Source organism: Gimesia aquarii (assembly GCF_007748175.1).
Classification (GTDB): Bacteria; Planctomycetota; Planctomycetia; order Planctomycetales; family Planctomycetaceae; genus Gimesia; species Gimesia aquarii_A.
The window spans coordinates 3727419-3842761 of the sequence record NZ_CP037422.1 but is presented as its reverse complement, the minus strand read 5'-3'; the positions used below and the strand labels follow the sequence as shown (position 1 = coordinate 3842761).

At 46.9% G+C, this 115343-nt stretch carries 76 protein-coding genes, 1 other RNA gene and 2 pseudogenes (1 of these 79 only partly in view); 43 read left to right on the top strand and 36 right to left on the bottom strand.

Annotation, left to right across the window (positions count from 1 at the left end; translation table 11 throughout):
• Positions 1 to 60 precede the first annotated feature (60 nt).
• Positions 61 to 1422: a hypothetical protein gene (locus tag V202x_RS14705; protein WP_145176271.1), complete on the bottom strand. Its 1362-nt coding sequence runs from the start codon at positions 1420 to 1422 to the stop codon at positions 61 to 63.
• Between the two features lie 131 nt (positions 1423 to 1553).
• Here V202x_RS14705 and V202x_RS14700 point away from each other — a divergent pair, with 131 nt between their 5' ends.
• The 4 genes from V202x_RS14700 (at position 1554) to V202x_RS14685 (ending at position 8714) form a co-directional block, all read left to right on the top strand.
• Positions 1554 to 1877, top strand: a complete 324-nt coding sequence (locus V202x_RS14700; RefSeq protein WP_145176268.1) for a hypothetical protein — start codon at positions 1554 to 1556, stop codon at positions 1875 to 1877.
• A 1040-nt stretch (positions 1878 to 2917) separates the two neighbouring features.
• On the top strand, positions 2918 to 5197 hold the full coding sequence (locus V202x_RS14695) for a DUF1549 and DUF1553 domain-containing protein (protein WP_145176265.1): 2280 nt from the start codon (positions 2918 to 2920) through the stop codon (positions 5195 to 5197).
• A 14-nt stretch (positions 5198 to 5211) separates the two neighbouring features.
• Positions 5212 to 6537 (top strand): DUF1501 domain-containing protein, encoded by a 1326-nt coding sequence (locus V202x_RS14690; RefSeq protein WP_145176262.1) that lies wholly within the window; start codon positions 5212 to 5214, stop codon positions 6535 to 6537.
• Complete coding sequence (locus V202x_RS14685; RefSeq protein WP_145176259.1) at positions 6537 to 8714, top strand: DVUA0089 family protein; 2178 nt, start codon at positions 6537 to 6539, stop codon at positions 8712 to 8714. Before V202x_RS14690 ends, V202x_RS14685 begins: the two co-directional genes overlap by 1 nt.
• 125 nt (positions 8715 to 8839) lie before the next feature.
• Here the strand turns inward: V202x_RS14685 and V202x_RS14680 are convergent, their stop codons facing one another.
• Positions 8840 to 9424 (bottom strand): protoglobin family protein, encoded by a 585-nt coding sequence (locus V202x_RS14680; RefSeq protein ID WP_145176256.1) that lies wholly within the window; start codon positions 9422 to 9424, stop codon positions 8840 to 8842.
• A 171-nt stretch (positions 9425 to 9595) separates the two neighbouring features.
• On the opposite strand from V202x_RS14680, the gene hcp reads away from it, so the two are divergent.
• On the top strand, positions 9596 to 10882 hold the full coding sequence (hcp, locus tag V202x_RS14675; RefSeq protein WP_145176252.1) for a hydroxylamine reductase: 1287 nt from the start codon (positions 9596 to 9598) through the stop codon (positions 10880 to 10882).
• Positions 10883 to 11154: 272 nt separating this feature from the next.
• Positions 11155 to 11397: a hypothetical protein gene (locus tag V202x_RS14670; protein WP_145176249.1), complete on the top strand. Its 243-nt coding sequence runs from the start codon at positions 11155 to 11157 to the stop codon at positions 11395 to 11397.
• Between the two features lie 184 nt (positions 11398 to 11581).
• On the opposite strand, the gene V202x_RS14665 is transcribed toward V202x_RS14670, so the two are convergent.
• Positions 11582 to 12550 carry a DUF1559 domain-containing protein gene (locus V202x_RS14665; RefSeq protein ID WP_145176246.1) on the bottom strand — a complete coding sequence of 323 codons (969 nt, stop codon included), beginning with the start codon at positions 12548 to 12550 and terminating at the stop codon, positions 11582 to 11584.
• Positions 12551 to 13260: 710 nt separating this feature from the next.
• Complete coding sequence (locus V202x_RS14660) at positions 13261 to 14463, bottom strand: acyltransferase family protein (protein WP_145176243.1); 1203 nt, start codon at positions 14461 to 14463, stop codon at positions 13261 to 13263.
• A gap of 175 nt (positions 14464 to 14638) precedes the next feature.
• Here V202x_RS14660 and V202x_RS14655 point away from each other — a divergent pair, with 175 nt between their 5' ends.
• Positions 14639 to 14905, top strand: coding sequence for a hypothetical protein (locus tag V202x_RS14655; protein ID WP_145176240.1), 267 nt, complete (start codon positions 14639 to 14641; stop codon positions 14903 to 14905).
• Between the two features lie 57 nt (positions 14906 to 14962).
• Complete coding sequence (locus tag V202x_RS14650; RefSeq protein ID WP_145176237.1) at positions 14963 to 15439, top strand: site-specific integrase; 477 nt, start codon at positions 14963 to 14965, stop codon at positions 15437 to 15439.
• A 214-nt stretch (positions 15440 to 15653) separates the two neighbouring features.
• Here the strand turns inward: V202x_RS14650 and V202x_RS14645 are convergent, their stop codons facing one another.
• Together V202x_RS14645 and V202x_RS14640 are read right to left on the bottom strand one after the other, a co-directional pair.
• Positions 15654 to 17042, bottom strand: a complete 1389-nt coding sequence (locus V202x_RS14645) for a DUF1552 domain-containing protein (protein ID WP_145176234.1) — start codon at positions 17040 to 17042, stop codon at positions 15654 to 15656.
• 95 nt (positions 17043 to 17137) lie between these two features.
• On the bottom strand, positions 17138 to 19063 hold the full coding sequence (locus V202x_RS14640) for a DUF1592 domain-containing protein (RefSeq protein WP_145176231.1): 1926 nt from the start codon (positions 19061 to 19063) through the stop codon (positions 17138 to 17140).
• A gap of 260 nt (positions 19064 to 19323) precedes the next feature.
• Here V202x_RS14640 and V202x_RS14635 point away from each other — a divergent pair, with 260 nt between their 5' ends.
• Positions 19324 to 19980: a DUF4145 domain-containing protein gene (locus V202x_RS14635; RefSeq protein WP_145176228.1), complete on the top strand. Its 657-nt coding sequence runs from the start codon at positions 19324 to 19326 to the stop codon at positions 19978 to 19980.
• 76 nt (positions 19981 to 20056) lie between these two features.
• Here the strand turns inward: V202x_RS14635 and V202x_RS14630 are convergent, their stop codons facing one another.
• The 3 genes from V202x_RS14630 to V202x_RS14620 are packed head-to-tail and all read right to left on the bottom strand — an operon-like array spanning position 20057 to position 21980.
• Positions 20057 to 20803: a DUF4145 domain-containing protein gene (locus V202x_RS14630; RefSeq protein ID WP_197992877.1), complete on the bottom strand. Its 747-nt coding sequence runs from the start codon at positions 20801 to 20803 to the stop codon at positions 20057 to 20059.
• Between the two features lie 48 nt (positions 20804 to 20851).
• On the bottom strand, positions 20852 to 21358 hold the full coding sequence (locus tag V202x_RS14625) for a hypothetical protein (RefSeq protein ID WP_145176222.1): 507 nt from the start codon (positions 21356 to 21358) through the stop codon (positions 20852 to 20854).
• Positions 21351 to 21980: a BRCT domain-containing protein gene (locus V202x_RS14620; protein WP_145176219.1), complete on the bottom strand. Its 630-nt coding sequence runs from the start codon at positions 21978 to 21980 to the stop codon at positions 21351 to 21353. The genes V202x_RS14625 and V202x_RS14620 overlap by 8 nt, the downstream gene beginning before the upstream one ends.
• A gap of 138 nt (positions 21981 to 22118) precedes the next feature.
• On the opposite strand from V202x_RS14620, the gene V202x_RS14615 reads away from it, so the two are divergent.
• The 8 genes from V202x_RS14615 to V202x_RS27490 all read left to right on the top strand — a co-directional run bounded on the left by V202x_RS14615 (position 22119) and on the right by V202x_RS27490 (position 43538).
• Positions 22119 to 22628, top strand: coding sequence for a hypothetical protein (locus tag V202x_RS14615; protein WP_145176216.1), 510 nt, complete (start codon positions 22119 to 22121; stop codon positions 22626 to 22628).
• 485 nt (positions 22629 to 23113) lie between these two features.
• Positions 23114 to 36064 carry a hypothetical protein gene (locus V202x_RS14610; RefSeq protein ID WP_145176213.1) on the top strand — a complete coding sequence of 4317 codons (12951 nt, stop codon included), beginning with the start codon at positions 23114 to 23116 and terminating at the stop codon, positions 36062 to 36064.
• On the top strand, positions 36061 to 39645 hold the full coding sequence (locus V202x_RS14605; protein ID WP_145176210.1) for a MotA/TolQ/ExbB proton channel family protein: 3585 nt from the start codon (positions 36061 to 36063) through the stop codon (positions 39643 to 39645). Before V202x_RS14610 ends, V202x_RS14605 begins: the two co-directional genes overlap by 4 nt.
• The gene (locus V202x_RS14600) at positions 39645 to 41327 is read left to right on the top strand and encodes a hypothetical protein (RefSeq protein WP_145176207.1); all 1683 of its coding nucleotides are present in this window, start codon (positions 39645 to 39647) and stop codon (positions 41325 to 41327) included. Before V202x_RS14605 ends, V202x_RS14600 begins: the two co-directional genes overlap by 1 nt.
• Complete coding sequence (locus V202x_RS14595; RefSeq protein WP_145176204.1) at positions 41324 to 41932, top strand: hypothetical protein; 609 nt, start codon at positions 41324 to 41326, stop codon at positions 41930 to 41932. The genes V202x_RS14600 and V202x_RS14595 overlap by 4 nt, the downstream gene beginning before the upstream one ends.
• Positions 41933 to 41956: 24 nt before the next feature.
• Complete coding sequence (locus V202x_RS14590; protein ID WP_145176201.1) at positions 41957 to 42577, top strand: hypothetical protein; 621 nt, start codon at positions 41957 to 41959, stop codon at positions 42575 to 42577.
• A 13-nt stretch (positions 42578 to 42590) separates the two neighbouring features.
• Positions 42591 to 43220 carry a DUF3597 domain-containing protein gene (locus V202x_RS14585; RefSeq protein WP_145176198.1) on the top strand — a complete coding sequence of 210 codons (630 nt, stop codon included), beginning with the start codon at positions 42591 to 42593 and terminating at the stop codon, positions 43218 to 43220.
• A gap of 168 nt (positions 43221 to 43388) precedes the next feature.
• Positions 43389 to 43538 carry a hypothetical protein gene (locus tag V202x_RS27490; RefSeq protein WP_197992876.1) on the top strand — a complete coding sequence of 50 codons (150 nt, stop codon included), beginning with the start codon at positions 43389 to 43391 and terminating at the stop codon, positions 43536 to 43538.
• A gap of 746 nt (positions 43539 to 44284) precedes the next feature.
• Here V202x_RS27490 and V202x_RS14580 read toward each other — a convergent pair.
• From V202x_RS14580 to V202x_RS14535, 10 genes are all read right to left on the bottom strand, one after another.
• Positions 44285 to 46882, bottom strand: a complete 2598-nt coding sequence (locus tag V202x_RS14580) for a S8 family peptidase (RefSeq protein WP_145176195.1) — start codon at positions 46880 to 46882, stop codon at positions 44285 to 44287.
• 14 nt (positions 46883 to 46896) lie between these two features.
• On the bottom strand, positions 46897 to 47895 hold the full coding sequence (locus V202x_RS14575; protein WP_145176192.1) for an AAA family ATPase: 999 nt from the start codon (positions 47893 to 47895) through the stop codon (positions 46897 to 46899).
• Between the two features lie 465 nt (positions 47896 to 48360).
• Positions 48361 to 49962 carry an RNA-directed DNA polymerase gene (locus tag V202x_RS14570; RefSeq protein WP_145176189.1) on the bottom strand — a complete coding sequence of 534 codons (1602 nt, stop codon included), beginning with the start codon at positions 49960 to 49962 and terminating at the stop codon, positions 48361 to 48363.
• Between the two features lie 131 nt (positions 49963 to 50093).
• A complete protein-coding gene (locus V202x_RS14565; RefSeq protein WP_145176186.1) occupies positions 50094 to 51005 on the bottom strand; it encodes a class I SAM-dependent methyltransferase in 912 nt (303 codons plus the stop codon).
• Positions 51002 to 53941, bottom strand: coding sequence for a type I restriction endonuclease subunit R (locus tag V202x_RS14560; protein WP_145176183.1), 2940 nt, complete (start codon positions 53939 to 53941; stop codon positions 51002 to 51004). The genes V202x_RS14565 and V202x_RS14560 overlap by 4 nt, the downstream gene beginning before the upstream one ends.
• Positions 53938 to 54738, bottom strand: coding sequence for a hypothetical protein (locus tag V202x_RS14555; protein ID WP_145176180.1), 801 nt, complete (start codon positions 54736 to 54738; stop codon positions 53938 to 53940). Before V202x_RS14555 ends, V202x_RS14560 begins: the two co-directional genes overlap by 4 nt.
• Positions 54735 to 56681: a restriction endonuclease subunit S gene (locus V202x_RS14550; RefSeq protein ID WP_145176177.1), complete on the bottom strand. Its 1947-nt coding sequence runs from the start codon at positions 56679 to 56681 to the stop codon at positions 54735 to 54737. The genes V202x_RS14555 and V202x_RS14550 overlap by 4 nt, the downstream gene beginning before the upstream one ends.
• On the bottom strand, positions 56678 to 58909 hold the full coding sequence (locus tag V202x_RS14545) for a DUF262 domain-containing protein (RefSeq protein WP_145176174.1): 2232 nt from the start codon (positions 58907 to 58909) through the stop codon (positions 56678 to 56680). Before V202x_RS14545 ends, V202x_RS14550 begins: the two co-directional genes overlap by 4 nt.
• Positions 58910 to 58911: 2 nt before the next feature.
• Positions 58912 to 59391: a hypothetical protein gene (locus tag V202x_RS14540; protein ID WP_145176171.1), complete on the bottom strand. Its 480-nt coding sequence runs from the start codon at positions 59389 to 59391 to the stop codon at positions 58912 to 58914.
• Positions 59388 to 61529 carry a class I SAM-dependent DNA methyltransferase gene (locus V202x_RS14535; protein WP_145180595.1) on the bottom strand — a complete coding sequence of 714 codons (2142 nt, stop codon included), beginning with the start codon at positions 61527 to 61529 and terminating at the stop codon, positions 59388 to 59390. The genes V202x_RS14540 and V202x_RS14535 overlap by 4 nt, the downstream gene beginning before the upstream one ends.
• Before the next feature lie 566 nt (positions 61530 to 62095).
• Here V202x_RS14535 and V202x_RS27485 point away from each other — a divergent pair.
• Complete coding sequence (locus tag V202x_RS27485; protein WP_197992874.1) at positions 62096 to 62269, top strand: hypothetical protein; 174 nt, start codon at positions 62096 to 62098, stop codon at positions 62267 to 62269.
• A gap of 147 nt (positions 62270 to 62416) precedes the next feature.
• Here the strand turns inward: V202x_RS27485 and V202x_RS14530 are convergent, their stop codons facing one another.
• Entirely contained in the window at positions 62417 to 62638 is a 222-nt protein-coding gene (locus V202x_RS14530; RefSeq protein WP_145176168.1) for a helix-turn-helix domain-containing protein, read from the bottom strand.
• A gap of 175 nt (positions 62639 to 62813) precedes the next feature.
• Between V202x_RS14530 and V202x_RS14525 the strand changes: the two genes are divergently transcribed.
• Positions 62814 to 64076, top strand: a complete 1263-nt coding sequence (locus V202x_RS14525; protein WP_145176165.1) for a hypothetical protein — start codon at positions 62814 to 62816, stop codon at positions 64074 to 64076.
• A gap of 1096 nt (positions 64077 to 65172) precedes the next feature.
• Positions 65173 to 65487 (top strand): hypothetical protein, encoded by a 315-nt coding sequence (locus V202x_RS14520; RefSeq protein ID WP_145176163.1) that lies wholly within the window; start codon positions 65173 to 65175, stop codon positions 65485 to 65487.
• Positions 65488 to 65493: 6 nt separating this feature from the next.
• On the opposite strand, the gene V202x_RS14515 is transcribed toward V202x_RS14520, so the two are convergent.
• Positions 65494 to 65715: a helix-turn-helix domain-containing protein gene (locus V202x_RS14515; RefSeq protein WP_145176161.1), complete on the bottom strand. Its 222-nt coding sequence runs from the start codon at positions 65713 to 65715 to the stop codon at positions 65494 to 65496.
• Positions 65716 to 65968: 253 nt separating this feature from the next.
• On the opposite strand from V202x_RS14515, the gene V202x_RS14510 reads away from it, so the two are divergent.
• The 9 genes from V202x_RS14510 (at position 65969) to V202x_RS14470 (ending at position 72712) form a co-directional block, all read left to right on the top strand.
• On the top strand, positions 65969 to 66712 hold the full coding sequence (locus tag V202x_RS14510; RefSeq protein ID WP_145176159.1) for a GYF domain-containing protein: 744 nt from the start codon (positions 65969 to 65971) through the stop codon (positions 66710 to 66712).
• 61 nt (positions 66713 to 66773) lie between these two features.
• Complete coding sequence (locus V202x_RS14505; RefSeq protein WP_145176157.1) at positions 66774 to 67322, top strand: hypothetical protein; 549 nt, start codon at positions 66774 to 66776, stop codon at positions 67320 to 67322.
• 282 nt (positions 67323 to 67604) lie between these two features.
• Positions 67605 to 67973 carry a DUF1257 domain-containing protein gene (locus tag V202x_RS14500; protein WP_145176154.1) on the top strand — a complete coding sequence of 123 codons (369 nt, stop codon included), beginning with the start codon at positions 67605 to 67607 and terminating at the stop codon, positions 67971 to 67973.
• Positions 67970 to 68164 carry a DUF2997 domain-containing protein gene (locus V202x_RS14495; protein ID WP_145176151.1) on the top strand — a complete coding sequence of 65 codons (195 nt, stop codon included), beginning with the start codon at positions 67970 to 67972 and terminating at the stop codon, positions 68162 to 68164. Before V202x_RS14500 ends, V202x_RS14495 begins: the two co-directional genes overlap by 4 nt.
• Before the next feature lie 48 nt (positions 68165 to 68212).
• Entirely contained in the window at positions 68213 to 69697 is a 1485-nt protein-coding gene (locus tag V202x_RS14490; protein WP_145176147.1) for an AAA family ATPase, read from the top strand.
• Between the two features lie 92 nt (positions 69698 to 69789).
• Entirely contained in the window at positions 69790 to 70734 is a 945-nt protein-coding gene (locus V202x_RS14485) for a hypothetical protein (protein ID WP_145176144.1), read from the top strand.
• Between the two features lie 11 nt (positions 70735 to 70745).
• A complete protein-coding gene (locus tag V202x_RS14480; protein WP_145176141.1) occupies positions 70746 to 70991 on the top strand; it encodes a hypothetical protein in 246 nt (81 codons plus the stop codon).
• Between the two features lie 90 nt (positions 70992 to 71081).
• On the top strand, positions 71082 to 71285 hold the full coding sequence (locus V202x_RS14475) for a hypothetical protein (protein WP_145176138.1): 204 nt from the start codon (positions 71082 to 71084) through the stop codon (positions 71283 to 71285).
• 83 nt (positions 71286 to 71368) lie between these two features.
• Positions 71369 to 72712 (top strand): hypothetical protein, encoded by a 1344-nt coding sequence (locus tag V202x_RS14470; RefSeq protein ID WP_145176135.1) that lies wholly within the window; start codon positions 71369 to 71371, stop codon positions 72710 to 72712.
• 725 nt (positions 72713 to 73437) lie between these two features.
• On the opposite strand, the gene V202x_RS14465 is transcribed toward V202x_RS14470, so the two are convergent.
• Positions 73438 to 78336: an SIR2 family protein gene (locus tag V202x_RS14465; protein WP_145176132.1), complete on the bottom strand. Its 4899-nt coding sequence runs from the start codon at positions 78334 to 78336 to the stop codon at positions 73438 to 73440.
• 545 nt (positions 78337 to 78881) lie between these two features.
• Between V202x_RS14465 and V202x_RS14460 the strand changes: the two are divergent.
• Positions 78882 to 79187, top strand: a pseudogene (locus tag V202x_RS14460) (integrase core domain-containing protein); the annotation flags it as partial.
• A 75-nt stretch (positions 79188 to 79262) separates the two neighbouring features.
• Here the strand turns inward: V202x_RS14460 and V202x_RS28150 are convergent.
• Together V202x_RS28150 and V202x_RS28145 are read right to left on the bottom strand one after the other, a co-directional pair.
• Complete coding sequence (locus V202x_RS28150; protein WP_409996661.1) at positions 79263 to 79538, bottom strand: transposase; 276 nt, start codon at positions 79536 to 79538, stop codon at positions 79263 to 79265.
• Positions 79539 to 79843: 305 nt separating this feature from the next.
• A pseudogene (locus V202x_RS28145) lies at positions 79844 to 80248 on the bottom strand (transposase); the annotation flags it as partial.
• Between the two features lie 803 nt (positions 80249 to 81051).
• Between V202x_RS28145 and V202x_RS14445 the strand changes: the two are divergent.
• The gene (locus V202x_RS14445; protein ID WP_145176126.1) at positions 81052 to 81867 is read left to right on the top strand and encodes a hypothetical protein; all 816 of its coding nucleotides are present in this window, start codon (positions 81052 to 81054) and stop codon (positions 81865 to 81867) included.
• Positions 81868 to 82121: 254 nt separating this feature from the next.
• Here the strand turns inward: V202x_RS14445 and V202x_RS14440 are convergent, their stop codons facing one another.
• Genes V202x_RS14440 through V202x_RS14430 form a run of 3 tightly spaced genes read right to left on the bottom strand, consistent with a single transcriptional unit; the run spans position 82122 to position 83881 of the window.
• Complete coding sequence (locus V202x_RS14440; RefSeq protein WP_145176123.1) at positions 82122 to 82643, bottom strand: hypothetical protein; 522 nt, start codon at positions 82641 to 82643, stop codon at positions 82122 to 82124.
• Positions 82615 to 83037, bottom strand: coding sequence for a hypothetical protein (locus V202x_RS14435; RefSeq protein WP_145176120.1), 423 nt, complete (start codon positions 83035 to 83037; stop codon positions 82615 to 82617). The genes V202x_RS14440 and V202x_RS14435 overlap by 29 nt, the downstream gene beginning before the upstream one ends.
• Positions 83027 to 83881: a hypothetical protein gene (locus V202x_RS14430; protein WP_145176117.1), complete on the bottom strand. Its 855-nt coding sequence runs from the start codon at positions 83879 to 83881 to the stop codon at positions 83027 to 83029. Before V202x_RS14430 ends, V202x_RS14435 begins: the two co-directional genes overlap by 11 nt.
• Before the next feature lie 662 nt (positions 83882 to 84543).
• On the opposite strand from V202x_RS14430, the gene V202x_RS14425 reads away from it, so the two are divergent.
• Both V202x_RS14425 and V202x_RS14420 read left to right on the top strand, forming a co-directional pair.
• Positions 84544 to 86001 carry a hypothetical protein gene (locus V202x_RS14425; protein ID WP_145176114.1) on the top strand — a complete coding sequence of 486 codons (1458 nt, stop codon included), beginning with the start codon at positions 84544 to 84546 and terminating at the stop codon, positions 85999 to 86001.
• A gap of 509 nt (positions 86002 to 86510) precedes the next feature.
• Entirely contained in the window at positions 86511 to 88271 is a 1761-nt protein-coding gene (locus V202x_RS14420) for a reverse transcriptase domain-containing protein (protein ID WP_145176111.1), read from the top strand.
• A gap of 107 nt (positions 88272 to 88378) precedes the next feature.
• Here the strand turns inward: V202x_RS14420 and V202x_RS14415 are convergent, their stop codons facing one another.
• Positions 88379 to 89587 (bottom strand): ankyrin repeat domain-containing protein, encoded by a 1209-nt coding sequence (locus V202x_RS14415; protein WP_145176108.1) that lies wholly within the window; start codon positions 89585 to 89587, stop codon positions 88379 to 88381.
• On the bottom strand, positions 89578 to 90765 hold the full coding sequence (locus tag V202x_RS14410; RefSeq protein WP_145176105.1) for a hypothetical protein: 1188 nt from the start codon (positions 90763 to 90765) through the stop codon (positions 89578 to 89580). Before V202x_RS14410 ends, V202x_RS14415 begins: the two co-directional genes overlap by 10 nt.
• A 334-nt stretch (positions 90766 to 91099) precedes the next feature.
• On the opposite strand from V202x_RS14410, the gene V202x_RS14405 reads away from it, so the two are divergent.
• Both V202x_RS14405 and V202x_RS14400 read left to right on the top strand, forming a co-directional pair.
• Entirely contained in the window at positions 91100 to 92002 is a 903-nt protein-coding gene (locus V202x_RS14405; protein WP_145176102.1) for a DUF5677 domain-containing protein, read from the top strand.
• A 258-nt stretch (positions 92003 to 92260) separates the two neighbouring features.
• Entirely contained in the window at positions 92261 to 93397 is a 1137-nt protein-coding gene (locus V202x_RS14400) for a YecA family protein (protein WP_145176099.1), read from the top strand.
• A gap of 241 nt (positions 93398 to 93638) precedes the next feature.
• Here V202x_RS14400 and V202x_RS14395 read toward each other — a convergent pair whose 3' ends face one another.
• Positions 93639 to 95462, bottom strand: coding sequence for a hypothetical protein (locus tag V202x_RS14395; protein ID WP_145176094.1), 1824 nt, complete (start codon positions 95460 to 95462; stop codon positions 93639 to 93641).
• 188 nt (positions 95463 to 95650) lie between these two features.
• Positions 95651 to 96008: a transfer-messenger RNA gene (gene ssrA, locus V202x_RS14390) on the bottom strand.
• Positions 96009 to 96296: 288 nt separating this feature from the next.
• Here ssrA and V202x_RS14385 point away from each other — a divergent pair.
• Positions 96297 to 96539 carry a hypothetical protein gene (locus tag V202x_RS14385; protein WP_145176091.1) on the top strand — a complete coding sequence of 81 codons (243 nt, stop codon included), beginning with the start codon at positions 96297 to 96299 and terminating at the stop codon, positions 96537 to 96539.
• Between the two features lie 170 nt (positions 96540 to 96709).
• The gene (locus tag V202x_RS14380; RefSeq protein ID WP_145176088.1) at positions 96710 to 97765 is read left to right on the top strand and encodes an alpha/beta hydrolase family protein; all 1056 of its coding nucleotides are present in this window, start codon (positions 96710 to 96712) and stop codon (positions 97763 to 97765) included.
• Positions 97766 to 97787: 22 nt separating this feature from the next.
• On the opposite strand, the gene V202x_RS14375 is transcribed toward V202x_RS14380, so the two are convergent.
• Positions 97788 to 98966, bottom strand: a complete 1179-nt coding sequence (locus V202x_RS14375) for an LptF/LptG family permease (RefSeq protein WP_145176085.1) — start codon at positions 98964 to 98966, stop codon at positions 97788 to 97790.
• Between the two features lie 457 nt (positions 98967 to 99423).
• On the opposite strand from V202x_RS14375, the gene V202x_RS14370 reads away from it, so the two are divergent.
• Positions 99424 to 99738 carry an Hpt domain-containing protein gene (locus tag V202x_RS14370; RefSeq protein ID WP_144987033.1) on the top strand — a complete coding sequence of 105 codons (315 nt, stop codon included), beginning with the start codon at positions 99424 to 99426 and terminating at the stop codon, positions 99736 to 99738.
• 42 nt (positions 99739 to 99780) lie between these two features.
• Here V202x_RS14370 and V202x_RS14365 read toward each other — a convergent pair whose 3' ends face one another.
• The gene (locus tag V202x_RS14365) at positions 99781 to 100131 is read right to left on the bottom strand and encodes a hypothetical protein (RefSeq protein WP_145176082.1); all 351 of its coding nucleotides are present in this window, start codon (positions 100129 to 100131) and stop codon (positions 99781 to 99783) included.
• A gap of 295 nt (positions 100132 to 100426) precedes the next feature.
• Here V202x_RS14365 and V202x_RS14360 point away from each other — a divergent pair, with 295 nt between their 5' ends.
• Positions 100427 to 100915, top strand: coding sequence for a hypothetical protein (locus tag V202x_RS14360; RefSeq protein ID WP_145176079.1), 489 nt, complete (start codon positions 100427 to 100429; stop codon positions 100913 to 100915).
• 13 nt (positions 100916 to 100928) lie between these two features.
• Here V202x_RS14360 and V202x_RS14355 read toward each other — a convergent pair whose 3' ends face one another.
• Positions 100929 to 102803 carry a hypothetical protein gene (locus V202x_RS14355; RefSeq protein WP_145176076.1) on the bottom strand — a complete coding sequence of 625 codons (1875 nt, stop codon included), beginning with the start codon at positions 102801 to 102803 and terminating at the stop codon, positions 100929 to 100931.
• A 639-nt stretch (positions 102804 to 103442) separates the two neighbouring features.
• Between V202x_RS14355 and V202x_RS14350 the strand changes: the two genes are divergently transcribed.
• Both V202x_RS14350 and V202x_RS14345 read left to right on the top strand, forming a co-directional pair.
• Positions 103443 to 106169 carry a hypothetical protein gene (locus V202x_RS14350; protein WP_145176074.1) on the top strand — a complete coding sequence of 909 codons (2727 nt, stop codon included), beginning with the start codon at positions 103443 to 103445 and terminating at the stop codon, positions 106167 to 106169.
• Between the two features lie 209 nt (positions 106170 to 106378).
• Positions 106379 to 107617 (top strand): hypothetical protein, encoded by a 1239-nt coding sequence (locus tag V202x_RS14345; protein ID WP_145176071.1) that lies wholly within the window; start codon positions 106379 to 106381, stop codon positions 107615 to 107617.
• Positions 107618 to 107634: 17 nt separating this feature from the next.
• On the opposite strand, the gene tsaD is transcribed toward V202x_RS14345, so the two are convergent.
• A complete protein-coding gene (tsaD, locus tag V202x_RS14340; RefSeq protein ID WP_145176068.1) occupies positions 107635 to 108666 on the bottom strand; it encodes a tRNA (adenosine(37)-N6)-threonylcarbamoyltransferase complex transferase subunit TsaD in 1032 nt (343 codons plus the stop codon).
• Positions 108667 to 108776: 110 nt separating this feature from the next.
• Positions 108777 to 110210 carry a S41 family peptidase gene (locus tag V202x_RS14335; RefSeq protein WP_145176064.1) on the bottom strand — a complete coding sequence of 478 codons (1434 nt, stop codon included), beginning with the start codon at positions 110208 to 110210 and terminating at the stop codon, positions 108777 to 108779.
• Positions 110211 to 110500: 290 nt separating this feature from the next.
• On the opposite strand from V202x_RS14335, the gene V202x_RS14330 reads away from it, so the two are divergent.
• Positions 110501 to 113869 carry a PD-(D/E)XK nuclease family protein gene (locus V202x_RS14330; protein ID WP_145176062.1) on the top strand — a complete coding sequence of 1123 codons (3369 nt, stop codon included), beginning with the start codon at positions 110501 to 110503 and terminating at the stop codon, positions 113867 to 113869.
• A 21-nt stretch (positions 113870 to 113890) separates the two neighbouring features.
• On the top strand, positions 113891 to 115343 hold the 5' portion of the coding sequence (locus V202x_RS14325; RefSeq protein ID WP_145176060.1) for a UvrD-helicase domain-containing protein. It continues 2087 nt past the right edge of the window; only the first 1453 of its 3540 coding nucleotides appear in the window; the start codon lies at positions 113891 to 113893; its stop codon lies off the right edge, out of view.

Here is a 115343-nt window from a genome sequence, read left to right as displayed (position 1 = left end):
ATTCTACTTAATTTCAATGGCATTAGAATTAGCTAGCGTTCAGAGGAAGGCCGCACTTACTTATGGTTTTTGGGTACGGGCTTTATCAGCCTGTTCGCGTTTCTTGATGTCTTTCGGGTGCTTGGAAAACGATTCAAAGACATCACCAATCACGCGATCCGCGAGGACACTCAGTTCGGTGAGAATAATCGCTTCCGCCTCTGGCACAAGTTTGGATGTATTTGGTTCATAGCCGCCGACGTCATAGGAATCGGCGGTAGCAATGTAGCCGACGTGTCCATTGGCGTATCCCACGATGATGGGAATAGCGCGGTCTGCGATGTCTTTTTCCATTTTCAATCCGTATTCGACCATCGGTTCGCCAGGCATGGTCAACAACAGGTACGGGCCGATTTTCATCGCCTGTAACTCTGAGTCGATGCGGCCCTCTTTACCGGGCAACGAGATGACAGAGTTTGCGACTCGGATTCGGTAGTGCGTTGCACGATTGGCAAGTTGTTCTCGGGTTACACTGCGGGCCAGCGTTCGAACGACTGCACTGCCCAGATCCCGCCCCGCCCATTGTATATCGGCTTCATCTGCACAGCGATACGGGTAACCCGGAAGATTGGGGCGAATGTCGCCGGCACAGCCTTGTAAAAACAGCGAACTGGTCTGCTGACCGTAACACATTTCCACAAACGACTGTGCTTCCCCAGGAAAGTCAGCACTCATTTTTGGATAGCCGTTAGGGTAAGGCATCGACCCTTTATCACCCCACGTAAAAAAACAGGGATGGCATACCGCATGCATCACTACTGCAAGTGGGGTCAGAGATTTCCCGTCATCGAAACGCAGGACTTTCACGCGAGGGTCATTGGGCCCATCTTCATTGAGCCGCACGACGGCCCGACCATTGATTACCTTTCGTCGATTAATGCCGAATCCAATCTTATCCTCACCGTAACCGACTGTTACGGGACGCATTTTGGACGCCGCCTGTTTTGCTGCTGCGCCGAGCTTTTCAATCAGTTCTTGTCCCCACTTCGATTTGGCATCAAAACCCGGCCCGGAGTGATTATGTGATGCTGCAACCATGATGTTGGCCGCCGGTATCCCAGTTTCTTTCTCGATCTGCAGTCGAGTCAACTTTACCAGTTCATCATAGGCAGATATCAGGTCAAGTGTCACGATCGCAGCTTTTGTCTCGCCGTCATCCAGTACTAACACACCCGCTCGTAGAGGGTCGCGCACACCGGTCACTTTACGACGATGCCCGACGACTTCCAGTTGGTTTACTTCGGCAGGTGTAATGTCAACTTTGGCAACACCAGCGCGTAGATTCGACTCAACAGCAAACTGACCATCCGCGGCATTGGTGACACATGTGGTGCAGATGGTAAAGAGCAAACCAATAAAAAAACTTCGGTGCAATTGGTGCATGGTTCAGGTTCCATTATTCATAGTTAAAGTTTTGGAAATCCAACCGTCATCTGGAGGGCAGAATCATTTGACGCATGGGGATGCCCCCAACATCTCAGTCTAAGCACTTTTTTACGAGCCGGACAGGCTGAGTGCCTCCAAAATTGGAAAGGCTGCCCCCGACCCCAGTCGAGTACGCCACATCTACCGACCTGTCAGTAAGCCATAGCAAGAAGAAACACTTGATCAATCATACCGCCGCCGCCGAGCGACCCCATTTTGGCGCGAAAACTGTTTTCTCAATACTGAATGTTTCTGCGCCTGCGGACCTGAGTCCTATAAAACCCACTGGTTTCAGCAAGATTCCTAAAGGCGATACAAAAACCGATTCCCAATCTTCACTACTTTTTGTACCCAAATTAACCTTACTAGCGACAAAATCAGACCTCAGTTGGTCACGAATTGACCAACCCTGAGACAATAATGCGCAAATAATAAAGTTGCCTACTCCACCCCATTTGCAGTGGTTGCCGAAACTCAACCAACAAACCCTCCACCAACCAAAAAACAAACGTAACAGAATGAAAACCAAACACCACATCACAGAACTCCGTTACTGACAATCAAATAAAAATCATCACGCAGAGAGAACGAACTCTCACACACACACACACACACGATACAAACCCCGCCCGAAAAGATTCTATCCGATATCACCCAGCGACTCGAAGATGAAAAATCAGCAGTAGTGCTCAAAGGGCGTTCAAAACTCAAACGGCGGCTCACCGATGAATACTTCGCTGGTATTTCAAAAAATTGGTAGAAATCCCTTACAGCGCTTGATGACGAATACTTTTCCCTTGAAGATGAAGCCATCACAGTTATTCCAGCATTGTGTATGTACCATGAAACGCTGTTTGAATCATCATCAGAGAAAACAAAAAAACAATGCATTGTGCCGGAGTGGGGGTTGATGCGGGTTTGTGAATTCAAAAGTCCTTCGCCGCGCGTCTGGGAATGCTATCAAGTATCTGCAGGCGGCAGGGGCAATTTATTCGGACTTTGTTTGAATGGGAAATTCTCGATCAAGAAACAGTAACAGGACCGTTCGACAGCATCGTGATAATTTCAATACCATGCTGAAAGAAGACTGGTAAGCTGCCGGTGAACTACTATCGAACCACATTCGAAATAACCATATTGTGTTGGGTAATATCGAGCCCTCAAACAAGAAGAAATGAGAATTGAGGATCTGTTATGCGTAAATAATACAAATTTATGCGCGTTTTCTACAAGAAAGTGCTAATATTAATGTCTACCATATGTGAAAAATAACTAATAAGTATTTTTTTATACATAGGGTTGCAGTTCAAACACTCTTTAAGGAAGACAATCAATAATCAATCCAACTGTTTAGTAATCATCTTTAAATGATATAACGAGATCTCCATAGCCGTTGAATCGTGTTTCGTAGTTTAACGAACTCCTTCAATTTCCATTCGAGAGGGCCAGTTGCGTGGATAGGATTAATTCACTTTTTTGCTTTTCTACAGCTTTGAATTATCGATCTAATTATCGGAACTTGGGCTCAATTCAATGGCACTCCATTTTCAGCTGGTTGCTATTACTTTCTTTTGCATCATGGGGCTCGATTGCAGTTGGTGCAGAAAAAATAGAAACAGTAAAGAAGGAAGGCCAGCAAACTTTAAGTTTTAGCCGCGACGTTGTACCGGTTTTAACAAAGGCTGGTTGCAATGCCGGTGCCTGTCATGGTTCGTTTCAGGGGCGCGGCGGAATGTCGTTGTCTCTGCTTGGCTACGATACAGTGGCCGATTTTGAAGCCTTGTTTCAAGCGGGGCGCGGACGGCGAGTCACACCCACAGCCGCTGATCGAAGTCTTCTTCTTCGTAAAGCTACAGGCAGTGTCCCGCATGGTGGTGGAGCACTCATCAAAAAAGATTCCGAGAGTTTTCAAGTCCTGGGTGAATACATCAAGCAAGGGATGTCACCAGCGAAATCCGATGATCCACGAGTTATCAAATTGACGGTGGAACCTGCCTCCCTGGTTCTGGCGCCTGGGCAAAGTCGTTCCCTCAAAGTAGTGGCAGATTGGGAGGACGGTGTCCATCGCGATATCACCCGTTGGGCTTTATTTGACAGTCAAGATTCACAAATTGTTGAGGTGTCTTCATCGGGCCAGATTGCAGCTGTTCGAAGCGGAAAATCTCCGGTTACGGTCCGTTTTCTAGGTCAAGTGGCCTCAGTGGACGTAACAGTTCCGTACAATCCGGCAAAAGCGATTACTGGTTTCACTCCCTCGAATTATGTTGATCAGTTGGTATTGGCCGAATGGCAAAGAATGGGAGTTTCCCCCGCACCTACTGCGACCGATAGCGAATTTTTACGCCGGGTTTATCTCGATCTGATCGGTTCACTACCACAGCCTGACGAAGTTCGAACGTTCATTGAGTCTACAGATAAGAATAAACGGAAAAAAATAATCGACGCTTTACTCGAACGACCGGAGTACGTCGATTATTGGTCGTTGAAGTGGAGTGATCTGCTTCGTGTACATCGTCGTTATGTGGGCGATAAAGGGCTGGAAACATTTCGTGGTTGGATTCGTCGTTCAATACGTGAGAATCGTCCTCTCGACGAGATGGCACGAGAGCTCATTGTTGCCCAGGGCGATCTATTTTCCAACGGTCCGGTCGGGTTTTACTTCATCGATCAGAAGCCGGAAGAACTTGCAGAAACCACAGCACAGGTCTTTCTAGGAATTCGTATGCAATGTGCGCGATGCCATCATCATCCGTTAGAAGTCTGGGGCCAGGAAGATTACTACGGATTGGCGGCGTTTTTCACGCATATGCAATTCAAGGACGCAGGGAAAATCGGTGTAAGGTTTGGAGGCCCGAAAAGTCTGCGCCCAACGATCAAGGCGAATACAAAACGAAAATTAGAAAAACCGTCTGAGGCTCGCGTGCTGGGAGGACCAGTGGTTTCTGATCAGGACTTGCCTGATATTCGTCAACCACTGGCTGACTGGATCGTCTCACCAAAAAATCCGTACTTTGCACGTAGTTTTGTGAATCGTTATTGGGCCTGGCTGACGGGACGGGGAATTGTTGAGCCGGTCGATGACATGCGGGCCACGAACCCACCTTCGAATCCGGCACTGATGAACGCGCTGACTGAAGATTTCATCGCCCACCAGTTCGATGTGAAACATTTGCTGCGCACCATCTGTAACTCGCGCGTGTATCAATTAGCTTCGGATTTGAAGCCAGAACGGGACAAATCGGGCCGATTATTCACTCATCGTGTACCACGGAGAATGCAGGCGGAGGTATTGCTTGATGCGGTTAACCAGTTTGCCGGGACAACCGAAAGATTCAACGGTCAGCCACCGGGCACACGGGCCATCGCGCTTCCGGATCCTCAGATTTCCTCTTACTTCCTGATGGCCTTCGGTCGCCCTTTAAGAAACAGTGCCTGTGAATGTGCCCGCGGCTCAAAGCCTGATTTGGCCCAGGCACTGCATCTGGTCAACGGTTATGCGATGAACTCAAAGGCTCTCAGTAACGATGGTCGGCTCGGACAGTTACTCAAAGAGAATAAGAGTGATGCAGAGATTCTTGATGAACTGTATTTAGCGTCGCTCTCTCGAAAGCCCACCGCTGATGAGTTCAAGGCAGTTCGCGAACTATTGGCCGAAGCGCCGTCTCGTAAAGAGGGCTGGCAGGATTTGGTGTGGACAATAATCAATTTGTCGGAATTCGTTTTCAATCATTGAGGGAAGGACCAGCTATGTTTTCAATCGATCGAATGATGCGAAATTGCCAAGGGCTTTCACGCCGCGCGTTTTTGCAGGTTGGTAGCTTACCACTATTGGGCCTGTCACTTCCTCGATTACTCGAAGCCCGCGCCACAGGGAGTGCCAAGAAGGACATCAATTGTATCCTGCTATGGACGAATGGCGGGATGAGCAATATTGACACGTTCGATATGAAACCCGAAGCGCCGGTTGAGTTTCGGGGTGAGTTCCAACAGATTAGTAGTAATATTCCAGAGATGCCCGTTTGTGAGCATCTCCCACGCATGGCACGTGTGATGGACAAGGTTTGCTTAGTGAAATCAATTGCTCACACGATGAGCGGTGATCATGCCGCGGCTACCCATTATATGCTCACGGGGTATCCCCAAAGACCGGACCCCACTGGTGAACCATCGGGTGTAGTCGTTTTTCCGTCGTTTGGCTCCGTGGTGGGACATGAAAAAGGCTGGAAACAGGCAATTCCTCCCAACATTGTTTTAGGAGGTAAGTTACTTTATTCAGGGGCAGGCTATCTTGGTTCTGCATTTGATCCACTATGGATTCGTGCTGATCCCAATGCTAAAAACTTTCAGATTCGGGATGTTAGTGTGGCTGAATCCTTGCAAAAACGCATGCAGCGTCGTCAGCAAATGTTAAAACGGCTTGATACCTGGCAGCGACAGAAAGAACTTTCAGGAGCAGTTGCTGAAAAGGGAGAATTCTATCGCCAGGCATTTGACCTCATCACTTCGTCTGCAGCCAAAAAAGCATTTAAATTAGATGAGGAACCTGCAAAATTGCGCGATCGTTATGGCAGAACGCGCGGTGGGCAAGGGGCGCTACTAGCTCGACGGCTTATCGAATCGGGCGTCCGCTTTGTTACCGTTAACTTGGATGGCTGGGATACGCATGACAAGAACTTTATTGAGCTTAAGTCGCCTCTGTTGCCGACCCTCGACCAGGCGTGGTCGGCTTTACTGGAAGATCTGGAAACACGCGGTTTACTTGATTCCACATTGGTGATCTGCGCGGGTGAATTTGGACGGACTCCGAAAGTCAACGGGGCCGCAGGCCGCGATCATTATGCTCCCTGCAACGTCGTCGGTTTGAGTGGGGCAGGTACTGCCATGGGTTCGGTTATAGGCCGTACAAACTCTCGCTGTGAACATGTTGTGGGACAAACCAATGACACACTTGACTACGCCGCGACGATTTTCCGTATTCTTGGAATCGACGGCAGCAAAGAATATCACACTGAAGATGGTCGTCCTGTCTTTCTGAATAATGGCGGCAAACCGATTAAGGGGGTCATAGCTTGATGGGCCAAAGCAAATCCACAGTTCAACATGAACGTATCGGTATAATCTCCTCACGCAGACGCGTTGCTCTTTGTTTACGGTTAACTCTGATTGTAGTGATGTCGTTGAGCTATATGTCCCATGCGATTTCTGAACTGAAGCCGCCCGACTATTATGAATGTCGATTGGATTCGATTTTTCCCGCCGGTGGTCAGCAGGGAACGACGGTCACCGTGGAACTCCATGGTCGAAAAGGAAAAGGTGGATTAGCAGCACCGCAAAAGATTCTCATCGAGGGGCCACCAGGGATCACAGTCAGTGATTTAAAAGCCATTTCCAAAAATGATACAGTCCAGGCGAAATTTACTATAGCAAATGATGCTCCACCCGGGCGCAGGTGGGTACGTGTGATCAACGAGCAATCGGGGATCACAAACTTTGGGCACTTTGTCGTGAGTAGACTGTCTGAGCACATTGAAAAAGAACCAAATAACGAATTAGATAAAGCCGAATCATTAAAATTGCCAGTTGTCGTCAACGGGCAAATCAATCCCAAGGCTGACATGGACTGCTTTCGCTTCTCTGCCAAACAAGGTCAAAAACTTGTCATTGCAGTGGCCGCTCATTCGATAGACGTCCACGGGAGTGGGAGCAATTGGGGAATTACTGATTTCACACTGGAGTTGCTTGACGAACAAGGTGTGATCATCGCGGAATCGCTTGATGAACTGGGCTACGACCCGATGATCCATTTTGAGGTCCCTACCTCTGGTGTTTACACTGCGCGACTGAAGCTCGTTGCGTACAATGGGTACCCGGAAGCCGTCTACCGATTGACCATCGGCGAAGTTCCCTACGTTACCAGCGTATTTCCACCTGGTATCCAGCGGGGTAAAACAGTGGAGGTAGAACTCCGTGGGCCCAATGTCCCCGCCGGCACGCGACAGTTGATTTCGGCAAATGAAGGTACTTTTTTTCCTCTACAGTATCTCGCTCTACCTGGAGCGACCAGTGGGCAGGATGTTCCTGTACTCCTGGGGGATGATACAGAATCTATTGAGAGTGAGCCAAACAATGAACTAGCAAAGGCCAACGATTTAGAAATGGAGGCGATGGTCTACGGTCAGTTTGAGTCAAAAGACGACGCTGATTGGTATCGTATTCGGTTGCAGGAAAAAGAATCTATCTTTTTGCAGGTATTCGCCCATCGGTTTATCAGATCACCCGTTGATACCTACTTGGAGGTTTTTAGTGCTGATGGGAAGCTATTAAGTGAAAATGATGATGATGGTTCAATCGGACCTGGTTTTGCTGCTTACCACGATTTTAATACCACCGACAGTGGGCTCGTATTTCAACCAAAGACATCAGGGGACTATTATGTCCGCGTGACTAACAGTAACGGAACAAGTGGCTCTCGAGCCGTCTATCGTTTGTCAATGAAGCGTTACGGAACGAAACCCCGTTTTGCTTTACGTCATTTTCCCGACGCGGTTCCCATTTGGGGGCCAGGCAGTACAGCAGGATTGACAGTTCGCGTTGATTGGATGAGTTCTCGGAACTTCGACATTGATCTCTCAATTGAAGGACTGCCCGATGGTTGGAAGGGAAGCCAGGCCAACGCACTCGGTACCACTAAAGAACGTCCTAACAACCCATATCAAGATCGCGTGTTTCTGACAATCACTGCGCCAAAGGACGTGCCGATTGGAACAACGGTTCCATTTCGTGTCGTGGGCCGCGTGAAACATAAGGGAGAGGTGATCGAAAGGGTTGCGTATCCATTAACGTGGTTCCGCACGAGCGATACGGGTTTTTTCCGCGTTGCGCCCCAGGCCTATACCACCGTTGCCAAACCTCGTGATCTTTGGCTGGAATCAATGATCAAAGAGCTGACCATTAAGCAAGGCGAGACAGCAAAGATACCTGTTCGCGTTCACGGCATATCGAATGCGAAAGAAGTGCCGTTGGTCGTAAATCTGGCAGAAGGTATCAAATGCAATCTTGGAACTCCTGTCAATATTCCGCTCAGCAAGGATGGCATTGTGAATGTGCCGTTGGTTAACACATCAAAAATACCTGTCGGCACTTTTGCAATCACTGTGGCGCAAACTTGGCGGAGCGACATTCGGGTTGGTGCACCCGGTCCCTGTACTCCCATCATACAACTTCACGTACGATCTAAAAAGCAGCAGTGAATCTGTTGAGAACATCGAATTAAGCCAACCGATTCATTCTCTGTTCCACACAAAAGCAACGAATTAATGCTTCTGTTGGATTTTGGCATTAGTAGAGATAAGAAGCTCAAAAAATCTCAGACACGTCAGTCGTGTGAGATTGCGACATAATGACGGGAAATAAAATCATTCTGTATCCAAAGCAGTTTCTGAAATGCTCGGATGGCAGCGAATTTCTGGTCATCTGGAATGTCTAACTCCAGAAAAATTTCGATTAATTGATCTGATATTAAACCCAGCAACGCGTTCATCTGAACGAGGGAAATATCGAGCTGTTCATTCCCTGCTTTGGGAGTATGAATCTTACCTACCATATCCAGATAGAGGACCATTTTCGCGTCATATGAATGTCCCAGTAACTTCATAAAATATCTTTGGAGATGGTCTTTTCGAAACTTGATCTGGTTCTCCTCAGCTGTGAGTTCCTCTAGTGATTCGGGAACTGCTCCCTCATAGCCATGTTGACGTGGTACGAAGTGGCGCGCGGTTGCATCGTAATTGAGTAATCGCTCGTAAGTCGCATCAACCAGACCGTTGATGCGTGGTGCAAAGTGAGGGATCGTATTACGGATTGCTGTCACATCGGCTTCATCAAAACCGATGAACTCTTTGAGGTATTCAAAACGATAGGCCAGATCGGTTTCCAGCAGTTGCTCATCAATATGTTTCATGTCTATTTCTGTCTTACCTTTCATAAAAGGATATTTGGATCTTGACATCCAATTATGGGTCTGATTATTATCTTACGCAAGAGAAAACACGTTGAAAACACAGGATTTAAATTGTTGATCAATGTAGCAACAGTCATTCACTTTTCCCGTATTTAGAAGATCGGAGTCTCTATGTTTTGTAATCAATGCGAACAAACATCCCAAGGAACCGGTTGTACAGATGTTGGTGTCTGTGGCAAAGACCCCGATATGCAATCATTACAGGAAACACTGTTATACGGGGTCAAGGGGATGGCTGCTTATGCGAACCATGCTCGTCGTCTGGGAAAAACGGATGATGAAGTCAGCGCGTTTATTGAAGAAGCGCTCTTCGCTACCATGACGAATGTGAACTTTGATCTGGAATCGTTGCTGGAACTGGTGATGGAATGTGGTCGCATGAATTTACGCGTAATGCAGATGCTGGACGAAGGGCATGCGGAGAAATTTGGAACACCAGAGCCGACCACTGTGAGTGAAGGCACTAAAGCAGGCCCCGGAATTCTTGTCACTGGTCATGATCTTCTGGATCTTTCTGATCTCCTGGAACAAACCGCCGGCATGGGCATTAACGTCTATACTCATGGAGAGATGCTTCCCGCGCATAGTTACCCCGAGCTCAAAAAGCATCCTCATTTGGCGGGACATTTCGGGACCGCGTGGCAGAATCAACAATTGGAGTTCACCCAGTTTTCCGGTCCGGTAGTGGCTACGACGAACTGTGTATTGATTCCCTGGGAATCTTACGCCGATCGTTTATTTACAACTCGAATTACGGCAGTTCCGGGAGGGACTCGATTGAAGGACAATGACTTCACTCCCGTCATCGAGAAAGCCCGTGAGTGTCAGCCACTGGTTGAACAACAGACCGGCGAGTCGACGATTGGATTTTATCATGGAGTCATTCTGGGGGTCGCCGATCAGATCGTCGATGCGGTCAAATCGGGTGATATCAAACACTTCTATCTCATTGGTGGTTGCGATGGTGCGGAAACCGGACGAAACTACTTCACCCAAGTCGCGCAACAGGCACCACAAGAATCGGTTATTTTGACTTTAGGCTGTGGGAAGTTCCGTATCCGTGATTACGACTACGGAACTGTGGCAGGTTTGCCACGACTACTTGATATGGGACAATGTAACGATGCCTATGGAGCCATTAAAGTGGCGTCCGCATTGGCCGATTCATTTGACTGCAGTGTGAATGATCTTCCGTTAACTCTTGTGATTTCCTGGTTTGAGCAAAAGGCGGTTGCAGTTCTACTGACCCTTCTGCATCTCGGAGTGAAGGGGATTCGGATTGGTCCCGAGCCACCAGCATTTATCACTCCCAATGTTTTTAAAATTCTGCAGGAGAAATTCGATCTTAAGCTAATCGAAGCAGAACCTCCACAAGAATTGTTTCAATTAACAACTTAAGAAATGATAGAAGTACTTTAGGTCATCTTATGAGTTCGATTCGTAAGATGACCTGTTTTTTTGATGACTCTTTCAAGATTGTATGGCATTCCCGAAAATGCTTACACTTCAGGGTGAATTATCCGATTAACAATCTCGGCGTATTTCGTATAGTTTTGAATCGAAAATGAATGAAAAACGCTATCCGAGATCGGACAGTTCGATGGTGACTTGGATGTACTATTTTCGATGACTGAGTATCGAGCGACATAAGGGATGGATCTGAGTTGGCAATGCGGGTCTGGTCTGAACAAGACGCGATGGTGAAAAAGGTCGTCACCGCAGCCTACCAGTCGAGAATCGAGTTCATTGGCAGCATCTTTCGTCGCATGGGATTTCGCGGGAAGGATGTCGAAATCCGTGTCAGACTCTTGCTCTGCTATATGAGTTGGGAACCGAATCTGCACCCGCAGGAATCCAGGAAACGGCGGTTTGATATGCTCAATCTGCAATATCAAATACTAGCACAGGTGTAGGTTTTCAATTATCGAGCGATCTCGTTATTCCGCTAACAGAAGTTCCAGAGAATGCCTCGCGTTGCCGCATTAGTTAGAACGCTTGAGTCTTTGAGTCTGAATTTGTGATCTCAACGGAGGCTGGCCTGAAAGGTCGGTAGCCGTTGTATTTTTTTAGGTATTAGCGACTTCGCATGAGTCCCGCTCAAAAGCCGCTTGTGACTTCACCATCATTTCGAACGCAAAGGTGGCCGAGAACTTCTACATCTATGGATGTGGACAGGGCGTGGACGCTGCCATCTGCGAACGCAAATTGACAGATACCTGGGTGCCAGCTTCCGAAGCTGTAAAGTCTGGTATCGACATAATCCATATTTGGAGCTAGTGGAACGTGGACACCTCCAATGCGTGTGCTGAAACTGAAATGCCATCCGCTATAAATTGCGCCATCATCAGGCGGTTGGTTAATTTTTTGAGCGTTGACGTGCATTTCGCCTGCGAGAATCGTATTACTTGTCCCATCCGTGATGTCCCGATAGCGAATTTTATCAATCCAGTCCCGTGGTTGACCTGCTACACAGAGGGGACGGCTGCTGATGATAATGCCGTTTCCATTTCCACCCCAATAGAAATCCGAAGTGAACCCAATGGCACCCGGAGAAAGGTCACCATGGTTGCCGCCGTAGTCTCCGGTTGCACCACTGAAAAATGTTTGCGGCCCTGAACAGCCGCAAGAAGCTGTGAATTCGACCGTGACAGTGGGAACCTTTGCGGTGGGAGCAGACCTGCGGGAGGGACAGAGATACGTGGGAATCGCCATGGTGCGAACTTCTTCGGCATGATCTTCAAAATTTTCTCGCGTATCCCAATCGTCTGCAAAGTTTCCCTGCTCAAGATAGGGGAGAATTCGTATGAGCCAACTGGGGGTATCGCGACCACAAGATAATTCCTGCGGATCACCTGGTCTGGGCATGATTCGTCCCGGAGGGAAGCACCCAATGTTATCGTGAAACTGAACCGTGGCGAGTGCGATTTGTTTGAGGTTGTTTTGGCAATGGGTGCGTCGGGCAGCTTCACGAGATTGTTGTACTGCCGGAAGAAGTAACGCCACCAAAATGCCGATAATTGCCATTGAGACGAGCAGTTCGATTAGCGTAAATCCTCGGCGAGGCATGAGCGGTTTCCTGAATGTGTGAATATGTTTATTCTCTTTAAGATAGGCCTCAGATATAGACATGTCAAGAAGAATGTGATGAGATCGTATCCAGGCGATAAGACTCTTAGACTACGAAATGACAAACAGCACGGCAGTTTCTGAGGAGCGTTTTCAGTACTCTAAATCAGGGAGGAATTCCAATCTTTCAAATGTCAAAGTATGTTATTTCCTGCTGGATTCAGTCATTTCTAAAGTGAAGCAAGGTTTCAAACTTTAACAATGTCGTGTTTACCGAGTCAAATCATCTTTGGCTGGAATGAAAATCAAGAAAGTTGAGAGAATTCATCTTTATCATTTCAAGTCTTTAAGACAAGCTTCAACCATCCTTCAATGAGTGTTTTGAATATTAGCAACCAGTCGTAGAACTTACTCGTACTCTTGGTCTTCGATCTCGTGAAGATGCCCGAGGGCAGTGAATATCATTCAAAATGCGAAAACGACGATCACACAAGTGACAATGAGGATTCACCTTCTGGCAATGCTTGATAGAAAAAGGCACTGCCAGTCAATGACGGTGCCTTTATGGAGGCAGCGGGACTGTTGACTTTCATCGTCTCGTGAGACTGTTGAGCCAGCCTCATCTACATGCCACAGAAGTTTTTAGGCCAACACGACCGATTGCAAGTGAGCCAAAAGTCGCCGCCACTATCCGACCCACGACTAAGGCACTATTGTGTCTCCGCTTCAATCGCAGGGCTGGCCGTTACTCCTGAAAGTTCTTTCTGCTCGACTTGCATTTTCGTCGATGCAACTTGCTTTTGCGATCTGGAAGGAAAATAACGATCTCGAATCCTTAGAACCGGCATTTCAATCAACTTTGCCATTAACACGCCAACAATAAGACTTCCGATCATGTAGACGAAGAGATTAGACCAGTATCCAATTTGGACGCCTGTTGCGATTCGGATTGCGCCGCTCCCCCATACGTTTACGGGCATGTGCCATAGATAGATCGAGTAAGAGTAGAAGCCTATTGCGGCAAGGAGACCACCAACAATTCTGAAAGGGCGCGGGCAGTTTGGCCTCCAGTCAACGGTTGAAATGACAATCCCACCGAAACCCAAATAGAGTAATGTGAGACCGAATGCTGGAAGCCAAGGTGTACTTCCAAGAGGTAAGAACAGGACAGGTGATAGTAGTAGCAAAGAGATTGCGATAATGTGAAACCTGAATTGCCGTGTGAATGGTTCGATACGATCCAAGTGAAAGCAGTACAGATAGGACAGAAAGACACCGAAGAACAGTGAATCAATCCGAAGGTGTGTCGGAAATAGATGTGTCGTGTGTGAATACGTCGAGCTAAAAGATGTCATGCACCTTAGCAGGAGCACCGCGGCCGCAACGCAATAGAACAACCATGGAAGTGACGCAAACGGGGAACCTGAACGCTTACCTCTCGTCACCAAAAAGGCCACGACCAAGGCCAGCAATAAGTAGAAATGCTCTTCGATGGCAAGGGTCCAAGTATGGTTCCAAACCCCAGGAAAGTAACTTTGAAGGAAAAGGCACTCACTTACATATCTGCTGAGGGAGATACCACCATTTCGCCACAGTACTATAGCCAGTGTGGTACTCAACATGACGTAAAACGCAGGGTAGATTTTCAGTCCGCGACGTGCCAAAAACCTTCCGATTCGCACGTTTCCATGTCTATTGAATTCACGAAACAACAATCCTGACACAAGAAAGCCACTCAGAACAAAGAACAAGTCTACTCCGATCCAACCGGAACGTGCCCACAACCCCATTCCATTTCTGAGTAGAAGCGGGGTGTCTTCGGGACATCCCGGCATGTGTCGACCCAGCACAAGGATCACGGCGATCGCGCGAAGGATATCGAGAGATTGAACCCTACTGTTGGTGTCACTCATATGAATCTTCAGTCAGTCCAAGTTTCACGTCGATCTTGGTTGAATGTTTCAATGTTTCAATGAAATAACATATCTTATCTCATGTAAAGGAGGGGAAAGCAAGCCTATTCAGGGCATTTGCCCTGCTATGAGTCGCCACATTTTACATGGAATAAGATTTCTGGAGCTAGAAGAGATGGCAAAATCGATGAAGAACGGATCGTCGCTGGTGATCTTGAACCCTGTCGAAAGCAGTGCCGATGCTCTCCTGCCGTCAAAGAGCCGCGACAGCTTGGTTGCTTGGTTCGAGATTTACATGGGCCTCGAAGTTGGTACGCCAGAAACGGACACATTCCACGCTAATAAGGGCGATCTCCAGAAGTTCGTCGAATACCTCTTGGACGCTGCGGGGACCGATCACCCTGACCAGTGGACCAAATCGCTTACAGAGGCATTTGTGTGACACCTGAGAAAGAAGCGAGGACTGGCAGCGTCCACCTTCAATCGAGTTCTGGCAACGTTGAAGCACTCCGCACAGTGGATTCACCGGCAACGCCCCTTTCTGGTCGGGAACCCATGTGAATCGGTCAGGCCGATTGACGACGATGATCCAGAATGGCGCGACCTTGAAGACATCCAAGTGAATCTCCTGCGGTCTGCTGTTGAGCAGTTGGTTCACCTGAAGACTCGTGCTTCTCAGCGACCGTATCGAGATCAGGCTATGTTCCTTCTGCTGCTCCACACGGCCTTGAGGGAGTCAGAGTTACTGTCACTCGACTACCCGGACCAGTTAAGCGGCGGCTACCTCCTGAACATCCAACGGAAGGTCACTCGAAAGCTGTGCGTTCCCAAGCTGGCCAGAATGCAACCCTTATCCGATCCGAAGCCTCATCTTTATCCGACCATTGAAGAGGGTGGCACAAAATCATGTCCCGCCATGGAACTCGCAAACCAAACAAAAACAGCCACTTGCGAATTGCCGCAAGGGGCTGTTTGAGTGGAGGCGGCGGGAAGGCAGTTTTCAAAATAAATTATCGTCGTAAAACAATTTATATGAGAGGTTTACTCGAACTGCATTTTTTTGAATTTTGTTCGAAAATCGTAAAGATCAGACACGAAATCAGACACATCAGACATGGGGCAATTATAGAGGTAGTTGCATGATGCCAGTCCACACCATGTGAAGGTTCCACTCTATTGCCATAACTATTTCAGGAGTTGGCGGAGATAGCTGTGATCTGTTTCGTGGCGATTCCAACGGGGCGGTCGAGTGGAATTCCGGTACACGTCAGTAATGTCGTCAACAGATCACCCTGGTTGCCTTTGACATCAGGCAGGAAGCGTCCTGTGTTGATGGCACCGCCGCCGCTTCCGGCGAGGATGAAGGGCAGGTTGGCGCGGGTGTGTCGGTCACCATCTTCCAGTCCCGAGCCCCACATCATGATGCAGTTGTCGAGCAGGGTGCCGTCCCCTTCTTTCAAACTGTGCATTTTGTTGACCATATACGCGAACTGGTCGATATTGAATTTCGTGATCGCGGCGACTTTGTCGACCTTCTTCTTCTCGCCGTTGTGGTGCGTCTGCGAATGGTGCTGGTCTCGGAAACCAAGTTCCGGATACGAAACGCCGTTCGGCGTCGAACCGATGTAGGTGCAGACGCGAGTCGTATCGGTCTGGAAAGCCAGCACATTGAGGTCACACATCACCTGCATGTACTTGCTCCGTTTGTCTCCCTCAGGGATTTTAATCTCGATCGGAGGAGAGTCAGTCTTGTGACTGCGACTCGGGCGGATGCCTGCTTTCTCGAGGGCCGCTTCTTTCTGTCGCATCTCAATCGCGGCGATTCGTCGTTCCACCGAACGCACGCTGTCCAGATATTGGTCCAGCTTCTTCTGGTCGGTTTGTGACAGCGTACGACGTAGATCGCGGGCGCCACCGATCACCAGATCCAGCATGCTGCGATCCAGGCTGTTGACTCCCGCTGAGGCAGGTCCGCCCCCTTGTTCCTTTTTGTTGAACAGCCGATTCAACACGTTACGAGGATTGGTCTCGGCAGGAACCGCCTGGGTCGGCGAGCGGAAGCTGCAGTGCGAATAGTAGGCTTCATTCAGCCCCGCCTGATTTTCCTTCCACGTCTGCGGCATCGTGGCCAGTTCCAGTGAGGGCAGGGCAGTGAAGGCACCCATGGAATTCGCGGCAATCTGGTCGGCGGAGATGGAGATGCTGATCTCGTCCCGCTTATCCGGATCGGGCAGGGCCGCGGTGAGCCACGTTGAAAGTTCGAGCGCGTGCGGTGCACCGCGAAACGGACCGTTAGACACGCCGGCGATCCCCTTCATCAAGAGGCATTGGTCGATCACCGGGCGCAGCGATTCCAGGGCAGGGGGCGGCGAGGTCAGAAAGCTCTTGGCATCGTTGGGCCAGAACTGATCCATAATCACACCATGCGGCATGTACATGAACCCGAGTCGAACTGGCGGCTTGAATGTTTTTTTCTCGCTCGCTTCGGCCCAGCCCATCACATCCAACAGAGGCAGCGCCAGGGCTGCCCCCATCCCTTTCAGACAGGTGCGACGATCAATGGTTTTAAAATTGCTCATGGGAAGGCCCTCTGGTGGGTTGTCGAGGAAAACGGGTTTGTTGAACGAAGGACTGTCATTCCGCCGTACAAATCATCGGGAATTCGGTTCGCCTCTCACTCAATGCGCCGATGCGTGAATGGATAACTGGTGACGACCTCAATAATCAGCGTCTGCATACGGTAGTCGTCCTTCGCGATCTTCTGCATCAGTTCATCCATCACAATTTCGTCATATCCTTCCAGGCGTCGACATAATGCATAGGCTAACAGTCGCTCGACCAGATTGCGAGCAAACTTAGCGTTGTGCCCGGCGATAATGGCTTTTAGTTCTTTGGGGTTGGAAAAGTTCTTGCCGCCGGGGAGTTCGCCCGAAGCATCGATGGCCTGACCGTTCTCGTCCTGATCGCGCCAGCGTCCGATGGCGTCGAAGTTCTCCAGGCCGAATCCGATCGGGTCGAGCAGACGATGGCAATTGGCACAGACGGCTTCGGAGCGATGCAGTTCGGTCCGTTCGCGGAGCGTCAGATTAGCGATCTGTTTTTGATCCTGTTTCTCCAGCGACGGCACATTGGGTGGCGCGGCGGGCACATGATCCCCAAGGACCTGTTCCAGCACCCAGACACCCCGATTAACGGGACTGGTGCGGTTGGGGAACGAAGTCGCCGCGAGTACGCCGGGCATTCCCAGAATTCCGCCGCGATTGCCGTTGGTCAGTTTGACCTTGCGCATCTCGGGGCCGGTGACCGTTTTTTCCAGGCCGTAGATCGACGCCAGCTTTTCATTGAGAAAGGTAAAATCGCCGTCGATAAAATTCGCAACGCTGTGGTTCTCGCGGACGATACTTTCGAAAAAGAGGCGGGCTTCATCGTACATCGCCGTTCGCATGGCGGTAGTCATCTGCGGGAATTTTTCAGGGTCAAAGGTGCGCGTCTGCAAATCTCCCAACTTGAGCCACTGCGCACCAAAGCCGTCAAACAGAGCCCGCGAGCGCGGATCTTTCAGCATCCGCCTGACCTGATCTTTCAGGATCGGCAGCTCATGCAGTTTTCCCTGATCCGCCAGCGCCATCAGCTCCGCATCGGGCATGGTAGCCCACAACAGATAAGAGAGACGCGAGGCGAGCTGAAAATCATCGAGGGGCAGAATTCCCTTTTCCGTCTCGACCTCCTTGGCCGGCGTGATAAATAGGAACTGCGGCGATACCAGGATCGCTTTGAGCATCAGCCGACATGAGGCGTAATAGCTGAGATTGTTCTGTTGTCCCAGGTCAAAAACCTTGAGCAGGACCTCCACTTCCGCAGCAGACGGGGGACGGCGGTAGGCCTTCCGCGCCAGTGACCGTGCCACCTTGCCAGCGGTTGCGTTATCATCGGTCTCGGAAGTCAGTGGTTCGCCAAAGAGTTGCTTTTGAATTTTCGTAGGCGGTTTCCCCTCCGGTGCCAGGATCTGATTCAACACGTTTTCAGAAATCGCCAGATACTGCTCGAGCTGCAGCGGCGAGAGTGAATTGAGATAGCCTTCGCCGCTGACTTCATCCGGCAAACTGGCGACAACATCAGGATCGACACCCAATAAATCATGCAGCGTGTTGCCATATTCCGTTTTGGTGAGCCGCCGAATGACGAATGCCCCTGGATCTTTGGGGCTAAGATATTTGACCTTCTCCATCCATTCTGAAAACCGCTGACGTTCTTCATCAGTCGGCTGATCCAAACCCTCGGGTGGCATATCATGTGTTTTCACCCGAGCCGCCGACTTCTTCCACTTCTCACTGAAGGCGGCATGACCGGGAGTCCGCAGCGCCGGATCAAAACTGAGCCCTGCCTCGGTGGGCCGCCTGTTCTGATGACAGTCGATGCAATATTTTTTGATGAAGGGCTTGATCTGTTTGCTGAAAAACTGCTCCGCATCCGCCTTCTGTGTCGCCAGCGTTTGATCCATTTTGGACTCAGCCAAACCGACGCGCGGACAGACCCCAAAGCCCCCCCAAATCAAAACGGCAACAACACCGCGCACCAAACGCGCCTCTAAAACTGACATGCAAACACTCCTCAAACTGCTGTTGTAACACGAACATATTATAGTTGGTGCATATGTTTGTGTAAATGAGGGTGGGGAGGAGGGAGCTTTTGTCGGTAAGCGGATTTGTTGCTGACAGCTTATTTTCCATTTTCAAGTAAGTGTTTTATGGTTGGTATGACTTCTCAAGGGGCTGGTGCCAGGGGATCAAGTTTGCTACAAATATTCTTGCCTCACGGACTCGTTTTCATGAATAAACAAACATAATGGATATCGGTCAAATGGACGCAGAAGAACGAATCATCAAACGACTGGGCGAAATGATTGACATGGGCGAGGAACTGTCAGCAGAAGAAAGAAGAGCAGATCATCATGGGAATTATGAATCAATAAATGAAGGAAATGTGGCTCAATGGAAAATGAGTTCCCTTAATATCTTACTCCGAGGATTTGGAGAGAATAGCATTCATTATAAAGAGTTCGTAAAAGAAGTTGATAATAGCACCTTTTCCGTAGAGATTGGAAATAACATTCTCTTTGCTGCACTGGATGACATGAGAGGTGGATATCTGGCAGGCATGAAAGAGTTGTTGGAAGCAGAGATATTCAGTGATTTCATGGAACAAGCCGAAGAGTTATTTACTAAGGGATATCACCCAGCAGCAGCAGTGGTAGCAGGATGTGTGTTAGAAGATGCTTTAAGAAAATTGTGTGAACAGCAATCTGAAATTGAGTTACCAGACAAGCCAAAACTTAGCTGGATGAACGATAGACTGAGAGAACATAGTGTTTACAACTTGTTAACTCATAAAAGAATCACTGCTAATGCTGATTTGCGAAATAAAGCTGCTCATGGTGAGTGGAGTGAATTTGACAAGGATGATGTCAAAGAAATGGTATCTAGTATCAATACATTTATGCAAAAACATTTTGGGTAACTACCTGAAAAAAAGCCTCTTGTGATCTTAGTCCCATAACGCTGCCCCTAAGACATCTTCTTTTCCTTTGTCCCTACTATAATTGTTTGTGACTGTTTGATTTCTGTGAGGATGACTGCTTTGCATTTATTTTCGATTTTCCCCTTGTAGTTCTCCGTTTTCTGAGTGCTTCAGCCTTTGAGGGTAAGATATAAATTGTATTGATCAGCCCTTCAACGATTTCTAAACCATCTTCTATATCCTGACTCGAAGGAGTGGTCATCTCATGCAAAGCAGAATTTCCTATATATCTTTCTTCATGAAGTAGTTCTGCTTGTGCAGTTGTTAGTAAATTGCGTTTAGCCAACTCATCGATTTTTTTCTGCAAATTCCCATTGTTAATCTTTTGGCTAAGACAGATTGCCTCTACAGTCGCCCGAAGGCCTCCTCCAGCCATTGTCCTTGCGTTAGCATTGAAACAATGAATAGTTTCTCTGTACATCTTCCATACGTTTTCTGGAACTAAACTTCCTTCTTCTTCAAGATTGTTCTTAAACTGAATGGGTTTACGTAATTCAGACTCAGATTCATCGTTTGGGTAGATTTGTATATCATATGGATCACTGCGGTGTTCTGGCGGATTGTACTCTAGTTCGATATTAAATCGGCGATATCTAAAAGTATCACAACCCCTACATTGTATTAATTGATGGAACTCATCATGGGTCCATCCAATATCCGGATCACCGTACTCTTTCTTCGTTTCAAATAGTACTAAATGGTTTCTGTAACCACGACCACATTTGGAACATCGAACCTTAACCACTTTTTCTCTAGCGTTCATACACAATCTCCAATGGGATGGCATTTTTTAATAAGAACTTAATTATTTTCAATTCATATTCGCAACTTGATTGATGATTCGGTTTGCATCTTCGAAACTGCCAACTCGATTTAAGAGTTCTTGAGCGTCCATATGAGCCAAATCTTTAGAAGAAAAACTCTTTCCTCTTGGTATAGTTAATGGATACTCCTTACCTTCAGCATTTTCTTGCGATACTTTTTCCACGATTTTCTTCACCTCAGTATGATTTCCGAGATTCATAATCATTCCTACAACGAGTTCTCTTAAACTTACTGGATCATCCACATCTTCAAGAGGCTTTCTATCTAGTGACTGCCCCATTCGCTTCCCTACAAAATATACAGGCCAAAAACTCCTCAATGCTTCACCTGTTAATTTCTCATATTCAATCATCACATCTTCGAGAAATTGAATTTGACTATTTTCAGACAGAATTTTGGCTATAACTTCATCTCTTTCTTTCCGATTCATTTGCTCTGCTTTCATAGAAAAAATAGGTTTCAGTCCCAATATCCCATAAATAATCTCACGCAAGAAACCGCACCCAACGTTCTTCAGACACGATGGCAATATCAGTGCCGCTTTCTTTAAGTTCGACGGCCCGTTCAATTTTTCTTCCATGTGTGGAATGAATCCAGTCGGTACTGCCAATGACGCCGATGACCAGGAAATCGGTGTCTTTGGTGGGGGACTTTTTCAGGCTGCCATTTCTTTCCAGGACCAGCGACTCGCACTGCTTGCGAGTTCCTGTCACAAACTTCCCGGTCAGACAGAAAATGCGTCCTTCGAAATCAATTTCAGGATCGGGTGTGGTCAGTGGGAGGGAGGTTGACATTGAATTCACACTGCTGTGAATTGTTGGCTCGCCGGTGAGATCCATCAGCGTCTGCAAAAGCTCTTTCTGTTCCTCAAAATCGAGCACGTTGTCAGCCAGCATCTCTTCGATTCTTTGGTAAAGAACATTCGCCGGCCAGTGCTCTGAGATATCCTGATTATTTCTGAGCCACTGTTGAAGAAATTCGACTTCAAACTGAGTGACCTCGCCATCCGCCAGTACACCTTTACACAGGCCGATCAGTTCATCTATTTTCCTGTCATTCAATCGGGCTGCGTTGAAGCATCGATTGAATGGTTGCCCGTCCGCATTCAGATTCATTGTGCACCTCTGGTTTCGGCTGTATAGTATGGGGATGATTTGTTCAATTGTGGGCATCCGAAATCGTAGATTCAAGCGCAGATACAGAGATTTATAGTAAACAGCGCTTTTCCACCTGACCTGAATACAAGAACAACCGTGACTACCGACCCTGACGACGAATCCAAAAATGAATGGAAGATTGATTTCGATGCGCTGCCTGGTCCTGATCGGTCGGAGCTGCTGTATTCCCACGATGTCGTTCGGCCGGCGGTGACGAAAGAGTTGGCGGCTGTTGTTTACTCCGTCATTGAGTACCGGATGGGATCGTACGGTGGGTTCTTTGCCCTGTTTGAGGGACCGCCTGATGCGCCTCGAATTCTCTGGTGCCCTGATCTGCTGCAGTGCTCGGGTTACCTCGACACGCTGCAGTGGCTGGACGGCGACCGGTATGTTGTTACTAATGGCTACATGTATGACGGTAAGAGATATGTTTCGTACCCCTTCTTTTTTGTCGATGTCGAAAAAAAGCAGATCGGATACTTTCCCATGATTGACTCATTCAACGCGGTGATTGAGTCTACCGAAGCGGGTTGGGTCATCCATGAAAATGAGAAGGACGCGCGCCTCCCCATGCCCAGGCCGACATACTTCTTCATCCAGCGGTAAAAGCTCTGTTCCTCTGTTCGATGATCCTGATCTTGCTGACGATCTCCGCCACCGCAGTGATAGGTTTAAATTGCCTGAAAAAAATGTGATCCATTCTTCCGAATATCGTGCCGACTCACATAGTCTGCTCCTCCTAGGAAATATATACAATAACAAAAATTCTCAGATCCTGCTTGGATCGAGAAATGTGGTGGAGATCAGAATCCTAATTAGTATATCAGGTTCTGAATTCGATTAAGTAGCAAGGTCAACTCTGGAAAGTATTTGCTAATAATATTGAGTGTCGTTATGATCTAGTGTCTGTAAGTTCTTAGTGTTCGTAGTGTCACTTTTTCTTGGCCCCAAATATGAATCATGCAATCAAGAGACTACCAAAGCTGACCGTGTTTGTTTTAGTTATTGTCGTGTCAGTGATTGTTTGTATTTTAGTACAGCAACTAGTCATAATACCTGACAGACCGGCTACCAGGAACAACACGAACAATATGAGCATGTGGTTTCAGCTGGCGAGCCTCTCACCAAATGGAGAGCGATCTCTTGCAGAATACATTAATTCCGGTAATCGCCTTCTAACTAAAGGGCCTCAGGTACCGTCTGGTACAGCATCTTCATGGGAGTTTGACCCGGCGTTTCTTTCGTTTGCCATCGATACATACCATTTTCTTAATTCCTTCGAAGATTTCGAAGAATATTCATCACCTCAATCATCTGTCGATGCGCGAGCTATTCTTCGAAGCAGGTTGATGTCGGCTGCATCCTATCGATCTGTCTCGCTCCTCAAACTTCTTGATACATATGAACTAAAAAAGGAGGCTACGTCCGAGCCTATTGATCGATTAGCTGACTGGGCTAAAGGACGCCCAGAGTATTCCGAGTATCTCAGGGAAGAAGAGTTCATAGACATCATCGGATCGATGCGCACGACAGGAGTTCGCGAAACTGTTTTGTGTTACAAGTTCTCAGACGATTATGTACGTGATTATATCATTCCAGCAATTGATGTCCTGAGAATTCTCGAGAAGGATTCTAATGTGGCTTCCTTTCTAGACGCTCTCTTGTTTGTGAAGTTATCCAGGGAACTCATGACTGATAACGATGCTGGGATAAATCCTGGTGAAGGAGCTAGTAGAGGTGACGAGTTAGAAATTCCCTCTGATTTCGAAATCATCACGAGCCTTCTTCTCACTTTTGACAATATTGATGTGTCCCGCCGTAATGTCGCAAAGATGGCAGTGGAAGCGATCAGGCAGTCAAAATCGATTGGTCAAAAGGTCGAATATTTTTATGAATGGAAACTCAACAATCGACTCATCTTAGTGGACTGGGGGGGTACACAGCTGTTAGGACGAATAAAGATCGAAGAAGCTTCGGGCTCTTTGCAATCACAGGATACTCATGACACTTTACGGGAATTAAGCATCCGGTCTAGTGCGGCCGATTCATGGCTCGACAAAGACTCACTCTCAGTAATACTTTCCAGCCCGCCCCTAACATCGGAAAGTGCTGGGCTTGGCACACTATGGTTTTCTGAAGTAGAGATCTTGGGCACAGGGATCACGATAAGACACGAAGCGATTCCACTTTCTGGAGTCTTTCCAAGAGCAATCACCCAATCAAAAGTCTGGCCTACAGTGTCCGTGACCGATTCTAGCATTAGCTTAAGTGGGTTATGTGGTTCTATTCCATTCGATGTGGACGTAACTTTATTGCCTCAGGAATTGTCATCAAATGTCATTGACCTGGATGGGAAAAGAACATTACCTTGGCATTGTTTCTCGTACAGGTATCAGAATGATGGGGCCACGCTGCCTGTTGCTGGGGATACGAATTCTAACTTAATGATGCTGGTCAAGTTCAGCGGCAAGAGATTGACACTCACAAATGGGAAAGAGCAATACGTACTCGATGTCAAGCAGAATTTCGTACCGAGTGAAAATGAATCATTCGGCCCAGCGAATTCAGGGGGACCAGCAAATCAAGAGAAGCTTGCAGCCACAAACGCTGACATTGAAAAATTTGCCTCAGAAACGCAATTCTCACTTTTGTCGAAGAATGGCAAAGAAGTTTACGAAGACTTAGTCAACAAGTTGCGAGGTGCTATCGCCGCATCGCTCAATTTATCCTCAGGTCCGCATTTGACCGCCATTCTCGATTCAAATTTGGATTATCCAGTCAACTCTCAGTCAATATTGGTTTATGACACTGGTCACATCTTAATTCCTGTTGCCTCATTAACGGATAAGCCTGTTGGGATTGTTCGCGATGGGCAGATTCACTGGTATCTAAATCGAACAACCAAAACATTGGAATGGCTTGAAGATGAAATGAGTCGACTGAGAAATGCATCGCAAGTCACCCCATCGTCATTTGCCAGATTACGTCGTGAATTTACTGCCGGCGATGTTTATCCGTCTGGTGATTATGGTGTCTCAACTTCGAACTTTCAAAGCATTGCCGAGGCGTTAGCGATCTGCTCTATCATCGATGATTTGCGTCGCGGCAGTTCGGTTGGATTGGTGCTTGACACAGGAGGTCAGATCAATTTTCCAGAGACCACTCATTGGAAAGACATCAATCGGTATTTGACTGAATCACTGCAGGCGCAAGGTACTCGAAATGAACGGCTGATTAAAGATGCGTTGGTCGCCGAGACTCTTTCGGACAAATCACTGCCTGATGAACTCGCAAAATCTATGTTGGTGTCATTGAATGACGAGATGGATGAAGCGACAAGAGAATTGACACAAAAACTGTGTGACCTGTTTCGTCAGTCGTCAGATGAATCCTTAGAGTTAATTCGTGACAATGTCGTAGTCTCAAATGAGTTGTTCTACCTGGAATTTGATCGCGCCAGAGCCAACACCCTCCTGGGAGTCCCCCGAGCATTCATTATCGTTTGGCGTATGCACCCAAATGAATCTGAGGTGCGCTTTGCAGAATGTGTTTGGGGACCAGTAAATGAACCTTTTGCATTTGTGTTTCCCGGGAAAGTGTTTTCTCTAAGAGATGCTGAAGGTGGTGTCCTTACACTAAAGGTGGCAGAGCTTTCACCAACACCCGGTTCATTGCGATATGCTGTTGTGCAACCGAATTCTGTCGATGTAAAGCGAGCAGAACTTCTTAAATCCCATTTGCCGGAGATTCTCAGTTTTTTAGACTCGAACAAATCAGCAAGTGCTCAAGACTTGGTGGATCATTTGGCAAAAAGTTCGAAAATCTTAGAAGAAATTAATTTACTTTTTAAGACAGCAAACAATTTCAGTAGAGCGGTTAACCTTATCACAAAACATACTGTTACCGGTGCCTCTGGCGCAGATCGTGCTATCTCAAGTCTCTGGTTGCTCAATTCGGCACTCATGGTCTCTCGCTCATATAAGGCAACATGGACACACAAAGGACGCGGCGTGTCCATGACTGTTTCACAGGACGGCACGGCTCTCGTGAACGAAGTCGGAAAGCCACTAAACCATGGAGCCAGTTCAGCGTTTGCGCAGTGGTTGAGTCAACGTGAGTGGTATCCTGGAGAGACTCCCGTTTATGGCAAGCTGATTAGAGATCAAATGATGCTATCGCTCAAGCTCCAGCCAGGAAATCATGATCGGCTAATGACGTCTACGTTGCCTGTATTCCACATAAAAACTACCAGAGCAGAAGGAAGGTACTTCCCATTTGGTAACGGCGTAACATTTGATGATGACAAAGGTGTAAAGGACGAATTCGACTCATTAGTACGATCGGTAGATGACCAAGTGCGCAAACTGAGGAACGTTTTCCCCTTATTAAAACCCAGTGACGGCTCTCTAATTTCGGATTTGTCCCCTTTACCAATCGATCTCTATTATCTGGATGTCTTATCTCATGCTGAAAGTTTGCTGTCGCGGTTACAAATGGGAGGCAAACATGATCGAACAAAGATTCAAAAACTGGAAGAATCCTTTGCAAATCAGGACATGAGTCGATTTCGCGACGTACTGACGGAAATTGGGGAGGCAGAAGAGTTTTCTCAGAATTCACGTATGAATGTGCGTCCCTCTGGTGCGTTGCCAGTCTCGGCTAATTGGATGAGCCGAGTTTTGGGACTCCCGCTGCAAGAATCGGACGCTGAGCTAAACGTTAAAACTGTTGTGACTCAAGGACCTGCATCCGTTTTAGAGCCTTCTGTAGATGGCCAATGGGGATTAAGTCTACTTGTCGCGAATCGTGATGGGGCGGTAAAGAGGCACTCTGTGCTTTCAAACTTTGCAGTAAAAGTTGATGGGACACTGTCTGCAGAGATTCCGACATCAGCCCAAAACTCTGATCTTCGACAGGCACTTCAGGATTACCTTACTGGATGGCTGGCGTTTCCTGGTGTCAATGTCAAGGACATATCTGGTGGTCTTTCGATCAAAGAGAGCCATCAGGTGGAGAAGGGGCAAGTCTCACTGCAGTATGTGCTAACGGCAAATCCGCAGGTCTTATCAACACTTGGAATTGATGGCACAAATGACACTTCTCTCGCCACGCTGAATTTCACAATTCGAAGTGAAAACGGCATTCCGGCAGCTAAGACATCCGTAGTGAGTAGTGCTAGTGCGAATAAATTGCTCGCTGAGAGTACGGGGCTCAGTCAGCATGAGCTTGACTTTTGGCGTTTTAACCGCGTGATACTCGAACTGTCGGACACCTCGTCTCTAGGATTAGAGAAGCCACTTTCCATGCAGTTGATGCCGTTTGAAGGACTTGAGAAAGCAGAGCAACGACTTCGGCAAGATTTTCTGTCATCTCAGCGGGCAAGTATCGGAAACGCGCTCGCCAAGGCAGTTAAGGCGAAATGGGGTGTTGTGCCAAGTTTACGGCTAAAGACTTTCAGTGACTTTAAGGACCTTCCAGTTTGGGAGCTTTCTTTCCCACTACCCCCAAACCCCAAAAATTCAGCCGAATCTCTCATTCTCACAAGCCATCCGGGCCTTGTCTCATTCTCAAAAAGTAAGTGGGAAGTACAGAATCCGGATCTTTTCGCTGAAGCCGTGAATCCTCAGTTTAAGACTCTTGGCGATTTGAAATATGCCGCCTCTGAAACTACGTTTGAATGGGAGTCATCAGGTGAGTTCGCAACCTCGATAAAAATCGGGCAGGAAACTTTTGACGTAGTGGTAGATGATTTTGCACAGTTTCACGTAGTTCCGAGGAATAAAGAAATAGCAATCAAGGTGCTCACGAGGCTCCGTGACAAGTGCCGTACCGCTTTAAGAGACAATTCGTCTGGTCGGATCAAGGTTAAATATGAAGATGGGAAAGTAACATCGCGCTCCGCACCAATTTTTTGTACTGTTTTTGTCAATGGGGTCTCAGTGTCAAAAAAGCAGTTCGACGTAAGCTTGCTTCATTCAAATCCTGAAACCATTGCGGAGGATGTGGAACAGTACTTCGAAGAGGTTGTGGAACGATTCGCTATCATGGACTCTTCGCCCGCAAATCTTCCCTTTGGTATTCGAGCAAAAGCGGTGCCAGATACGAGTACTGAGGAAAGGGATGACTGGCGTGTGGACGTCATCTTCCCAGAACCTCAGCAGAAGGATGGCCAAACGGTCCCAGCTGCTGAGCGCACGATTTCTCTTGGGCGTATCACGATCTCTGACGACAAGCTGCAGGCTGAGGGGAAACAGTGGCAGAACTCCGAGGCGGCCAGTGCGTTTCTACAATGGGTGGTACAGCACAAATACAAGGTTCCGGGGTGGGATAGAATTTCCAATGGCTGTCTCGCCATTAAATCGCCCCCCGGGTTTGCTGGATTGGGGAAGGATAACACCTTCAAACTTCAGGTGTTGGATGGCGCCTGGAAAGCTCTCAATCTGGATGACCAGATTCAAGGTGATCTGGAAGTTGCTCTACTCGATCTGAAAATAGACTTTGATGCCGAAAAGAAGCAGCCGCGCATCAGCGGCAATCTTCGCCGAGGAGAAGGTCTCAGCGATTTCTTTGAAAATGCGGTAGCGACACTGGTTTCCCGAGAGTACGATCTGCCACTTGGTATTCGAGCTGAAGTGATTCCCAATCTTTCCAACAGTTGGAGCCTGAATGTCATCTTTCCCGAACCACAGCAAATAAATGGCCAGCCCGTTCCGGTTGCTGACAGAATGATGTCTCTCACCGACATCAGGATCTCCAACGGCAAGCTGATTGCCACTGGTAAAACATGGCAAAACCCCAGGGCGTCCAGTACGTTTCTACAATGGTTGCTAGAGCATGAGTACAAAGTACCTGGCTTGGACGGAGTCGACAGTGACTACATTCAACTGGTTCCCCCCGAGCAATTCGCTGGGGGCGGGAAAGACAATACCTTCAAACTTCAGGTGTTGGATGGCGCCTGGAAAGCACTGAATCTGGAAGACCAGATTCAAGGTAAGCAAGAAGTCGCTCTACTTGACTTGAAAATTGACTTCGACGTCGAAAAGAAGCAGCCGCGTATCAGTGGCAATCTTCGCCGAGGAGCAGGTCTTAATAATCTCTATAAGAAAGCGGTAGAGGCGCTTGTTTCCCGTGAGTTTGACTTGCCTCTGGGCATGCGAGCGGAAGTCGTTCCTGAAATGAAAACTGACGACTGGTGTGTGAACGTCATCTTTCCGGAACCTCAAGAGAGGGATGGCCAGTCAGTTTCAGTTGCCGACCGTACCACTTCGCTGACCGGCATCACAATCTCTAACGGCAAGCTACAGGCTGAGGGGAAACAGTGGCAGAACGCCGAGGCAGCCAGTGCATTTCTACAATGGGTGGTACAGCACAAATACAAGGTTCCGGGGTGGGATAGAATTTCCAATGGCTATCTCGCCATTAAATCTCCCCCCAGGTTTGCTGGATTGGGGAAGGACAACACCTTCAAGCTTCAGGTGTTGGATGGCGCCTGGAAAGCACTGAATCTGGAAGACCAGATTCAAGGTGAGCAAGAAGTCGCTCTACTTGAACTGAAAATAGACTTTGACGCCGAGCAGAAACAGCCGCGTATCAGCGGCAATCTTCGCCGAGGAGCAGGTCTTAATAATCTCTATAAGAAAGCGGTAGAGGCGCTTGTTTCCCGTGAGTTTGACTTGCCTCTGGGCATGCGAGCGGAAGTCGTTCCTGAAATGAAAACTGACGACTGGCGTGTGAACGTCATCTTTCCGGAACCTCAAGAGAGGGATGGCCAGTCAGTTTCAGTTGCCGACCGTACCACTTCGCTGACCGGCATCACAATCTCTAACGGCAAGCTACAGGCTGAGGGGAAACAGTGGCAGAACGCCGAGGCAGCCAGTGCATTTCTACAATGGGTGGTACAGCACGAGTATGGGGTACCTGGTTGGAACGGGATCAGTAGCGACTACGTTCAACTCGTCTCACCAGATAAGTTTACTGGGGTTGGGAAATATGAATTTCGTCTCTTGATTCACAAAAAAGCATGGGATGGGCTGAGTATCCCCAACACTGGTGAATGCGAAGTCGCAAAAATTGTTATTGATCTATCGCTCGAAGCTGACGACATCAAGCTGGGCGTCGAAGTAGAGCCGGGAAGTGATCTGCAAGATCTCTTCCAGAAAGGGATAGAGACCCTTGTTTCCCGTGAATTTGACTTGCCTCTGGGCATTCGAGCGGAAGTCGTTCCAGATACGACAACTCCAGATGTAACTGACGACTGGCGTGTGAATGTCATCTTTCCGGAACCTCAAGAGAAGGATGGCCAGTCGGTTTCAGTTGCGAACCGAACCACTTCGCTGACCGGCATCACAATCTCTAACGGCAAGCTACAGGCTAAGGGGAAACAGTGGCAGAAAGCCGAGGCGGCCAGTGCGTTTCTACAATGGCTGGTACAGCACAAATACAAGGTTCCGGGTTGGGATGGAATTAACAGTAAGTATTTCGCAATTGATCCGCCGTCCACTTTCGCTGGAGTCGGAAAAGACAATACCTTCAAACTTCAGGTGTTGGATGGCGCCTGGCAAGCACTGAATCTGGAAGACCAGATTCAAGGTGATCTGGAAGTTGCTCTGCTTGACTTGAAATTAGACTTTGATGCTGAGCAGAAGCAGCCACGTATTAGTGGTAATCTTCGCCGAGGAGAGGGACTCAGCGATCTCTTCCAGAAAGCGGTAGAGGCGCTTGTTTCCCGTGAATTTGACTTGCCTCTGGGCATTCGAGCGGAAGTCGTTCCAGATACGACAACTCCAGATGTAACTGACGACTGGCGTGTGAATGTCATCTTTCCGGAACCTCAAGAGAAGGATGGCCAGTCGGTTTCAGTTGCGAACCGAACCACTTCGCTGACCGGCATCACAATCTCTAACGGCAAGCTACAGGCTAAGGGGAAACAGTGGCAGAAAGCCGAGGCGGCCAGTGCGTTTCTACAATGGCTGGTACAGCACAAATACAAGGTTCCGGGTTGGGATGGAATTAACAGTAAGTATTTCGCAATTGATCCGCCGTCCACTTTCGCTGGAGTCGGAAAAGACAATACCTTCAAACTTCAGGTGTTGGATGGCGCCTGGCAAGCACTGAATCTGGAAGACCAGATTCAAGGTGATCTGGAAGTTGCTCTGCTTGACTTGAAATTAGACTTTGATGCTGAGCAGAAGCAGCCACGTATTAGTGGTAATCTTCGCCGAGGAGCAGGACTCAATAATCTCTATAAAAAAGCAGTCGAGACGCTTGTTTCGCGTAAGTTCGACTTACCTCTGGGCATTAAAGCGGAGGTCGTCCCAGACACCGTTTCTGCAGATGTCACTGATGACTGGCGTGTGAATGTCATCTTTCCGGAACCTCAACAGAAGCATGGCCAGTCGGTTTCAGTTGCGAACCGCACCACCTCGCTGGCCGGCATCACAGTCTCTAACGGCAAGCTGCAGACTAACGGAAAAGAGTGGCAAAATAGAAAGGCAATCAAAGCCTTTCTGAGATCGAAATTCTCTGATTTCGATTTGCCGAAAAAGAACCAACTCTCGCGGTATCTCAAACTGTCGGAGCCCAAAGTTGATGTTGATCAAGATGAGATCATGATCTCGGCGTCACTGTCAGTGATGCGAGAAGGGATTATGGAAATTGTTCCGGATTCTAATCCGTCAGAGAATTTTGAGCTCCTGGCATTGACCATCAAGGTTCCGCTTCAAATAAAGCATTCGAGAGTGTCTGCTGACGTTAAAGTAGCTGACGCGGAGGAGTTTGCCAGATTTGCATTTGGAAACGCTCTCAATGATACCGACCTGAAATTCACACTTCTCGGCATTGAATGGAAAGTAGAACATGAGATGGGGCACCTCGTAGCTCGCGGTGACCTTATAGAGAAGAATGGTGTCAGCAGTGGAACTGTTGCAATCCAAAACATCGCGTTTAATGGAAGCGAAAGAGACTTGCGGGCCGCCACAATGACAAGTGATGACCAGAGAAAAATGGTTGCGCATTTGGCTCGCAATCATGACGCACTGCCAGCATTCTTCTCCATTTTTGGAGATGATATACAGCAGACACTGGATCTATTTGAGTTCAACCGGGGCGATGTTGTCATTGGTATTGGATTACACGTTCCACAGCAGACGCTCCAGAATCGTTTTGGACAATACGACCTGTCTGAACTGGCGATAGATGAACCGCCAGAACCACAATTCCGTCTCGGGGATTGGACGAATGTAGATTCAAAATACTTGTCGGCTGGTACTGCCATCCTGGATACAAGTTCTTGGAAACTCAGCTTCAAGACAAACGGTGGTTTTAGGCAACGCCTCAAGAAAGTGCTTGAGCCAAAGTTGCGAGAGAACACACGAATTGAGATAAACAGCACGCATTACATTGCAATCAGTGAAGTGGACTTCGTCAGTGATGAACTGGTCCTGATCGCAAAAGCGTTTCCGATATCCAGTGATGGGTTTCCCGTTCCACTTGCAGCAGAAATCAGGATCTCTGACAAATACAAGAATAATAATTATATCAAGGTTACACTTGAGCCAGATTTGGGCTCATTAGAGCAGCTAATCGCAACTGCGTTTCTTGAGTTCATACCATCTCCTCCCGCTCCTCAAGTAGAGGTTCTGGAAGTAAGCGGAAGTGAATTTGAGCAGAAGGTTCGTTGCCGCGTAACCGGTGAATGGTGGGGCATGGTCGTCGGCCCGGTTGAGGTTACGGTGGATCTCAAGTCGGGCAATCTTAAGATGGGCACTTTGATCGGTTTCGGAGCACCTATTCAGGTGCCGATTCCTTCGACACCTCTGGTCCTGAAAAAGCCCCGAGGAAGCTTTGATACCAAGACACTCGATGTTAGCTTCGGGGCCACAGTCGCATTCGCAGGGGCAGAGGGATTTTCAGAAAGCCTCTTCAAAGTGGACGGTACTGTCTACACAAACTTGAAGCGGCTGACGTTCATTCGAGCGAATGGCCAGTTGACAATTTTATTTCTGCCAGTCGGTGAGTCTGAAGCCACAGTGGATCTCACGAGGGCGAAGATCGATGCATGGATGCGTATCGGTGAACAATCCATTGTTCTCATCAAGGGTGAGGCAGGATTAGAATTGCCATTGCCTGGCAAGCCGCATTGGCATGCTTACGGTAAACAACAGGTCATTGTTTTCGGGCAGGATCTGTCAAAACTCGAAGTGAGGGCAGACAAAGACGCTGTAAAAGGGGCTGCAAGAGTCGAGTTATTTGGGTTGGGGAGCGAGGTAGACACATCATTTATGACTAAATTGCGAACGATGCCACCAGGATTTGAGTTGGACCGAACGAGCTTTTCAATCGGTGCATACCTCGATGCAATGGCAGTTGGAATCGATGCTAATGTGGAGTGCAATGCGAAGACCGCCCGAATCTATGGAGAAGCTGAGTGTTTCATGGGCACGGCATCTTTCGATGACACAGTCCCTGCACCTGTGTTTCTGGCCGCGCCATACGCAGCAATTCTGAAGGTGGCATTGAATAGCTTGAAGCTAAAGTTTGACCTCGATCCGAAGGAGCTCTTTAACGCACTAACTCAAAAGCCCAGCTGGGGCGTGCCTGATCCAAGCAATCTGAAAAGCCGGCCGAAAGCTGGTGGAAAGAGAGGGAAAAAGAAACGCAAATCAAGGAACAGCTCCAGAGGCAATGAAGAAAAAGAAAAAAGCGGCCCGGCAAATCAGCAGCAGGCGGCTGCGTCGGCGACGACTCAATCACAAGCTGCAGCCCAAGCCATGGCCCAAGCCCAGTCGGCACAAGCACAAGCTCAAACTGACCCGAGCAAAGCCGGTGAAGTTGCAACAGCCATGGCCAAAGCTGCAGAAACACAGGCTCAGGCTGCAGTAACCGCGAAAGCATCAGCGGAAGAAGCCACACGAGCGGCTAAGAAAGCAGCTGATAACGCCGCCGAGAACCCTTCATCAGTAGAAGCAGCAGTCCGGGCAGCGCAAGCGCAAGAATTAGCACAGGCTGCTAAGGAAGCGGCCAACACACAGGCACAAGCAGCAGGATCGGTGAAAGAGGCAGCTGAAGCCGCACAGAAATCAGCAGAGCAACCAACTGATGCACAAGCTGAAACTGATGCAGCTGATGCGACGCTGGCCGCCAAAGACGCGTCGGAGAAGGCTGTGGTTGAGCAAAAGAAATACCAGCAGACAGTCGAGAATCAAAGAGAGTTACCAGACAGTTCGGCAAAAATTGATACCTACACGGATTTCCTTTCAAGGGTTAGTATTAACCCCACAATGCTTCAGATGGAATTGGAGAGACTTGCAAAAGAGTCTTCAGCCGCTCAGAAAAACCTCGAACAAATGGGAGACGATGATGCTTCACCTGACCCTGAAGATGACCGACCAGAAGACAGACAAAAACGTGTCAATGAAGCGTTGAAGAATGCTGAGAAAATTGAGCGGGCCCAATTAACCGCCGAAAAAGTCAAGCGATTGTTAGCCGCAACGAAGGTTGCTCAACAACAGAAACCGTCGCCAGAGCTGTCCCAGTTGAATGAAGAGACGAAGAGGATCGCAGACGAACTTAAAGATTCTATCTCTGAGGCTGTCGAGAAGGTAGCAAAACAACTCGAAGCCGCTGCAGAAGGGCAACAAAAAGATTGGGAAGAGACTAAGCTTAAAGAACCAACTGACGAACCAAGAGATTCTCAGAAACCAAATATCAAACGTAAGGAAACACCACCGGTAGTCAGCGCAGAAAAAATTGACGCCCTGGATGCCGCGCTTCGTGAACGAAAGGGACGCGTAGGCTTAGACTCTGCCAAAGAAGGCGAGGTTGGAAAGAACTCCTTGACAGTCGCTGCACAAGTTCTTTCAGCGTCTGACATTGAACTGACAAAGGTACTTAAAGGGTTCGCGTCAGAGAATGAAATACCCGCTGAAGCAAGCGATTACAAGCAATTGGGCTCACTTCTTAAAAAACTACTGCAGGAGAAACTCATCGTGCTACAACGTAATGTTGCGGGGAAGAAACTGCATACTGCTTATATTAAAGGTACGCGGGTATACGACCACGTGTTTTTCCTGAAAACGTTGTCACGCATTCGTAAACGATTGGCTGCCACTGGTTCTGAAAAGGAATATATACCGACTGAGGACATCCAAAAGCGATTTAGAAATGATTCTAGTGACCTGGATGAAGTTATTACGCTTGAAATGGTGGAACTCGCGATGATCAGGACATTGATTGCTGTCCAACACGATAAGGGTGGGTGGACATATGAGTTGAGCCCACCTTTCTCCGGCAATCGAGATATGAGTTTGACTCAATCCGCACTATATGGAATTCGCACATCTCTTGAGCAAGAAGGCGCTCTTGATTATCGACGTTTGAATATTATTTTTGGATTGAGTGATGACGGTGCAGCTGAAAAAAAGTATCTTGACATTTTATCTAAAGCATACAGTTTCACTCTAGAATGTGAAAAAGGAGAGTACTTCTTATACGCTTCCAATAGCAACTACACGCCTAATGGTATAGGGAATGTCCATTTTTCGGCAGGACACCTCCTGTCTTGCTTACCGTTCAAGAGTATTAATGGGACGCTACTTTTTCCTAACAAGGATGGCAATGAAGAGGAGAATCGAGAAAAAGTACGCCATGCCGCTCGAAGAACGTTGTCTGACCACCAACGAATGATTGGTATAGAAGGATGGAAGTTTAAAGGACAGACTGACGTCGATTTCCCGTTTCATTATCAGACCCTATACACAGCCCGATCGCTCATAATGTATCTGCAGGTGATGCAAGATAGAATTCCATCGGAAGATCGCCAAAAAGTCGAAAAATGGACTGACGAATTACTGTCTAAATATCTTATTTTGGCAGCCGATAGTGACCATCCTTTTGCTCCAAAGCGACCTGGAAACAAACAGTTCCACAGTTGGATCGACAAAGACCATCAGTCGATGAAGACGATGTCACGGATTGTTGCATGTACACTTAGGGATGATCTCAAAACACTTTTGACTACTCAACGCCGGATTAAGCACAAATGACCAATCATGATAGTACAGAAGCATCCTCTGCTGCCCGCGTGTTATTTAAAGCACTACTCCTACCCATACCCCTCATTTTTTTTTCCTCGGTAGCAACGACCGTTCTTGTGATGATTCCCTTTTGGCTAGCGCTGATTGTGTGTGTGTCTCCGATTGTAATAGGCGTCATTTTTGTCCATTCTCAGAACCTGAGACTTCAAAAGAGCCTGATCGTGTCTGTTTTGATCCTCGGATTTACCTGGCTCGCCAGCATCATCTGTGTATCACGAGTCGGAACAACCACCATTTTTCCCAGTATCACTGCCTTCTTTGCCATTGTCGGTGCGCTCACAGTTGTTTGGATGCTGCCGAGAACAAAGAGAGAAAAAGGCTGTACAAGGTCAGAGATTACTACTTGGGCGATTGTTTTCTCCGCTTTTGTGTTGTGCCTTTTGACACTTTCAAATATTGAAGTCACTTTCGACGAGATCACGACAAGCGTGTTGAGGATCTGGGAGCTTTTCATCTCTTTAGCAGTCATGGCTGCAATTGCCGCTTATTCTATTCGATGGCCATATGTCCATAATGTCTCGAGTTCTGATACACTTCTGAGCGTCCTTTCTGTGGGTGTATTTGCGACCGTCTCAACTTTCTTCTCCCTTTCAGCATTCTTCTCGTTCGTTAATGCAGATTTGGCGGCTTGCAAAATAGAACTCATGAAGAGTCATGGTGATATTGAAAAACTAGAAACTGCAATTCGCGAAAAGAAGCACAAAGGAATCAGCGGCAAGGAAGTCGATGAACTCCAAAAGCAATTAGAATATTCGCGACTTCTGCAAAGTGTAGTTCGCGCGCTAGATCAAAGTCCAGATTTCATTGTTGATGAGAATTTAGAAGAGACGTTAAGAGGGAAAATCGCGGGGGCGCTTTTACCGGTAGCGTCATTATCTTTTCCTAGTCCTGAAGAAGATGTTGCAAAGAAAGATGATGGTGCCAGGATTCAGCTAACACTCGCCAATCTTTGGCTGATGAATTCACACGGAAAAGCGATCTGGGATATTTTTGACAACCTTCCAAGTCTGGCGTTACCTGGAGACTCAGTTCAGAAAAACGCTACAGAGATCCTGGAAGAATCCTGCAAGTTCGTGCTTTCAGGCAAACCAGGGCTTAGGATAGAAGAGGATTCGGAGACGACTACCCCAGAAGCATCCGACACAAAGGCATCTGACGCAGACTCAGCGACACCAGATCTGAAGATTCAGAAATTCCTTACTAGCCCGAAGTATGGCCAAAGTGCACTAGCTGAGATTGGTGCTTTCTTGACGATGGAGAGTGCTCCAAATGGATATTGGACTCGGTATTTGCATACAACTGTGCGCGGGCCAATCCAGTACGTAACGATTATTGTCTTTTGGGCCTCATTTCTGCCTGCTGTCTCCTTCATCCTCTTACTTATCCGCGATTCTCGCAACATCACATGGCTCAAGCAGGAATTGGTGATTTTTCATCGCGTTAAGCGAATCAAACACGCCGTTTACTCTAATAATTCCCAAGAGGCTTCTACTAGTCTTGACTTCCCTACATTTGGACTTCGCATTGAAGACCCAAAGATTTGGACGCCTAATTTCGTACGCTGCCTCAAAGATGATTCCTCACCATCACTTGAGTTACCATCCCAAGAAATCGCCACTGACAAACTTCCCAGCGACGTGCAGTGTATTCACACAGGCGATGGCAAATACAACATACAACTGGCCTTGGACGGTAAAAGTTTTGACCTCGGGGAGGTAACCGTAGATCAGGCTGAGATAACAGGAGCAAAGAAACACGAAGACTCCAACCTGGAAGCGCTGAATGCAAGTGGACTTGATTGGGCTTCAGACTGGCTTGAATATCAGCTAAACTCTGCAGCAAAGGATGCCAAGGGGGAATTTACTTTTGTCGTTAGGCAGGAACCCGAGCTGACGATTTTCAGCCTGTTGGTAGAAGTCCTTCAAGATCCCTCCACTAAGAAGCATTCGGTACATGGATCAATTAAGTGGCACGAGCAGGAGCGAGAAAGTCTCGTTGAGCAGCTACGAGTAAAGGCTCTCGCAATAACCAAATGCACATTCAGCCAGGCGGGAAAAGAAATCAATGGTAGAGCTACACTGGCAACAACAGATGCAGGTGTGGCGGAAAATAGCTTATCCCTGCAGTGGGATTTCCCGAATGGCACAGAGGTGCTGAAAATCTCCAACATCACTCTTGACTTAAAGTTAGTTCCAAGAATTGACTTGTCCAGAGCCAGCATTGACAATGACGACCTCAAGACGATCTGTATTAGATGCCTGAAACTTGACGAAATCCTCATGCTTCCAGACCATCTTGAGATCACTACTGACCGGAATTCGGAGAATTGTTTAGCCGACGTTCGCCTGATGCTTCCGAGAACCAAGGATTTCTCAGACGAAGTAGATTTGCCAGTAGCATTGCTACGCATCAAAAGCACATCAGAAAGTGGCATCGCTAAGTTACTCGTAACTCTTGAAGATCACTCAAGTGCCGCAAAAACATTCGCAAATTTCTACGGATCTCTCAAACAGTCTGACTCCGCGCCCTTTGGTCTCAAAGCAGTTGTTGAACAGAATGTTCCAAATTCAGAGCGGCCTTCTATTAAGTTTTCTCACCCAGAGACTGGCGAACATGTATTAACTGTTTGCGGGATTACAGCCCCTCGTTCTGCAAAAGAAGAGGTGCGTTTCGACGATTTATCAGTCATTGAAGGGAAAGCTGACTTTATCAAATACCTTTGTAGCGAATACAGTATTTCGAAAGTCGATCTCAAAGTCGTTATCGAGAAAGAAGAGAAAAAAGAGAAAGAAGAGAAGGGGAAACAAGAAGAACAAGAAGAGCAAGAAGAGCAAGAAGAACAAGAAGAACAAGAAGGAGGTGAACATGACAAAAAGGGCGACAATAAAAATAATGTGCTCAGGTTTGATATCTTAGAATCGGATGACACGGAAAGTGGCTCAGTCATCGCTAGCTTCAGGATGAAAGTGTTGTCTGAAGCAGTCGTTTATGATCAGCAGCTTTACAAAAATCTTCAAGACGTTTACGTGGCGCTGAGCAAATATTCAGACTCCCAGGACACAGAGGAGTTGCATGCGTGCTCATTAGTTACAAGAGTCTTGAACGGCGCATGCATTATGGGCACCCGTGAGGCGATGTATGATGTGCTTGAGCAAGGTTGCAATGAACTTGACGAGCGTACTGACTTAAGAATGGAACTTGTCAGATATGGGGCATGGCTCGCTCCCTCGTTTGGATTCATTGGAACGATTTATGGGATAGGCTCTGCGCTACTTGGTAGCGAAAAAATGGTCACAGCTGATGAAGCCAGTCAGGGCTCTGAAATTAGCGCAGTCTCGCAAACGCTCGGTAGTGCATTCGATACGACAATGGTCGCACTGATCCTGAGTATGGGACTTGTTTTTCTGATCCACATTGCCACGTACCTGACATCAAGTCTGATTATCACATTCCGCAGATTCGCAAACGATAATCTGATTGAACTGTTCGAAGGTCCTGCTGTGAACTTCGAGAATGGAGGTGATGAATAGTGGCGCGTCGAGATGTTGAAACCGTAAGTCTATCGTTCCTCGATTTGCTTTCCTGTGCTTTGGGGGGCGTGATACTGCTAATGCTGATATTCACAGCTGTCATGTATGGCAAATACTCTCATCGCAAGACACTGGTGGTATATGCGGACGCTGGCCTATCTCACGATGTTACATTCGTCGCGATATCTCCCTTTGGTGAGCGGATCAAATTGGAATCTAAAGGTACAGTGTTCATGGTCAAAGAAAGACCAGCCTTTGGTGAGTGGCGGATCGTTGCTAAACGGAAGAACAAGTCTACAACCTCCCCATCTGAAGAACTAAAGAAGTTGATTTCATATCTTGAAGCAACAACTGAGGGAAATTCCCCCGTCAACAACTGGCTTCCATTTGACGAGGCTACGAAAGTTGCAGGCCAGGCATCGAAAAGTGTCGCGGCATCGCGCAATAGTCCCAAATTGGATATTGGTGATTTACGGCTGCTACAAAGCGGAGTCTTCAGCATCTGCAACAGCAGTCTTGGTGCTGAGCAGGATGTCAAAGAAAACTCGGAAGTCAGCAAGACGTGTGACACTGTTCTGAAAACCCTTGCCGGTACCAGAGAAGATGACGTTGAAAAGCTGGTAAAGGGATTGTTCTCAGTGGCTTTTTCAACTTCAACGGTCACTGTAGATGGACGCCCAGATCATGGCGACCGGCTTGCCTTCGTCAATCGATCACTGAATCTCCTGGCCGTGTTTTGTGCTCTTCATTCACAACTTAGTGAAGAACACGAAGCTGCTAGAAATTCAGTAGCAATAGCGATCAAGTCCATCATCGACGAGTATCTCTACATGTGCAGAGAGTGTGATTTGCTCAAGCAAAAGTTGCCAAATGGAGAACATACAGATTCTGGAGTAACACATGAGGCAGCGATTGCGTACCAGTTGTCTCTATTTATCAACAAGGTTCGTCGACGGTCATTCACAACGCGTCAGTTTCTAAGGACATGTCTCGCGAAAAATATTGAACTCAAAGCTGCATCAACCTCGTTCTTGTTAGACTGCATACAACAATTTTCTTCATTTAAGAGCGATGTAGAAAAGTATCTCAATCAGAATGTGGAAAAAGATCGTCAACTCCAAGTGGTTTTGAAGCATTATGGTTACGACGAATGGGATATGGCTGTTTATTTGAATGAAATCGCAAGCAGTGTTGTTGGTGCTACGCCATACAAAGATCTGACCGTACTAGTTGACTTAGTAGAAGACCGTTCCGCTGTATTGGACCTGAAAAAGGCTGGTTCAATCAGTTCGGCAACACTCGCCCTGGTTACTCTCGCCAGCTTGGACGGTCAAGACGGACACCGACTTGATAATAAGGAACGCGTCCAGGTTGCCAGTACGCTTTCGTTACTCTTCAAACCCTCTACTACTAGTGTGAGCCTGACATTCCTAGAAAATGAGCAATCTTTGCTTTTGAAACAGGCTGCCGCTGACGCTTTGCGTGTAGTGGTTGATGCCACTACAGAGCCGACGGTAGTCTCTTCACTCAATTTGCACTGGGGGGGGAACTGGGAATCTCTGCCGGATATCTCACTTCCAATTTCGAGTAGTGAGTCCGATATTCCGATCCTGAGCTTCGCTGTTTCCCACGATGATTTGAGCGTGCATCAGCTTGCCTTCACAGATGGAGACAAGCCATGAAACGAAAAAAAAACAAAACGATTACCATCGTCAGCATGTCGTTTCTCGATTTGCTTTCGTGTGCACTTGGGGCAGTGCTTCTGCTTGACATCATGTTTTCGCGAGCCATACGTCCTGGACATTCCACAGAAAAGATTCCGTTTGCTGCAGTGACCGTGAGACAGTTTATTACAGTCAAAGATACCCTGAACAGGGATGAGTTGCACAAAATGATCCAGAAGCAGCCCAATAAGTACCTGCAGAATTCGTTGACACTTTCTGATGGTACCGGAATCACCGAATTGATCACTTCTGATTATGGCCGTGATGAGCGCTACCGAACATGCTATGCGTCATGGGCGAACCCAAGAGTGACAACGGATGACACCGACAGTAGAAAGATTAACATAGAGTGGACTGTCGTGTTGACTTTCTTGAAATCGACGAATGGCTGTGTAACGTTGGGGCAATATACTGATTTCTCGTCTAGTGACTTCCAAAAGGATGACCCAGGTCATGTCTATTGGTACAAAATGAAGTCTGCTTTGGAACTTGAGAAAGATTCCGATGAATCGTCAGTCACAAAAGGATGTTTTGAACTGGAAGAATTGGAAGACAACACCTAAACAGACTAAATGGAGAACAAAATCATGGGGCAAATACAATTTCTGCTCGTACTTTCGTGTTGTGTGCTTTCCAGTCCTGCTTCGGCTCTCTCAAACACTAGTACTGATGTTCTGAAGGCGGCTCGCAGTTACAAAGACGGTGGTGGTTACAATAAGGAATTCAAGGGGTCTGGAACACCTGAAGAGATACTATTCAAAGGTAAACGGATTCTGTCTAAAGGTGACAAAACATACTGCAACGGATTTACATTTGCTGTTGTCATGAAGGTAGGGTCAGAGAAGGAGTTGTTCAAAGATTTAAGAGTTTCGGAGATCCGCAGTTTCCAGCAGAACTGGTACGGAGCAAATGACGCAAGCAAAGAAAAGCAATGTCAGTATGCTATGGAAAAACTGGGAGTTGGTGGAGCCGTTACTCTTGACGATGCAAAGGCTGGTGATTTCGTCCAGTTTTGGCGAACCAAATCGGGACACAGTACAGTGTTTCTTAAATGGGTCGTTCAAGGCGGTAAACGGATTGGTCTCAAATACCGTAGCTCACAAAGCAAAACTGCCGGTATCGGTGATCACATCGAGTATTTTAAAGGTATTCCTGGTAAGTCCGGCTATGTGGACCCAAGTCGAATATACCTTTCCAGGTTGAAGTGAATGGGGAAAGAGTATGGCGAATAAAAGTATACGAAATGTTCTGTTAGTAGCGGTGTCGACATTCTGGTTGATCGGTTCATCGGAGCGCTGCACTGCGAAGCCTCCGGAACCGGTATCAGTCGTAGATTACATGAATTCTATCGGTCTTGATTCGAGTTTCAATAATCGTAAGGCTCTCTATCTCAAACAGTGGCCTCAGGATTTCTATAGCGGTACCGCCGAACAAAACATTAAGCTTCTGAAGTACTTACTCGGCCAAAAAGAATACGTCTTAATCCCTTTTCCATCTGCCGCGATTGATGGCTGCGAGAAGTTTTATTCTCATCTGATAGTTTCGAAATTCGTGACAGAAGCATTCCAGAAAAACGCGATTTCAGCTTGCATAGTCACTGGTACAAAAACACCGCAGAACAAAATTCGTATCAAACTGCAAGAAGAATATCTTTCCAGGAAGCCTGCTGATGGAAAGGTGTTCACAGCTGAGGAGCACAAGGCGATTCACGACGCAGCTTACAAGGCTGCTGGATGTAAGGAAGACTCGGCAGACCTTTGGGGATGGTACGTAGTGGACAAACAGCGTCTACCGCCTTTGATAGTGAAGCAGGCAATTGAGATATTCGGAGAATGCACGATAACAAAATGATTTCATCAGTGGTGTGCTGTATACAGTACCTGAAAATGTCGATGTGTCAGGCGGTGCACATTGAAGTGCGTATCCCGTCTATCTAATCGACATCGACATGTTTGACCTGCTTCTAAAAATGAAACTGGTCAAACACAATGAAGTTCCCAGAATCGAGCTGAAAGTAGGATGACAAAGATTGATGATCTACCTTCCTGGTATGGAGGGTGCTTCGAAAATGCGGTTTGTTTTCTTGATCAAACCAACAAAGGTGTGCTTCCGAACCAAGGGGACCCCAGTATCGTATTTCTTGCTGACTATCTTGACTACATGGGGTGAGTAGTTAAAGGTGCATTTAAACGAAGGAATTGTTGTAAGAATCCGTCGATCAGTCCAGGTGCAACGCGGATCTGTCGACAGCATTTGCGACCCGTTTTTGGTTTGATGACTGCAAAATGGCAAGATTTGGAAAAAGATTAAGGACAACTGGTCACATTAACCATTCAGCTGCAATTAGTACTCGACGGATTAAGCGAAAATCAGCGGCTTGCAGTCCGAGGATATGCTGGCACCGGATAGACAGTGCTCGGCCTTTGGCGGGCTGTCAAATATGCACTCTCCGACCTCAGCACTCTGTTTCTGTGTTTCAATCGACAACTGAGTCGTTGGCTAAACGATCGGATGGATGAAGAACTCGATCAAAGAACGCGAAGTAATTCACATATAAATACGTTCCATGGAGACGATGTCGTAGATTTTATTATAAGGCTGGTGTTCACTTTATGCCTCCCAATATCGGAAAGGTGATCACTGGTTTCCGCCATAGAAAACGTCGCGCCAGCTCTTCGATCTGCAGATATTTGATCAAACTGATCAGGGGCAACTTATTCTGGATGGGAAATGTGTGACTTCCTGGTATATGGTTGAATAATATCGGCAAGGTCCATCAGGTTCCTGAGAACGGATTTCTGGTCACGGATCGGATACAAAACTTGGGCTAATTCTCTGAGATGCTTGCGGCTTTTGGTACTTGTGAGGAGAATGAAGTTGAAGGGCAGTAGAATCAAGAGTGTGTCATGGTTCTCTTAAGTTTCGACTTCGGCTTCCAACTCAACCTGCAGATCTTCAACTGCGATCCGAAGATCATCGTAAATTGAAATTTCTCGACCGATGACTTCAAAGCTCACGGCAAGCGAGTATTTCGCTTCAGAATCAGGATCTTTACTCCACCCTTGGTGTCCCATAATTGCAATACAAAAATTTTCGGGGAGTTGGAACGATTTTATAATCGCCCAATCCTTCTGCACAGTGCCAGAATTTCTCTTCGCTCCATCAATATCTCCATGATCAGTACGTGTTGCCAGTTTCCATCGCAGTGTATCTCCTGCTGCTGTATTTTCCTCTGCTTCCTCTTCTTTCAGGGCACGCGAGCGGAATGAAGAAAGTGACTCACCAAGCTTGCTACTTTTCCAGTCAACCCAGGTTGAAAGATAGCGTCGTAGGTTTCTTCTCGTTCTCCGTGGCTCGGCAACATATGACAATGTGACTTCGACAAGGATGTCATATTCATATCCTGGTTGTCGCATCGATTCAGGAATAGGAACTTGATATAGATCACAGTTGCCAGCGTTGATGCTTGTTTCACCAGATGTAATCAAAGTAGTACGGTAATCTGTATTCGTTGTTGCTCGTTCGAGATCTGGAATACCGTACCCAAGCGTGCGGATGACCTGATTCGTATCCACTTCGTCTGTATTCGTCCATTCTGGCCAGCGAGCAGATTGCACAATCAAAGTTTTATAAAGTAAACATGGCTCGTTTGGCAAAACACGTTGTAAGTGGGCAGCGATGTGGGTGACTTTGGGGGCAGCGAATGATGTTCCAACCTCGTCTCTGTCATACGCAGGTCCTGGTGGATGCATGGTCGATCTTACTAGTTCTGGATAACATGCTCGTCCTTCCGAAGGATTACCAAGTAGTGTTTGTGATCCCGGAGATTGTAGATCATCGCCACCAAACTCAACAACCTCAGGCTTAATGACATTCCAAATACCGAATCCAGATCGACTAAAGCTCGACGGATGCCCTGGTTGAGTTGCAAAGCTCTTCCATCCTGAGGACTCATACATTTGATATGCGACTGAGCCAACAGTCAGAGCCTGAAAGCTTTGTCCTGGATTCGCGACTCGCGATGATCTTTCAACTAAGTAATATGGATATAATCGTCCTGCATCAAGATGGTCGAGAATTCCAGCGCTTGGAACATGCGCTCTTTCCCGAAGATTTCCAGCCGTTTGTACAATCATAATATCAAACTGATGACAGAGCATGTCGATTTCAGCGGCCCAAGCTGACATATGCCTCAGTCGACAGTGGCAGTCAGCATTTATTGAATGATTGAAGATTCTTGTTTGACGTGGGCCGTAGTGATATCGTTCTATCACTGCACGGATTACAGCTGCGGGCATAAGCGAATATGGAAGAGATGCTTCGGCATCTAGTATTCTGGCATTTTGAATCCAGAACGGAAGTTGATAGGGCCCATCTCGCTTAACTTGTTCTCCATATTGGACGGCTCCAGCAACACGAGTCCCGTGACCAGCAGGCCAGACATGATCAGCGACGTCAGTTGGAGATTCAGGCGGTGGTAGAAAGCAGTGGGACGATTCTTTATCTATGGATGGTTCAAGCAACACATGCTCTTCTTGTATGCCACTATCAATTATGCATACGGCAGGAGCGCCTGTTGGTGGTGCAGTTATCTGATTAGGTTCGACTTCTTCTCCTGGTTCCGCCTTGCTCCTTGTCAACGAGATGTTATCCGGTTCGACAACTTCAAACAGGTAAGGGTAGTTGAACACGAAGTCTTTCAGCCCTTTTCCATTGACCTGTATTCGCATTGTAAAACTGTCAGGCAGCGAAATTGCTGGTTCATCATGTTGAATGCTATCGATTGAGCCACCATAACCATTAACGATTATGCGGCTCACTTCTTGAGTACGTTCATCCTGTAGATCGTACCACGAGTCGTAAACTTCTATGCGATTATTCGACCATTCACTTTGGCGTCGAGCAAATTCAACATCCGATTCACGTTTCCTTTTCTGGGGTTCATCCGGGATTTGTTTGATTCCCAGGCATGTGACTCCGATGTCAACTTGATAAACTGCTGTTTCATCTATGTTAGGCCATAACTCATACAGGGTCTCGGAAAGAATCAGTTGAAGTCGAAGATTCTGATCTGGATCTTCGTCGAGGCGATGAATACTTGCAACAATGCCGGTGCCATGCACGGAACCAGCAAATCCAGCTACCGCTTTATTGAACTTTACAAGATCAATATCTTCACTTGCTACGATGACATAGCCGTCTTCTTCCTCAGCCACGATCTCAAAGTCAAAGAGTCGTCGAAGTTTATCAACATCGAGACTTGTGTCGATTTGGAGGAGAAGCGCAAGTCCGGCTTGGAGATCAGGGAATGATTTGGCTACTCTGTCGGTTTCAACTGATTTTCGTGTATTTGAGACTGAGAATGCACTGCCAAACAGGTTACCACTGTGACTAGTCCGGTCTGACTTATTGTCTCGTGTTTTCTGTGATTCGCGAGGTGGGCGTCCCAATTGTGCTGGGCCACTTTCCCGACGAAGCAACGGAAGATGTTGAAAATTATGTCCGTTTGGCATCGATTCCTACTTCATCAGGCAGTCTCGTTGGGGCTCTTAAGTTCAGAGATAGCTACTTCAAAGTGTTTTTGTTTGACGATACGCTCGCCGCATAGCACCACAGCTTTAGCAGCTGCTTGGGCAACTCGAACGACATGTGCTGCTGACACTCCCTCAAGCTGTTCGACTACTTTGTTCCAATTAATGGACTTTGATTGTTCTATACTGGATAGTGTTAATGATAGCAGCTTTCGAATCTCTTCCTTACCTGGAATGGGGACTTGGAACACATCGTCGAATCGACGAAACAGAGCTTCATCCAATGATGATTCTATATTCGTAGTAGCGATTAACAGCCCTGGAGCATCATATTCCTCCATCAACTGCAAAAGCGTATTGACGATTCTGGCTACCTCACCAATATCCTTCGACGTTATACGTGAACGAGCTATGAAGTCGCACTCATCGAGAAGTAGCACACAAGGTTGTTCCCGAGCAGCGTCAAATACAGCCCGAAGGTTCGATGCAGACTCACCAAAGTATGACGAGACCAAGGCATCGAACCTTATCTTCATCAACGGCAAACCGGTGTTCCAGGCGATACGTTTGGCTCCCAGAGTCTTTCCGCAACCAGGAGGACCATAGAGTAGGACTTTTTTGCGTGGATTAAGTCCATAGGCAGACAGTCTTTCACGAGCTGCGAATTCTTTCTCAATCCTCTCAAAACGTTCATCAATATCTGGTCGCAGGACGATGTGATGTTCGAGAGCATTGTGCGGAATAAAACTGACCAGCATCTCGCGATGGCGACGACTAATCGGCAGTTCCCGAATAGTACGATCCGAATCGATGCTGTTTCGGCTAGGATGTTCCTTCTTTGATCTGTCATCGAGAATCGATTCAAGTTGTCCTGCTAAACGGACATGCCCGCTTTTACGCTCAGATTCAACGATTAGATCAGCCAGACGATCCAGGTCGTCCTGTGATCCTTTTGCAATTGCTCGGACAAGTCTCTTGAGCATTTCAGCTTTCATTTCATACACCCTTAGGATTAGAATTGCTATCTCTGAGTCCAGAGAGCCCCTCTTACATCTTCCATTATTATACTTTTCCTTAGTTATCGGGTTACTGGTTTTAGGTTCACTAGTAAGCGTGATGAGGCCATTATATCCTTCCTGCCTTCACCATTCACGCAAGAAGCCGACATTGAGAGGAAAAAGTACGAAATTAAAGTAAGATGCTTCTGGGCGGCGTCATTACAAGTTGTAAGAAAACGTCAATATTAAAGGCCCAAAAATATTTCTTCGATACAGCAAGATGTTCTTATCCAATCCAATAAGTACTTAGATCGCTTGAAGAGTAAACTTTGGGGAATTAACGATTGAGCAAGGTAGACAAGAATCATAGAGGGAATGGGAGATGATTATATGAAAGCAGCCTGCATCAGGGATTTGAGAATTCTGAACAGTTCATAATTTGCTATCGACATTGCAGATACTTTAACTAACTCCATAACCGCCTCCTAGCAAAAGCCCTTCTAATCCGATTTCTTCTCCTTCTGCAAAGCGAGTACGGGCCAGTTTTGCAAGGTGCGCCTGAGGTACATCACGATATAGGAGTTCCAATTCGTCAAGGTATGACATTTCATCAGGAAGATTATCTCTTGAGATACCACCACTACAGATTTCTAGTAGCATCTTACTTCCACGAAACATATTGGTACTCTGTGAATCGGGCACCTTCCATCCAAAGTAAAGTGCAAGCATTGTGACGCTTTCAGCAATGCTACGATCCCTTAAGTCAGCTATTGTCACTGGAATCTCTGGAGGATTCTGTTCCGAAGCAAGTTCGCAGAATGTTGCGAGTACGTGCCCCGGGAGTTGGAGTATATCTGTAACATCACTTGAGATTAATACGCCTAAGAGAATGCGGTATTCTGCGAACTCTTGACCATCAGGGATCTTCTCCAGGAGCTTAGAATACTCAGCTGGGCTAAATAGATAGAGAAGCCGATTGATGTTATATCTGCATTGTTGAACAAACCAACGACGTTGCATACCTTCAGCTGGTATTTTTCTGCTTCCTAACTCGCGAAGAGTTGAGATGAGTGTCTCGCGGACTTTTTTTGCGGCAGCAATCAATCCTTGCACTTTGGTTAAAAAAAGACGTGGGACGTCATACCACCCATTTTTTCGTAATAGGCTTCGCGCAAAGTGCCTGTAAGGACGATATTTTGATTGAGTCACAAGTCTCCCAAAAGGAATTGTGAATCCCTCCGATACGAACGCTTTCTGCAAAGGTTCTAGATAATGGGGCCAGAGAAAAAGATAAATACAGATATCATGGAGTAATGCCTCGAATGACCCTGAAACTGGTTTTTGAGGAATTACTGGACAATTTGAAACCCATGTTGATGAGTCGACGACATCGTCTTTGCCTTCATGCATTTTTAGATCGATGTTTCTGACGTAGCTTCGAATTTTTTGAGTAACTCGATCTCTATCCTCTGCGGGACAAACAATTACGATGTCATCTACATATCGGAAATAGCTGTCACCGAACTCGGTCGCTAAACCCTCATCAAGTGTTTCAAGAGCTATGTTTCCTAATACATGGGAAACGTCTGTTCCGATCGGAATGCCCGATCCTGAGTTTGGTTTCATTCCCATTAAAAAGTTACCAATAATTCTTCTGTCTGATACTGATTCGACTTTAGCTAGACGTTTCTGGATTATGGGTTCGAGAAATGTCCATCTCACGCTTGGATAGAATCTTCTAATGTCACCAACTATAGCAACATGACTTGGATATTTACGAAGAAGTTCAGTGATTCGATAGTTTCTTCGTGCGAATCCGTGCTGATAATACTGAAAGTTCCGTCCACCTCGATCGCTTCGGGGCCATTGATAGCTATATACGTTGGCTGGGGGGGCAAACGCTTGTTCTTGTGCCATCATCGAAAGAACGTATGCTTCTGCGATCAGAGTCGTAGGGCTTCCAGCTATGCATTCGCGGTAAGTTGGCGTTCCGTCCTTCTCAATCTCTTTCAATGTGCGATATTTGAAATACCGCCACTCTGAGCGTGTTTGAACTCTTCTCATCGCAACTTGGCAAAGCCAGGTAAGTCGATCTCGATCAGAATCGGAGTCAAGAAGTGCTCGTAGTCCAACATATGTTGGCTTGTGTAGCGATCTACACGAATTCAATGCTCTGATTACTTGAACTTCAGGAGTCAACTATGATCCTCCAGACGCTTATGTCTAAGAACAACAAGACTACCATTAAGTTGGTCTTCTCGAAATGGGTGTTGCCATTTGTATTTATCTTCGAGTTCTGGCTCAATTCCGAACCATTTTGGAAATATCGATTTAAACATGTTTGTTAGTTTAGAGAGTAGTTTATTTGCATCATTCATCTTGGGCTCTACCCAGATGATAGTGCCACATTTGTTATACAAACGAGAGGCGACGTGATTAAAAGATCTTTCAAAAGTTTCGAAGTTGTTGGCTGCCTCTCCTGAAAAAGCAGCGGTAAGCACGACATGCTCCTCAAAGTTAGGAGACTCACTAAACCAGTTGTCGACAAGTTCTGCAGTGGATGGTTCATCCCCTGCATCCCAGGAATATGTTTTCCATTTGACTCGAACTCCCTCGTGTTTGAGCCATGGTTTTGCTTTATTCAGCATGCTATCGTAGAGTTGACGTGCGGATTCAGAGATATCACCCGCCGTTATAACAACCTCCAGGGGTTGCTTTGGTAAACAGCCACGAACACGAAGTTCAGCAACAAGTCCTAGAAAACCAAGAATACCAGGCCCCGTACCACAAGGGATGTCAAGTACCGCTATTCGACCTTCAGAAAAGCATTTTAAGATATCTGTTGAAACAGGTGCGAGTAACCCTCGTGGGTCGAGCATGAGGTATTCAGTGCGAACACACGATGCACCGAACCTCCATGTGAAATGATCATGGGTAGCTTGCTCATCGATACCTCCAATTAGATTCTTAGGTGACTGACCGCTAGCGTTCTCGTAGCGACCCAATGCATCTAACTCACAACGATAATCACAAACAACTCGTGGGGGGATTTGGAGAATACCTTCCGACCATATGCTTGGCGGAATGGGATCGAATCGTGTCATCATGCTGTCCCTTTGTTATAAGTTAATCCAAACACTGTATCAGCCAGCCAGCGTTTGAAGCCTTCGTTGTCGCTGTATTGTTTGAATAGTTCGGTGTCGTCGTTGAGTAGCCCGACGATGACGCGGCTTAGGGCGGCGTCGTGTTCGATACGGGCCTTGCTTTTGTCACCTTGCTTTTTGGCATTCTGGTAGGCCGGATCAGCGTCGACTTTGGCAGGAATCTCCTCTGTGATCAGTTTGCGGATGCGGTCCTCGTCGGTCCAGGTGATGTTGCCGAACTGGTCGTTGAAGGCTTTAACGATATTAGAGAGATTGTCCAGTTCTGGTTCCGGCTTGCGTCCAACACCACTGGTAGGAACTGGTTCAATTTCTGCGTTTCCGTCTGGAAGCTGAATCTGCATGGCAGCGTGTTTTTCGATGCGGTAACTGTCCATGTCGATGGATTCGAGAATTCCCTTTGAGAGGTCTTCCTCTTTCGGAGCGGGGAGTTTCGGAACCAGAAAGTTCAAGAAGATCGATAGCCGTTCCCAACTCGCGTTAGAGTAGGGGAGGATTGATGCGAGGAAATCGTAGGTACGACAGAATATCTTTGCCTTCCCTTTAAATTCGACTTGCCCGTCTTCATCCAGATCCTCACTATAGGTGGCCACGCAGGCATCGAGGATCGGGTCTAGCTTGTCCCGATCAGCTCCATCCAGATACAGCCTTACCAACTCGTCAACGTTTTCTGGGGCGTAAATCTGGTACCCGTCCAGATCACTCTTCAAATCGTGTAGTTTATTGGGATCGGTCTCTTTACTCAGTATTGTGGTACGGTAGTATCGGGCAAACGCTTCCTGGATTGTGTCGGTGTCGTTCATGAAGTCAAGTACGAACACGTCATGTTTTTGAGGGTGTGCCCGGTTGAGACGGGAGAGTGTCTGTACGGCTTTGATACTCGATAGTGGTTTGTCGACGTACATTGTGTGAAGTAGTGGTTCGTCGTAACCGTTCTGGAATTTGTCGGCGCAGATCAGAAAGCGGTATGGATCTTCTTGAATCATGTCGGCAATCTTGTTGCTGGGGAACCCGTTGAGTGACGCCTCTGTCACTTTCTGGCCGCCGTACTCATGTTCGCCAGAGAACGCGACAATTGCTTTGTAGGGGCTTTTGCGTTCCTGTAAATAGTCACTGAGGGCGTGGAAGTATTGGATTGCTCGCTCAATTCCGCTGGTTACAATCATCGCACGTGCTTGGCCACCGATCTTCTTTAGGCCGATCACCTGTTCGTGAAAATGGTCGGCTATAATCTCCGCTTTGAGACGAATTGCATGTTCGTTGCTTTCGACATACTTGCGGAGCTTCTTCTTAGCCTTTTTCTTATCAAACTGAGGATCTTCATCAATCGCCTTGACCAGTTTATAATAGCTGGAAACCGGAGTGTATGACTTTAACACATCCAGGATAAAGCCTTCTTGAGTCGCTTGCTTCATCGAATAACTGTGGTAGGGGCGGTGTTTGGTCTCGCCATCCTCCGGATATGGTTCTCCGAAGATTTCCAGAGTTTTGTTCTTGGGGGTGGCTGTAAAGGCGAAATAGCTGGCGTTCGGCAGCAGTTTGCGGGCTTCCATCACCCGGTTGATTTTGTCCTCGGTCGTTTCGTCCTCCTGTTCCTCACCGGCTTCCGAGAGAGCCACGTTCAACGCTGCTGCGACTTTACCTCCCTGGCTGGAGTGGGCTTCATCAATGATGATCGCGAAGCTCCGGGTTCTGTGTTCGCTACCGATTTCATCCAGAATGAAGGGGAACTTCTGGACGGTCGAAATGATGATTTTCTTGCCGTGCGAAATAAACGATCGCAGATCACCGGAGTGTTCCGCATGCCCGACCGTAGCACCAACCTGAGCAAACTGCTTGATCGTGTCCCGAATCTGCTGGTCCAGAATGCGGCGATCGGTGATGACGATAATAGAGTCGTAGATTTCTTTATCGTCATGCTTCAGGCCGATCAACTGATGAGACAGCCATGCAATGGAGTTGGACTTACCGCTCCCGGCTGAGTGCTGGATCAAATACCGTTGGCCGATGCCGCGTGCTTCGGCGTCTGTCAGCAACTTGCGCACAACATCCAACTGGTGGAATCGGGGCCAGATTTGCGTGCGTTTTTTCTGGCCGGTCTTTTCATCCTTCGATTTCACCACCTGGGCGAAGTTCTCCAGGATGTTTGTCAGCCCGGTTGGAGTCAGAATCCTCTTCCACAGGTAATCCGTTTTGATTCCCTCGGGGTTCGGTGGATTCCCGGCACCGTCGTTGTAGCCCTGATTGAAAGGCAGGAACCAGGACGATTTCCCTTTCAGATGCGTGCAGAAGCGGACCTCGTGATCGTCGACGGCGAAATGAGCTATGCAACGACCGAACTCGAATAACAGCTCTCGCGGATCGCGGTCCCGTTTATACTGCCAGACTGCATCTTCGACCGTCTGCTTGGTGAGGCTGTTTTTCAACTCGAATGTAGAGATTGGTAAGCCGTTGATGAATAGGCCCAGGTCGAGGGCCAGTTGTGTTTCGTCCTGGCTGTAACGCAGTTGCCGGGTGACGCTGAAACGGTTGGCGGCAAATCGTTCTTCCGCTTTTGAGTTTCCTGGCGTCGGAGTACCATAGAACAGGTCCACATGATGCGGTCCGTGCTTGAGACCGTTCCGCAACACGTCGATCGTTCCCCGTTTGGTGATCTCGCCCTGTAACCGAGCCTGAAACTTACGGCGGGTTGGTCCATCGGTCTCCAGATCGAACGCTTCGATTAGCAGCGGCTGAGTCGCTTCGATGAACTGCTGAAGTTGCTTCAAATCGACCGCATACGCCCGGTCGAAATCACTCGGCAGCCCAGCCGCCCAGCCTGCAGACGTGAGCGATTTGACGATCAGGCTTTCGAGGCCATGTTCGGATGTGTCCGTTTTCATGTGGCCTCCGAGATCAGAGAGTCGTACGAAATATCAAGTGATTTGATGAGTGAAATAAACGGCTGACCGTGGACAATGTGTCGGCTACCCCAGACACTTTCAGGAAACAAAGACTTGCTGTGCGACTTGACGCAAGTCTCCCATTCCTTGTTACTCAGAAATGGTCGTTTTGATGGCCCGCTGCGCATTTCTTCAGCGTTCAAGAATCCGAGATAGACGACGACTACGGGATACCCCAACTCGGTTAACTTCCACGCCCAGGCAAAGCGATTGGACATCTGATAGTGGTGATCGCGCGACAGCTTCCAACACAGTCCTGTTTGATCTGACAGTGCAAGATTGGCTTCGTCGATGCAACAACCGATTCTTAGAAAGTTTCGTCGAGTGTTGAGCTTGTCATCAGGCTTCTGTGACTTGCCCGCTTCTTCTTTGTCTAGTTCATAGGTGTGAGCTTTCGCCTCAACAATCAGAATCCCTTTCTGATCGTCAATCGTGCATGTAGAAGCAATATCAATACAAGGTGTGCGCGTCCGTTGATCCCCCACAGCCAGCCACCAGCGAGTCAGAGTCTGACAGTGCTCATCGCTCAACAAATGCGGAGTTTTGTGAAGCTGAGCCTCGGTGATTTGCTCAAATCCGCAGGGCATCCAGATATCATCACTGGACACGCTCCCGTGCCCTTCAAGCAATCCATTCAACCGCTCCGCAATCCCTGCCTGACCGTGCGTTAGCCAATGACAACGAGGTTTGCTTCCAGCTCTTTCTTTTTCATTCAGTCTCAAAAGAAGTTCATTCATTTCTTCACCTTCTTCGTTGCTTGCTGCGTATGGGCACCGAAGCCGGTGGGAACCAGTTCGTAGTCTCGCATCCACTGGATCGCTTTGTGCCAGCGATTGCGGGTGATGCGTTCCTTCTTGGGGTGCCAGTTTGTGAGGACTTCTGCGACCAATCGGTCGTCATCAAACTGTTCGCCGTCGATCAGGAAGTCGTTCCATGCGGAATAAAGGGTTGCCACAATCTCAGCCTGAATCGTTCGCATCGGTTTGAGCAGCGATATTAAGCGGTCGAAGTCAGCCTGTTTGCTGCTCCAATAGCGATCGAAATAGGTCTGGTGACTTCCTCGTTTTTTCAGTGGCTTGTATTGGTATCCGGCGTCTTCCGATTTATACGCCTCGAACCATTTTTGTTTTTTGAGCTGTGCGTCGATTGATCGCATCATGGCGTTGTCAAACGGTCCCGCCGCTGCCCGTTTGAGATCACTTTGAATCTCAGTCAGTTGCAGATGGTACTCGGCCAGCACTAGTGCCTTCTGGAGCTTGATTCGACCAAACCTTCGCTCTCCCTGATGACGGTCAACGATCTCGGCTGCCAGAACAGAACGATAGAAGTGCTTGTTTGGTTGTTTGGCGGATCGACGCTTCGATGGCTCTTCAACCACTTGTCCATCCAGCTGCGCCGCTGCCTCGCGGACATCCAGCTTACCGGTTACGACGTCGGCGATGAGGCGGGTTCGATATTCACGGAGCAGGTCACATTCCCTGTCAGCTCTGGTGCATACGACTTCACAATCTGCGACTATTTCTGCTAGTCGAGCAACGATCTGATTTCGTTCTTCCGCTGGTGGAACTGGAAGGCGAATATCATAGAAGTCGTCAGTGTATAACCTCCAGAATCCTTCTACGATCCCCTTTGCTCTAACACGCAACTCATATCGACACGCGGGCGACTTCAACAGATGCTCAAAATACTCCACTCCACATATGTCGATGGCGCGCAAAACGGTGTAGTCGGGGCTAATCACTCCATCGTTACGCGCGAGAGAGAAAACGCCGAGATGCGCTTTGAGCCGATTTAGAACCAAATCGTTGACTTCACAGAGTTTTCCACCAGCATAGTTCTCCGAAACCAGTGTTCGATTATCAACCTGGTGGCTCGGTACTAATCCGAGTTTTTGGCTCATTGAAAGATGCAGTTCAGAGCCATCAAGCGATCGCTTGTCGACCTCTCGAAAGATATAGCGACAACGCTGGACCTCCCAATGCTCCGGCACGTCGCCGATCCATTTGACGCCGGAGGGTTTGAGTTTGATGTGGGGATCTAGGCCGCGAGTGACGGCTTGGTGGATGAGGGCCTGCTTCTGTTCGTTCAGCAGCTCAATCAGTTTCCGCTTTGCCCGGATGTAACGCCGTATCCGCCGATCCGCATGATCCAGAAACCGCACAATCGCCGACTGTTCCTCTGGTGGTGGGGACAGAATCGGAATTCTAAGAAACTCGTCCGGATAGAGACGCAATCTTGAGGCACGGATGCCCGTAGAGCGACAGAGATACTCTGATTTGTAGGCTTCTATTCTGAGTAAACGATCAATGTATTGAGGGTGAAGTTCACCCATTCGAATAGGGCGATAAACACCGTAAGATGGACTGACGACGCCAACTTGCCGTGATACTCCAAGTGCAGCCATGAAGGCCCACATGGTGTTGATCACTAGGTCTTCTGAGCGACAAATCTTGTGTCCAATATTAGACTCCGCTTTGAACATCGTGACGTGTTTGGGACGCGGGGTGACGCCGGTCTTGTGAGAGACTGATAGTAACTCTTCAGTACCAGTTGTTGATCTTTCGTCGACCTCGCGATAGAAGTATTTTGCTCGCTTCTCTGTCCAGTGTGCGGGAATCTTTCCAAGCCAGGGGAGTGCAGAGTCCTTATAGTCGCTATATGGTTTCAGACCATCGATCATAATCCAAGCACCTTCTCGAACCAGAGGATTGCGGCTTCGCCTTCCTTGCGGGTGACTTCATCGACCGTGCGACTGTGACGGATTCCGTTTCGCAGTTCCGCCAATTGGTCGAATTTCCCCGCCAACGTTTCCTTATTGGCAAATTGCTGCTCAAACAGCATCCACGTCGACTTTCCGGTGATGGTGCCCTGTAATTCACGCAGATCGAAGTATTCCAGCTTACCGTAAAGGGTGTCATACTCCTTGATGTCCATTGCTGCGTTCTTCTTGCTGGCCTTTTGGATGCGTTCATTCACTTTTTGGGTGACATGTTGCGGGAGCTTGCTGGCATCACAATCTAGTGCCGACAGGATCGCTTTCCGCAGTGCCAATTCGACCTGCTCGACGTTCTCGTCTAACTCCCGTAACTGTGGTGGCAGATCGAGTCGTTCTTTGATCAGCAGGTTCTCAATTGCCTCTTGGAGAGTCTTCTGGCGTTCGGCGATGAACTCCTCGAAGTCATCAGGTGTGAATGGGTCACGTAGCAAGATAGCCTGGGACACTGGCGAAATAAAATGTGATTCGAGGATCGCTCGAACAGTCGTTTCACCATTCGACTTGATCATCTGCGGCAAATACTCGTTAGGAAGCTGATCGTTGATGACATGTCGATTCGTCTCGGCTGACAACGGTGTCCGGTTCAAGATGGTGTGAACGGACTCGCCCGAAAGATTCTTGGCTCCCCATGATGTGGGGACGATGTGATGATCGTCGAGGTCATCGTGCTGCGGCACGTTGCCGGTCATCCAATCTCGAGCACCCTGCAAAACGAGCAGATTAAAGATGCCGTTATAGACCGACGTGCCGCGACGGATTTCATTTCGCAGATCCAGATTCCTGAACCGCGATTTGAACTCCAGAATGAGGCTTGGCTCGGATGCATCGTCCTTGATCCATTCCTTGACGTCGAGAAAATCGCGGGCACTGGTCGATTCGACGGACCCAGAATACCGGTTATTAAACACGCTGGCCCAGTACCAGTGACGAATTTTGCGCTGGGCGGAGAGTCGTTCTTGAGCTGGTAAAGACTTTACATGAGACTGGATCGCTGCGAATGCCGGGAGAATCGAGACGTAGGGCAAGTAGTTGGAGGAGATGCCACCAAACTCTTGCGGATGGCGTAAGAGCTTAATGGTGTTCTCCAGAGCATTGACGGCCACGTCCCAGCGTTTTTCAAAATCCTGAATGTTAGTAACCAGTATTTCCGTTTTGCGGGTTCCGTCCTTCCCACGAATCTGCTTCTTCTGGCCAGGGAGCAGGTAGTAGAGGTACTTCGGAGAACAGTATCCTTGTGCGAGGATCGACATGACCTGTAATACGTAGACGTTCATACGGGGCGTATCGACAAACTCCAGGCGGGGTTTGACGTCTCGAAACATGTGTCTGAGTTGCAGCCCTTTCGGCTTTAGCAGCGCATTGACAAGATCGAAGACGTCAAGTTGCACACCCTTACTGTTGATCTGAGTGAAGATGTCGCACACCTTGTCGACGGCTAGGTCTTTGTCCAGCTCGATGTACGAAACCTGATACTGCTGCGTGATGCCCAGCAGAATTTCACCAAACTGTTTGGCATCTTCAATGCGAAGCTGTGCGGTTTCGACGGCTTCCTGATCTCCTGCGTCTGTCGCCAGGATGAGTTGTGACTCCCAATACTTCTGATAGCCCTGCATCCAGTTCGGCAGATCCCATCCACCAGCCCCGACAATGGACAACGGGAAAATGTTTTCGGCGAACTGATGTGTCTGGTCGGTCAGGATTTTGTGGACATGATTCTTCGTCCAGGCGTAATCGAATGACCGGTCGTGCTCCTCGGCCATCAGTTTGTCAACGCGAACATAATACACGTAGCGGTTCGCGCGATTTGGCAGCGGTTCGTCGGGGGCGAGGAAGGCGTAGTACATCGCGGTTAGACGCTGCTGACCGTCGAGCACAATGTGTTCGCGTGAGAGTTGGCCCTCGAAACCGTAAATCGGTTCGCAGGAAAGAGCCTCGAAGTTCTCCTCCTTTCCTTTCCATAACAGCAGGCTGCCGATGTAATAATCAAGAAAGATGGAACGCATGAGATCACGAATGTCTTTCGGCTCCCATTCGAAGTCTCGCTGGAAATCTGGGATGACAAAGCGACCTTCCTTGAGACGCGAAATGATTGTGCTCAGGCTGGCATGATCTGGTTTCTGTGCGTCTTTCACAGTTACTTCCCTTCCCCAATAATTTCGACTGGGATTGACTGGCTCAGGATAAAGGAACTTATTTCATCCAATGACTTTGCCTTTGGCGGTTTCATATTGGGCCAGAGGTTTAGCTTGATGTTTTCTCCGATCTTTGTAGCCATACGTTCGGAAACAAACTCGTGATCTAGTAGCCAACATTGATCTAAACTAGTTGTTGCGATCAACCAAAAATGGGGTGTGACTTCGCAGTCAGCATTAAACCAATGGGTTCTCTGGTTGGGTTGAATTTTGATTCGTCGTAATTCATCTTCAAGCAGTTTCGCTTCAATTCGTTGTTCTGCTTTACCCTTGAAAGTGATGCAGAGGTCTGGGATAGGTAGATTTGGAAATCCAGGAAGATGGGCCTTTCCATCGGGACTAATTGCGATTCGTTTACTTTGATCCACATGTGAAAAGAGTCGTGCGTAAATCTCTGCGCATAATCGGTGTTCTTGACTCACATCTCACCTCCGATAATTTCGACTAGTAGCCCTTCCGTTTCTTTCTCCAGGGCCAGGATGTCGCTACGTATATCCTCCAATGGTCGTAGCGGCTGTGGTTTGTAAAAGTAGCGATTGAAACTGATTTCGTAGCCAACCTTGATTGAATTTTCATCAAACCAGGCATCCGGTACATGAGGTAATACTTCCCGACTGATGAAGGCTTCGATGCCACCATCTTCGAGTAAGGGGACCTGCTCGGAATCGCGGAGGTCACTGTCAGTTTCGTATTCGAGAACAAGCTTTTTGTCGCCAACAGGGTTGGGGAACAGTCCACGAATCGGGTCTGCCTTGGCTTTTCCTTTCTTGTGCACTTTTTTGATGACGGGATCAGCTTGTTCTTCTCGCTGGGCGAGTTCGGTTTGCAGTAGCTTCTTTCGCTTGGCGGTCAGCTTCACTCCATTCTCTTTAGCATCTTTTTCAACAGCATCCATGAAGGTGTTGAAGTTGAGGTGCGGACCTTTACCCAGCAATTTTGATACGCGGTCGATCACTTCGGATAACTCGATGTCCTTAGTGTCTCTACAGGTTTTTCTGAACTGTTTGCAGTTCTCAGCAGAAAGGTCTACCGACAGGCGTAAGGGGCGTTCAACAGTAACCTTCCAGTAACCGAATGCTTCGTTAGAGAAGATTTTTGATTGTTCGGATTCTGAGAAGTCCAGGAATGTGTCGCAAATCCGCTGAATGTCGTCTTCGGAAAACTCACAGTTTTTCATGCCCATATTCTTGCGTAGCGGCTTGAACCACTTTGTGGCTTCGATCAATTGTATCTTACCCTGTCGATGCTGGGGCTTGCGGTTCGAAAGCACCCAAATGTAGGTTGCGATACCAGTATTGTAGAACATGTTCAGCGGTAGCGCGACGATCGCTTCAAGCCAGTCATTCTCAATGATCCAGCGGCGGATGTTGCTTTCCCCCTGACCAGCATCACCGGTGAACAGCGACGAGCCGTTATGGACTTCCGCAATCCGACTCCCCATTTCGGTTCCGTGCTTCATCTTGGAAACCATGTTAGCCAGAAACAGCATCTGACCGTCACTCGAGCGGGTCACCAAAGAAAACTCGGGATCGCCAGCATGCTCGGTGATAAAACGTGAATCTTTAATCCCTGTTTTTCCGCCCATCCGTTCCTGATCGCTCTTCCAACTTTTACCATATGGCGGATTAGAGAGCATGAAGTCGAATTCGCGGGAGCGAAATGTATCATTGGAGAGGGTGGAGTACTCAGGTCCACCGATGATATTGTCCGCTGCCTCGCCTTCCCCCTTAAGCAGCAGATCGGCCTTACAGATGGCGTAAGTTTCAGCGTTGATCTCTTGACCATAGAGGTGGGTAGCTACCTGTTTGCCATGAGCTTCGGCCAACTCGGTCAGCATATCTTCAGCAACTGTTAACATGCCCCCGGTGCCGCAGGCTCCGTCGTAGAGCAGATACGTGCCCGATTCGATATCGTTGGCGATCGGCAGGAAGATCAGCCTGGACATCAGTTTGACGGCATCGCGCGGAGTCCAGTGTTCCCCCGCTTCCTCGTTGTTTTCTTCGTTGAATTTACGAACCAGATCTTCAAAGATGGTCCCCATCGCGTGGTTATCGAGTCCCACATGTTTGATCGATCCATCTCCGGCCAGCACGGGATTGGGGCTGAGGTTAATTTCTGGCGAGAGCAGTTTCTCAATGAGCGTGCCGAGGACATCGGCTTTCGATAGGCGCGAAATCTGGTTACGGAATTCGAAGTTCTCCAGGATGTCCTGCACGTTGGAAGAAAAGCCATCGAGATAGTCCACGAAATCGGCCTTGAGTTGTTGCTGGCTGGCTCGAGACCGTAGATCGCGGAGCGTGAATTTGGATGTGTTATAAAACGCTTGGCCGCTGGCCTGACGTAATGCGGCATCCTGATTTGTAATGCCTGCTTCGTCTAGATTCTTTTTCATATCAAGCACTGCCTGCTTGGTCGGTTCTAATACTGCGTCAAGCCTCCGTAATACTGTCATGGGCAAGATGACATCACGATATTTGCCACGGACATAAAGGTCCCTGAGAACATCATCGGCTATCCCCCAGATGTAACCGGTAATCCAGTTCAGTTGTGATGAATCCATGTCTCTCAATTTTGCTTTCTCGAACTTGTTACCTATGACCAGCCCAACCGGCTTTTTTCTGACCACCGTCCGGTGCCTCAGAAGTATAAGCTCTAGATGTGTTGATATTAGATGAACTTGTTGCCAGTAAGGTTCAATCGTCTAACAGCCTACCAAAGTCTTTGGTTAATGGAAATCAACTGATTAAATAACTGTGGGAAAGCAACGAAAATAGCTTCAGGGTGAAATTGACTGCTGGACTTTGACTCAATCGAGTCAATAGAGATCTGTGTTAACTGTCGGACTTATTGGCTGACAAGCGATATCTGCCTTCTTAATTAGGGACATTGATAAAAAATGATGGAAGCAAACCGCTTAAGTGGTAGTGGGTGCTTCATGACTAATGCCCGAAATACTAAATTTCACTAGTTTCCGCATCATACTACTATATGGAGGAAAGTCGTTAACTATTAGCAATCGGAAAGGATTGTTTTAACGTCCCGAAATCGTCTCTTATTAAGCTGTTTCTAAGCGGTTTTCTCCACGCCGCTGATCTTAAAGAGCCCATATTCCAAGAAAGAAACAGTATGCTAACAAGCCAAGAAATCATGTTAATCCGAGTTACCCTGCAGTTCTGGTATGAAGAAATGGATCTCGAAGATGCAGATCTGTTCGCGATATATTCTGGTAGTTTCTCAATAATGCCGCTATGGGGACAGGAAGACATCCAGCTTTTGCGTTGTCAGTTACTGGCAGCGTGATTGCGATATGCTTTGTGCCAGTATGATGCGACCAGCATAAAGAACCCCCGTCTTTTTGAAGATCCTCCAGATGCAAATCAGGCAATAGCTGAAGACTCTGGCCAACTGGGGATCTTCCTGGTTGCTCATCCAGCAATCTAAGATTTCTCAAACCACATCCATCAATTCGGTCAGACTAATTTCGAGAGTATCAGCAACCCACTCAATATTCCTTAATGAAAGTTTTCTTTCTCCCCGTTCGATCCCGCCTAGATAGGTTCGGTCAAACTCACAGGCATAAGCAATATTCTCCTGAGAGTATCCTTGCTCTTTGCGCAGATTGCAGACTCGCTTACCAAATCTTATCAATATGTCTGCTCGTTTTGCCATTCGAGCATTTAACACTTGACAATGACAATGGTACCACGGATTATAAGTATCATTATTAGGTGTAAAATTGGACAATCAGATTGCAGTTATTCAGAAATATTCGTCCTTGAACGAGGAGAAATCAATGTTGCAACCATCAAGTAGAATAATCTGCGCCACCAAGAGCATCACTTCGGTGAATCAAAAAATTGCATTTGTATGCATATTATCTCTGGCTCTCATTCTTTCGGGATGTGGTAGAGACACAACGGCAAGTAATCTCCCTAAGTATTCGACACCCTCAAGTAAACCCTTGCCTGAAGAATATCGAGTGCTTGCTTCGCACCTTGGGATGGAAATGAAATCTGATCCAGTTCAATTTCGGAATGAGCGCGAAATAGCAGAAATTATGGCGGAGTTTCAGTCAGCCTTATTGGACTTACGTGAGATCAAATCGAACGATAAAGAGATCATGTATCTTACAGAGCAAGTTCAAAATGTGATCCCTGTAATATTGAAACGTCTTGACAACCTGAATTCTCTACCAAAGCCCGCCGATGCAAGAACACTGTTTGTAGGTTCGTTTCTTGATGGATTCTTTGGTAATTTTGTAGGTGGATATCACCGTGGACTTGATGCAGAGGCGAAGTTGAATGCATTGAATGTGGAATTACAGTCTCTGATTGCCTCCATGGATAAAATTGATGCGGCGCTACAGTTGCTTCCCAAAGTTGCTGGAAAGTATTCGGCAACCTTAAGTGATTCAACCGGTCGTATCATAGTCGATTTTAATGAATCTTGGGGAAACTCTGGAGCAAACGATTGGCTTGTACTGCAGAACCTTGGGGAAACACTTGAAGATTGTACTATTTTGGTGCAATTGACTGGAACGAGCGGAGAGGTTAGAAAAAACGTACATTTCCTGAAAACATGGCCTACGGATACCAGTATGTGGGGGCGGTATCAAGGCGGACAGAAAATCCTGGGGCGAAATGTGGAAAAGACAACCGTCACAAACGTGCAAGAATTGGATATTACAATCTATTCACCGCAGTTCGCGACTCAGATCTATTATGTGTATAAGGGAGAGGAAAAAGATAAAGATGTTGCTTATCTCTGTAAAGACCTGAGTTTTCATGGTACTTACCAGCCATATGAATCAGGCATTCTCTGGGATACACAGCGTGGTGCTCAATTCACTTTGAACGGAGTTTCATTTCTTCCCAAATGTCGCGTTAATGTTACGTTTCGAAAAGGAGAACAATCGAAAGGCTGGTACTGGAATCATGATTCCTGGATGAAGGGAGAAACAAAACATTTTTCTTCACCAAAGGGAGGTTTGTCATTCGAACCAGATAATATTGACCTCGAAGTATCTTTTCCCCATACGAATTACAAACACAAAGTAACGTTACCAGTCAACCCGGAATCGAAGAAATCAATCGAAATTAAAAGATGACATTCCAGGGAGAAGTTGTCTGGTTTCCTTAGTAGAGTTTATATTCTGATCGAAAAAATTTATCTGATCATAAAAGCTCAAATGGAGAATACGTTTTGACTTGTTATTTTTATGATTTAAGTTCCACAAACGCCTGGTAATACAATGTGTTTTTTCGCATACAAACAGATGATCTGAGTGTTGGCATCTGTTGGATTAGCGTTTAATTCTAATGCGTTAATTTTTCATCCACAACGCTTGGCACTAATGCGTTCCAACAATTAGAAAGAGTTCTCTGATATTTCTAATCCGAAAAGATTAGACCCTATGAATTTTAAGCGTACTATGAAGCCATGAAGGAAATATCCAATATGTCTCATATTGTTCAAATTCAGACCGAGGTACGTGACCCGATTGTTATTTCTTCCGTTTCTGAATATCTCAAGCTGACATAACCAGTTCACAATATGTTCAATCTATTCAGCTCCAAGGCTACCGGGTTAGGTGTGGAATTGCCGAAGTGGCAAGTATCCGGTCCTTTGTGACACTACTAGTGACCTACTGCAGTATGACAACTTCGAAGGGAGATATGGGGTGATCCACTTGCACCCATTCGCGCTGTGAATGCACTGGCGGCACCGTCAATGGTCGAAAATGATTGGTCCGGAACCACTTGATTCCTCGAGGGCCAAAAGGAATGCGCTTTCGGGATTTCTTCGATTCTGTTGTCAATGAATCACCTGCAACCAAGCAGATGCTGGGTGAATAAATCAGCGAATTGAAGCTGTCGAAAGAACTCAAAATTCGTAGGCAGATGGTAAAATCCGCAGGAATGGCGTCCATTCTCATGATGATGATATTATCTTTCGCCCCAGGCAATGATTGTTGTTGCCTCCACGCGAGTGACTCGCATTAGATGAATAAGACCCACTCAAAATCTAAATTTCACCGATATTTGTGGCAGAATACATGAAGGTGACGCCTTTAACTATCAGTGATCGGTACTGATAGATACGAACGCCCTGGAATAGTCTCTCTGAAGTCTTTTTCAGGGCGTTTTTATTACCAGACCGTTGATTTAAAAAATCCATGTCCACGGTTCTAAGAAAGGAGCGGTATGCTACAGAGACAAGAAATTACGTTGATCCGAGCTGCCTTGCAGTTCTGGTATGAGGAAATGGATCTAAAAGATACAGATATGCTCGCTGTCTATTCTGGTGGTCTCAGAATAGATCCGCCTTGGCGAGGAGAAGACATTCAGCGGTTGCGACAGCAGTTGATTCAAGCACGGCTGCGATATGCTGTGTGTCATTGTGATGCAACCAAGGTCAAAATTCCCCGTCTGTTTGGCTCTCCCGATGCAGCCAATCAGGAAATGACGGACGACTCTGATCAACTGGGAGTGGTCCTGATTGATGCTCCAGCAGACTGAGTTCCCTCAAACTTCCTCCATTAACTTGGCCAGACTGATATCGAGGGTCTCGGCGATCCGCTCGATATTCCGCAGGGACAGATTTCGTTCTCCCCGTTCGATCCCGCCAACATAGGTCCGGTCCAACTCACAAGCGTAGGCAAAATTCTCTTGCGAGTAACCTTGCTCTTTGCGTAGTTCTCGTACTCGCTGTCCAAATCTTACCAGAATATCTGCTCGTTTTGCCATACAAGCATTTAACACTTGACAGCGACGATAAAACCACGGACTATAAGTATCATATTGTTTGTGTAAATATGTCCAAATAGTGTGTGTTTAAACTCCCGGTAACAGGTAAGCAGTTGTATCGAGAGTTTTACTCAGGGCTGGCTGAAACACAAAGAACTGAGTATGCGCAGAACTCGTATCAATAAGAACTTCAGTTTCCTGAGAAACGCATACTCAACTGCAAGAACCCTTTAAGAAAAGATCGGTATATTCCATGCACGAAGAAAATAACAAAACGATTGAAAATCCGGAGAGCCACTGGTGGCTGGCGAAGAATGGTGTGGCGGAAGGCCCTCTGTCTCATCAGGAAATCAGTGATGCCCTGAACTCAAATCGAATTAGCTTGGCAGATTATGTCTACTCATCAATTGAGAAAGATTGGAAGCCTTTGTCTGCCTGGAGTGAGTTCGAATCTGGAACTGAAGAATCCGCTCTGCAACCTCCTCCAGTTCCCCCTGTGGAGAGTTATTCCATCGAGCCCTTACTCACCAATCCCAGGCTGCCACCCATGGCAAACTGGATCTGTATCTATACACTTCAGATTTCTCCCTGGCTCTGGTGCCTTTATGTTATCGCAGGAATTACCTACGGTACCGATTTAGACGAAAACGCTCCTTTGGTAGGAGTAGAGGCTTTTGCGATATTTGTCAGCATGCTTGTTTCAATGGGGGTGACGATTTCACTGTTCATCGGTGGGGCTCGTCTCAGAGCATTAAGCCATTCAGGACCGAATATTATTATTCTCAGTATCGTAGTTGCAACTGCGGTCTATCTACTATTTTTTCTCTGGGCGATTGTGATTAGTGCTATGGCTGACCAGAGCCATTTCGTCTCAAAAACCGTAGCAGTTGAGCTGTTCGACTATTTTGTATTCATTGTCGCATTGAGCGAAGGGGCGTTTATGCTCACCTCACTTTTCTGGCTGAGGCGGAATGCCCGTTTTCTGCCACTCACTTAAGGTACTTGCGCATTAATAAGCCCCGTAATGATTATCCTGACTTTGAAGGAGAACGTACCTCATGACAGAATATCCAGTTCCCGAAAACCGGGAGGCCACAGAGTGGCGATATGATGACCAGGGCCTGCTTGCAGGACCTTACTCTTATAACGAACTCATGGAATATGTAGAGCTGGACTATATCCAGCCTGGGACCAAAATCATTCATGAAGACGGTCGAAATTATCAGGCATTTGAAATCGGATTATTTCCCGGATTCGTCCCTGAAAAAACAGACCCTGTCGAGGAGTACAGGAACGCTGTCATGCCATTGCCAGGCTGGAATTTTCTGGCCGGAGTAGTGGCAGTATTAGTGTGGGTCTCAATTCTGGTGCAACGGTGGATACCAGCTGATCACTGGATTCGCGATATGAAGCCATATGCGATACTCATTGGCGGCTTCGCCGTGGTTTTAATGGGCTGTTTTGCGTTGTTGACCGGGACAGCCCATGATACGAGAGGTAACCCGGAGCATAGACCTGTGGCAAACAGAATTGCAGGACTCATTGTTATTGCAATTGGTGTTTCCATTCTCTGTGGCGAGGTCAATTTCTTATTGTTCAGGAAGTGACGACCGAGTAGTAAAATTTGTGGGAAACCTCAGAGGTTTAAATGATCGGTTTACCAGTACAGGAATCAGAGCCGATTTGAGAGTTGATGATTTACTTCTGTTGATCTCAATCCTAACGTATATAGGTTTAGTTCAAAATCACAGGTATCACCTTTCGCAATCTGTGATCAGAACGGATGGCTTCAAATGCCTTGGAATAGTCTCTTTGCAGACTGCTTCAGGGCATTTTTTGTTTCCAGATAGCTAGTCTTCCATGATTCATTTTCTAGAAGGAGTTCATTCATGTCACATATTGTTCAAATTCAGACCGAGGTACGGGACCCGGTTGCTGTTACTTCGGCCTGTCACCGCCTCAAACTCTCGGAGCCTGTCCAGGACACGTTCAAACTCTTTAGCAGTGAGGCCACCGGGTTGGGAGTGGAGTTGCCGGAGTGGCGGTATCCAGTGGTCTGCAATACAGCCAGTGGGCAGCTGCAGTATGACAACTTTGAGGGGCGATGGGGAGATCGGAGTCACCTGAACCAATTTCTCCAGGTCTATGCCGTCGAAAAGACTCGCATCGAGGCGCGTCGTAAAGGGCACACTGTGACGGAGCAGGCCCAGGCTGATGGTTCGATCAAGTTAACAGTCCAGGTGGGAGGTGCTGAATGACTCGAATCATCGAAATCACTGTCGCTACAGATGGCCAGACCCGTGTTGAAACCAAAGGTTTTTCTGGAGCAGGGTGCCGCGAAGCCAGTCGGTTTATTGAAACAGCCCTGGGAAAGCGGACAGAAGAGCAGCTGACATCTGAATTTCATCAGCAACTGGGACAGCAGCAAACAAACCGTCAGCAGTCCTGAAGCATATCCAATCTAAATAGTACTTTTTAAATTGAAAGGGAGGTCCGCTTGAGTATTCGAGCTCGATTAACAGAATATGTGAGAGCCTGTTTTACAGGAATCTGGATCGAATCCCACGAACACCAGGAAGCTTTGACAGAAATTGCCGAACTCTGCCGTGACGAACAATGGCAACTTGCTACCTGGGATATCGATTCTGGGTTGAACATCCCCGGACAGAGTGAGACGGAGGCATCCAGTTCCGATCCGCTGGCAGCCATTCGTGCGATCAACGCGTTGGCGACACCTGATGGGACGGCGATCTTAGTTCTGCAGAACTTTCATCGGTTTATACAATCAGCAGAAGTTGCGCAGGCATTATCGCGTCAGATCATCGCCGGTAAGCAAAACCGCACGATCCTGGTGGTCCTATCTTCCGTCGTCCAGATCCCAACTGAGCTGGAAAAAATGTTCGTTGTGGTCGAACATGAGTTACCAGATCGGGGGCAGTTGGAAGAGATCGCTCGGGGGATCGCCACCGAGGCAGGGGAGTTGCCGGAGGGAAATGCTCTGCAGCTGGTACTCGATGCCTCAGCGGGACTGACTCGCATGGAAGCAGAGAACGCTTTCAGCTTGAGTTTGGTCCGACAGGGACGGATCACTGCTGGTGCGGTCTGGGAGCTCAAGACGCAGACGCTCAAGAAGAGCGGCCTGCTTTCGCTGAATCGGGGAGATGACGATTTCAGTCAGCTGGGAGGACTGATTGCCCTCAAGGCGTTCTGTAAACGGGCTTTGCTGCAACCGAGTCGAGATGATCCGAAGAAGCGGCCACGGGGCGTGTTGTTGCTTTCTCCTCCCGGCTGCGGGAAATCACAGTTCTGTAAAGCACTGGGGCAGGAGGTAGGACGTCCCGTGTTAAACCTGGATGTGGGGAACTTGATGGGTTCGCTGGTAGGTCAGTCTGAGGAGCGAACTCGTCAGGCGTTGCAAGTGATCGATGCGATGGCCCCTTGCGTGGCGATGATCGACGAGGTTGAAAAAGCGTTTTCCGGACTCAACGGCAGTGGCGACTCAGGTGTCTCTTCCCGCATGTTTGGGACGTTTCTTTCCTGGCTAGCCGATCATCAGTCTGATGTGTTTGTAGTTTGTACGGCGAACGACGTTTCCAAACTACCACCGGAATTCGGACGCAGCGAACGGTTTGACGGGATCTTCTTTCTGGACCTGCCCAGCCAGGAAGAGAAAGCCGCTATCTGGGATCTGTATCTGACCCAGTATGAACTCAACCGGGACCAGTGTCTGCCAGATGATGAGAACTGGACGGGGGCGGAAATAAAGTCCTGCTGTCGTCTGGCGGCACTGCTGGACCTGCCCCTGGTACAGGCCGCTCAGAACGTGGTTCCCGTGGCAGTTACTGCAGCGGAATCAGTCAGTCAGTTGCGGTCCTGGGCCAGTGGTCGTTGTCTCTCGGCGAATCAGTCGGGGATTTACCGGAAGCCACAGCAACAAGCCCGCTCGCGACGTAGTGTGAATCGAGAAGCGTCCAAGAACTAACTAAATTCACATTTTCATTTCAAGTCCACGAAAGCCGGTGCGTGACGTAGTGTCGTCATTCACGGGCTTGTTTTGTTTCTGGAGATACTGATATGACAACATTACTTGAAGAAGCCCCATCTGAGACGGCAGTCACTCCCAGTGAGCGACTGCGTTCTTCCATGGCGGCAGCCCGGCTGAGCTTTACCTGGCTGGGAGTGAGAAAGTCGCTCACGGCCCAGCAGAAGAACCAGGCAGCAGATTCTTTCGGTGCCGAGGGGAAATACCTTTCTGCTGGCAAGAAGCTGCTGGATACAAGGCATGCCGCATTCAAGGCGGTCACGGCGATCCGGGGGCGTGCGATTGCATACTGGAAAGGCGTGTCGCTCCCTTTTCCGGAACCAGGGATTCGCCTGATCCGCCAGGATGAAATTACAGCCTTTGATCAGTCGATTGCGGATTTTCGCCGTGAGCTGGATGAGGCAGTTGCCGAACTGGATCGGCACTATGAAGAACTGCGCAATGCGGCCCGGGATCGGCTGGGAGATTTATTCAATCCGGATGACTATCCACCGTCGTTGATCGGCATGTTTGAAATTGAGCATGACTACCCATCAGTAGAGCCGCCGAATTACCTCCGGCAACTGAATCCGGAACTCTACGAACAAGAGTGCCAGCGGGTGCAGTCTCGGTTTGATGAGGCCGTGCAGCTCGCAGAGCAAGCGTTTTTAAGTGAGCTGACCCAGATGGTGGATCATCTGACTGAACGGTTGACGGGGCGACAGGACGGGAAGCCCAAGGTCTTTCGAGATACTGCGGTCACGAACCTGACGGATTTCTTTGACCGGTTTCGTCAGCTCAATATCCGCTCCAACGAACAGCTGGATGAACTGGTGGCGAATGCCCGGCAGATTATTGCCGGTGTGAATCCGCAGCAATTGCGTGATAGTCAGGATGTGCGCGGACGAGTGGCTTCTCAAATGTCGGCAGTGCAGTACCACCTGGATCAGTTGCTGGTGGATCGACCTCGTCGCAATATCCAGCGTCGACCCAAATAAGTGGAGGACCCATGCAAATACTGATTCAAACAGATGGTGTCGTGCGGTGCCTGTACGACGAAATGCTGGATCTGCATGGCATCGGACGGCTGCAGATAAAACGTGGTTCTTATGTCGAGCCGGATCAGCAGGGAAACTGGTCTACCGACCTGTCACCAGTAGCAGGTCCGTTACTGGGCCCCTATCGAAATCGAAGTGATGCCCTGCACGCGGAACGGGAGTGGCTGGAGATGCATTGGCTGACGAATTCGCGGTAGAAGTATCTCTGATGTGCCCTGCGGGGCGGTGTGTATTCACGCTGCTCCAAGGGAGCAGCGTTTTCCTAAACTTAACAGGAGTTAATGCAAATGACACAAACTCAACTCGAACAGCAGGTCGCCGGAGCTACCGGTGAGGATCTTCGAGAAGTCCAGTCTCGTGGCTTCAGTCTGGCAGATCCCACGATTGTCAATTTTGATCCCGAGCCCTGTAACCTGCCGCCTCAGATCCTGGACTGGGATCAAGTGGATTTGGAGCGGAATGTCGCTCTCATAAACCAGCCTGTTCTGTGAACTCTTTCGCATAGCAGTTATTTCCGTGCCCATCCGGTGGCTGTTAGCGGGTGGGTAGTTTTACTAATCGCACAGGAGAAACAATGATTCAAGTATCTCGCTCTTTAATACGTGAGTTGAAAACCGGCTTCAGTCGCGGACTGGGAATTACCAGCCGCCAAACAGGTCCGCCAGTCGAATTTCTGGTCGACCAGCATCACTTGCGGATTCGGACCTCCAATCAGCAGGTAGCACTGGAATATCGTCTTCCCGCTGAGGGACTGGAGAACCAGCACTTGGTCGCTCCGTTTGGGCTGCTGCGATGTTGTTACGGTCCCCAGTCGGATCTGGTCCAGATTCAGCGGGAGGGGAAAGCAATTCAAGTCGAATGGCAGGAAGCCGGTATCCCGCAATTGATGGAATACCCGACAGCGGCCTGCGTAGAATTTCCGGCACTACCCGATCACTTTGAGCTCAACGAGTCCCGTCTAATGGTTGCTTTGGGGGATGTCTGCGAAACGGTGACGACTGATTCGGCACGTTATGCACTGGATCATCTGCAGCTACGTGGTTCTGCAGGGCAGGTGATCAGCACAGACGGCAGGCAGCTGTTGGTTCAAGAGGGTTTCCAGTTCCCCTGGGAAGAGGAGTTCCAGATTCCTGCTAATCGCCTGCTGTGCAGTCGGGAAATGGGACGTGGAAAGTCGGTCGAGGTCGGCAAGACTGCAGAATGGGTGGCACTCCGATCGGGACCTTGGACAATCTGGCTGCGGATCAACGAGAAGGCGCGTTTTCCCGATGTGATGGAACTGGTGAATCAAAGTCCAGAAGCAATCGCTTCTCTTCAGGTCTCTGATGAGGATGCCGAGTTTATCTGTGCTGCCCTGAAGCCCAAGCCATTTCACCAGGCAGATTCCGGCAAAGTGACCCTGGACTTGAATGGGGATGTCACGGTGTGTGCCCGTGAAGCAGGGCAGGGACAGCAGCTGGATTATATCCTGTGTCGCTCGGAGCAATCCGGGGAACATCTGCGGGCCAACATGAGTCGACATTATTTCAGGCGTGCTTTGCAACTGGGCTTTCGGACGATCAGTCTGAGTGGATCGGATACGCCGGCTTTCTGCAGGGACGAGCATCGGATCTATGTCTGGGCACTCTTTGCTCAGGTGGATGCTTTGCGGCCCCAGTCTGATGCTGTGCGGATTGAGTCCACTTCTGTTTCTCAACCGCCAACCCGGTCTCGGACGAAGCGGAAACGTGAGATTGAGCAACTTCAGTTAGAACAGAGGCAGGTCGTCGAAACGGATCAGGTTTTGACTCAAATGAAATCTCTTTGTAGCGGCTTGAGTGAAACCGTATCTCATATCCGGGACCTGATATCCCAACTGCGCGAACGGAGCCAGGGTTGGAGCCGTAGTCTGACTTCAGATCAGAGCGTCTGCACCTGAGTTCGCATTTAGAAAGCTTCTAAGAAAAGCCATCGCTGACAGGGTCAGCTTAGTTTACAAAACTCTGTGGGAGATTACATGACCTATAACAGTAAAGACAAATTAAACACGTTTCACTTAACTGGCAGCCTTGGAGTATCAGTACTTTTAGCTCTGCTGACCGGGAGCTGGGTGGTATTCCTCGTGATGAGTTTTCTACTGGTCGGTTCATCTCTGCTGACTGGTGAGATTCGAATACCGGATCACCGTTACAAGCGTTAACGCGTGCAGCCCTGTGCTGTCCTCATATTGGTTTGATCCAGGTGAGGGCAGACAGGTTTTTTTGAGATGTTCATACTCTCGATTACCTGGGGCTTTTATTTTATCTATCAGAGCATTACCAGATCTGAAGCGTGCGCTTGGTGCTTACGAGTAAAAAATGTATGCAATTCAGGCCGTGAAGATGACTCTGTTAGAGAAGACCAGCATTCCAAATCTTCCAAGTCTGTTTTTGCCAGTGTTCACGGTCCGTCGACTTTTGACAGTTGTGGCTTCGATACTTCTGCTGATCTCGGGTTTCTAGATCGTGGACCGTAACAAGAATTGCCCAAACTGCTCTTTTCCAAGAGCAGCTGCTTTAATGGCGATAGCCCATATTCAAACGATTCTAGAATCTTAAAATGATGCTGACCAGACTTCGATTCGCAAAGGTAGTATTTTTATTAGCGAATGCTTCCAGAGCACGACTACTCTTCCGGAAAACTGTTCTGATAGTTCATTCGTGATAAGACTGCTTGCGTTCGGATTCGTTTCATTGCAAATAAGAGTTGTACTATCCATGTTGGTTCCGAATTTTTGTCTATATCACGTGATTCAACCCATACTTGCTTAAGCCTCTTAGCGCAATCCAAAATTTGATCCTTCATGAATTCTTGTTGTCTGTTTCTTAGTTTGGGAAGCCCCCCTAAATCATTTAAATGGCTCCATTCTTCGTAGACTTTATCGACATCGACATCGTTGTTCGAAGTAACGTAGTACTTTGCAGTCAAACACGTAAAAGCGACTAAAATTCCCAAGTGAACATGTTTGAATTCACGTTTTGCTCTTCTAATAGAAGTATCCATGTCATCGGTAATTTCATCTACAACATGAATACAATCGACCCCTTCACTGATTGCAGTTAACGCTTCAATGAATTGTCGTCGGATATCAGTCCGCTCCTTCTGCCCTTTGATCGATTGACGGGAGATCGTATACAATAATTTCAATAATAAAACCTCAGCCCGTAATAAGGCGAGTTCTCTCCACCACCAGACATTACGCCTGCCTCCCGTCAGCCATTTTGTTGCTTCTGAGATGGTCGACTCAGCCCGTCTGATTCTTTCTGAACAAAGTAAAAATAGATCTTCTTTTTTATCTTGTAAATCCCAATTTGAATTCAATGGAATGTCTTCAATCTGGAGTATCTCGACTACTACTTCATAGCCCTCTGCTTGCGATTCAAAAAATTCTTGAATCGTCGGCTCATCAAGAATCGAATACGATTCGACTGTTGTCGCTGAGTGGGTTATCTTAGTGTGAAGGGCACTTGTAATAGCTAAAGTTGCTTGAATTAGCTTCGTTAGATCTAAAGTGCCTTGATCCGTCTTAAAGCGATCTTTGAGTGTAGTTTCAACTGGAGTGAGTTCCTTATCGTCGTTCAATCGCTGTTCGATACAAAGACGTGGATCGACAAGGAACAAATGCTGTCGATAGCTCGCAACGAAACGGTCATCGGAATCAAGTATGAGAGGACCATACACCTGTTTTTTCAGAGCACCCTCAAATAGAGTTTGGGCGCGGAGCAGGTATGATCTGGCTTTTTCAAGTGAGATCACAGCCAGACTGGTTCGATCAGCCCCGCGCCGATCATCCAACCCAACCTGAGCTCGATTCAGTATACTAAATAATTCAGCCCAGTCCCGATCAGTGATTTTTTCTGATTCCATACTGCCTGAATCGGCATAGCGAATTTTCTGCCGAATGATTCGACCGCGAAGAGTTAAAGCACGGGCAAGAACCGTGAAATATTTTCGAGCATGATAATGTGATGTAGAATCAATTAATTGTATTAACTCATTGTACTTCTTAAAAAGGTTTTTGTGGGGTTCTAATAGACTATGGTAGCTCTGAGGATAATTCTTGTTTAATGATGAAATAAAACTCTGATGCGTACTCTCCCTTTTCAAGTATGACGATATAAGACGAAGTTGATGTTGTATTTTCTGATTACAAACTTCATCGGATTCTATCTCTTTCTCAGAATGAAAGGCTTGATAAAGCAGAGGTACTGACTCCAGGATCGGAGTGGCTAATCTACTGCCAAAAGCATTCTGAATACAGTTACCAATATCTATCAGAATTCTGATCAGCCTCAAAGAATGATGGGGTTTCATTTTGCTCATCCGCTTCTCCAGCCATTTAAAAATCTCTGATATGGATTTCTCATTCCAAGTGAGTGACTGGGTGATACTCTGATTTGACATTTCAGATAAATTATCCTTCTTATTCAACTTCCATTCTGCCGGTGGTAGAGGACTGTCTAATTTAATTGATGATTTAATCTGACCTTTTTCATCAATACCTCGTCCTTCAGAGAATACTACGAGTAACAGCTGCTTCAATCTTTCCCGAATACAGCCGCCAAAATCACACTTCTCTCTTAAGACTCGCGCTCGAAGGTCCGACAAGGTCCAGAAAAACCGTTCGATCTCTTCTGCAGAACTATCTCTCGATTCCTTCAGCTCTTTCCATTTCGTATTGTAAGATTGGTATGTTAAGGAAATTCTTTGTAAGTCTTCAGTCAAAAAAGAGGAAATGGCCTCAAGAGCTCGATCTGCAGGGAAAGAAGTCAGTATAAAATCTCGCTCTCGCTCGATACAATCACGAAGAGAACAGATATGCTGACTTCTCTCGTTTGAAATATATTTTCTTAGTTTTCCTTTTGTGTTCTGAGCGAAAAGGTACTCCCAGAATTGAGAGTAAAGTGGGACCTTATTTCTCTGGCATTGCTTGGTGAATTTGTCAAAGGACTTTTTAAAAGCGGTATTGCTCAGTAGAAGATTTAAAGATGTCAGCTGCCGAATGAATGACACTTGATGATAAAGATATTCGAGAAACATTTCAGGATCATGAGACGCAAGGAAAAGCTCGTTATAATAATAATCAGCCGCAAAACGGTGAATGGACACCAGTGTGATGAGCGTCTGGATAATTTTTTCATTGTCCTCTTCATTTCTGGGCTTGCCGTCTGTAGTCAGTGCGGGTGCAAACTTAGATAGTTTCGCGTAAAGCGAATCTCGTACGTCGTTGCGAAACCAGATATAGCCTCCTTCGAGACGTTGCAATGAGTCCAGACCAGAGCTGTTGAGCGTAACAATCTGTTCTATCCGTTGTTCGATGGAATTGTCATCGGAAGTAGGGCTGGTAAAAAAAGTGTAAAGTAACTCTCGAACCATCAGTTCGTTGCGCGGTCTTCTAAATACTGACAAAAGCGACGCAATAACATGATCGTCGTTAAGAGCAACCTGTTGTGACTTTCCCAGGGCTCGCAGAATATCAAGCGCATCATCAGTATGCTCTGCATAATCGAATTCATGCCATTCATACAGGTATCGCGTTTTAGGCTTATCAGATATCTTTTTGAGACGCTGCCTCCATTTTAATTCCATGGTAAAGAGTTCCCCCAATTCGGTATCATGGGGCCCATTTGATACTAAAGTTATATCTTCTTGAAATCTCCATGTTACGGGGGTCAACCCGAGACAGATCGCGGAACTGCCTATCCCACTAAAAAAGCCATTGTTTGCAGGCAAAATGAGTGCTTCGATGAATTCCTGAAACTGTTGAAGGCGATATCCGGTACGCTCCACGCTGGACTTGACAACCCCGTGATGTAGTGTCATGGGACGCGCGAAGCTGCCCATACTGTCCAATACCAGCACGTAGGTATCGCGTGAAAGCGCCCGGCGAACAGAACGAATGGCTTTCTTTACGGAAGAGGGCTTCTCCTTTTTATCCACTTCATCTGAACGTTCATGTGTTCCCGTGGGTTGAACAATATGGGGGAGTTTTCTGTCGGAGTTTCTACAGGCCTCAAGAATATGGGATACCAGGCCACCAATCGTCTGGAAAGATTCACAGTCTATCCAGAGCACCCGGTATCCACGACAATTGCGTGCCAATTCCTGCAATTTCTGTGAGATATCACATAACCGTCTTTGCTTAGAGGGGTCCGATTCGAATGGAGGACTTACGATATGAAATGGCTGCTTCCTGAAAAGTTCATCACCGCTAAAACCTATGGCGTCCGATTTTTTATGATTATCGTTATCGCTGACCGCATCTGTTACCCGGGGACTCTCGAGACCATGGGGTTGTGTTGTATGCGCAGCATAAGGCACTCTGGTTCGTGTCTGATGTTTCGCAGCTCTAAAATAAAGTTCCGTTAAAAATTTTCCAGGGTCATACCACTGTTTTGTCAGGAATGCTCCTCTCGGCCTTCCTGCAAAGTATTCAGGTATCGCAGACCGGTGTATCCAGATCGCGCGTGTTTGTTCTTCTGAACCGTTTGCAGCACTCAGAGGGAGGCTGATATCAACGATTTCGTTCACGCGGCGCTCATTACCACCGATTCCAAGTAACACCAACAGTGAATCGTCCTTGAGGTAACTTTGGATACGAGAGCGAGACTCCTGATCGAGCGAGCGATCAAGCGATTCACCCACAAGTAATCCATAAGCACCACCATGCAGCTTGAACAATGACAGCTGATCACTCAGTAACGAGGAGTGGGGGAGCACATTTTCTCTGGCAATATCGTAAACGTACGGCAACAGGCCTTCTTCTCTCAATGCAATTTCCAGAAGCGAATCAAAATTGATCGTCAGGATTAAATCAATTTTCATCAGCTTACTTAGCGAAGCCAGTTGCCTGTGACTGACCCCCGGTTTTCTTTCCGAAACCAGGAAACGAAAAAAGGAATCGATCGTATCTGGATTACTGTCAGCCAGGCTGTATAAGAGAGGCTTCCATTGTGGAATATACTCGTTTAATTCCTGCTTTTTTATTGCTGATTCAAACTCTGCTCGGGCCTTCTTTGATAACTCGGTTTTAATTCCCTTCAACCATTCATGAAAACTAAGTACCAGGGCTCTTTGGTCATATTCGACTTCGTGCATCTTCTCTTTCAGTATCGTGTCAAGCTTGCTGCTGAGCTCAAATGCGGATTGACTTTGTTCGGAAGAGTTGATATCAGAACCAATGTGCCAGATTACAGAATCGTAATCTGGCCAGCCAAAGTTCTGCAGATATTGATTGATTCTGATTTCCGACCTGTCAGTTTTTTCGTTTTCCTTCTTTCTAGATCGACTGAATGAAAAGTCGAATAACCCCTCTGCAATGCAATGTGATGTTGCAGCCAGATATTGTGGAGTCTGGGACAACGTTGGAATTCCCGATTCGACAGAGATTCCTGACCCCAGAAGTGGCACGATTCTCCGTCCCTTTCGCCATGCTTCAATGATTACGTTGATTGGGTCTCTTTTGTCGTCAGGAAAATCATTTGTAGACAACGCTTCACCTCTTTTCACTAAATGTTTTTGCATCGGTTGTTTACATCATACTTCAAGACAGGAGCATGCTTGTCTGTGCATGTATTTATCAGTAGCATAAAAATGCGTATAGTTAAAGTGGCTCAATATAAACTAAAGGGAATAAGTAAAATTCCTTATTGATCCCTGTCTCAAACTTGACTGTGAAAGAACTTGTCGAACCATAAGTTCCAGAAATCTACTTTAAGGAGCTCCACACTCGATGAAAATGAGGGGCTGTTCTTAGATGAACTTGAGTATATAATTATGCAACTACCGACCATTAGAAACGCAGGTTTTGGTTGAACTTCTGATCTTACCGATTGAGATCGTTCTTGCAGTCGCCCAGGAAATAAGTCCCATCGTGAAATAGGCAGGCCGGCTCGAAGTCGACTTTGCTGAATCGTCCGGCGCATCGCTGGAGCGATGCGAGACAAAATCGACGAAGAGTATATAGCCTTCTGTTTTGTAGAGAAGCGACGTGAGTAGACTGGCCTTTTACGGCCTTCAACTGTAAAGACAGATTGAACCCGTTTCACTTAACAGGCAGTCTGGGTGTCCGTCGCAGAATCCCGGATCATATTCGCAGTGAGAATGGTCCCGAGTTCAAGGCTGAGCGTGTTCGTGACTGTCTCCGCAGGGTGGAAGTGAAGACGTTGTTCATTGAACCAGGCAGTCCTTGGGAAAACGGCTACATCGAATCCTTCAACGGAAAGCTGAGAGATGAATTGCTCAACGGGGAAATCTTCGATACGTTATGGGAAGCCAAAGTGCTGATCGAACGCTGGAGAAGAGATTACAATTCCATCAGACCGCACAGTTCACTGGGCTACAGAGCCCCGGTACAGGAAGCGAAGCTGTTCTGATCGCCTGCTTCCGCTCCGCTCCAACAGGCGATCAGAACAGCTATAAAAACAACAGGACACTAAGCGGCTGTGTTATTAGTCAAGTTGTTTTTGGGCATAATTTGGGCTCCATCGCGAATTTGTTTTGACGAGTGTGTTAAGGATTACAAGTAACTTTCTCATACAGGCTACGTTTACCACCTTGAACGGTTTTCCTTGAGCTTCAAGTCGTTTGGCAAATGCTTTTATGACAGGATTACATCGTCGGGCAGCCAGAGCAGCCATGTGCAGATTGCTACGAACTGAAGCTCTTCCTCCCCAGATAGAACGCTTTCCACGATAGCCACCACTGTCATGATTGAAAGGAGCCAAACCAACCAGTGCGGATATTTCCTGGCGATTGAGAATCCCAATTTTGGGAGACTGGACAATAATGAAATGACAGTAACCATACCAACCCCTGGAATGGATTCGATGATTTCAGCCTTGTCTTTCCAGATATCGTCTGAAGCTAACAACTTCGCAATTTCTTTTTCTATCGATTTAAATTGCTTCTGCAACATATCGATTATCTTTTGAATACTCTTTTGGACCAGCTTGGAAGTAGGCAGTTCCTGTCGATTATTTTCAGCTGTTCTCAAATCGATCAGTTGACGACGACGGGTTTCCAATTGTTGCAATTCAGTCTGTTTTTCATGGTGTTTTGCGAGCGTTCTTGGTCGAACATGTTGCCCGTACAGTGCGATAAGCTCTGCATCAATCCTGTCGGTTTTTGCCAGGCTTCCCATAGCTTTTCCGAAGTGATGAACATGACGCGGATTGGCAACGGAAACAAAATGACCTATGGCCGCAAGTTCAACAACGACGCGTTGCTCATATCGACCTGTCGCTTCAACAATAATCAAGCACGCTCCCACATCAATAATCAAGCACGCTCCCACATCAGGCAGTTTGCTGACCAGTAGTTTGATCCCTTTCTCATTGTAGGAAACTTGATAATGTGTCTTTTCAGGGAGGATACAAATATCGAGCGAATCTTTGGCAACATCAATACCGACAAATGAGGTGATCGAATCATTCATGGAGTTGTCTCTGTCTTGCAGATACGAGCTCGATTCAGCATGATCTAGATATCGGCTCTGGCGGCTGTTCGGGCTAAAATCCAAAAGCCGGCGACGATCCTGCTTAGTGTCGGTCTTGAAAGACCCAGTCATGGTCGATCTGCCGTCGTGGAAAATTCTTCTTCGCTACGCTCAGAAGTCTTTTCCACGGCAATGTCCATTACACCGTCTGATCCTGACAAGTCAAACATACAAGTCATGTGACTGGTGTCATTCGTGGGGGCACGTCACTATGACTAAGATGCGGGATTCCATGACATAAAAACAAGTCACTGACGTTTTCCGAGATGTGTGCACATTTTATCGTGTCTACATCTATTTTCAAAACCCCCTGGTAAAATCATCGAGAATGGTCGACGTCCTGCAGGTCGGCTTATTGAATATGCTACACTGTTTGTATAGGATTTGTTAACGAATGTATAAATTTAACTGAAATCGTTGTAGTTGAAATATGACAGGAGAGTACACCGGGAAAAACCGGTCTATGAATACAATTTGAGCGACGCGTGAGCGTCAAGTCTGCTTCCAGACAAATACCGCCACTTGAGCTTCGGCTCATATCACCAAAGAAGCAGCCCTTGAGCCGCGCCCCGAATGGGGCGCTGGCCATGTGCTGTTCTTTGGTGCCCCTTGGCGGGGGTTGTCTGGAGCGGTTGTGGTTCAGCGTCCTTTTTCATGCGCTTAAGTACCAGGTATACCTGACTGATCGCTGGAAGGAACTATCGCTGAGTAACTATTTTCCTTTAGGCAGGAGCGACCAAATTATGCAAGCAGAAAATCCCAATACTAAAAGGGTGAATGCAAGGGGTAACCAAATAGAGGGGCCATTTTCGACTGATAATTGCGATTCACAGAATAATGGTGAAACTGATCAGTCTGATATTTACTGGGGACTAGGAATTCTGTCTGCGATACTTATAGGCCTCGTATGGTTCTTTGGTTGGACTAACTTTATTTGGGGCGTGGGATGGATTGCCATTATCTTACTTGGGCTTGGAAGTTTTTTACTGGGGTGTACAGCGATAGGTAAAATTAAAAAAGGAGAACAAGGATATGATGCTTTGATCCCAGCATTGATTTGTGTTTTCATTGCATTCGTGGTTTATAACAGGTATCTACCTACCAACTCTTCAGATCCAGCCAAGATGGCAACCTTAAATTACTGGAATGCGGTACCAAAATGTCTCGATTCAGGAGGACATCGCATTCAAAACCGTAAAGAGATAATGGACTATTTCGACAGGTATGCAACTCGCATAGAACAACTGCCGACTGAAAATGTTGACCCAATAGCGGTGGAATGGGGATTGGAAGTGGCACGATCATTTAGAAGCGTTGTTAGGCACTGCCAGGAAAGCTCTACACAAGAACAGCAATTGTTTATCAGGTCTTTTGTGAATGGATATAGTGGAAATATTATAGGAGGCTTGGCTGATATTTCGGGCACGTTAGCCGAAAATGATGCAAGGTCTAATGACGTTATCAACAATTTGAACTACGTTTTGAATCAAAGGAGTTCACAAGTAAGGTCTAAGCTTACTGAGAAACATGGTATTCAATTTTCGTCAATCAGTTGGTAAAAGAATGAATGTCAAAGGGGGGCGAGTAAAAATAAGAACTGATTTGACACGCCAGACGCGGACTGTGGAACTATTTACTGGTGCATTACCGATCACTTTCCGTCACAAGTGTCACCCGTTACGGGCGACTAAAGTTTCTCGCCAGAACTTAGAGCTTTCCCGTTATTTCTGCCAGCCGGTGTCAAGATTGGCTGTCTATCATCAGTACAGAAACGCCCATAAGCATGTTGTCATTTCAGGGGAGCATGGAATACTTAAGCGCTGTCCTGACGGTGCTTCAAGATTTTAAGATCGGACTGTTGGTTTTCACCCGATAGAAGTTTCTTGATCTGGCAATACTGCTTGATTGCCAATAAGTGCCTGCGTTGTGCCGATTCAAGGCGTTTCATCATCAACGTACTCTGGCCAGCAGTTCTGTTGGTGGCATCAGCATCAACACTCATTAGATAATGCATCTCCAGCCAGGTCGCTCGAATCACGTCTGCCAGCATCTGGTCAAAGATATGATTCGAGTCCCCTAGGATCTCTTGATTGAGTGCAGCCAGTTTTTTCTTTAGAGCCTCTTGCGCCAGGGTATTGCCTTTTGCAATCAGCGTGATCCATGCTTTCTCGGCAATTTTGGCAATGTTACCGACCTCGTTCCAGATCTGGGGCTGTTGATCAAGAAATATTCGAAGTTTACCGAGAGCCCGCTGGTCACCTGAGTTGGCTTTTTTGATGACTGACTCCAAGGCCTCTTGCTCGGCTTTACTGGGTGTTTTGGTTTGCTCCGTCATAATTTTTACGCATCCTCCATTCATGTCCTTTGTGGAGATAGTAGCCACAGGAAATTAGCAGTGTTTTATACAGCAGCGTCACTAGGGAAGCTAATTCCGTCGTGTGACACGTAGCCTGGTCAACTTGGAATAGGATAGTCTCCCAGTGTTGCCTGTCACGCTGCTGTTGCAGACGACGTTCCTGGTCCTGCCGCTCTGCTTCGGCTCCTTTTTTTCCAGGACCAATATAGATTTTAACAGGTTTGCCATCAACGCGTTGGCTTTTGTAGTAATACTGGCGTTCTCCTCTCTTCTTATCCCAACTCAATGTAATCCTCCATGTTGTTGCACTACGTTTTTTCCTTTTCCCCAGTACTGTCCAGTAAAAAGGGGCAAAATAGGGTCTAACTGGCACTGAGCTCCAGAGATCTCAGTTTCTTTTGGATCTTTTTAATTAATCTTTCTGGTGAACCAGAAGCTGTCTTGTCTACTTTTCGTCTAGGGGGCTGGCTCTTAATCTGTCCCGTCAAAGATTGGTAAACATATTTTACACGGTCTTTTTTGTATTGTTGTAACGCTCTGTCCTTCTCTTCTTGCGTGGCTAGCAGCTTAATCGATAGTGTATAGAACATGAATTCTTCCTCCCATCTGTTATTGCGATGAAAGATCGGAGCTGCCAGTTCTGCTATGAGGGCCTGTAGTCCTAGGTCTACACTGGAAGTAGGGCGTAAATAAACACTCAGGGTTGGCTCATCATCCGGTTTAAATTCATCATAGTAAGATTGGATCACCCAATTTAATACTTCCGATTGCCCTGTCAGGCCGAACCAGTTCCACATCTGCCGCAGATTGTGATTGCAGTATCCTCGAAAGTGTGGCTTTCCGACTGTCTTGATAAGTTTCCAGTCAGAGGTTCCAGGGAAGTCACGCACGCAAAAGAAAAGATCGGCGAAAACCTGAACCACTGCCGGAGTGAGATTACAGAAACCTGCAATTTTTGAGTCAGACTGTCCGACCAGAATCCTTGCCTCAAGTTCTGCGCGGCGAAGACCGTCTTCCTGAAATATCTGATGGGAAGTATGAATCTCGGGGAATTTCAGTCTGTCCCCGGTTTTGAGGTAGGTTAATGCATCCCGGGTCACCTGATGCTCAGGTATTTCATCGAGATCTGGTTCACTGAAAAGCTGTTCTGCTATTTCCCATCTCCAGTTGAGAGGGGTAAATGGATTACCTTTAACAGTGGCGTTTGTCAGGATCATCTTAGACTCCTTTCTAAGTCTGATGTCGGACTCTAAAAATACTTTTTAATTTAAAATTAAAACCAAGCCTGATTATAACGAATGGGACAGGACCAAAATAGATGTTATCGATTTCTAGAGGCCATCATGTCCCCCGAATGGGGGACAACCGAGGGCAGATCATGGAAAACTCCGTCTAAGTTTTTCGCATTCTGGTGACGATCCTGATCTATGAGAACGAGTACATTAGACTGATCACCCATAACAGGGACGCGATGGCCTTGAATAGTTTATCGTGTCAGTGAGGACTCTTATCTGCGCTACTTTTTCCTTGGGTCGTTTGATGCTCTTTGTCAAATAGTGGGATTCCTTTATCGCCACATCACGACAGAACTCAGCCATCGTTTGTATTCATGAGCGCTGCGGACAGTTTGTTTAGGTTGTGCTCATCTGCCGTGATGTAGAATTTGATCTGATGTTTCGAGTCATCTGTATCTTTTATGATTTATATAACCTTTCCTGGGTTTGAGTGTCTCACAATACTCCTTAGGGGCTTCAAGAAAATATTGGACTTGACGCATTGAAGTGGATGGCGGTAGGTTTGAGTTAATGGTGTGTACCAGGTGTTGATTCTAGATTTCAAAAGTACTTTTGAAATCTAGTGGGTTAAAAGGAACATACAGATGGCTAAGAGAGTAGAAATTGAGATATATCATGGTGCGTCAAAACTGAGCGGTTTCGTAGATTATCGTATGATTAAAGACCTCATCGAGTATACCACTAAAAAGTTCAGTCACTCGGACAAAGGAAAGATTCAAGAGCATGTCGAAGATAATGCACTTTGGGATGTAAATTATGAGGGGAAACTCGTCGTTCCGACGGGACTGATTCCAATTTTATCGGATCGCCTCCGTCAAACAGGAGTTAAGGTTACGAGGACCGATTACCGCAGGTTTCTCAAAAAACAGAAAATGTCAAAGTCTGTCATGAAGAAGACCTTGGGCGACGAGAAAGACTTTCTTCAGTCATTATGGGGTAACCCACTTGGCCAGATCGAAGTAGGTAGGCCTGGTGAGGTTGTCCAATACATCGAGAAGATTGCTCGGGTATTTCCACGGGCCAATATATTAGTTCGAACCATTACAAATCAGGAGGCTCGTCGGATGCGCAACGAACTTAAGTCGGAAGCCCCAGAGCTCGATGCAAGGGTGAAGCCGTCTGGGGGCTGGTATGTTAATCGCCCACATATATTATTCACGCGTGGCGTTTTAATGGGTGGATGTTTCAATAAAGACTGGGACATCATTCTTCTACCAGATGCAGCGAAAGTCGTCAAAGACAGCTTTCGAGAATCGATGGGTATTTTTGGTGTCCATCCTTATCGTTGTTACAGTTTCGTATTGCCAGGTACCTCATTATCTTCTCCTGAAAGACTGATACTGGAAGCAATCGCCGGGCAAACGATATTCTCGAACGTACCACGCGAAACTGCAGTTGAAGTTCTTTGGTTAAAACCACCTTCTTATCCAACTCCAGTCGTGAATAAACGCGGACTTGCTTGGAAGCAGGAAAATTACTGGAGGAATGATCGTCGGAATGATTATATCGCTGGTATAGCTCGCGCGTTTCAAACCGACAACAGAAAAAAACTGAAAAAATACGGTGTGAGTTTTTATCAGGGGAAACCACATATTACTAACCCTGATTATTCCAAAATAGTCATTCTTGTTGAGTCTACAGAAGCGGGGCGTGAGCTTCAGAAACGCCTGACTGCCTGGGAACTTCGGAGTGTAGTGAAGGGGGATGTTGGTAATACTAAGCCTACTCATCCTGAGGGACAAATCATTACGGCTACTAAGGCTGAAAAAGATGGCATCGATGCGGATGTTCTAGTCAACGCTGCAGGGGGACAGGGCATCGGTGCGTTTCGATCTACTATTGCAGAATCAGCAACACGATCTGTCCAGGCTCCGGGACTAATCATTGACTTAGCCGACGAGTTTGACAAGATCGCAGTTGAAGATACTCGTAGTAGATGTAGGGGATACGAGAAGCGCGGCTGGAAACAGTCGGGCCCTGGTCTCTCCTCATCTCCAGGTAAAACCACAAAAGTACCCGTCGCACAGGAGGTGTCTACATGACCTTGCTTCGCGATAACACGGGTTTTACCTTCCAGTTCTTCAGATCCACCCTGAAGAGAAACCGCTGTCCGGTGATCACCACTGTTCCATCCGACAGCAACCCGTCTCTAGGACCCGGTGGTTCCTTGGATTCTAGGACCGTCCCGCGCAACATGGGGGACGTAAAAGATAACCTGAAACCTGAGCTCGTCCGGAGACGCATAGAGAAGGATCTTTATGGTAACTCCTTGACCGCCACAGGTGTGCTGGGCGTTCGCTACTACTGGGGAAGCGTGAGAGACGGGATCATTCTGTATGGTCACTGCCTCAGGGCTATTAGGACGTTTAAGGACTCTCTACTGAGCTCTAGTACGTTCATTAGGGGCCATGTGGATGCAATCATGAGTCCAAATGCCTCTATCCCCAGCTACGGCTTCGCCTGTTGCTATTTAAAAATTTTCAGCGCAAAGCTGGGGAGATGGCAACACAGGATGTGAAACCATCTTTTTTTATTCAAAGAGGCAGAATGAATGTATGCAAACTCATTCAAGAAACTAAATCCAGACGAGTTCTCTACCTCGAGTTTGGGATACCATATCTGGAGTAAGGACCAGTATTATCAGAACATAAAAGCTCGACTAGAAAAAGCAGGACAAGAGGGGCGTGGTGCGATCAAAGATATAAGGTATTATCTTCCTCAGTGGGCTTCTGACTCACGTTTGCTGTGGAGAGTATGGCGTTGGTTAGCAATACACGGAGGGCAGGCGCCAGGCGTCAACGGAAGAAGGTACAGCGATTTCTATGACCACGAAGTATGGAGCTTTCTGGCTGCGATACAGGATGGATTAAAAGCAGGCACGTATCAACCAGGACCTGTGAAGCGAGTATCCATTCCCAAAGACCCTTACGATCCCGGTCGTGGGGAGCGGAGCATTGCTTTGCTGAACATTGAGGACCGGGTCGTTCAGCGGGCGACCAATGAAATTTTACAGCCACTTCTCGACCCGCTTTTCGGGGAAACGATCCTCGGATTTCGGCCAGGCCATGATCGCATGAATGCTTTAGCTCTTGCTCAAAAAAAGATGGCTAAAGAGTCAAGCTTCGTGTTGATTACAGAGGACATCAAAGATGCTTTTGATAATGTACCGCGTAAACGGTTGATGGATATCGTAGCCAAATATGTCCCTTCCCCTGAATTAGTGGAGTTGATCCGCAAGTTTGTCTGTATCGACACTCGTAAAAGAGGGATACCGCAAGGAGCTCCTCTGAGTCCACTGCTTTTGAATTTGTACCTGTACCATAGCGTTGTCCGAAGATGGAAACCAGAATCTGGTTTGGCAGCGACAAATATCATCTGTTACGCAGACGATATCTTGCTGATCTGTCGTACCCAGAAGCAAGCCCGTGAGGCCTGGGATAGGCTGTCAGATTTATTGAAGAAGGCAGGACTTCCATTGAAGCATGGTTGCTCTAAAGCCATGATTGATTTACGACGGGAAAAGTCAGCCAGGTGGTTAGGGTACTCTCTGCAGTACCCTAAGCAGACCTTGATCACGAAGATCGACGAAAACTCATGGTCTTTACTACGGGAAAGCCTGGAGCGGGCTCATGAAAAACCTGATTCTCCACTTCTTGCGATCTCTATCGTTGAAGGCTGGCTTGACCAACTGGGCCCCTGTTTTCGTCACGAGAATCGGTGGCATGTAACTCAGAAGATTCAGCGGATTGCCTCAGAATGTGGCTTTGATGAAATTCCTGACTCGGATACTTTGAAGTTTATCTGGTTACTGGCTTATGCACGCTGGTGGCAGAGAGTAGCTCGTCTGAGGGGAGATTTACCCCAGCGAATCGAGGACAGAGTCAATGAGGATGAATTCGATGCTCCCGCGGAAGGTTTATGTGTGGATGCTGCCTGGAATGCTAACAAGCAGATCATGGAGTATCGGGGGGTATGGTTGGATGATGAAAGCGAAGCCTTTCGAGTCGATCCAATCAGTACCGGAAGTAACAATCTCGGTGAATTCCTGGCCATTGTGCATGGACTGCAATTGCTTAAGCGAAAGGAAATTAACTGCCCTGTCTACAGCGACAGCCAGACGGCCATCAGTTGGCTGAAGAATCTTCGTATAAACTCAAAAAATGCCAGAGATCAAAAGATATCTCCCAGGGTATATCAGCGAATCACAAGAGCGGTCCTCTGGTTAACACGGCAAACCGACCTCAATCCGGTCCTGAAGTGGAATACAGAAGACTGGGAGGAAATTCCAGCTGATTATGGGAGGAAGTCATGAAACGTATCTAGTAGGGACTCCAAATGACTTGGTAATCTTCGATGGTGAATCCTGGAAGGTAGGCTCTGTTCTCAAGGGAACTGAATAATTCGAATTTCTCAGGCTGGCTATTCAGCACTAAGTTGATCGATCAGTTCATCCAGTTGCTGGCGGTGCTCTTTGGCATGCTTTTTGATCGTGGGGGTTTTTAGCAGAGTCTTGATGTCTGTTCTCGAACACCCTTGATACTTTGACATAATCCAGGCGAACTCCACGGTGTAATCAGCGGTCATTTTCAATAGTGACCGGCGAGCCTCCTTGATATCGCCAGTCTCGGCAGGTCTCCATTTCCCGCCGTACTTCGCCAGCAGATGAATTAGCTTGAGTTTGTTACGTGTGGTCTCTGTATCATATTTCCTGCCATGATCGTCCCTGGAGCTGTATCTCATGAACATGCACGACTCCAGTGAAATCAGCAAGGATTGGATAGCAGAACAACCTCCATTGTCATGCTCGTTCGGATTCATCCCTTGTTTGAGCAGATCATGGATCAGGTCGTAACCTTCGTCTCTGTCGGCATATTTCAATATCTCATAGACCGCGGGATGATCGTGGCTGATCTTGATCTGTTTCAAGGAGAATACTTTGTAGTTCCCCCAGAGTGCTGCAAAGCCGAGGGCGGATAGTCCGCCATCTTCGGGATCAATTTCCCTGCCAGGTTCAGATTCACCAGGGGTAAACGGGTCAGCGCCGGCCCACAACAGGAGTGAGACCCACTTCAGGTTTCCTTCTTGGCAGTGATGGCGTAATGCCACATTGGCCTGTTCCTGGAAGCTGGGGAAACGATCCTGGTATTTTTTGAATATCCGAAGTGCTGTCCGTATTCGATTGCACAATGCAGTCGCCAGTGGCATCCCAGTTTCCACGTCGGCACCGTTCTCTATAAAAAACTCCATGATTTCAGGTTCCCATGATTCGAAGACTTCATCCATGTCGACCTTAGAAGCCTGATATCCGTGAGCTGCGATCAGTTTTACTAAGTCCAGCCTTCGTTTTGAGATCGCCAGCCTCATGGGGCAGTAGCCATATTCAGAGCCGATCGAGGCTCCCCCTTCCAGCAGCACTTCTACCAGGCTGTGAAAATCACGCTCTATTGCGTACCGTAGCGGGGTATGCTTTTGGTTACCTCCATTGCCAGGGACTGGGGGATCAACTGGCTTGTTCTCAACGATCCATTCCTGGACCTGGAACACCTTGCCCTCTTTGCAGAGTTGGACCAGGGGCTCAATTTCTTCACGTGACTGTGCCAGACGGTACCGAGTCGGTGTTAGAACCACGATCGAGGCTCCTCCGGGATATCCAGGTCGAGGATCGAAGACGGAGACTCTTTGAGTGGGTCCAAGCGGTCAGCCTGATCTTCGGCCCAGGACAGCCATTGCTCCAGTTCAGGAGATAAAGTAATAGCCCCTGAACTGGATTTGTTCGATCCACGGATAAAATCCAGGTACTGCCGAATTTCTCTACTGGTTTTCCAGGATCTGGCTTCCTGTACTAGGCTATTTACCCGTTCCTGTTCCTCTGCCTGTTGTTGTCGCAGCTCCGCTCGCTGTTGTTTTTCTAACGCACGTTGTTCGGCAGCTCGTTTGTATTCTCTTTCACGTTCTTCATCCTCCAGTCTGACTTCTCGCTTGCGAGCGGCAAATTTGACTAAGCCACTGACGACTTTGTTTAAGCAGTCCTCGATTCTTTGTTTTTTGGCATCTCGCCATTGTTTACGGTACCCACTTATTCGATACGAATTCGGTTCATCGATATAGACCGTCAATTCCCCGGTGGCGATTTCGTGCGTCACGTAGTTATTGTAGGCAAACTGGTAAGCACCGGTCAGGTCATGTTCTTCCGGTAGTTCCTTCGTGACTTTGATACGTTCCTTGATCCCAAAAGCAACAGATTCCCCGAAGATGGAAACAGAGGGCCCCTCAGAGATGATCAAGTCTCTCACCTCCAGTGCTTTAATGAGTGCATCCATCACTAAAAACGCACGGTGAAGGCTGTTTCGAGTGACACTGATGTTCAAGGATGGATCTTGGTCGGGAAGAAGGATTCCAGCATCATCTGATTGGGCTCCGATAAATTCTTCTTTCGTTGCTGTGATCAGCTTATGGGCTCCTCTTAAACTCTTGGCAACTTCAATTTCCTTTTCAGGCTTTTCCTCTTCCGTTTCACTTTTTTGAATTTCCTCGCTCAAGCCCGACTTTTCATACTGTTCTGGCTCTACAAAAGCAACGATGACTTGGTCATCATTATCATCGCCCGGAGGAAGAGGAGTTTGTGCTGGGGCTTTACCGACTTCTTTTTTGGCCCAGTAGCCACGTGGGGGACGCGGGATATCATGGCGTTTACAAAGCTTTGCCAGTCCGACATCAGAAAGCCCAAATTCTGTCGCAAGGCGAGAGGCGGGGGTGGACCAGATTTGTTCGTATAGTTGCTGTCGGGAGAGTTTTGTGTCTGACATAATGGAAAACACCCTTAGTAATATTTACTGTAAAGGTGCCATCTATTTTGCCAATTGCGTCGTGACAGTCAAATATTTTCTGGGAGTTGGCTTCTAGGCTTCTTGAGAGGCCCTTGGGGACGATTTGAGGCAAGAGAGGCTTTTGGCTCGGGGGATGGGCCGGGGGTGAGCGAATCTGGGGCTAAGAGCATTCTGGTTTTATGCGGAAAATATAAAAAAATGGACTACGAAACGGTTTAAGGGTGTCAGATGGATCGTAGGGTGAATATCCGAACCTTTTGGCTGTCCTGCGTGTCTTGCTGTATTCGGACGCTATAAATGGAGGAAGGAGAATATGTTTCAGGATGATCTACAGGGATCGGACCAGACGGAGAAATACCACTGTTGGTATAGACAGATGGCGGACGCCGTAAGTGCGGCTCTGAACTCATATCTCTGGGTTCTTGGGCATGTGAACGAGCAGTTAAAGGCCACGGGGAAGGACACACACTTGGCTGCTGCAGTGCTGCTGATGGAGTACGCGGACCAGATTGATGGGGTGGCAATACTTGCACAGAAAGGATCGGCAAGAAACTGCGTCCCGCTGATTCGAACTGGCTTCGAGCTGCAACTCAATCTTATGTATATGGTTCAACGCGACGACACTTTCGAGAATCGCTGTCTGGCATACGAATTCTATCACTGGGTAAAGCAGATAAAAGTCGCCCTAAAGTGCGACCCGAGTTCTGAAACTGGAAAGCAGGTTCGCAGCCAGACCAAGGGGGAGCTACTGGCCGACGCCTTTGACCACCCTAGCCGGAACATTCATGCGGAAATCGCTGCCTTGCAGCAGATGATGGACCACGCGCGTTTCTCAGCTGTGAAAGTCGAGTACGATCGGTCAAAGCCGAAACACTGGTATGGGATGTGGGGTGGCCCCGGAAACATCGAGCGACTGGCTGCCGAATTAGGGCGTCGCGGTCAATACGAGGTCATGTACAGATTCTGGTCGGGCAATGCCCACGGAGAGAGCGCCCTGCAACGCATCGACAAGTGCAGAATGGAAATGCAGCCAATCCGCTGTCCCCGAGGTTTGCCGAATGCCTGCCTCAACGCCTGTAATCTTGCTAATGAAATGGCAGTGTTCTTAGTAGGCCGGTTCGTCCCGCAACTCAAGGACGAACTGGCGGTGCGTTATCTGGCCAATGTGAAGCCGGGTTTGGAATTCATCAAGTCTGTGGAAGGGTTGGATGGGTAACAGGGCTACAGCGTCGAGGCAATGCCACTACAATGTAATTGAGGTGACAGGACCGCAATAGAACTCTTTCTGGGTGGAACGAAGTTACTCGCATTAATTTCATCCATCATTGATGTGATTCTCCGATACAGCTGCATCATGTTCTGTCGATGTTATCTGAAATATTTCTGTGTCAATGTATGGTATTGAATCTGCCGACGTTATTTTGAACGAACCTTATCTACTAATTAACCTGGATACTTAAAGGAAAAAGGGAGAATGTCATTTGTCAATATGCATCCGAGAATGGGTAGAAACGAACCGTGCTGGTGTGGCTCGGGAAAGAAGTTCAAGAAGTGCCACATGAATCGTGAATCGACACCGCGGCGGACAATCCAGGAAGTCATCGAGACTGGCCGGGAGGCCTACGCGAAAAAAGTCTGTCTGCATCCCGATCTCTCGACTTGCAATCATGGCATCATCAAGGCCCACAGTATCCAGAAGAACGGTGGCCTCAGCAGAATAGCTGTGAAAGGAAAGGTCTATGGAATCCGGGAAAACAACGCCGGCGATCTGTCGAAATCAAATGGGATGCTCGCTCCGAAGCTGGTTGGTATCCGCCACGCCTCGACGTTTACAGGTATGTGTGGCTTCCACGACGACCAGACTTTTGCACCTATCGAGAAGGAGCCATTTGTTTCCTGTAATGAGCATGCCTTCCTGTTGGCATATCGTCACTTCTGCAAAGAAATATTTACGAAGGGGGGCGCGATCAGCTTACTTCCGACTCTTCGGACTGCTGATAACGGACAGCCATTCGAAATTCAGATGAAGTACCAGCGTTTCATGGATGAGATGCAGAGCGGCTTGGTTCAAGGAGTCAAGGACGTGGAAGCGATTAAGGCTAGTTACGATACCTGTCTGCTCACAAAAGATTTCTCTGATGTACGTTTCTATGTGGTCCAGTTCAAGGAAGTTCCAAATTTACTGACCTGCTCAGGTAACTTCCCAATGTTTGATTTTTCAGGCAATCAATTGCAGAGATTACTTGAACCAAACAAGCTGCCTGATCACGTCACATTTTCAATCATTGCCACTGACACGGGTGGAGCATTCATCTTTTCTTGGTTAGGAAATCTTCTTTGTCCGGAGTGTTTAGTGAAGTCACTCCACAAGCTTCCCGACGCTGCCATCGGTGATGCTGTCGTTCGATATGCATTTGAGTACTGTGAGAACCTCTATATGTCGCCTACATGGTGGGACGGATTGGATGAGACAAGTAAGATGGCTCTCTGTAGACGCATTACTAAGGCTGGGGATGTCACGGCTGAGAGGAAGAGTGACTGCCTGATGCCTGATGGTCACAATTATGTGAATTGGACGGTTACCGCTCGAGAAACCAATCTCAATTTGTAGTTCCAATCTCCTTTGTAATCGTCTGCCCAAACTCACAAACAAAATAGATAGTATCCCTCTTTGATATCCGAACTAATGCTCAGATCCACATAGGATTTAATACTGTCTCTTAAATTAACCAACTAATTCGATCACAAAATGTATGATTTGCCACCGTGCAGATTGTCGACCAATTTTGAACCAGCGATCTCTGCGCCCCCCCGAAAAAAATAGTCTTACAGATTCTCTCAGTCCATATGCTTTAGCTTTTTTGGCTATGGCGACTTACTGTCTGTTTTGTGACTCCCAGAGTTTCTGCGATATGGTCGAGTTTGAAGCCTTGCCTGCGCATTGACTTGATCCGAAGAATCTTACTCCGGCTGATGTTGCTACCTCCTCGTTTTCGCTGTTCTGGGAAAGGGATTTCTATGGACGACCATATTGTACTTAATCTGTGTCCAACTAGATCAATGGCTTCAAAAACCTTTGCAAAGGGACGATTGGTGTAGAAGTCCAGTAAATCATCTGACTTTACAGGAGTTCCGTGGCATAGGAAGACCCCAGCTATTTCACCCCCAGATTCAACGCGAATCAGGTTTCCAGCCGTCTTGCGAAGCTTGCCAAAGCTGAGTTTGCGAAACGTGGAATGAGCTTCATCTTTGCATATTTTATCGGTGAGGCCTCTCCAGAGATTGGGGATTTGCATGTTTCTGTCATTACCGGCTGTCGGCGTGTCGTAAGCGCGTCCTTTTTGGTTGACTAGAAAAGCGGAGACATCTTCGTCAATCTCGATTTGAGCTCGTTGTTTATGCCACCATTCAATGGCTGATACGGTGATCGGCCATAGTTTCCATTCTCCATACACTGAAGTCTTATTTCTGAGGCGAAAAATCCAGCTGTCGTTTTCAGTCGACTGATACCGGATTTCTCGAGCTGAAGGATGTTCCTGGTTGAGATGAATATCTTCGGGTTGAAGAGTTGCAATCATTTTGGCGTCGAAGCCGCAATTAAGGCCCATTAGCAATAATAGTCTTTTGAGGGGAGATGCATATTCCCAAAGGAGCTGGATTTCGTCATAGGAATAAGTCTGAACCCTGGAACTACGAGCTGTTGTTGCCTTTTCCTGAACGGTTTCGGGAATTCTTATTGAAGTAAATTCCAGATCGGAAGGTCGTTTCCAGGAAGAGCCTGGAGCTGTGCTGAGCCACCTGATGAAGTGTCGAAATTGTTTTATGTAGTTCCTTGCAGTTCGAACAGCGATCCGTTTAACACGTTTTCCAGGTGGTCTTAGGGCCAATGTTTCCTGATAGGCAAGAATTCTTGGAGTGTCTAAATCTTCTAACAAACAATCCTGAAGACACTCTTTTAAAAACAGGGCTTGTCGAACTTGCGCAGTGCCTGTCGGGTTTACTGTGCCATCAAGATTTACATGTTTACTTTCAAGAGCTTTAATGTATTCATCGAGTGCATGGTACAATGTCTCACCACCAGCACCTTGGAATATCATGCGGCGCCCTCGTTTGATCAGTTTGTTTCCTTCTGTTTTGATTTCACTTTCTGCCTCGCACTGTAGCTCTTCATCCAGTAATTCGATGTGAATAAATGGAATGTCGCGCCTAAGCTGGTCCAGCCGTTGTCCGATGGAAGGGGAGACCAGACCAGATTGTCCAACCTGGCTCGGTAGCGGGATTCTAACAGTCGCTTCACCATTCCGGATCGCTTCTGCAATGGTCAGGCTAACTTCGTCCCATACTGGTTTCCCTGGTCTCTCAAATTCTAATTCACCAACACCAATTGAGTTAAGTGTTGTGAGTGGTCCGTTGGGGGTACTTATTGTTTCAGTGGTGATCGAGTGGCGGAGGCTTGGCTTGGATGATAGTTGAGGGATTGGGAGAGTTGCTGCTTCCCATCTTCGGCATACAGCGTCCCAGAGCTGCTCCAGTTTGAGGCTGGCGATCTTTGCTTGGGGTTCTTCCCGTCCAAGATAGAATTTTTTCTGGGAGAAGCCATTTTGAGTTTTTCTCCAGCCGAGGTTGCGTACAAACAGCCCTTTTTTATTTTGGCAGAGTTCTTTTTTCTTGGCCATGAAACTGTCCCGAAAAACAGTGGATTCTGATGTCTGAAAACAGATAATATTGCCAAAAATCAGACATCACAAGGCGAAAATCAGACACGAAATCAGACATTAAGCCAAAAAGAGCGGTTTTATTCTATGGAGTGTTTTGTGTAAGGGTAATAAAAATAGACACTTACCAATTATGGTAAGTGTCTATTTAGTGGAGGCGGCGGGAATTGAACCCGCGTCCTGTGAACCCTCAGCTAAGGCCTCTACGTGCATATTTTATTGTTTGAGTCTCGCTACTTCAGGCACAATAAACAAAGCCCTTCGGTAGCCAGTCCACCACGGATCTCGTATCAGACGGAGCGGACATTGATCTGATACCAGTCTGATTTTGTGACCAGCCTTCGGACTCCTCAGACAGGGATCCCTAAGCCGGGGTTGCTTTTATTAAGCAGCCATTGAAAATTGCTTGTTTGCAATTAGATTGTGATCAGCTTTTAACGTGGCCAACTGATCAACCACGGCACGCCACCCTAACATACGGTGAACCAGTCGAATCCGATCGCCCCCTTTTTAGTAGTACGTAAATTGTGAACAAATGGTTGAACGCAAAATAGAATATTTCCACGCTCTCCTTCTATTATTATCAGCAGATGAGCAGGAGTCAAATTACTCTGTTTCCCGAAATTACTCACACATATGGTTTTATAGTGAAAATTGCCTGTTTTTTACTACCATGATGGTATCTCAAAAATAATTCCCATTAAAATAGTCTTGCTGCAAATATTCTGATCGAATCAACGAACTGACATTAATCTCACACGATTCAAATTCTTTGATGCATTTCAGGAGAAAATTATGGGTGACTATGATCTTGTTGGTTTAACAGCCGTCATTTGTCTGTTCGGGTTGCCCTTTCTTTGCGGGATTATCGCAATCATCGCTAATGCCTGGACGAAAGCGGCCTGCCACCAGAAAGATGTGGATTTGAAGCATCATATGTTGGCATCCGGCATGTCTGCTGAGGAAATTGAACGGGTACTCAACGCAGGGAAGGGTGTTGAAACTTCTGTTGAAACCTGGTCTGACCGGGAATCGTAATCTTCGCTTCTATTTTTCCTTCTTTTCTCGCTCCTTGTCCGTTCAGTCAAAATCGGTCTACATAATTGGGAAGTATTGGTCTAAAATAGAACCATATCTGCAATGCAGCCACAAAACTGAAATTGTGGTTGTTTCCAATTAATTTCAGAAGAACGGGAATCTTTGACACAATGGCTTTGAAGCAACGTACGCCTTTGGAACGACGTTTTCTAATCCTGGTTTTGGGAATCATCGCTTGTCTCGCCGTGATGAGCGAACAAAGCAAGGCGGAAAATAAACCAACCGGTCCTGTGTTTGTAGACATACCAGAGCAGGGACAGGTTCGCTTTGAAACGACCGAGATGGAAGGCAAAGTCCCTGGTCGTTTTCATCTCGATCCGCATCAGTTTCCGTATACGTGTAAATTCAAGCGAATGAGTGGGCCGGTTCGCGTTTATGATGTTACGTTCCCATCGCCGGTCAAAACAAAAGTCGAAGCCAATAATACCGTCCATGGACACTACTATCAGCCTGAGGGAACAGGCCCTTTTCCTGCCTGCGTCTGCCTACATATTTTGGGAGGCGGTTTTGAGCTTTCTGAAATGTCTGCCAATTCTTTGGCACGTCAGGGTATCGCGGCACTAACGATCAAAATGCCTTATTACGCGCAGCGACGTGGCGTCGGCGAAGATCGCTATCGTCGTATGATTTCTTTTGTCCCCCAGCATACCGCCGAGGGGATGACTCAAGCGGTATTGGATATACGGCAGGCTACCGCCTGGCTGATGAGTCGAGAAGAAGTCGATGCGAACCGTCTGGGTGTGACGGGAATCAGCCTGGGGGGAATCATGTCTGCCCTTTCCTCTGCCGCAGAGCCGCGCTTCAAGAAGGTTGCCATCTATTTGGGGGGAGGAAATCTCGCTTTGGGGATTTGGGAAAATCCGCATCCCCATGCGAAGCAATTTCGTCAGCAGTGGTTAAAGAGTGGGGGAACTTATGAATCATTTCTGAAGATTATGTCACCCGTTGATCCACACACTTATGGACATCTCTTGCAGAACCGCGATGTGTTGATGGTGGTGGCAAAACATGATGAAATTCTACCTCCCAAAAGTGCCATAGCATTATGGGAATCGATGGGTAAGAAACCAGAGTTGGTCTGGCTGGATTCGGGGCATATTTCTGCCGCACTCTATATTTTTGGTGAAACCCAACGATTGACTACATTTTTTTCAGAGTGGAAATAGAAGGGGTTGTTTGAGCCAGAGTTTAATTTCGCAGTACTTTTCGTAGTAAATGAATGGCAATCAAAAACAAACCGACGTTACCCGCCCATAGAGCCCAGCTTGGTTCAACTTTACCCAACTTTGCTAAATTCATCGTCAGCAGAACAATAGGGTAATAAAACAAAAGTATGGGCATGAAGACCATAAAAAAACTGGTGAGAAATTGCCTGCGTGCCTGGGCGATCGAAAATGGACAGCCAACCAGGACAAAAAAGAAACAGCTACAGCTTAATGCAAATCGGCTGGCCAGCGCCGTTTTCAGTTTATTTTGTCGTTTTTCTTTAACTTGATTTTGAGGTAAATCGGCATTAATTTCTGGTGAATTAAATCGTTCAAAATCGCCTAGAGCCAGTAGCATGGCGACTTCAATATCACGATGAAATTCCAGCTCATCACGTTCAGCTTGCAGGCCCCCCAGTTCTGACTTGATGGATTGAACAGTCATGTGTCTTGGTTTCGCCATGGCACTCTGACTCGGGAGAGGAAAAGGAAAGTCATCTTTCTCAACGTAAAATCGAGGCTTTCCCGGGAAATCGATGTATCCTTTCAGGATGTGCAAAATAACTTGCTGGTGCTCAAGGTCAAATTCTAGAGTTGCTTCTTCTGCCTGGAGATGAACAGGTTGCTTATGCGCAGGCGAATATCGGAATGTCGGGACCAGCAACGTTTTGCCACGAACACCCATTACGGTAATTGAGATTCCACTTGTTGGATCATGTACTTGATTTTGGGAACGGAGTTTTTCGAGAAAAATACTTTCTAACTCACAGGCAACCGTATTCTCAATATTTTTTTCAGCCCAGGGAATAATTTGATCGCTTAATAATAAAGACCCAAGACTCAGAAATCCTCCTAAAATAAAGGAAGGCCAGAGGAGTGAGAGCACATTAATGCCCGCTGCTTTCGCTGCGGTAATTTCCTGGTCACCAGAAATACGCCCGTAAACCACACACACGGTTAAAAGTAACGTGGCTGGAATCGTAAACGGTAACATACTAGGGACGATGAAAGGCAAAATTTTAAGGACCAGAATAGCCCCTAAGCCCTGACTGGTTGCTTGCTGGAAGGCTCCCACAAACACCAACAGGACTGTTAGAACTGTGATCATCAATGTAAAAACACGCAGCAATTCAAAGAGAATATAGCGCTGAAGCAAACGCATGAATGATTGAGATTATTATTTGAGAAACAGAACGAGGTTATGATTTTACACCAGGCACGTTCAGCAGATCTTGCCCGAAGTTGTATACGGTAAGAAGCGGAACTGAGTCAATATCAGACGTAATAATTGTGTTCAAATGTTCATTTTTATTGGGTTGTGAGAGGATTTCAACGAGAAAGTACCAGAAAAACGCAAAATCAGGATTTACTGGAGTCAATAAGATATCGGCATAACTGTCACATTCAGTACATTTATTTCGTTGCAGTAATTTACCCCACCTTGAATTTGGCTTAATTCAGTAATTTTTCATTCCTGTAAAAAACCTCAAGCTATAAATTGATGTAGCTGTCCACTTGATTCTTCAACTACTGGAACAGGAAGACATTTGAGTGTATCAATAGTAAAAAAGAATAAGATACGATCGATAATAGACCCTTAAATTAAGGAAAAGGGAAGCATGGTAGATACCCTGGAAAACACACCAGTTCGATCATCATTTTGTGATGATGAAGATTTTCTCGACTTGATTGAAATGTTCGTCGATGGAATCGAAGAGAAAAAAGAGATTCTGCGACAAGCATCTGTCACCGATCAGGTTGAGGAACTCAAAGTATTAGCCCACCAGTTGAAAGGCGCCAGTGCTGGCTATGGGTTTGAAGAGCTTTCAGAAATTGCAGCTGCATTAGAGATCGCATGTAAATCAGAAGATGAGGCTGCGATTCAACAGCAGAAAGAGATCATCTTGAATCACATGGATCGTATTGTTGTTTGATAAAAATTTCTGGATTTAAACTGCAATTCGACAAGGATTCGTTCAAACTGGTGGATGCCGCTCATTTTCCAGCTTCTCCACTGATTGTGAAAGAGCCACAATTCTTGTTATGAGATTCTTTGCCCTTTGAACTCCCGGTTGACCCATTCCTTGCCGATCAAACAAGATCGATGTTTTTCGTTGGCTTTTGAATATGGGTTGCACTTCATCGACTTCAGCACAAATCGATTCCCATTCTGAGCTGAGATGCTTCGGGACTGAATCCGGGATTTGATCTCCGATTTCCCCTATTTTATCGGTGAGATCCAATAGCAAGTGTCTGGCATCGTAATCGGCTTGCTGAAATTGTCTTACGATGTTGGATAAAGCTTGTTGAAATTCTGTAGTATTCATATTCAAGTACTTTTTAAAACAAGATCCTGATCGAATTTTAGGTTTATCAGGGGCAGTTTGAGAAAATTTCGCTGGAATTCTATACTTAACGCTGGTTTATCAGTGTAGATCGAGTTGATTTTGCAGGGTTCTTATTGACCTGACCTGATAATTATTAGTAAATATGAGCTACTGACATTCAATGATGTCATTCTATTTAAGACTCTAAAATGAAAGCGTTTGAACAGTCGGTCGAATGTTTTCATCTTAAATAGAAATCAATCATAACAAAAGTCGATTTTATGGGGAGTCTTTCATGTCCAAGTTGAGCCAGGTCGTTATTGGTTTGCTTTTGATTACTGTGGGCTATGTTTTGGGAGCCTCTCAGAGCTTTCAAAGCACGAAATTACACGCACAGCAAAACTCGGGGACTCCGACAGAGGAGACTGAAGATAAAATCAAACGTGGTGCCAAAGAACTCGTTGAAGCTCAATCCGCGTTGGAGCAAGAAAATTTTATGCGACCAGCTACAAAGGGATTGAATTCATTCGCAGTCACTTGTGGTGGGGTCAATGCAATGGATGACCTGGAAGCGGGGAATGGTGTTGATCCAGAAACATTCGCTGGTTTATATGCGGGTCTGGCGAAACCTGATATCGCCGCCCAATTGGGGCGTGATGACCAGGGAAGAATTACTTACAAGAATAAAATCGTGCGTATGTATCCTGTTTCTCGACTGAAGAAATTGTTTGCAACAAGGTTGAAATATACTGGTGAAATTCAGGATGAAGAATCCAGTTTCTAATCTGGCAAATCAATCATTTCACTTTCGTTTCTGAAGACGCAGCCTTAGCGAGACGGTGAATTGGTTTGAAAGGGAGCTTGATTTCGGATTGGCCTGCGAATTGTAATTCGTTTTCTGTTTCAACAATTGCTTTGAAAGTCAGATAGACGGGTTGAGCTTGTTTCGGTATTTTCTTTTTTGGAATTCGGATCAGAAAATCTGTAATCAGTTGTTCGCTTTCAGAGTTCGAATCATTCATTGCGACTTGTAGCTTGTCTGACTTTGATGCGAGTGAAGAATTAAGTTCGCTGGTTTGAAACTTTCGCGGTCGTCGCGCTGTACGAGAGAGATGAGCACCGGAATATTCCAGGCTTATCATCTTGACTGCTGAATCAGTGGGATGGATACAACGCAGACAAACTTCAAATGATTCTGGTGACTGGCTGGTGTTTGTATTGCGGTCGACGAAGGTTGCCGTCAAAGAGATTTGCTCCTCGCTCGGGGGAATTCGTAAGAGCGTCATCTGTATCTTCTCAAAACCGTTGACTTTGATTAGGACGTTTTGAGTCTCTTGACTCCCTGATTTGAGATGTAGAAATCCTGAGGCCGTCGCTGAGATCTTGAGCGAAGTCTGTGGATTGCGAAACAGATTCCATGTTCGCAGTGCAGGCCCCGCTATCACAAAATTTCCACAAAGAGATCCTAGCTGTGGTGTGGTTGACTTTTTTTGAATGGTTCCCTCCAAAGACTGTTTTACCAGATATAGTGACCATTGCCGGAATAGCTCTGGAAAAGGAATCGCGGTGAGCTGTTCTATTTTTTCAATCCCGGTGAGTGGGTGATGCGTAAACCTGTAAGGGAAATTTTGGGTGGACTCGATTTGATTGCACCAGTCCAGAAACTCATTGACGGCTCCCCGGCAGCCATGATTGCGCCAGAGATGAGAGCGGTAATAGTCTGAGACTACGAGTGGGTAGGATTCAGGGCTACGATAAAATTCGCTGATACGGTAATCTCGGTTTGTATAACCAGGCTCCATAATATGAGCAATTCCTTCGTTCAACCAGTCTTCCTCATCTGCTAACGAGCCTGCTTCTGAAGGGGTTTGAGCAGATCGAACACTGGCGACAGCCGCATGTGTGACTTCATGAGTCAGAAGATCAAGTAAATCCTGCCCGGGTTGCAAAGTAGAATTGAGGTAGAGCATATCGCAGTGGTTGCTAAATGGTTTCGGAACCGTGAGTCGAAAATCACTGGGGCGTACAAAGCCATTGATGGATGTACGGCCGCCTTGCAGTTTGTTCAACCAGGGAGAGAGCAAGATTGTGAACCGTCCACTACAGTCGACGTCTCGTATTGTACCACATTGCCTGGTAATCTGATCTAAAACTTGATTTTCCAGAATTTCAGTAATCTCGGTCACGAGACCAGGGGCTAATTGCTCAGCCTGTTGCTGGTCATCCAGGTAGATGGCAATCCGCGATGTTTGTTGAATCAGTTGTCCGTTAATGCGCGTATATTGATTTTTATCAGTGAGGTTACCGTCTGTAACAAACAGAAAGAAGGAGCGTTCTTTTTTTGCATCTTCCAATGCTTTGTCTGGCTGTGGTGAAAGATTCGGGCTCGAGAATAAATCAACCCCTTTTTTTACCGATTCCCTTTGTGTGAGTATGCGGGTGTTTTGGAAGCACTTCGCTGTTATTGTATGATTGCTGGTATCTAACTCTGCAGTTAGCTTGACTGTTTTTGCTTGTTGAGTTGTTCTCTCCAGGTTGTTGATGATCAATACATATTCGTTGCCGTTCGCAAATGAAAGCGGGAATTTCTGATCTGGTCCAGAAATTGTGACATTAACCGGCAGGTTCCAATTGACTGGTTGAGAGTCGGGTAACACGGGTTTATAAGTCATCACCTTTTTTGAAGAAATTCGACTTACTCTTGGATGTTCGGCAGATTTCTTCTGTGAGAATCCAATTCCCAATACAATGAACAATGAGAAAATGAGAATCCAGGCCACAGAGGGTGTGATGGAGAATCGGCGAATTACCATGTGAAATTAAGATGACAGAGATGGTGTCGTGTATTGAACTCAGGAAGTTGAATCTGAGCTGACAGGAGAGTGGATGGTGATGAGTCTTAGAGAAAGATCGTCAAAATCCATTAGAGTTAATGAGCGGAATCAGCATAATGTGTGCACACAATCGGGAGTCGAGACTTCAATGTTTGCTAAATTGTATGAACAAGTGAATATTCTGAATTGTTTTATCAGTGCTCGCTCATGGAATCAATGGTTTCGTTAAGCGAGCTTTGACCCCTAATTTCCCCATAATCGGACTATAAATTACGCGGATACTTCAGTCCGTGCCGACTAACGCTTTTCAACTCTGACCAAATTTGGAGAATTAGGAGAAAATCGGGGGAATTTCCTTCAATGGTGTCCGAGACTGAATATACAATGCACAGTTGAGGAGAATGCGCAAATCGGCAATCGCCGAACGTGATTTGAGTGAGAGCATTCTTGCCCAAAGTAACTCGGGAGAGAGAAATTATGTCAATATCCAAATTTGGAATCGCAACGTTTGTTTTAGCAGCATCGGCACTTTTCTGTTGCACTTCTGTCAGCTTTGCTGAGAATGCCGTTCCAGAGATATCAAACGTTGGCCAAATCCTCAGCTATGAGAACACTGAGGGGCAGCATTATTTTGCTCTGCGATTAAAAGCAGATCGCTTACCCGCAAACGCTTATTCAGGTAAACAAATTGCGATTTTGTTTGATACATCTGCCAGCCAGGTTGGCGAGCATCGCACTCAGGCTTTGGATGTTTTGAAGTCGTTTCTAAAGGAGTTACCAAACGATTCCACCGTTGCCGTTTATGCAGTCGATGTGCAATGCACTCCGTTCGTTAATGAATTTGTCGCACCTCAAAGCCGGCAGGCTAAGCTTGCCGTTGAATCTCTTGCATCTCGTGCACCATTGGGTGCTACGAATCTTGCTCAGGCAATGAAAACTGTAATGAAGGGATTGAAGAATCAAGAGGCTCGATCAATCCTATATATTGGCGATGGAATGAGTTCCGCCCAATTGATTTCTGTTCCTGAAATGGCTGCACTCACTCAAAAGCTGGCACACCAAAACGTTCCCGTTCACAGTTATGCCGTTGGACCTCGCAAAGACTTGCGATTACTGGGAACTCTTGGAGTTTACACAGGTGGTGTGGTCTTAACCGATCTTGCAGAAGGGAAGAAAGATCTTCCGACGAAGGTTGGCAGGGAATTGGCTAAAGCGATTCAAGCTCCTGTTTTCTTTCCAGAAAAGATTCAGCTTTCTGACAAAAAATTAGTTTTAAATACACCTCAAGCCTTACCGATCCGAACTGACCGCGACACGATCTATCTTGCAGAAGGAGAGCTGACTGAAAGATTGTCGGTTGAGCTAAGTAACAAAAATTTAAGTGGTATCTGGAAGTTTAACGTACCTGTCGCACAAGCTGTGAATAGCTTTCTGGCAGTTCCCTGGGTGAATTATCAACCGGGGCAGGAAGTCGGGATCGCATTTGCCGGGCAGAGAATGATGAATCTGGCGCGCACCGGACACGAAGAGCATATGGCTCAATTAGAGTTTGCCGGAACCCAGGCGATTCGAAGTGGGAATTTTGAGCAGGCTGCGAAGTTCGGCAACTTGATTCAACAGCTGGATCCGGGCAATACCCGAGGCGATACACTTTTAAAAATGTCTAATAAATTCAAGCAGGACCAGTTGGCACAAGCGGATACTAACCAACCAGCCGCTGATTCGAAAGCACAGCCTGCAGCAAAGGGTGATGCAAAACCGCCAATTGATGATTCGATCAGTAAAGTCGAACAGTTGAGGCAGATCAAGGGAGCCCAGATGAAAATTGAGGTTTCCAATACTATTGAAGAGGCACAAAAGATCTCTGCTGAGAATCCCGATGGTGCTCTGGGGATGTTAAAACGAACGTTGAGCTTTGTGAAGTCGACATCTGATATCGAACTTGATCTGAAACAGCAACTGGAACGTCGCCTCAACAGTATGATGGTGGAAGTTCGCAGTCAAATCGAAGTTGCTGAAACGCGACGGATTCGACAGCAACAACAGTTAGCCCAACTTGAACAACAAAAGCGTCTCGTAGATAAGATCCTTTTAGAGGACGAAAAACTGGAACAGTTGATTGACCGCATCCGTTCTTTAATGCAGGACGGAAGACATGGGGACAGTGATGCCTACGAAGAGGCGGAAGCCGTTTCTCGTGTCGCCGTTGATATGGAGCCTGGTAATGGACCTGCCACAGCTGCCCTGTTTACTTCGGAAGCAGCCGGGCAACTGGATAAAGTCTTTCGTATGCGTTCTCTAAGGTCTGACCGCTTTCTGGAAACACTTTATCAGGTGGAATTGTCTCACGTTCCGTTTCCTGATGAGCCTCCAATCCGTTGGCCTTCAGCACCTGTTTGGACCAGTTTAACTGAACGTCGCAAGAAATGGGCGGCCGTTGACTTGCATAAAAACAGTCCTGCGGAACAACGAATTTTCGAAGAGCTACAAAAAGAAACCGAAGCGAATTTCCCAGACATTCCACTCTCAGAAGTCATGACATACTTTGCAGATTTACACAATATCACAATTTTGATCAACTCCAATGATCTGGGAGAAGAAGGTTTAACGCCTGATGAGCCAGTCAACGTATCATTAAGTGGAATCAAACTAAAAAGTGCTCTGAATATCATCCTAAAACCCATTGGTTTAACTTACGTCGTTGAAGATGAAGTGATGAAAATTACAACGATTGTGAAGTCAGATGAAATCTATACCACTCGCGTTTATCCCGTAGCTGACCTTGTAATTTCTGTTGCGACTCAGCAGCAGTCTGTCGGTAGCAGCCAGGGCGGCTTTGGTGGTCAGCAAGGTGGTTTTGGTCAACAAGGTGGCGGTCAACAAGGATTCGGTGGCGGTGGTGGATTTGGTCAACAAGGTGGTGGTGGTCAAGGATTCTTCAGCGTTGGACCTGAAATGCTAATGATGGATGCCCCTAAAGCTAAAAATGCAAAGAAGCAACCGAATAAAAATGCGAAAGTAAATCCTGCAAAAGAAGAGCTTCAGCCCATCAATGATCAGGAAATAAAGGGAATCCTGAATAATATTCTGGGACAGTCTGAAGTAAAACAGCCTAAAGCACAATTTCAAGTTCAGGATAACCCCTTTCGGTTTGACAACCGCACGATTGAAGAACTCAAAAAAAAACCGGAAATCGTAAAGTAAACCCCAAAGCAGCGTCCCCTGTTATACCTGGACAATCTAAATTATCAGATCGGAGCCGTTCCAGAGAGAATGGCTCTGTTTCTGTTAAGGGGCAGAACCAAAATAAGAACGAGGTCAAGCTGCCTTTAACGAGTAATGTTAAAGATCCGGTCGCATTTTGGAACGATTATTTCTCCAAGCGAAAACCTGCACCCTCCCTCGTAAATGACTTGATCTTTAATTTACATCAGGCGGGTAAACACGAGCATGTGATTGCTGCGATTAAAGCGGCTTTAATTAATAACCAATCGCAGCCCTGGATGTATGACGTCCTTGCTTTGTCAATGGAAATTGTTGGTCGCCCCAAAGATGAAATTCAGCGTGCTTTGCTTTCTCGAATTGACTTTTCGGCGGCGGATGTTTCCAACATGGTTTATTCCGCAGCTTATTTATCGCGCTTTAGTGCCGACGAGCAGGCTCTGAAACTGTATCAACAAGCTTCAAAATTGGCACCAGCCCGACCAGAGCCTTATGTGATGGGCCTGCGTCTGGCTGAGAAGCTGAAAGATCCACAGGCAATTCTATGGGCGGCAACTGGTATTTTGACTCACGTATGGGTAAAGGGACATCAGGACTTGCATGAGAAAGCATTAAACGCACTGGCCGATCTGGAGCAGTCGTTTGAGTCCTCAGGCAGAAAAGCAGAAGCGGAGCAGTTACGGTTAGCCAGAAAGAAAGCCTTAAAACGAGATTTACAACTGGAATTGACCTGGAATGGAGACGGTGATCTGGATCTGATTGTCGAAGAACCAAAAGGAACCGTGTGTTCATTTGAGGCACCGTTAACGGCAGGTGGTGGAGTTTTGCTCAATGATGGCTATGGTCCCAGACAGGAAAACTGCCATGAAGAATATTTGTGTGCCAATGGTTTTCCAGGAACTTATGTGGTTCGAGTGCGTTATGTTTCTGGAAAGATTGTTGGTCAGCGTGCAAAGTTAAAAGTGACACGTTATCGAGGATCAGAACAACCTATCATACAGTCTATGATTGTTCCACTGGCGAAAGAAGATCAGTTGATTCGCATTGATCTTTCCAAAGGGCGTCGTAGAAAGAAATCAGAAGTTCCCCAACCTCAACAAAACTCACAGAAAACAAGTCAACGCACTATTCATAACTTGTCCCATGCAGTCGGTCCGCTTTCAAAACAGGCAGTGAAATCGTTAAAGGGATTTCGAGTTTCACGACAGGTAGGAGCTGGAGTCTCTACAGGCAGACAGGTTCCTTTTGTGACAGGATCGCAAAATGTGGGTGGCGTTGCCAATCAACCGGTGATTACAGTCATTCCAGAGGGGATCAGTTTGTCAGGAGCCGCCGTTGTTTCACCGGACCGAAGATATGTCAGACTGTCACTCTCACCACAATTTACGAATGTGACGGAAGTCTTTACCTTTAGCTTTTTTCAGCCATAGATATGAGCAGAAAAGTACTAACGTACCAGGCCTGGAGTAACATCCAAATCTAATGAGGCGATGCGCCCCTGGTCTAAATGATGCCAGGCAATCGCAGCCATGGCGGCATTATCCGTGCATAAATCGGGGGGAGCCATACTTAAATGGATGCCTGCCTTGTTTGTCATTTCTGTCAGGCGTTCTCTCAGTAATGTATTCGCGGCCACACCTCCTCCGACACAAAGTGTGGAATGCCTGAATTGCATGAGTGCTTGTTGGCACTTTCCAACCAACACATCCACAACGGTCTCCTGGAAGCTTGCTGCCAGATCGGCGATTCGTTCTGCGGTGAGTGGTGGTGGTTGTTTTTTCGCTCCCGGGTTGCCCAACGCTGCATAAAGGACCGCTGTTTTCAAACCGCTGAAACTAAAACGAAGTTCAGGGTCTTTCAGAAAGGTTCGAGGAAACGGAAACGCCTGAGGATTTCCCTTAACTGCAGTTTGTTCGATCGAAGGTCCGCCGGGATAAGGCAGTCCTAAAATTTTAGCGACTTTGTCGAATGCTTCACCGGCGGCATCATCAATCGTAGCACCGATTAATTCAAATTCGAAAGTAGGCAAACAATGATATAAATTCGTATGGCCGCCACTGACGACCAAGCCAATCGCAGGGAAAATGGGATTTGTTTCCTGCATTTGACAGGCAAAGAGATGGCCTTCGATATGGTTGACCGCAACTAAAGGAATATCTAACACCATTGCCAAAGTTTTGGCGGCTGTGAGACCGATCAGTAGAGAACCGACCAGACCTGGTTCTGTCGCGACAGCGATCGCAGTCAATTGATCTAATGAGAGATTGGCTTTTTGTAAAGCATCATCAATGACAGGTAATATTCGCTCCAAATGAGCTCGTGAGGCGATCTCCGGGACGACACCTCCAAATTTTTCATGCAAGTCGGTTTGCGAGGAGACGATATTTGAAAGAATCTTCATATCGCGAGTGATCACGGCTGCCGCTGTTTCGTCGCACGAAGACTCAATTGCCAAGAGGTATTCTTCAGGTTGCTTCATGGATGATTGCATATCGAAAAGTAGAAGAAAAACGACGTTCGGATGAAAGGCGCTTCCGAACGTCGCTATGCTGTGAAATGAAATTAAGTTGTCACGACCAGATTAGATCATTATGTTGTTCCGATGATGATTTTTACCTGGGGAACTTGCTCAATACCGGCAGCTTTTTTCGCAGGTTTAGCTTCTTTCTCAGCAGGTTTTTTGGCTTCGCTTTTTTGGGCCGGCTTTGATTCATCACTTAGTGCGGTCTTAATATATTTCAGGGCGAGCTCAAGTTGTTTGTCTTTAAACTTATCATCGAGTTTGGCACTATGATCCAGAATATCCCGATTACGACGGTATGTGCCGAGCTGTTCCAACTCTTCATCTTTGAGTCGAAGTCGATAGTCTTTATCAGGAGTGACTCCCCAAACATCAGTATCTTTGGACCCCGGGAAACGATGAATATTTTTCCCACTGGGGCGATGGTAGCTGGCTGTGGTCAGTTTTAAAGCACTGTCACCTTCTTCCAGTTCAATTACATTTTGTACGCTGCCTTTACCCCAAGTCCGTTCTCCCACGATCATGGCTCGTTTATGGTCTTGCAGACAGGCAGAAACAATTTCACTGGCAGAAGCGGAATAGCGATTAACAAGGACTGCCATGGGAAAATCGGAATAAGTTCCCTCTTTTGTTGCTTCCCATTTTCGATTACGACTGTTGCGGCCTTTGGTACTCACAATTTTTCCTGATTCAATAAACATATCTGAAATTTCAGTTGCCTGGGAAAGTAAACCACCGGGATTAAATCTCAAATCCAGGACCAACCCTTTCATACCTTGTTTGACGAGGTCATCAATAGCAGCTTTTAATTCCTCTGCGCTGTGGCGACTAAAGTGAGTGAGACGAATATAACCAATTTTATCTTTTTTATTAATCATGTAATCCCAGGCATCATCTTTTTTGTAAGTGTCTCCCAGCACTGTGGCAACATGAATGATTTCACGTGTGATCGTTAATGGAATGGGTTTATTCGTTCCTTTGTGGATTACCGCTAGACTGACTTTCTCACCAGCGCGGCCTTTCAGAGTTTTGATCGCTTGTGAAAGTGTGAAGCCTTTTGTTGATTTTCCTTCAATTGAGTCAATAATATCTCCAGCACGGACTCCTGCCTTGTACGCAGGAGTACCTGGTAGTGGAGTCATGACAGTTAAACGCCCGTTGTGTTCATCTATGTGAACCTGAATTCCAATTCCACCAAATTCCTGTTCTACAACTTGATTGAAGCGAGAAAGGTCTTTGGGGCTGATATAATTGGAGTATTGATCCAGTTCTTTTACCATGCCTCGAATGGCTGCTTCGAGTAACACGCGCCGATCGACATCTTTTACATAATTCCGTTCAATCTGCTCATAGGTATCTGCGAACAGCTTCATCATTTGATAATAATCATCTTCATTTTTTTTCTTTTTTTCTGACTCATCAGCAAATATTGATGGAGAGAATACTGAGGAAATAATGAAGGAGAGCAGCAAGAATGAACTAGTCAAACGAAATTTTTGCATGGATGATTCCTTATGAGAATTACAGAACATATCTCAAATCGAGAAGAAATCTAAATTTCAATTTGATGAAATATGTTCTGGTTGGGTGGCAGAAACTCTGAAAAACTTCATTTCTGATACTATTAGTGTAGGCGATCAGGAAAGCAGTGGCAAGATTTGCTCTGTGTTCAAAGCAATGAAAACAGGTTAATCCTCAAAATATCACCGAAATTGAATTCTAGGGTTCAGCCGGATACATTGCACTTAGAATCTTTTTTTGAAAAATTCGTCTTAAACAGGCAAGAGAGCTAATGCAGCCGGACATTCAAATCTTAATTGGTACAGCAGGTTCCGGTAAAACGGGTTATTTGCTGAACCAGTATCGAGATGCCTTGCAGTCAGGACTCACAGAGCAATCTCCCGGAACGACACTTTGGATCTCTCCTACTATTCGTTCACGTCGGCAGGTTTTGAATCAATTACTCTGCGAGCAGATGACGGTCTGTTTTGCACCCAATGTTTATACCTTTGAAGCTTTTGCCGAGACCATTTTAAAATCGCTGGATGAACCGATTCAGACATTGCCTGAAATTTCCAAACGATATTTGCTGCGAAGTATTGTTGACGACCTGATTGTGACACAGCAAGTCCAGTATTTTTATTCTATTGCCGGAACGTCGGGATTTCTGGATTTAATTTCCAGTTTCATCTCTGAACTGAAACGAGAAGAAATCTGGCCTGATCAATTTTCTGAGGCCTTTGGGAAACTCCATTCCGATTCGAATCAGAAAGACCGGGAGTTGGCGCTGATTTATCAGCGTTACCAGACTGCGCTACATGAGTTGCGGCGATACGATTCTGAAGGGCGCTTCTGGTCAGCGCGGACTGCTTTGCAGGAGGGGAAATGGGGACCTTTCGATCGATTTCGTTTGATTGTCCTGGATGGGTTTGCTGACTTCACTCATACGCAATATGAAATTTTGGAATTATTAGCAACTAGAACTGACAAGTTACTGATCTCGCTTCCACAGGAAATCGAGTTGCGTCGGAGTGACTTGTTTGCTAAGTCAGTTGTCGCAAAGCAAGTCTTGGAAACACGATTACCTGGAACAGTAAAAACGGTTTGTTTTGAAGGAGATTCTACTCAAACTTCCCATTGGCAAATTAGCCAGGCATTGTTTGATAATCCAAGAGAGATCAAGCCGCTGGTAACTGCCGATCAAATGAAAGTGCTGGCAGTCGCAGGACAACGCAATGAGTTGGAAGTCTTGGCGACAGAAGTGAAACGACTTTTATTACAAGGGGTTTTACCAGAAGAGATTGTGGTTGCGTTTCGGTCTACGCTCGAATATGGCGATTTAATCGAGGAAACTTTTACCGCAGCCGGTATTCCTTACTTTCTTGGAGTTGAGCAAGATTTTTCCAGATTCTCTGTCGTGCGAGCCCTCTTTGCTTTCTTGCAGATTGAAATCGAAAACTGGTCGTTTGAGAGCATCATGTCGATTCTTGATTCAAATTATTTTTCCCCTGATTGGCCAGAATACCAGGAGGGGAGAGCTGTACGCAGCCTCTCGCGTGTCTTACGTCAGCTCAAAATCGATTCAGGAAGAATTGATGTTTTGAATGCGTTGGAAAAGGCCAGTGGAACAGCAGTAGAACTTGTTAATCAATATCCGGAACAACCGAAGTGGGAAGCCCATCAGGAGGAGACTCAGGCGGCATACCAACTTGCGAAGCGACTTTCAGAAGCAACACAAAGACTGAGGGGTAAAGAACTCTTTGTAGATTGGATCGACATTGTTATTTCACTCGCAAATGAGTTTGGCCTATCAAAGGTATGGAACAAAGATCAAGCAGAAAAAGATCTTCTTGATGAGCGCGATCAATTTGTATGGGATCGATTTCAAAAGCTGTTATTTCATGCGGTCGCTCAAATAGAGCAAATTGAACAATTTCACCAGCGGGATGCATTCCCTCTGGATTTGGTCGCATTTCGTGGCCTGTTATTGGATCTCATTGAGCAGCAAACCATTTCCCTGCAAACGGATGAATCAGGTCGGGTTTCTGTTTTGGATGCCGCACAGTTAAGAAATTTAAGTATTCCTTATCTCATGATTGGCGGTCTGAGTGAAGCCAGTTTTCCCCGAAGTCATCGGGAGGATTGTCTCTACAGTGAGAAAGAGCGAGGGGAATTGAAGCAGTGTGGTCTTTCACTCAAGCTGCATGCCAATCAGCAGCAGGAAGAAATGTTACTGTTTTATGAGGTGATCACTCGCTTCTCGAAGCAACTGATTCTGAGTTATCCCGCGATCAGTTCCACAGGGCAACCTCTTTTTCCGAGTCCTTACCTTACTACTTTGGTTGACTTGTTCCAGCCTTCCGCACTACCAATTCAAAATGTAAGTGAACTGAATCCTCTTCCGCGCAAAGAGCAGACGCTATCAAAGCGTGACTTACGAGTCTTAGCAACGCATCAATTAAAACAGGATCAGCCGGGGTTGTTTTTGAATCTCTTAGATAAACCTGATTTGAAATGCGTTGCGAAGAACATTCTGGCGGCTTCGGAAATGGCCATCCATCGTTTCGAAACGGAGGGGTTTACAGAGTACGAAGGAATTCTGGTCTCACCTCAAAACAGACGTGCGATACGTGAACGGTTTCCTCGCGAATACGAATTCAGTACCACGCAACTGGAATTATATTTGTCTTGTCCCTATCAGTTTTTTACACAGAGCGTACTCGGGATCGATGTGTCTGAACCACCGGAGTTAAGAACGAATTATCTTCAGCGCGGAATTCATGTACATGGTATCTTGACAAAGTTGTATGAACTTCTATTAGAACAAGGTGAAAGTGAGCAGCTGTATGCGGCTGATCGAATTGAAGCATTGTTTCTGGAATTATTGAATCAGCGAGTTTCCGATTCTTTTGCAGAAACCAAACTGCAACAAGTGCTGCTCACAATTGAAAAACAAATTCTAGAAGATTGGGCTTCTCTCTTTGCGGAACAATCAGAGAGCTATGGAAGTCAGTTTGATGAGCTTTGGGACGCACCTCCCGCGATTGTAGGACGTGAGGTTCCCTTTGGTAAAGTTCCTGCAGAACCAGATCCAACACAAAGGCATTATCAGCATCTGACGCTGGGGGGCGGAGAGGAAGAAACGCGGGTCAGAGGTCAAATTGATCGCATTGACCTGGGGAGTATCGCGGGTCAAAAATATTTTAACATCATCGACTATAAAACCGGACGAGCGCTTCCCTCCGCCACAGAAATTCGTTCAGGGAAGAAGCTCCAGCTTGCACTCTATCTGATTGCAGCAAAGAGATTGGAAATGATTGATGTCGATGCCGAACCGTTTCACCTGGGCTACTGGAAAGTTCAGGAAACTGGTTTTGTTATGCCGCTACGTTCCCGAAAAAAAATGGTGGAACCGATTTCGGGTGAGGATCTGGAGTTACTGGAAATGACGATTGAAGGTCTGGTGCCTCATCTGGCGCAATTGATCCGCAATGGAATTTTTCCGGTACAGGTGGATGAAAAAATGGCTCACCTCGATCCGGCTTTTTACTCTGTCTGCCGTTTCTCACAAGTCGAGAGTTATCAGGATAGTCTGGGTAAGCAGATAGATCTACTGCAGTATTCACAAATCGATCAGGCGAATCCCGAAGAATGTTCCTGATCAAGTTTATGTTAGCTTAAAATGTCAAACGAGCCTAAATATACCGACCAGCAGGCCGCCGCCATCAATCGGCGTGATGTGTCTATTGCGCTCTCTGCAGGTGCTGGATGTGGAAAAACATTTGTTTTGACGCAGCGGTTTCTAAAACTAATTGAGCCGGGAACTCCGTCTGACCGACTGAACCATATTGTTGCGATTACTTTTACGGAACGAGCGGCCCGTGAAATGCGGGATCGAATACGTGAAACGTGCCTTGAGCAGTTACGAAACTGCCCTGTAGAAGAAGTAGCACATTGGCAAGCCGTCATCCGTGGCCTGGATTCGGCTCGGATCAGTACGATTCATTCCTTTTGTACTTCGATTTTGAGAACTCATGCTGTGAGTGCCAATCTTGATCCTCATTTTGGGTTATTAGAGCAGGGAACCAGCGATGCATTCTTACGGAAAGTGGTTCGAGAAGCGGTTCACGAACTCTTGAAACAGGAAAATGTCGATGGAATGCAGATGGTCTATCAGTATGGATTGGAAAAAACATACGAATTATTGATTACTTTGGTACCTCAGCAATTTCGGATTGAATTTGACCATTTTGCTGGGATGACGGCCGAAAAACTGGCTGCCCGGATTCGAGAGTTTTGGAGTCAGACATTCGTTCCTTTGCAGTTGGAAGAAATCGCCAATTCAGAGAGTACCCAATTTTTAATCAAACTCATGAACGAGTATCAGCCGGCTCATCCCAAAATGAGAGAACGTTTTCAAGTTCTCAATTCTCGACTTCCTGAATTGAAAAACGGTGCAGAGCAAAACCGAAGCGAATTACTAGCAACACTGATCTCACACGCTAAGATTCAAGGGGCGGGAACCAAAAAAGACTGGGATGATTTAGATATTTACGAACAGGTTAAAAATGGATTTGAGTTATTGAGAAAAACTTTGGGCAAGATTTATGAAAATCTTGCTCCAGATGCTTCTCGTTTTTTATTGGCTGCTGAAACCAGTTTAATGGTACTACGAGTGACCGAATTTGTTGCGAAACGGTACCAGCAGAGTAAATCAGAGAAAGGACTTTTGGACTTTGATGATCTGCTGCTGCAGACACGTGACCTGTTTCGCCGAGATCCGCATGCCCGGCAACGTGCTGCTGCCGGCATTCAATTTTTAATGGTTGATGAATTTCAAGATACGGATCCAGTTCAAAGCGAGATTGTTCGTGCGCTGTGTGGCAAAGAGTTACTAACAGGGAAACTCTTTTTGGTGGGCGATGCGAAACAGTCGATATATCGTTTTCGGCGCGCGGATCCGGAAGTCTTTCACCAATTGCGGATGGAAATTCCCGAAGCAGGGCGTTTGCCATTAAGTACTAATTTTCGAAGCCAGCCAGCGATTCTGAATTTCACGAATTGTCTCTTTTCTTCAGCGATGGAGCACTATTACGAACCCTTAATGCCATTCGACAAAAAACAGCACTCACCAA

Excerpts from the sequence above, each read along its gene's own strand:
- V202x_RS14705 (WP_145176271.1), bottom strand. The coding sequence starts at position 1,422 with ATGCACCAATTGCACCGAAGTTTTTTTATTGGTTTGCTCTTTACCATC.
- V202x_RS14690 (WP_145176262.1), top strand. The coding sequence starts at position 5,212 with ATGTTTTCAATCGATCGAATGATGCGAAATTGCCAAGGGCTTTCACGC.
- V202x_RS14685 (WP_145176259.1), top strand. The coding sequence starts at position 6,537 with ATGGGCCAAAGCAAATCCACAGTTCAACATGAACGTATCGGTATAATC.
- V202x_RS14680 (WP_145176256.1), bottom strand. The coding sequence starts at position 9,424 with ATGAAACATATTGATGAGCAACTGCTGGAAACCGATCTGGCCTATCGT.
- hcp (WP_145176252.1), top strand. The coding sequence starts at position 9,596 with ATGTTTTGTAATCAATGCGAACAAACATCCCAAGGAACCGGTTGTACA.
- V202x_RS14670 (WP_145176249.1), top strand. The coding sequence starts at position 11,155 with ATGCGGGTCTGGTCTGAACAAGACGCGATGGTGAAAAAGGTCGTCACC.
- V202x_RS14665 (WP_145176246.1), bottom strand. The coding sequence starts at position 12,550 with ATGCCTCGCCGAGGATTTACGCTAATCGAACTGCTCGTCTCAATGGCA.
- V202x_RS14660 (WP_145176243.1), bottom strand. The coding sequence starts at position 14,463 with ATGAGTGACACCAACAGTAGGGTTCAATCTCTCGATATCCTTCGCGCG.
- V202x_RS14655 (WP_145176240.1), top strand. The coding sequence starts at position 14,639 with ATGGCAAAATCGATGAAGAACGGATCGTCGCTGGTGATCTTGAACCCT.
- V202x_RS14645 (WP_145176234.1), bottom strand. The coding sequence starts at position 17,042 with ATGAGCAATTTTAAAACCATTGATCGTCGCACCTGTCTGAAAGGGATG.
- V202x_RS14640 (WP_145176231.1), bottom strand. The coding sequence starts at position 19,063 with ATGTCAGTTTTAGAGGCGCGTTTGGTGCGCGGTGTTGTTGCCGTTTTG.
- V202x_RS14635 (WP_145176228.1), top strand. The coding sequence starts at position 19,324 with ATGGACGCAGAAGAACGAATCATCAAACGACTGGGCGAAATGATTGAC.
- V202x_RS14630 (WP_197992877.1), bottom strand. The coding sequence starts at position 20,803 with ATGAACGCTAGAGAAAAAGTGGTTAAGGTTCGATGTTCCAAATGTGGT.
- V202x_RS14620 (WP_145176219.1), bottom strand. The coding sequence starts at position 21,980 with ATGAATCTGAATGCGGACGGGCAACCATTCAATCGATGCTTCAACGCA.
- V202x_RS14610 (WP_145176213.1), top strand. The coding sequence starts at position 23,114 with ATGAGCATGTGGTTTCAGCTGGCGAGCCTCTCACCAAATGGAGAGCGA.
- V202x_RS14605 (WP_145176210.1), top strand. The coding sequence starts at position 36,061 with ATGACCAATCATGATAGTACAGAAGCATCCTCTGCTGCCCGCGTGTTA.
- V202x_RS14595 (WP_145176204.1), top strand. The coding sequence starts at position 41,324 with ATGAAACGAAAAAAAAACAAAACGATTACCATCGTCAGCATGTCGTTT.
- V202x_RS14590 (WP_145176201.1), top strand. The coding sequence starts at position 41,957 with ATGGGGCAAATACAATTTCTGCTCGTACTTTCGTGTTGTGTGCTTTCC.
- V202x_RS14585 (WP_145176198.1), top strand. The coding sequence starts at position 42,591 with ATGGCGAATAAAAGTATACGAAATGTTCTGTTAGTAGCGGTGTCGACA.
- V202x_RS27490 (WP_197992876.1), top strand. The coding sequence starts at position 43,389 with ATGACAAAGATTGATGATCTACCTTCCTGGTATGGAGGGTGCTTCGAA.
- V202x_RS14580 (WP_145176195.1), bottom strand. The coding sequence starts at position 46,882 with ATGCCAAACGGACATAATTTTCAACATCTTCCGTTGCTTCGTCGGGAA.
- V202x_RS14575 (WP_145176192.1), bottom strand. The coding sequence starts at position 47,895 with ATGAAAGCTGAAATGCTCAAGAGACTTGTCCGAGCAATTGCAAAAGGA.
- V202x_RS14570 (WP_145176189.1), bottom strand. The coding sequence starts at position 49,962 with ATGAGAAGAGTTCAAACACGCTCAGAGTGGCGGTATTTCAAATATCGC.
- V202x_RS14565 (WP_145176186.1), bottom strand. The coding sequence starts at position 51,005 with ATGATGACACGATTCGATCCCATTCCGCCAAGCATATGGTCGGAAGGT.
- V202x_RS14560 (WP_145176183.1), bottom strand. The coding sequence starts at position 53,941 with ATGAAAACGGACACATCCGAACATGGCCTCGAAAGCCTGATCGTCAAA.
- V202x_RS14555 (WP_145176180.1), bottom strand. The coding sequence starts at position 54,738 with ATGAATGAACTTCTTTTGAGACTGAATGAAAAAGAAAGAGCTGGAAGC.
- V202x_RS14550 (WP_145176177.1), bottom strand. The coding sequence starts at position 56,681 with ATGATCGATGGTCTGAAACCATATAGCGACTATAAGGACTCTGCACTC.
- V202x_RS14535 (WP_145180595.1), bottom strand. The coding sequence starts at position 61,529 with ATGGATTCATCACAACTGAACTGGATTACCGGTTACATCTGGGGGATA.
- V202x_RS27485 (WP_197992874.1), top strand. The coding sequence starts at position 62,096 with ATGCTAACAAGCCAAGAAATCATGTTAATCCGAGTTACCCTGCAGTTC.
- V202x_RS14530 (WP_145176168.1), bottom strand. The coding sequence starts at position 62,638 with ATGGCAAAACGAGCAGACATATTGATAAGATTTGGTAAGCGAGTCTGC.
- V202x_RS14520 (WP_145176163.1), top strand. The coding sequence starts at position 65,173 with ATGCTACAGAGACAAGAAATTACGTTGATCCGAGCTGCCTTGCAGTTC.
- V202x_RS14515 (WP_145176161.1), bottom strand. The coding sequence starts at position 65,715 with ATGGCAAAACGAGCAGATATTCTGGTAAGATTTGGACAGCGAGTACGA.
- V202x_RS14510 (WP_145176159.1), top strand. The coding sequence starts at position 65,969 with ATGCACGAAGAAAATAACAAAACGATTGAAAATCCGGAGAGCCACTGG.
- V202x_RS14505 (WP_145176157.1), top strand. The coding sequence starts at position 66,774 with ATGACAGAATATCCAGTTCCCGAAAACCGGGAGGCCACAGAGTGGCGA.
- V202x_RS14500 (WP_145176154.1), top strand. The coding sequence starts at position 67,605 with ATGTCACATATTGTTCAAATTCAGACCGAGGTACGGGACCCGGTTGCT.
- V202x_RS14495 (WP_145176151.1), top strand. The coding sequence starts at position 67,970 with ATGACTCGAATCATCGAAATCACTGTCGCTACAGATGGCCAGACCCGT.
- V202x_RS14485 (WP_145176144.1), top strand. The coding sequence starts at position 69,790 with ATGACAACATTACTTGAAGAAGCCCCATCTGAGACGGCAGTCACTCCC.
- V202x_RS14480 (WP_145176141.1), top strand. The coding sequence starts at position 70,746 with ATGCAAATACTGATTCAAACAGATGGTGTCGTGCGGTGCCTGTACGAC.
- V202x_RS14475 (WP_145176138.1), top strand. The coding sequence starts at position 71,082 with ATGACACAAACTCAACTCGAACAGCAGGTCGCCGGAGCTACCGGTGAG.
- V202x_RS14470 (WP_145176135.1), top strand. The coding sequence starts at position 71,369 with ATGATTCAAGTATCTCGCTCTTTAATACGTGAGTTGAAAACCGGCTTC.
- V202x_RS14465 (WP_145176132.1), bottom strand. The coding sequence starts at position 78,336 with ATGCAAAAACATTTAGTGAAAAGAGGTGAAGCGTTGTCTACAAATGAT.
- V202x_RS14445 (WP_145176126.1), top strand. The coding sequence starts at position 81,052 with ATGCAAGCAGAAAATCCCAATACTAAAAGGGTGAATGCAAGGGGTAAC.
- V202x_RS14440 (WP_145176123.1), bottom strand. The coding sequence starts at position 82,643 with ATGACGGAGCAAACCAAAACACCCAGTAAAGCCGAGCAAGAGGCCTTG.
- V202x_RS14430 (WP_145176117.1), bottom strand. The coding sequence starts at position 83,881 with ATGATCCTGACAAACGCCACTGTTAAAGGTAATCCATTTACCCCTCTC.
- V202x_RS14425 (WP_145176114.1), top strand. The coding sequence starts at position 84,544 with ATGGCTAAGAGAGTAGAAATTGAGATATATCATGGTGCGTCAAAACTG.
- V202x_RS14420 (WP_145176111.1), top strand. The coding sequence starts at position 86,511 with ATGTATGCAAACTCATTCAAGAAACTAAATCCAGACGAGTTCTCTACC.
- V202x_RS14410 (WP_145176105.1), bottom strand. The coding sequence starts at position 90,765 with ATGTCAGACACAAAACTCTCCCGACAGCAACTATACGAACAAATCTGG.
- V202x_RS14405 (WP_145176102.1), top strand. The coding sequence starts at position 91,100 with ATGTTTCAGGATGATCTACAGGGATCGGACCAGACGGAGAAATACCAC.
- V202x_RS14400 (WP_145176099.1), top strand. The coding sequence starts at position 92,261 with ATGTCATTTGTCAATATGCATCCGAGAATGGGTAGAAACGAACCGTGC.
- V202x_RS14395 (WP_145176094.1), bottom strand. The coding sequence starts at position 95,462 with ATGGCCAAGAAAAAAGAACTCTGCCAAAATAAAAAAGGGCTGTTTGTA.
- V202x_RS14385 (WP_145176091.1), top strand. The coding sequence starts at position 96,297 with ATGGGTGACTATGATCTTGTTGGTTTAACAGCCGTCATTTGTCTGTTC.
- V202x_RS14380 (WP_145176088.1), top strand. The coding sequence starts at position 96,710 with ATGGCTTTGAAGCAACGTACGCCTTTGGAACGACGTTTTCTAATCCTG.
- V202x_RS14375 (WP_145176085.1), bottom strand. The coding sequence starts at position 98,966 with ATGCGTTTGCTTCAGCGCTATATTCTCTTTGAATTGCTGCGTGTTTTT.
- V202x_RS14370 (WP_144987033.1), top strand. The coding sequence starts at position 99,424 with ATGGTAGATACCCTGGAAAACACACCAGTTCGATCATCATTTTGTGAT.
- V202x_RS14365 (WP_145176082.1), bottom strand. The coding sequence starts at position 100,131 with ATGAATACTACAGAATTTCAACAAGCTTTATCCAACATCGTAAGACAA.
- V202x_RS14360 (WP_145176079.1), top strand. The coding sequence starts at position 100,427 with ATGTCCAAGTTGAGCCAGGTCGTTATTGGTTTGCTTTTGATTACTGTG.
- V202x_RS14355 (WP_145176076.1), bottom strand. The coding sequence starts at position 102,803 with ATGACTTATAAACCCGTGTTACCCGACTCTCAACCAGTCAATTGGAAC.
- V202x_RS14350 (WP_145176074.1), top strand. The coding sequence starts at position 103,443 with ATGTCAATATCCAAATTTGGAATCGCAACGTTTGTTTTAGCAGCATCG.
- tsaD (WP_145176068.1), bottom strand. The coding sequence starts at position 108,666 with ATGAAGCAACCTGAAGAATACCTCTTGGCAATTGAGTCTTCGTGCGAC.
- V202x_RS14335 (WP_145176064.1), bottom strand. The coding sequence starts at position 110,210 with ATGCAAAAATTTCGTTTGACTAGTTCATTCTTGCTGCTCTCCTTCATT.
- V202x_RS14330 (WP_145176062.1), top strand. The coding sequence starts at position 110,501 with ATGCAGCCGGACATTCAAATCTTAATTGGTACAGCAGGTTCCGGTAAA.